The sequence below is a fragment of the Butyricicoccus pullicaecorum DSM 23266 genome, assembly GCF_900167005.1.
In the GTDB taxonomy this organism is placed as follows: domain Bacteria; phylum Bacillota; class Clostridia; order Oscillospirales; family Butyricicoccaceae; genus Butyricicoccus; species Butyricicoccus pullicaecorum.
The window spans coordinates 461,374-543,788 of the sequence record NZ_FUXW01000002.1; the positions used below are offsets into that span (position 1 = coordinate 461,374).

81 protein-coding genes and 1 pseudogene (1 of these 82 running past the window's edge) are annotated in these 82,415 nt (G+C 50.9%); 29 read left to right on the forward strand and 53 right to left on the reverse strand.

Annotated features, from left to right (window positions below; genetic code table 11):
- Together B5D52_RS06420 and B5D52_RS06425 are read left to right on the forward strand one after the other, a co-directional pair.
- Nucleotides 1-457 carry the 3' portion of a response regulator transcription factor gene (locus tag B5D52_RS06420; protein WP_016146791.1) on the forward strand. 257 nt of this gene lie to the left of the window's left edge, so the window shows 457 of its 714 coding nt (coding positions 258-714); the start codon falls outside the window, past its left edge; the stop codon is at nt 455-457.
- Nucleotides 450-1,706, forward strand: coding sequence for a HAMP domain-containing sensor histidine kinase (locus B5D52_RS06425; RefSeq protein ID WP_016146792.1), 1,257 nt, complete (start codon nt 450-452; stop codon nt 1,704-1,706). The genes B5D52_RS06420 and B5D52_RS06425 overlap by 8 nt, the downstream gene beginning before the upstream one ends.
- A 184-nt stretch (nt 1,707-1,890) precedes the next feature.
- Here the strand turns inward: B5D52_RS06425 and B5D52_RS06430 are convergent, their stop codons facing one another.
- Nucleotides 1,891-3,048 carry a DUF5050 domain-containing protein gene (locus tag B5D52_RS06430; RefSeq protein ID WP_078689145.1) on the reverse strand — a complete coding sequence of 386 codons (1,158 nt, stop codon included), beginning with the start codon at nt 3,046-3,048 and terminating at the stop codon, nt 1,891-1,893.
- Nucleotides 3,049-3,069: 21 nt separating this feature from the next.
- Complete coding sequence (locus B5D52_RS06435) at nt 3,070-3,300, reverse strand: hypothetical protein (RefSeq protein ID WP_016146794.1); 231 nt, start codon at nt 3,298-3,300, stop codon at nt 3,070-3,072.
- A 100-nt stretch (nt 3,301-3,400) separates the two neighbouring features.
- Here B5D52_RS06435 and B5D52_RS15890 point away from each other — a divergent pair, with 100 nt between their 5' ends.
- The 4 genes from B5D52_RS15890 to B5D52_RS06450 are packed head-to-tail and all read left to right on the forward strand — an operon-like array spanning nt 3,401 to nt 5,181.
- Nucleotides 3,401-3,610, forward strand: coding sequence for a hypothetical protein (locus B5D52_RS15890; protein WP_143149483.1), 210 nt, complete (start codon nt 3,401-3,403; stop codon nt 3,608-3,610).
- A gap of 35 nt (nt 3,611-3,645) precedes the next feature.
- Complete coding sequence (locus tag B5D52_RS06440) at nt 3,646-4,326, forward strand: peptidoglycan recognition protein family protein (RefSeq protein ID WP_016146795.1); 681 nt, start codon at nt 3,646-3,648, stop codon at nt 4,324-4,326.
- 19 nt (nt 4,327-4,345) lie between these two features.
- Nucleotides 4,346-4,714, forward strand: coding sequence for a hypothetical protein (locus B5D52_RS06445; RefSeq protein WP_016146796.1), 369 nt, complete (start codon nt 4,346-4,348; stop codon nt 4,712-4,714).
- A complete protein-coding gene (locus tag B5D52_RS06450) occupies nt 4,714-5,181 on the forward strand; it encodes a hypothetical protein (protein WP_016146797.1) in 468 nt (155 codons plus the stop codon). The genes B5D52_RS06445 and B5D52_RS06450 overlap by 1 nt, the downstream gene beginning before the upstream one ends.
- Nucleotides 5,182-5,252: 71 nt before the next feature.
- Here the strand turns inward: B5D52_RS06450 and B5D52_RS06455 are convergent, their stop codons facing one another.
- The 6 genes from B5D52_RS06455 to guaA all read right to left on the reverse strand — a co-directional run bounded on the left by B5D52_RS06455 (nt 5,253) and on the right by guaA (nt 12,434).
- Entirely contained in the window at nt 5,253-6,623 is a 1,371-nt protein-coding gene (locus B5D52_RS06455; RefSeq protein ID WP_016146798.1) for a TniQ family protein, read from the reverse strand.
- Nucleotides 6,620-7,906 (reverse strand): ATP-binding protein, encoded by a 1,287-nt coding sequence (locus B5D52_RS06460; RefSeq protein ID WP_016146799.1) that lies wholly within the window; start codon nt 7,904-7,906, stop codon nt 6,620-6,622. Before B5D52_RS06460 ends, B5D52_RS06455 begins: the two co-directional genes overlap by 4 nt.
- 3 nt (nt 7,907-7,909) lie before the next feature.
- Nucleotides 7,910-9,769 carry a Mu transposase C-terminal domain-containing protein gene (locus B5D52_RS06465; protein ID WP_016146800.1) on the reverse strand — a complete coding sequence of 620 codons (1,860 nt, stop codon included), beginning with the start codon at nt 9,767-9,769 and terminating at the stop codon, nt 7,910-7,912.
- A complete protein-coding gene (locus tag B5D52_RS06470) occupies nt 9,753-10,118 on the reverse strand; it encodes a hypothetical protein (protein ID WP_016146801.1) in 366 nt (121 codons plus the stop codon). Before B5D52_RS06470 ends, B5D52_RS06465 begins: the two co-directional genes overlap by 17 nt.
- Before the next feature lie 69 nt (nt 10,119-10,187).
- Nucleotides 10,188-10,412: a hypothetical protein gene (locus B5D52_RS16330; protein ID WP_147535079.1), complete on the reverse strand. Its 225-nt coding sequence runs from the start codon at nt 10,410-10,412 to the stop codon at nt 10,188-10,190.
- Between the two features lie 480 nt (nt 10,413-10,892).
- A complete protein-coding gene (gene guaA, locus B5D52_RS06480) occupies nt 10,893-12,434 on the reverse strand; it encodes a glutamine-hydrolyzing GMP synthase (protein ID WP_016146802.1) in 1,542 nt (513 codons plus the stop codon).
- A 200-nt stretch (nt 12,435-12,634) separates the two neighbouring features.
- Between guaA and B5D52_RS06485 the strand changes: the two genes are divergently transcribed.
- Entirely contained in the window at nt 12,635-13,609 is a 975-nt protein-coding gene (locus tag B5D52_RS06485; RefSeq protein ID WP_016146803.1) for an Ig-like domain-containing protein, read from the forward strand.
- Nucleotides 13,610-13,646: 37 nt separating this feature from the next.
- Here B5D52_RS06485 and B5D52_RS06490 read toward each other — a convergent pair whose 3' ends face one another.
- From B5D52_RS06490 to trpS, 16 genes are all read right to left on the reverse strand, one after another.
- On the reverse strand, nt 13,647-15,425 hold the full coding sequence (locus B5D52_RS06490) for an Rqc2 family fibronectin-binding protein (protein WP_016146804.1): 1,779 nt from the start codon (nt 15,423-15,425) through the stop codon (nt 13,647-13,649).
- A gap of 15 nt (nt 15,426-15,440) precedes the next feature.
- Nucleotides 15,441-16,217: a Nif3-like dinuclear metal center hexameric protein gene (locus tag B5D52_RS06495; RefSeq protein ID WP_016146805.1), complete on the reverse strand. Its 777-nt coding sequence runs from the start codon at nt 16,215-16,217 to the stop codon at nt 15,441-15,443.
- Nucleotides 16,205-16,924, reverse strand: coding sequence for a tRNA (adenine(22)-N(1))-methyltransferase (locus tag B5D52_RS06500; RefSeq protein ID WP_016146806.1), 720 nt, complete (start codon nt 16,922-16,924; stop codon nt 16,205-16,207). Before B5D52_RS06500 ends, B5D52_RS06495 begins: the two co-directional genes overlap by 13 nt.
- A gap of 63 nt (nt 16,925-16,987) precedes the next feature.
- Nucleotides 16,988-17,188, reverse strand: a complete 201-nt coding sequence (locus tag B5D52_RS06505; protein ID WP_016146807.1) for a DUF1858 domain-containing protein — start codon at nt 17,186-17,188, stop codon at nt 16,988-16,990.
- Between the two features lie 145 nt (nt 17,189-17,333).
- Nucleotides 17,334-17,612: a zinc-ribbon domain containing protein gene (locus tag B5D52_RS06510; protein ID WP_016146808.1), complete on the reverse strand. Its 279-nt coding sequence runs from the start codon at nt 17,610-17,612 to the stop codon at nt 17,334-17,336.
- Between the two features lie 129 nt (nt 17,613-17,741).
- Nucleotides 17,742-18,362, reverse strand: coding sequence for a sigma-70 family RNA polymerase sigma factor (locus B5D52_RS06515; protein ID WP_016146809.1), 621 nt, complete (start codon nt 18,360-18,362; stop codon nt 17,742-17,744).
- Between the two features lie 106 nt (nt 18,363-18,468).
- The gene (gene glmS / locus B5D52_RS06520) at nt 18,469-20,307 is read right to left on the reverse strand and encodes a glutamine--fructose-6-phosphate transaminase (isomerizing) (protein WP_016146810.1); all 1,839 of its coding nucleotides are present in this window, start codon (nt 20,305-20,307) and stop codon (nt 18,469-18,471) included.
- Nucleotides 20,308-20,633: 326 nt separating this feature from the next.
- The gene (glmM, locus tag B5D52_RS06525) at nt 20,634-21,986 is read right to left on the reverse strand and encodes a phosphoglucosamine mutase (protein ID WP_016146811.1); all 1,353 of its coding nucleotides are present in this window, start codon (nt 21,984-21,986) and stop codon (nt 20,634-20,636) included.
- A 37-nt stretch (nt 21,987-22,023) separates the two neighbouring features.
- Nucleotides 22,024-23,064 carry a Holliday junction branch migration DNA helicase RuvB gene (gene ruvB, locus B5D52_RS06530; RefSeq protein WP_016146812.1) on the reverse strand — a complete coding sequence of 347 codons (1,041 nt, stop codon included), beginning with the start codon at nt 23,062-23,064 and terminating at the stop codon, nt 22,024-22,026.
- Nucleotides 23,065-23,078: 14 nt separating this feature from the next.
- Entirely contained in the window at nt 23,079-23,699 is a 621-nt protein-coding gene (gene ruvA / locus B5D52_RS06535) for a Holliday junction branch migration protein RuvA (RefSeq protein WP_016146813.1), read from the reverse strand.
- A 24-nt stretch (nt 23,700-23,723) separates the two neighbouring features.
- Entirely contained in the window at nt 23,724-24,215 is a 492-nt protein-coding gene (ruvC, locus tag B5D52_RS06540; protein ID WP_016146814.1) for a crossover junction endodeoxyribonuclease RuvC, read from the reverse strand.
- A gap of 136 nt (nt 24,216-24,351) precedes the next feature.
- Nucleotides 24,352-25,617 carry a methionine gamma-lyase family protein gene (locus B5D52_RS06545; RefSeq protein ID WP_016146815.1) on the reverse strand — a complete coding sequence of 422 codons (1,266 nt, stop codon included), beginning with the start codon at nt 25,615-25,617 and terminating at the stop codon, nt 24,352-24,354.
- Between the two features lie 119 nt (nt 25,618-25,736).
- A complete protein-coding gene (locus B5D52_RS06550) occupies nt 25,737-26,516 on the reverse strand; it encodes a hypothetical protein (RefSeq protein WP_016146816.1) in 780 nt (259 codons plus the stop codon).
- A gap of 21 nt (nt 26,517-26,537) precedes the next feature.
- Complete coding sequence (gene wecB / locus B5D52_RS06555) at nt 26,538-27,686, reverse strand: non-hydrolyzing UDP-N-acetylglucosamine 2-epimerase (RefSeq protein WP_016146817.1); 1,149 nt, start codon at nt 27,684-27,686, stop codon at nt 26,538-26,540.
- Complete coding sequence (locus B5D52_RS06560) at nt 27,673-28,761, reverse strand: MraY family glycosyltransferase (RefSeq protein WP_016146818.1); 1,089 nt, start codon at nt 28,759-28,761, stop codon at nt 27,673-27,675. Before B5D52_RS06560 ends, wecB begins: the two co-directional genes overlap by 14 nt.
- An 11-nt stretch (nt 28,762-28,772) precedes the next feature.
- Complete coding sequence (trpS, locus tag B5D52_RS06565) at nt 28,773-29,783, reverse strand: tryptophan--tRNA ligase (protein ID WP_016146819.1); 1,011 nt, start codon at nt 29,781-29,783, stop codon at nt 28,773-28,775.
- 236 nt (nt 29,784-30,019) lie between these two features.
- Between trpS and glpK the strand changes: the two genes are divergently transcribed.
- Nucleotides 30,020-31,519, forward strand: a complete 1,500-nt coding sequence (gene glpK, locus B5D52_RS06570; protein WP_016146820.1) for a glycerol kinase GlpK — start codon at nt 30,020-30,022, stop codon at nt 31,517-31,519.
- Complete coding sequence (locus B5D52_RS06575) at nt 31,520-32,065, forward strand: hypothetical protein (RefSeq protein WP_016146821.1); 546 nt, start codon at nt 31,520-31,522, stop codon at nt 32,063-32,065. It abuts the gene before it with no gap.
- A gap of 116 nt (nt 32,066-32,181) precedes the next feature.
- Here B5D52_RS06575 and tyrS read toward each other — a convergent pair whose 3' ends face one another.
- The 14 genes from tyrS to lexA form a co-directional block, all read right to left on the reverse strand.
- Nucleotides 32,182-33,405, reverse strand: a complete 1,224-nt coding sequence (gene tyrS, locus B5D52_RS06580) for a tyrosine--tRNA ligase (RefSeq protein WP_016146822.1) — start codon at nt 33,403-33,405, stop codon at nt 32,182-32,184.
- Between the two features lie 94 nt (nt 33,406-33,499).
- Nucleotides 33,500-35,185 carry a DNA repair protein RecN gene (gene recN / locus B5D52_RS06585; protein WP_016146823.1) on the reverse strand — a complete coding sequence of 562 codons (1,686 nt, stop codon included), beginning with the start codon at nt 35,183-35,185 and terminating at the stop codon, nt 33,500-33,502.
- A 16-nt stretch (nt 35,186-35,201) separates the two neighbouring features.
- On the reverse strand, nt 35,202-35,657 hold the full coding sequence (locus B5D52_RS06590) for an arginine repressor (protein WP_016146824.1): 456 nt from the start codon (nt 35,655-35,657) through the stop codon (nt 35,202-35,204).
- Nucleotides 35,654-36,523 carry an NAD(+)/NADH kinase gene (locus B5D52_RS06595; protein WP_016146825.1) on the reverse strand — a complete coding sequence of 290 codons (870 nt, stop codon included), beginning with the start codon at nt 36,521-36,523 and terminating at the stop codon, nt 35,654-35,656. Before B5D52_RS06595 ends, B5D52_RS06590 begins: the two co-directional genes overlap by 4 nt.
- Before the next feature lie 12 nt (nt 36,524-36,535).
- On the reverse strand, nt 36,536-37,333 hold the full coding sequence (locus tag B5D52_RS06600) for a TlyA family RNA methyltransferase (protein WP_016146826.1): 798 nt from the start codon (nt 37,331-37,333) through the stop codon (nt 36,536-36,538).
- Entirely contained in the window at nt 37,326-39,233 is a 1,908-nt protein-coding gene (gene dxs / locus B5D52_RS06605; RefSeq protein WP_278246315.1) for a 1-deoxy-D-xylulose-5-phosphate synthase, read from the reverse strand. Before dxs ends, B5D52_RS06600 begins: the two co-directional genes overlap by 8 nt.
- Before the next feature lie 7 nt (nt 39,234-39,240).
- Nucleotides 39,241-39,774 (reverse strand): hypothetical protein, encoded by a 534-nt coding sequence (locus B5D52_RS06610; RefSeq protein ID WP_242825614.1) that lies wholly within the window; start codon nt 39,772-39,774, stop codon nt 39,241-39,243.
- A gap of 862 nt (nt 39,775-40,636) precedes the next feature.
- Nucleotides 40,637-41,527: a polyprenyl synthetase family protein gene (locus B5D52_RS06615; RefSeq protein ID WP_016146829.1), complete on the reverse strand. Its 891-nt coding sequence runs from the start codon at nt 41,525-41,527 to the stop codon at nt 40,637-40,639.
- A complete protein-coding gene (gene xseB, locus B5D52_RS06620) occupies nt 41,528-41,764 on the reverse strand; it encodes an exodeoxyribonuclease VII small subunit (RefSeq protein WP_016146830.1) in 237 nt (78 codons plus the stop codon).
- A 2-nt stretch (nt 41,765-41,766) separates the two neighbouring features.
- Entirely contained in the window at nt 41,767-43,035 is a 1,269-nt protein-coding gene (gene xseA, locus B5D52_RS06625; RefSeq protein ID WP_016146831.1) for an exodeoxyribonuclease VII large subunit, read from the reverse strand.
- Nucleotides 43,032-43,979: a Kae1-like domain-containing protein gene (locus B5D52_RS06630; RefSeq protein ID WP_016146832.1), complete on the reverse strand. Its 948-nt coding sequence runs from the start codon at nt 43,977-43,979 to the stop codon at nt 43,032-43,034. Before B5D52_RS06630 ends, xseA begins: the two co-directional genes overlap by 4 nt.
- Nucleotides 43,976-44,443 carry a transcription antitermination factor NusB gene (nusB, locus tag B5D52_RS06635; RefSeq protein WP_016146833.1) on the reverse strand — a complete coding sequence of 156 codons (468 nt, stop codon included), beginning with the start codon at nt 44,441-44,443 and terminating at the stop codon, nt 43,976-43,978. The genes B5D52_RS06630 and nusB overlap by 4 nt, the downstream gene beginning before the upstream one ends.
- 99 nt (nt 44,444-44,542) lie before the next feature.
- Nucleotides 44,543-46,582 carry an ATP-dependent DNA helicase RecG gene (gene recG, locus B5D52_RS06640; RefSeq protein ID WP_016146834.1) on the reverse strand — a complete coding sequence of 680 codons (2,040 nt, stop codon included), beginning with the start codon at nt 46,580-46,582 and terminating at the stop codon, nt 44,543-44,545.
- Nucleotides 46,582-47,181 carry a transcriptional repressor LexA gene (lexA, locus tag B5D52_RS06645; protein ID WP_016146835.1) on the reverse strand — a complete coding sequence of 200 codons (600 nt, stop codon included), beginning with the start codon at nt 47,179-47,181 and terminating at the stop codon, nt 46,582-46,584. The genes recG and lexA overlap by 1 nt, the downstream gene beginning before the upstream one ends.
- A 288-nt stretch (nt 47,182-47,469) precedes the next feature.
- Here lexA and B5D52_RS06650 point away from each other — a divergent pair, with 288 nt between their 5' ends.
- The 3 genes from B5D52_RS06650 to pth are packed head-to-tail and all read left to right on the forward strand — an operon-like array spanning nt 47,470 to nt 50,182.
- Nucleotides 47,470-47,820 carry an Asp23/Gls24 family envelope stress response protein gene (locus tag B5D52_RS06650; RefSeq protein WP_016146836.1) on the forward strand — a complete coding sequence of 117 codons (351 nt, stop codon included), beginning with the start codon at nt 47,470-47,472 and terminating at the stop codon, nt 47,818-47,820.
- 25 nt (nt 47,821-47,845) lie between these two features.
- Complete coding sequence (locus B5D52_RS06655; RefSeq protein WP_016146837.1) at nt 47,846-49,495, forward strand: DAK2 domain-containing protein; 1,650 nt, start codon at nt 47,846-47,848, stop codon at nt 49,493-49,495.
- Nucleotides 49,496-49,543: 48 nt separating this feature from the next.
- The gene (gene pth, locus B5D52_RS06660; RefSeq protein WP_016146838.1) at nt 49,544-50,182 is read left to right on the forward strand and encodes an aminoacyl-tRNA hydrolase; all 639 of its coding nucleotides are present in this window, start codon (nt 49,544-49,546) and stop codon (nt 50,180-50,182) included.
- 36 nt (nt 50,183-50,218) lie between these two features.
- Here the strand turns inward: pth and B5D52_RS06665 are convergent, their stop codons facing one another.
- From B5D52_RS06665 to pgeF, 5 genes are read right to left on the reverse strand one after another with little or no spacing between them, the layout of a single operon-like run.
- The gene (locus B5D52_RS06665; RefSeq protein ID WP_016146839.1) at nt 50,219-51,169 is read right to left on the reverse strand and encodes a CPBP family intramembrane glutamic endopeptidase; all 951 of its coding nucleotides are present in this window, start codon (nt 51,167-51,169) and stop codon (nt 50,219-50,221) included.
- Nucleotide 51,170: 1 nt separating this feature from the next.
- Nucleotides 51,171-52,082 carry a DMT family transporter gene (locus B5D52_RS06670; RefSeq protein ID WP_040332479.1) on the reverse strand — a complete coding sequence of 304 codons (912 nt, stop codon included), beginning with the start codon at nt 52,080-52,082 and terminating at the stop codon, nt 51,171-51,173.
- 10 nt (nt 52,083-52,092) lie between these two features.
- On the reverse strand, nt 52,093-53,115 hold the full coding sequence (gene mnmA, locus B5D52_RS06675; RefSeq protein ID WP_016146841.1) for a tRNA 2-thiouridine(34) synthase MnmA: 1,023 nt from the start codon (nt 53,113-53,115) through the stop codon (nt 52,093-52,095).
- The gene (locus tag B5D52_RS06680; RefSeq protein ID WP_016146842.1) at nt 53,112-54,668 is read right to left on the reverse strand and encodes an ABC transporter substrate-binding protein; all 1,557 of its coding nucleotides are present in this window, start codon (nt 54,666-54,668) and stop codon (nt 53,112-53,114) included. Before B5D52_RS06680 ends, mnmA begins: the two co-directional genes overlap by 4 nt.
- Nucleotides 54,665-55,462, reverse strand: coding sequence for a peptidoglycan editing factor PgeF (gene pgeF / locus B5D52_RS06685; RefSeq protein WP_016146843.1), 798 nt, complete (start codon nt 55,460-55,462; stop codon nt 54,665-54,667). The genes B5D52_RS06680 and pgeF overlap by 4 nt, the downstream gene beginning before the upstream one ends.
- A gap of 380 nt (nt 55,463-55,842) precedes the next feature.
- Here pgeF and rny point away from each other — a divergent pair, with 380 nt between their 5' ends.
- On the forward strand, nt 55,843-57,387 hold the full coding sequence (rny, locus tag B5D52_RS06690) for a ribonuclease Y (RefSeq protein ID WP_016146844.1): 1,545 nt from the start codon (nt 55,843-55,845) through the stop codon (nt 57,385-57,387).
- A 106-nt stretch (nt 57,388-57,493) separates the two neighbouring features.
- Here rny and B5D52_RS06695 read toward each other — a convergent pair whose 3' ends face one another.
- Nucleotides 57,494-59,527 carry an ATP-binding protein gene (locus B5D52_RS06695; protein ID WP_016146845.1) on the reverse strand — a complete coding sequence of 678 codons (2,034 nt, stop codon included), beginning with the start codon at nt 59,525-59,527 and terminating at the stop codon, nt 57,494-57,496.
- A 314-nt stretch (nt 59,528-59,841) separates the two neighbouring features.
- On the opposite strand from B5D52_RS06695, the gene B5D52_RS06700 reads away from it, so the two are divergent.
- The 10 genes from B5D52_RS06700 (at nt 59,842) to B5D52_RS06745 (ending at nt 70,631) form a co-directional block, all read left to right on the forward strand.
- Nucleotides 59,842-60,735: an amino acid ABC transporter substrate-binding protein gene (locus tag B5D52_RS06700; protein WP_016146846.1), complete on the forward strand. Its 894-nt coding sequence runs from the start codon at nt 59,842-59,844 to the stop codon at nt 60,733-60,735.
- A 129-nt stretch (nt 60,736-60,864) separates the two neighbouring features.
- Nucleotides 60,865-61,545, forward strand: a complete 681-nt coding sequence (locus tag B5D52_RS06705; protein WP_016146847.1) for an amino acid ABC transporter permease — start codon at nt 60,865-60,867, stop codon at nt 61,543-61,545.
- 6 nt (nt 61,546-61,551) lie between these two features.
- Nucleotides 61,552-62,316: an amino acid ABC transporter ATP-binding protein gene (locus B5D52_RS06710; protein ID WP_016146848.1), complete on the forward strand. Its 765-nt coding sequence runs from the start codon at nt 61,552-61,554 to the stop codon at nt 62,314-62,316.
- 300 nt (nt 62,317-62,616) lie between these two features.
- Nucleotides 62,617-63,792 (forward strand): 4-hydroxybutyrate dehydrogenase, encoded by a 1,176-nt coding sequence (locus tag B5D52_RS06715; protein WP_016146849.1) that lies wholly within the window; start codon nt 62,617-62,619, stop codon nt 63,790-63,792.
- A gap of 152 nt (nt 63,793-63,944) precedes the next feature.
- Nucleotides 63,945-65,390 carry a 4-hydroxyphenylacetate 3-hydroxylase family protein gene (locus B5D52_RS06720; RefSeq protein WP_016146850.1) on the forward strand — a complete coding sequence of 482 codons (1,446 nt, stop codon included), beginning with the start codon at nt 63,945-63,947 and terminating at the stop codon, nt 65,388-65,390.
- A 105-nt stretch (nt 65,391-65,495) separates the two neighbouring features.
- Nucleotides 65,496-65,759 (forward strand): hypothetical protein, encoded by a 264-nt coding sequence (locus tag B5D52_RS06725; RefSeq protein WP_016146851.1) that lies wholly within the window; start codon nt 65,496-65,498, stop codon nt 65,757-65,759.
- 28 nt (nt 65,760-65,787) lie between these two features.
- Nucleotides 65,788-67,344: an acyl CoA:acetate/3-ketoacid CoA transferase gene (locus B5D52_RS06730; protein ID WP_016146852.1), complete on the forward strand. Its 1,557-nt coding sequence runs from the start codon at nt 65,788-65,790 to the stop codon at nt 67,342-67,344.
- Between the two features lie 234 nt (nt 67,345-67,578).
- Nucleotides 67,579-68,766, forward strand: coding sequence for an acetyl-CoA C-acetyltransferase (locus B5D52_RS06735; protein WP_016146853.1), 1,188 nt, complete (start codon nt 67,579-67,581; stop codon nt 68,764-68,766).
- A gap of 85 nt (nt 68,767-68,851) precedes the next feature.
- Entirely contained in the window at nt 68,852-69,667 is an 816-nt protein-coding gene (locus B5D52_RS06740; protein WP_016146854.1) for an enoyl-CoA hydratase-related protein, read from the forward strand.
- Nucleotides 69,668-69,737: 70 nt separating this feature from the next.
- Nucleotides 69,738-70,631, forward strand: coding sequence for a 3-hydroxyacyl-CoA dehydrogenase family protein (locus B5D52_RS06745; protein ID WP_016146855.1), 894 nt, complete (start codon nt 69,738-69,740; stop codon nt 70,629-70,631).
- Between the two features lie 90 nt (nt 70,632-70,721).
- Here the strand turns inward: B5D52_RS06745 and B5D52_RS06750 are convergent, their stop codons facing one another.
- Together B5D52_RS06750 and B5D52_RS06755 are read right to left on the reverse strand one after the other, a co-directional pair.
- Nucleotides 70,722-71,240 carry a nucleoside recognition domain-containing protein gene (locus B5D52_RS06750; RefSeq protein ID WP_016146856.1) on the reverse strand — a complete coding sequence of 173 codons (519 nt, stop codon included), beginning with the start codon at nt 71,238-71,240 and terminating at the stop codon, nt 70,722-70,724.
- Nucleotides 71,241-71,344: 104 nt separating this feature from the next.
- Nucleotides 71,345-71,941 (reverse strand): hypothetical protein, encoded by a 597-nt coding sequence (locus B5D52_RS06755; protein WP_016146857.1) that lies wholly within the window; start codon nt 71,939-71,941, stop codon nt 71,345-71,347.
- Nucleotides 71,942-71,993: 52 nt separating this feature from the next.
- Between B5D52_RS06755 and B5D52_RS06760 the strand changes: the two genes are divergently transcribed.
- The gene (locus B5D52_RS06760) at nt 71,994-72,242 is read left to right on the forward strand and encodes an AbrB/MazE/SpoVT family DNA-binding domain-containing protein (RefSeq protein ID WP_016146858.1); all 249 of its coding nucleotides are present in this window, start codon (nt 71,994-71,996) and stop codon (nt 72,240-72,242) included.
- Here the strand turns inward: B5D52_RS06760 and B5D52_RS06765 are convergent.
- Entirely contained in the window at nt 72,225-72,512 is a 288-nt protein-coding gene (locus B5D52_RS06765) for a sporulation transcriptional regulator SpoIIID (protein WP_016146859.1), read from the reverse strand. The two genes, B5D52_RS06760 and B5D52_RS06765, sit on opposite strands and share 18 nt — an antisense overlap.
- A 166-nt stretch (nt 72,513-72,678) precedes the next feature.
- Between B5D52_RS06765 and B5D52_RS15895 the strand changes: the two genes are divergently transcribed.
- The 3 genes and pseudogenes from B5D52_RS15895 to B5D52_RS06780 form a co-directional block, all read left to right on the forward strand.
- On the forward strand, nt 72,679-73,056 hold the full coding sequence (locus B5D52_RS15895) for a spore coat associated protein CotJA (protein ID WP_016146860.1): 378 nt from the start codon (nt 72,679-72,681) through the stop codon (nt 73,054-73,056).
- 4 nt (nt 73,057-73,060) lie between these two features.
- Nucleotides 73,061-73,315 (forward strand): spore coat protein CotJB, encoded by a 255-nt coding sequence (locus B5D52_RS06775; protein WP_016146861.1) that lies wholly within the window; start codon nt 73,061-73,063, stop codon nt 73,313-73,315.
- A 2-nt stretch (nt 73,316-73,317) separates the two neighbouring features.
- A pseudogene (locus tag B5D52_RS06780) lies at nt 73,318-73,725 on the forward strand (manganese catalase family protein); the annotation flags it as partial.
- A 22-nt stretch (nt 73,726-73,747) separates the two neighbouring features.
- On the opposite strand, the gene B5D52_RS06785 reads toward B5D52_RS06780, so the two are convergent.
- Together B5D52_RS06785 and B5D52_RS16685 are read right to left on the reverse strand one after the other, a co-directional pair.
- Nucleotides 73,748-75,199 carry a recombinase family protein gene (locus B5D52_RS06785; RefSeq protein ID WP_016146863.1) on the reverse strand — a complete coding sequence of 484 codons (1,452 nt, stop codon included), beginning with the start codon at nt 75,197-75,199 and terminating at the stop codon, nt 73,748-73,750.
- Complete coding sequence (locus tag B5D52_RS16685) at nt 75,192-75,317, reverse strand: hypothetical protein (protein WP_016146864.1); 126 nt, start codon at nt 75,315-75,317, stop codon at nt 75,192-75,194. Before B5D52_RS16685 ends, B5D52_RS06785 begins: the two co-directional genes overlap by 8 nt.
- Before the next feature lie 145 nt (nt 75,318-75,462).
- On the opposite strand from B5D52_RS16685, the gene B5D52_RS06790 reads away from it, so the two are divergent.
- Nucleotides 75,463-75,861, forward strand: a complete 399-nt coding sequence (locus B5D52_RS06790; RefSeq protein ID WP_016146865.1) for a NifB/NifX family molybdenum-iron cluster-binding protein — start codon at nt 75,463-75,465, stop codon at nt 75,859-75,861.
- A gap of 49 nt (nt 75,862-75,910) precedes the next feature.
- On the opposite strand, the gene zwf is transcribed toward B5D52_RS06790, so the two are convergent.
- Genes zwf through B5D52_RS06805 form a run of 3 tightly spaced genes read right to left on the reverse strand, consistent with a single transcriptional unit; the run spans nt 75,911 to nt 79,743 of the window.
- The gene (zwf, locus tag B5D52_RS06795) at nt 75,911-77,320 is read right to left on the reverse strand and encodes a glucose-6-phosphate dehydrogenase (RefSeq protein WP_016146866.1); all 1,410 of its coding nucleotides are present in this window, start codon (nt 77,318-77,320) and stop codon (nt 75,911-75,913) included.
- On the reverse strand, nt 77,310-78,725 hold the full coding sequence (gene gndA / locus B5D52_RS06800; protein WP_016146867.1) for an NADP-dependent phosphogluconate dehydrogenase: 1,416 nt from the start codon (nt 78,723-78,725) through the stop codon (nt 77,310-77,312). Before gndA ends, zwf begins: the two co-directional genes overlap by 11 nt.
- A 58-nt stretch (nt 78,726-78,783) precedes the next feature.
- Nucleotides 78,784-79,743, reverse strand: coding sequence for a lactonase family protein (locus B5D52_RS06805; RefSeq protein ID WP_016146868.1), 960 nt, complete (start codon nt 79,741-79,743; stop codon nt 78,784-78,786).
- 423 nt (nt 79,744-80,166) lie between these two features.
- Between B5D52_RS06805 and B5D52_RS06810 the strand changes: the two genes are divergently transcribed.
- Nucleotides 80,167-80,928: a 4Fe-4S binding protein gene (locus B5D52_RS06810; protein WP_016146869.1), complete on the forward strand. Its 762-nt coding sequence runs from the start codon at nt 80,167-80,169 to the stop codon at nt 80,926-80,928.
- 487 nt (nt 80,929-81,415) lie between these two features.
- On the opposite strand, the gene acrA is transcribed toward B5D52_RS06810, so the two are convergent.
- Nucleotides 81,416-82,415, reverse strand: a 1,000-nt coding sequence (acrA, locus tag B5D52_RS06815) for an acryloyl-CoA reductase electron transfer subunit beta (RefSeq protein ID WP_078689148.1), incomplete at its 5' end; no start/stop codon positions are given.

The window sequence follows — 82,415 nt, forward strand, 5'->3', positions numbered from 1 at the left end:
AAAAACACAAGAGTCAGATCTTCTCATGGGATATACAGTCGGAGGAGATGACTATTTATCAAAACCATTTTCCTATTCTGAATTACTCGCTCGCGTAAAAGGATTGCTGCGCCGCTATACTGTATATCAAGGGAAAAATATTCAAACCCGAAGATCTGAGTATTTAGAATGGCAGAACATCCGATTGAACTATGATAGGAATAATGTTTATAAGGATCAACAAGAATTGAATCTTACCAATACTGAATATAGAATCCTACGATTATTGCTATCATGCCCTCGACAAACATTTTCTGCTCAGAATATTTATGAATCGGTATGGAGTGAACCATATTTTCCTGGAGCAAATAATACAATTATGGTTTTTATACGAAAACTAAGAGAAAAGATAGAGGAAAATCCAAAAAATCCGAAAATCTTAGTAACAGTCTGGGGAAAGGGGTATCGTATTGAGTAAAAAAATAAAGCTAAATAATAAGCTTAGTTTCCATTTTTTCTTAATATCACTGCTCTCGCTCCTTACTGCTTTCGTAGGCTATTATCTTGTATCAGATATACTAGCAAATTGGGTTTTCGAAAGTGATAAATTTTGCTCTTATTGGGAGTCAAAAAGCAATGATGCCATTCAGCACTTACAAGATTACATTACTCTAAATCATTTATCTGTCGAGGATGTTATTATAAACTCTGAGTGGCATGAACAAATTTCAGACATTCTTTTGTTTATTCAGCCCTTGCAGAACAACGACTTAATTAAACAAGATCCTGATTTATGTGATGAGGATATCATTCAATGTGCTGATGGAACTGTTCATGCGGTTTTTTATTCCCCCGGTTATGTCTATTATGCTTGGTGGAATATAGTGGGGATTCTATTTGGGTTTATTTGTTTTTTCAGTATCTTAATTCCATATGTGTTTTTTACATTCAGGAGAATACAAGATTTATATAAGCAAGTCGCAATTTCTATTAGCAATGATGATTATGAAATTCAAATTAGCGGAAATGATGAAATTGCAGAGTTAGGAAATGAGATCAATGCGCTGAGACAAACTTTAATAAACGCCACAATCCAAGAAGCATCCATTCGAAAAATGAATTATCAATTAGTTGCATCATTATCGCACGATATTCGAACTCCTCTCACAAAACTGATTGGGTATTTAGAGGTGCTGCGATACGCAAAAACAGATTCTATTGCATACTTAGAAAAAACTTACGAGAAGGCAATGCAGTTGAAGTCTCTAATAGATCAATTATTTTATCAATTTTCTACTTCCCCTTTAACAAATATTGATCCTTTTAGCCAGGTAAATGGATATGAATTATTTAGCCAATTACTTTATGAATGGTGTTGTGATTTGCAAGCTGAGGGGTATCATATTGTTCAAGATGCTGTACCATATGGTGACTATTCTATTCAAATTCGTCCAGATGATATCTATCGCATTTTTGACAATATCTTTTCAAATATAAAAAAGTATGCAGATATGAAGCATCCCATCAAAATACAAATCTACAAAAACAATCATCATGTTAAATTACGATTCACGAACTACAAAAATTTTATCTGCGCAGAAAACAGCCATAAGATTGGTCTTATGAACATACAGTCATTGATGAAGGAAAATCATGGATATACCGTAATAAATGATGATAATGAAAAATTCGCCATAGAAATCATATTCAGTTTGCAAATTCCGTAATGAGCGTAGTCAGCCAGCAACAATTACATCGAGTTGTTCAATGTCCCTACACAAGAAGGCTGTGTATATTTTCCAGATATTTCTTCATATCCAATAAAAATTGCTCTTTCTCCGTTCCTTTGTAAAGAAATCTATGCAATAGAAAAAGCCCGATTTAATTATCGGGCTTTTATTATTGGTATATTTACGTATAATCTTCGATCGGGGCCAATTCAGTTATTTTGTTAGCTCCATCTAGTTCTGCATAATACGCATCTATCGTATGTTTCCAGTCGTCGGTATATGTAATATATCGAAGGACTGGATATTGTTCTGTTGAGTCGAATACTTGGATTTCAGCTGTATTTTTCTCTTGAGAAATCAGCTGCTTCCCTGTTCCATCTTTGTTGATTCTATATAGCCGTGCAGAATCATCTAAGTTAGCAAAATAAATATGATTGTCTGTAACTACAATCCTATCCATTACCGGCGTATCTGACACTAATGTATTTTCGCTGCCATCTGGCTTTATTCTCCAAATTTTAGACGTAGTATCAGGTTCTTTGAGTCCAGCATAATAGATATACTCTCCATCATAGATCGGGCAAAAAGATGTCATATCATTGATTCTTAGATCATCATTCGTTTCCATATTAAAAATGTGAAGCGCTGATCCATCTCTATCATCTTGATATAATATCTCGTCTCCAAAAACAAAAAAGAAAAATACCGGTTTGCTTATGATTTTTTCAATATTGGAACCATCCAGGTCACATCTATAAAGATTATACATATCCTCACTTGTGACGTCTGGGCTCACAACTCCATCGTAGTAAATATTCACATAGTATATTTTGTCATTGACAATTTGAAATGGCCCATAAGACGAAGAGACTTTTTCTTTATTGTCTCCGCTCATGTTCATTTTGTAAATGCCTATGTTTCCTTTATCGCTGCCGATAGAGTAGTACAAAATTCCATCTGAAATAGTGATGTATCTAGCATATCCGTAATCTAAAACTGTGAACTCGCTTAGATCTTTTCTCATCTTTACAAAATAGGGTTTTCCATCTGAATTATAACTTTTGCAATACAGCCAATCGCCTTGTATGTATGCACCAGCCCCATTCTGCTTTTTATTTTGTTCATTTAGGTTTATATAGCTCGACTTATTCGCATCTTCCGGAGGTGTGAGCGGAGCTCTTATATCCATGTTTTCAGATTCAGAACTGTCCTGAGTCTCTTCAGGTGCGTTGCTAGACTCTGATGTTTCAACCTGAACATTTGTTTCTGGTTGCGAAGAACATCCAAATGTACAACAAAGTAATGCCAATAATAATATAAAAAATATCTTTTTCATCATCGTCCTTAGTCGAATAGTTGTTTATTCCTCTATCTTTATTCCAAGGCTTTCTGCAATTTCTTCTATAGACATTCCGCTTGACTTAATAGCCTCCACGATCATCTTTTGGCTGAGTTTTTTCTTTCGGGGCTTTGGATTAAGAATATTATGCTTTTTCTCTTCCAGTGATTTAATGCACTTCGTATGATGGGCGATCTTCGAATCAATTTCTGCAATTATTTCTTCTTTTGTTCTGTGCTTGCGTTCGCTCATAATAGAGCCCCCTTTCATTTTATGTGATTAAATTGTACAACTTGGATCATAAAAAAGCAATCATATTATCAGACATTTTGTAATCTATGGATGTGATCTTATGAAAAATATTTTTGAAAAAGCAAGTTTAGAAAATGTACTTGCTGTTTTATTTTGCGGAATAACATGTGTAATTGCAGCAGCGACTGGACAAGAAAAAATTGTTTTTTCTATTGGTGGAGGTTTAATTGGATTCGTTAGTGGCTATATGAGAGGAACATCTGGAGATGAAAATTCGCAATCCAAAAGAAATAGAACTTCTAAAAAATAATACGTAATTTAGACTTGCACTTATAGGAGGTGCTTATGAACACATTATTAACCAATCCTTCAAACAGAGGCGGGCAAAGATCTACAGATCAAATTAAATATATCGTCATTCATTATACTGCCAATCGTGGAGATACTGCAAAAAATAATGCGGTATATTTTAATCGTGAAGTTGTTAAAGCTTCTGCTCATTATTTTGTAGATGAAAATGAGGTTTGGCAGTCTGTTCCAGATCATTATATTGCATGGCATTGCGGAGGAGGCTTGCAAGGAACAGGAGGTGCTTCGTTCCATAAAAAGTGCACTAATACAAATAGCGTCGGTATTGAGATGTGCTTACTTGATAGGAAAGGAAATATTCGAAATAAAACTATTGAGAAAGCAATCGAACTTACAAAAGAGCTAATGAAAAAATACAACGTTCCTGTTGATCGGGTTATCCGCCATTGGGACGTTACATCGAAATCTTGTCCCGCGCCAATGATTGGCACAAACAATTCTTTATGGAAGTCTTTCAAGGAAAAGTTAGTAAATCTCGAGGAGGAAAAAGATATGGTTAGATACAATACGTTTGAAGAAATCCCAGGGTATGCAAAGTCGGTAGTGAAAAAACTGATGGATCATAAAACTCTACGCGGTGACGGTAAAAATTTAGACTTGAGTGAGGATATGCTTAGAATGCTGGTCTTTAATGACCGTGAAGGATTGTACGATTGATTAACTCAGGAGGATACTTATGAATGCTCTCGTTTCGGTTATAATTGATAATTTTTGGTTTATATTTTCTGTTTTGCTTATAGTCTCTATCTTTGGATACCGAATTTATAATTTTTTCAAAGCTCCGACTGAACAGCAGCTCGCTCAAATCAAGGCTTGGCTGTTATCAGCGGTAATCTTGGCAGAAAAGGAATTTGGGGCGGGAACCGGAAAGTTGAAGCTGTCGATCGTGTATAATGAGTTTATAAGTAAATTCCCTTGGATCGCCAAAATTATGACGTTCGAATCTTTTAGTAGATACGTTGACGATGCGTTAGGTGAGATGAAAGAATTGTTGAATGATGACAACTATGCCAAACTGAATATTCAAAACGGAAGTGATAAGTAGTGGAACATATTTTAACTATAGATTTTTTCAAGAATATCTCTGCAATTATTGGCTTAATTCTTTCTTCTGTTTCTTTGCTTGCATTGGTTTCAAAAAATGTAAGAAACTTATTGTCTGGGATCGTAAGAAAATACGGAAGTGTTGACTCGACTGAAGAGAATATAAAAGAAATCAAGCATCTGTTAGAAAGTCATATTGAAGATGAAAAGATACATAAAGCTCAATTAAGCGAAACAATATCTACAATGATGGATTTTGCAGAAACCCAATGTCGATCAAATATAAAGAGTATATTTTATAAATATAAAGATAAACGTTGTCTCCCTATATATGAAAAGAAAACTTTAATCAATCTCAAAACATTGTATGTACATCGAATGAATAAAAATAGCTATGGAAAACTACTCCTTGATGAAATGGAACAATGGGATGTTGATTATAGTTCCCTTATAGATGGCGATGAGTAAAAATGAAAGGCGCACCTGTTAAAAGGTGCGCCTTTTTTTATCTGAACCAACCCAACTCATCAAAGAGCACACTAGCCATTGATAAGTCCTTCCAGTTCTTGTATTGTTTTATGATCTGTGTGCTTTATTAAATAAGGAATGCATTTTTGAAAGTTTTCCTTTCTTAAATTGATTAGCTCTCTTAAATCCTTCCAAACTATAATTTTCTGACCTCTCTCAGTTTTTAAAAAATTATATGCCCATACACATTCCCTCGCCCAGTAATCTTCAAAGGATTCATAATACTCTAAAATTATTTTTTTGCACAATGGAAGACAATCAATTCTTTTATTCGGCCATTTCATAGTTTTCTCTACTATGTTTTGGGTAACTCTTCTCGGCCTCCCTCCTCCTCCCTCGTAAATATCTTTGGCTATTTTTTTTACTAATGGAGCCATCTCCTTATCTATCGTTATCCAATTCTCTTTTGTTTTTCCTGTTCGGGTTGAATAATTTCTTGCTTTTGGGAGTGGCTTACTCCATTTACTTTTAGCTATAGAGTCATCCCATGTTTCAGGGGTGCATAGATCTTGAGGTGAGATGTCCAAAAAGTATGCGAGTTGGCAAACCCATAAAAAATTTGTATTATACCCTGTCAATATTTTTTGTAAGTGATACAACTCTTGAATACCTTGTGGAACATTATCTCCGAAGAATTTCAGGATATCTTCATATAAAAGAGCAACATGCTTTTTGCGCCCACCGCTCGATAGATACCGTGTTCCATCTAATTTAGAACTAATGAACATCCCAACGGATTCTGATTGCAAGAATCTAAATTCGAGGTAAAAGCACTGCATGAGGTATTCATCAAATCTCTGCTGCGCTTCGCTTGCACTTATATCATCGTCGCAGAATGTAGTTGTTGGAATGACATCTTCTGGAACGTGGAGTCTTGGAGATCTGCATTTGGAGATCTCTACTTTTGTATTTCTCAATTTACATTTATGTTTTGTACATGTCATTATTCCTCGTATTAGATGGCTTCGATGAAAATAGGTTTCGCCATACTTCTCCCGGTCTTCCTGAGCACATAAGGGGCAATACCGAACAACTCGAGTAGAGCTGCTTGTGGGAATAGATAACAGATTGTATGGGTCTCCCCCGCCACCTATTAAAGATTCTGTTGCTATCTTTTGACGATCTAAGTCTAAGAACCTTGCATACTGAGGAAACATAGTGTGCTCAAATATCAGCTTATCCATTGTGCAAATAGATTCTATAATTCTTTTTGCCTCTTGATTTATAGGGCCAATAAATTCAATATCTGCTGCACAATTTCTTTTTATGAAAATATCTTCTAACGCATTCACATAACAAGGATATCCAGAGTGAGCAAAATATCTTGCAAACCAGCTATACACCAATTCATCTTCATAAATCTCTGGAAAATATGAAATCATATCTCTACCTCAACCACGGCGAAATGTTGCTTCATTAAAACTACGATATCTACTTTGCTGATTTTAGATTCTGCCACAAGAGCATCTATTGACACATAATCCAATTCGCTATATTCTTCTCCATTCCCAAATTCACTCGGATTTTCCCCAAAAGCAGTTTTGGGATTTTTATTTTTGGGAAGTTGCATTTTGGGGATCGCGATGCTGCTAGTTTTCTTTTTGGGCGTTGTATTTGCAGTGATGTAATTATGAAGCATCTGAAATCTTTGATTATAGGCTTTCGTGAGGGTCTCTATCCCCAAGTATTCATCACCTTCTAGTATGGCAATTTCTTGTGCATCATGGAATAAACTAACCAAGGTGCTCGGGTTTCCTCTCGTATGCTCATATAGCCATGATATTATGCCATCAGTAATCTCTGACTCAATAGAGACATATTGATATGAGAACAATATGCTGCATAGCGCAGAAAACTCATTTCCGTATTCCATCGCTCCATATTGCAGACCAACGCTTCTTCGTGCCATTTGAAATGCGCTTTGATTTTGGGTAAAAAATGGAAGACACTCATTTGTTCCAACTAGAAGTATATTGCAGCTTGTGTTAATTAACTGCAGTATCATTCTGTATAATTGCTGGCCGGATTTATGCTGAACAATAAACTGTATTTCATCTATAATAAGCGTGCCAACAAACTGCTGGCAAAGTTGAGCCACCATTCCCAATATCTGCTGTGCATTCATCGTAGATTTTTGGCTCTTCTCATAATAATTTGTTCCTAAAGTTTCATCGATTGCTATTAAGATTTGACAGAGCAGTCCTTTATAATTACAGTCGAACGGAGTGCTCACAATCAAAGCTGGAATTAGCTTGCGATATGGCTTATCACACTCTATGATGCCTCCTAGTAAATTCATAGCTTTTCTTATGCATGTAGACTTCCCTATCCCGCTGCAGCCTATTACCGTTGCAGAAGTGGCTCCAGTTGCCACACCATGGAATTCTCCTGTTGTTGCCCATCTATGATTTTCATTTAATCGTTTGACTTCAGACATAGATCCTTTTTGACTAAAACTCATTGAAGTCATCATGTATAGCTTATGATAAATTTCTATTGCCATTTTACCGGGGATAAATACTTTGTAAATGTCCGAGAGCTTCATAAGCCTCACGCTTGCTTCTGCATCTCTTATGGTAGTGTTATAATCTGGCAAAACTGTTAATTCACTTCTAAGGGCTTCCCCAAATAACATATCTGGAAGCATAGCAGCATAATCGGCCATAGATCAATTATCCTCTCTCCTATTATCTTTAGATGTAGTCAGCTCCAGCGTGAGATTATGGCGTCTCTTACTTTTGTGAGATTGTTTTGTTATGCGTACATTCTTTATGTCAATATCTTTCCCATAATCTGTTTGCGCTGAAATCGCTTCAATATGTTGTATCAAATCTATTCTTGCTTGCATATTTTCTTTTTTGTGCTGCTGGGTCAATTGTTTTTGTCTTTCTTTAATGCATTGCGCGTCTTCCAGTTTCTTCCCTTCGAATCTAGCCTCTATTAAGTCAAACTGAATATACGTTCCATCCTTTATAAGCCAAACATGAGATACATCATCCGGATCGTATGCGACAACACATCTTTCTTGTTTAAGAAAATCTTCTGTAAATCCTTCCGCTTTATATCTGAGGTTATTTGCTTTAAGTCCCCATCGTGTAAATCTAGCAGCCGTTCTCGGAAGTAATGTCAATATCAAATCCTTCTGAGACACTTTAATCAAGTTAGATTCCTTTTGGGCTTTGCAATAATTCCATATATCATTCGCATGCGGGGTTATGCCATGATCTAACATCTCCTCAGAATATGGAAAGTTTTGAATGATTCGTTTTGTATTGTAGTAAATGATGCATCGTAGAAGAATCTCTTCAAACTGATCCATTGTAAGATTGGCATCTTTTCGATAATCTCTAACTCCTCGTTTTTTGAAGTCAGTATCGATCACTCCTTTGCCTTTTAAATGTGGTTTGAATAATTCTTGGAGGAAATTAAAAATTTGTTCTACTGGCCCTTTTAGCTCTGCTCTAAATGGCGGTAGGTTAATTACTCTACATCCCAACTCCGTAATTTGCTCCATATTGTACGACGTAAATTCTGCGCCCATATCTGTTACCAAGGTTCTCGGAATTTCCTGACAGTTCCAGTCTTCTTGTTCAATTAGAATTCCAAACTTCTTGCACCATTCCACTTTATTAGTAGCGCAATTAAGAAGTAGTTCCCGTATAGAATACATCCCTCCTTCCCACAGAAGCGCGTAGCCGCACAACAGGCTGCTAAACGCATCCACACACGTTATAAGAATAGGACGTCCTACAAGGCTTCTAGAGTCATCACATAGGTATATATCGCATATCGTAGCATCCAACATTCCAGTTCCAATTTCAGGAGCGAACTGCTGCACGCCATCTCCAAGAAGAGGTCTGCTATTCATCTCATAATTTTTTATTCCATCTCGACTGATGTATTCTTTTTGTAAGGATCGTGTTTTTCTATAAAAATATCGAAATTGATGGATCGATGGGTACTCTGAATACAAGTTGCCTAGAGAGTCAGTATACTTGGTTTTCAACATCATGATATATGCGTTCATGAGTGTGTTTTTTCTTCTCGTATAATAAAACTTGTTTAATGCCCATCTAATATTTTTTTGATCCTGAGTGAGTGAAGTTTCAAGGTGGGATTTTTGAGGAGCCAATGCTCCTACATTCTGATAAGCTAGATACGTGCACAAATAATTTGAAACTGTTCTTTTGCTCAAATTATTTTTTTCAGCTACTGCTTTTATAGCCTTCGTCCTCATGTGATCATCAGAAATGAATGGAATAATTCCACAGATGATGTTGTATCTTCTATGTGCTTCCTTTTGGCTTTTGGGATCTAACAATTCTAAACTACAAGTTTTCCTGTTCGCTCTTTTTAGTAGTTCTTCCTCTGTGCAGAGATCATCCCGGTCTGGAGAAATATCAATCCACTTTGGCATTGTAAGTCTGAGACAATCGATACAGAAATACTTTTCATTATCTGTTTCCAGGACTCTATAAATGCTCCCACCTGCTAAGATCAATGAATTCCGTTTAAGGTTGTCCTTCATGGTATTCCTCCTTGTTGGTCACAATTCCCCAATTGCTAATACCATGTTTTGCCCAGAACTTTCGGCTTTCTTCTAATTCCTTAACAGTTTTGGGTTTTATCAAATGTTTTCTTTGAACGCATTCTCTAACCATATATGTGCTGTCTGATAGTTTGCATACGAAATCCGATGTGTACTCTCCGAGTTCAAGACCTTCCATTGGCATATTGCAAATTATCTCTGTGACCTTCGGATCATTTTCTAAAATATCTCCGTAAGCAGATTGGATGTCTCCAAAAAATCTACAGGTCTCTTTGGACTTTGTAAGCTCTTTTTTTTCGCAGCGTCCTTTGTAGTTCTTCTTCTGCATATTTGTGTCCTCCAATAATCAGGCTGCTCTTCTGTTAATCTTTGTGTTGAGATCACCTCCCAATATTAGTTAGACATTTTTAAACTCCCAAAAATCAATTTGTTTTTGGGGATGTTTTTCCCAAAAACGTAATTTTGGGGAATGTTTTTCCCAAAAACGTAATTTTTGGGGATAGCCTTTTCCCAAAAACGTAATTTTTGGGGGATAGCCTTTTCCCAAAAACGCAGTTTTGGGGATACTCTTTTCCCAAAAACGATTTTTGGGGAGTAGACTCCCAAAAATCATCTTCTCCAAAATACAGTTTTGGGGAAATGTCTTACACTTCCTGTTGGAAAATATCGCCTTCCCAAAAACACAGTTTTGGGAAAATATTGCCTTCCCAAAAACGCATTTTTGGGAACAGGAATCTGCTATTTTTATGTATAATCAATAAAATGGAAGGAGACTTTATAGCTATTTTGCTATCAAATCATCAATACCACTCTTGAAAATTCCCCCCAAATTTGCATTTTTGGGAAAACTCTATGTATTGGTGCAAGGTCATTTTCACGCAAAATGCGAATTCGTTTTCCATGGCACCAATTTTTCGTGGTTTATATCCTAAATAAAAACGCAATTTTATCTAGTGTATTCTGGTCGTTTTTGAATAAAAAAAAGACCCTGAGCAACAAAACTCAAGGTCTTTCTTCTAATGCCTTATTTAATTATGTGCAGCCTCAGTGAAAATCATTTTGCACATTGAGGGAAAATCGGGTTGCACCATAACATCTGAAATTATTCCCACTCGATGGTTGCCGGGGGCTTGGAGGTGATGTCATACACAATACGGTTGATATGCTTAACCTCATTTACGATGCGAACCGAAACACGGTCCAGAACCTCATAGGGGATTCGAGCCCAGTCAGCAGTCATAAAGTCAGAAGTCGTTACGCCTCTGAGTGCAAGGGTGTAATCATAGGTACGACCGTCACCCATAACACCAACCGAACGCATGCCAGTCAGTACAGCAAAGTACTGGTTGATGCTGCGATCCAGACCAGCCTTCGCGATCTCCTCGCGGAAGATCCAGTCAGCTTCCTGCAGGATTGCAACCTTGTCCGGAGTAACCTCACCCAGAACACGAATGCCGAGACCCGGACCCGGGAACGGCTGACGCCAAACCAGATAATCCGGCAGGCCAAGCTCCAGACCCATAGCACGTACTTCATCCTTAAACAGCAGGCGAAGCGGCTCAATGAGTTCCTTAAAGTCAACAACGCTCGGCAGACCGCCAACATTGTGGTGGCTCTTAATCACTGCGCTATCTCCCAGACCAGACTCAATTACGTCAGGATAAATGGTACCCTGTACGAGAAAATCAACCGCACCAATCTTGCGCGCTTCATCCTCGAATACACGAATGAACTCTTCGCCGATTGCCTTACGCTTATCCTCGGGGTCGCTCAGTCCCTTCAGCTTATTGAAGAAACGATCCTGCGCATTTGCGCGAACAAAATTAGAATCGAAACGAGTTGCGAAAGCCTGCTCTACCTCGTCACCCTCATTTTTGCGCATCAGACCGGTATCTACAAAGACACAAGTCAGCTGACGGCCAACAGCCTTGGAAACCAGTGCAGCAACAACAGAAGAGTCTACGCCACCAGAAAGTGCACACAGAACCTTACCGTCGCCCACCTTCTCACGGATGGCCTCTACCTGCTGCTCGATGTAGCGAGTCATGGTCCAGTCACCGGTGCAGCCACATACATCATACAGGAAGTGACCCAGCATATCCGTACCGTGCGGCGTATGATTTACTTCCGGGTGGAACTGAACGCCGTAGAAGTTCTTCTCTGCACACTCCATTGCAGCAGTCGGGCAGGTATCGGTCGTAGCGGTAACACGGAAACCTTCCGGAACCTGCGAGATAAAGTCGGTATGGCTCATCCAGCAGATTTCTTCAGATTCCAGATCAGAGAACAGCTTGCTGCTCTTATCCAGCTTGACGCGGGTCTTACCGTACTCGCTCTTCTCCGCAGCATTGGATACGGTGCCGCCCAGTACGTGTGCCATAAGCTGGCAGCCGTAGCAGATACCCAGTACCGGGATGCCCAGTTCAAAGATCTCGCGACCACAGCGCGGAGAGGTCTCCTCGTATACGCTGTTGGGGCCGCCGGTAAAGATAATACCGACCGGATTCATTGCCTTAATCTCCTCGAGAGGAGTCTTATAGGACTTTACTTCACAGTAAACATGGTGTTCACGCACGCGGCGTGCAATAAGCTGGTTATACTGGCCACCAAAGTCCAGCACCAGAACAAGCTGATGATGCTCCATGCGTTATATTCCTCCAAATCATTCTTTTGCTTAGATAAAATTATGCCATATTTTGCGCGTTCGGGCAAGACCTTTTCTGCTAGAAATTAAATTTTGCTGAAGCGCACAAAAATAAAGCGTTCATTCTGATCAAGGTTGCGTATGGGATTCGTTCGAACTGGAAACACTTTGACTAAACTCTTATAAAAGGATGGATTGCAATGAATACATTGACCCGAAAGGGAATTTTATCCCTGGCCTGCATCCTGGCTTTCATTATGCCTTCTGCAGCTTTTTGGCGGGATGAAGTGCAGGCATTGGCAGAAGAGACTTTGCTGAGTTCTTCTGTCGGACATGCACCGGTCGTTCAAACCGTCGAAACGAAGACCGTGAAAGACGTTATGGTGCATATTCCCCTTGCAGCAACCGATCCCGACGGCGATACCGTGACGCTGAAGCTGATCGATCAGCCTCGGCTGGGCACCGCTGCTTTTGAAAACGGAAACCTGATTTACACGCCGGCAGCAGGCAAAACCGGCACTGACCAGTTCTCTTACTGTGCTGTCGATGTCATGGGCAATGAATCAGAACCGGCTCGTATTTCGGTCAAGATCGAAAAGAACAGTTCAGGCATCACTTATGCAGACATGACATACAATCCCAATCACTTAGCTGCTGTTCGATTGGCACAAGAAGAACTCTTTCTCGGTGAAAAAGTCGGCAGTGCTTATTTCCTGCATCCGACACAGACCGTCACACGCAACGAATTTATTGCAATGGCTGCCGCAGCTGCCGATCTGGAACTCGAAGATACGACCGTAACCGATTTTCAAGATGACAGTGCCCTTTCCCCGTGGGTTAAGCCCTATATCAGCGCAGCAGCAGAAGCCGGCCTGATTCAAGGATATCAGACTGCGTCCGGTAACGCGGAGATTCGCGGCGAACGTGCAATCACGATTTCAGAAGCCGCTGTCATCGTATCCAATCTGATGGCACAGCAGCAAATTCCGACCGTTGCACCAACAAGCGGTACCATCTCTTACCGTGTTGTTCCCGCGTGGGCAGAGTCCGCAGTCAGCACACTGGATGCTGCCGATATTCTCCCCACCTCCGAACTGGACAGCGCCGAGCCGCTGACCCGTGAAACAGCATGTGTCATGCTCTATCGCGTTCTGTGTCTGGCAGATGAAAACTGAATCCCATAACAGGCGAGTATATCACTCGCCTGTTTTTTTAATCTTTCACGCGCAAGGACTCGATCAATGCCTCATCCGGTGTCACAAACGCTGTTTGATAGACATGATAGATCACAAATCCGGGCTTTGCACCAGAAGGCTTTTTCAGATTGCGCACTTCGGTATAGTCGACCGGCACCAGAGACGACGTTCTTGCCTTGGAATGATACGCTGCAATCATAGCTGCCTGCGTCATCGCTTCATCTGTCGGCTGCTTTCCGTCGGTAATTAAAATCACATGCGAACCGTGAATTTTCTGCGTATGGAACCAGATGTCACTCTTAAATGCGGTCTTCATACTCAAAAGATCATTCTGCAAGTTATTCTTACCGGCCCAGACTGAAAATCCATCTGTTGTGCGATACTCATACGGTGCAGATCGCGCTGGCTTCTGTCTGCGCATATTGCGCTGCTGCTTGTGCGAGAGCACGCCCGTCTGCGTGAGTTCTTCACGCAGCTGCGCCAGATCAGCTTCATTTTCCGCTTCATCGATGGAAGCGAGCACGCTTTCCAAATAATCCAGTTCCTGTGTGCCCTGCTCAATCTGCTCGGTAAGCATCTGCTCGGCTGTTTTCGCCTTATTATACAGTTTAAAGTATTTCTGTGCATTCTGCTGCGGTGTCAGGCGTACATCCAGGGAGATTTCGATTTCCGGACATTCCGGGTCATAATAATCGATTACCTTTGCCGTACGCATGCCCTTTTCCAGCTGATAAAAATTCGCAGAAATCAGTTCGCCTTTTCGCTTATACTTTTCACGATCATGGGTTTTGGTCAGTTCCTGACGCTGTGCAGCCAGCTTTCGTACCAGACGATCACGGGCTGCGGTAACCGTGCGCAGCATATCACCAGCTTTACGGTGCATACGCTCGGTCTGACCTTTTTTCTCATAAAATGCCGCGAGCAGAGAAGAGAAATCCGGCTTGGTGTCCAAGCGCATCAGCGTGCCGTACTGCGTAATGGGCAGGCAGGTAAAGTCAAAGACTGTTTTATCCTCTGCTTTGACAAGCAGATAAGGCCGCGCCTTGTCTTCCCGAACATAGCTCAGAAAATCCTCAAACACCTCGCAGAGCTTCGTGCGATCTTCGGCAGAGAGCATGCTGACCGGCTTTCCGGTCTCCCCTGTCGCACGGTATGCGATTTCCCGGCACAATAGCGGTGATAAACCACAGAAAGAAGAGAGCAGCCACTTATCCAGCCCCATCTCTCCTTCTGCCTGACTGACCGCGGCTGCGATTCCGGCGCCCGAAACCGTGAGCGGGTCTACCTTATGCTCTTGCGCCGGCGGCATTCGATAGAACAACCCGGGCAGAATCTGTCGTTTTCCTGAGATATCTCCATCAATACGACGAATGGAATCGATGATACGGTCGTCCTCTCCCTTGAGGATGAGGTTGGAATACTTACCCATGAGCTCTGCGATCAGATACCGTTTGACCGGTACGCCCATTTCATCGTTGGTGTCCAATTCCAGAACCGCCATACGCTCGAGCGAGGGTTGGGTCAGCGATACAATCTTAGCGCCCTGAATGTGCTTGCGCAGCAGCATACAAAACATGGGCGGTGTTGCCGGGTTTTCGCGGTTTTGCTCAATGAGATGAATACGCGGCGCTGACGGCGAGGCAGAAAACAATAATCTGCATGCGCCCTGACCGCCACGCAGCTGAAGCACAATTTCTTCGCGGTCGGGCTGATATACCTTTTCGATTCGTGCACCTGCGATTCGTGTATTCAGCTCAGAGAGCACGGCACGCAGGCATACAGCGTCTAATGGCATAAATTCATTTTCTCCTTATACGAATTGAATACAATCCCGGTGATCCTCGGAAACCATAGCGGTAACCGTTGGGAAGCAGCGTCCGAGATGTTCTGCGAATGTCTTCGCAATGGGGTTCTCTGTGGGAAAATGCCCGGCGTCCACCAAAGTCAGTCCCAAAGACTGTGCACGCTGCATGATATCATACGAGCAATCGCCGATGACAAAGGCATCTGCACCTTTAGCTAGTGCACAATCCATCATCTTGCCGCATGCACCGCCGCCGACTGCAACACGGCGAATCGGCTTACCGCCATCGGTGAAGCGCACACCACCCGCGTCCAGAGAGTCTTTGACGTACTCTGCAAAGATCTTCGGCGACATACGCGCAGGCAGATCACCCACACGGCCCAGCATCTTATTTTCGCCCGCTTCCATATTAATGACATTGGACAGACCAAGTGCTGTGGCCAGTGCATCGTTTACGCCGCCCTTGGCACAATCGGCATTGGTATGCATGCAGATGACGGCAATATCATGGCGAATGACTTGACGGAGTGCGCGTCCGGTTGCGTCATCCTCGGTTACACAATGCACCGACGTAAAGATCAGCGGATGGTGTGCAACCACCACTTGTGCATCGCGGCGAATGGCCTCTGCAATGACATCCTCTGTCGCGTCCAGTGCGCACAGGATGCGCTCGACCTTCCGGGTTCGGTCTCCGGTCATCAGTCCGCAATTATCCCAGCTTTCTGCCAATTCATAGGGTGCAAACAGCTCCAGGCAATGCAATACATCATTTACAGTTGGCATGTTAATCCCTCCAATGCACGTGAAATGGTTTGTACAACCGTTCTCTGTGCTTCTATCATCGCGGCATCTGTATTCTGTCCCTGCTCCATGCCAGACAACGCACGGTTTTCTCGCGCATAGAGCGCCTGGAGATACGCCATAGCGCCTGGTGCGCGCAGCAAGGCATCGGACAGCACACAAGCCTCCAGCGGCTTATCCTGACGCTCTGCGCCGCCGCAAACCGTCCAGATCAAGTAGTAACGGTGTCCTTCTTGACACACCGTTTCTTCCTGAATGCAATATCCATGTGCCCACAGCCATTGTCTGAGCTGCGACAGCATGGTCATGGGCTGCAGGAGCAAAGTATGCTTCCCGTCTGCCGTCCACGGTGCAGCTTCCAAAATCGCTGCAATGGTTTCACCGCCCATACCTGCAATCGAGATAGTATCACATTCATCGGGCGCAATTCCTTCCAGTCCACTGGCCAGTCGGAAGCTCACGCGGTCGGTCAGTCCATGAAACCGTGCATTGTCCCGCGCGTGATCGAGCGGGCCTTCACGCAGATCAGACGCGATTGCGCAGGTTAAGCGATTCTGCGTCAGCAGCCACAGCGGCAAATGTCCATGATCGGTGCCAATATCCGCCAGTCGTGCGCCCTGCGGTACCCGGTCGGCAATCGCTTGCAGGCGCGGTGTTAAAGTCAAATTTTCTTTGGTTCGTTCGGTCATTCTGTCATCCTATGATCTGAAAAAACAAGGCCGACAGCGGACTGTCGGCCTGCGTTTGTCTGATTATTCACCCAGGAATGCGTTGATCTGTGCAACCAGCTCGTCCGCATTGGTGCCATGCACCATGCAAGCCTCCTCGATGCTCTCGCCCTGAGAGGACGGGCAACCCAGGCAATGCATACCCATATCCAGGAAATACTTTGCGGTGTTGATATCACGTGCGAGAACCTCGCCAATCGTGGTCTTCTTCGTAACTGCAGCCATAATAGACCTCCTGCAAAATTCTGAAATAATTTGATTATATTATACTGCCCCTGTCCACAAATTTCAATACCGGAAATGTAAGAACTTACAAAGAAAGGGAGCGAAAACCGAATTGGTCTTCGCTCCCTGACAAATCAAATGGAAATTAGCCCTGCGCCTTCATCTTAGCGAAGCACTCGCTGCAGTATACGGGGCGATCGGACTTGGGCTCAAACGGAACTCTTGCCTCACCGCCGCAGGCTGCGCAGGTTGCAGTGAAGAATTCACGCGGGCCGCGAGCTGCGTTCTTGCGAGCGTCACGGCACTTCTTGCAGCGCTGGGGCTCATTCTGGAAGCCGCGCTCTGCGTAGAACTCCTGCTCACCAGCAGTGAATACGAATTCCTCGCCGCATTCCTTGCATACTAAAGTCTTGTCCTGATACATGATTACTACCTCTCTTTGATTACCTTGGTCCCTATACCCTTTTTGCGTTGCAGAAATGCTAGGAACAACTGGATTGTATTGCGAACAAGGAATTGTTCCTTGTTTCCGCCTAGAAATAATTGGGTATTGTCACAGACGTTCTGCTTTCTGATGGACGCGCTGCATGGCGTTTGCCACGGATTTACGCGATTTTCCGATCTTGCAAGCAATCTCGTCGTATGACAAGCCATATAAATATAGCTGCAGAACCTGGGCCTCAAAATGCGAGAGAAGATCAAAGAGACGTTCCAACGTTTCTTTGTGTTCCTCACGACCGATGATAAACGCTTCGGGATCGGAAATACAAGAAACGGAGGGATAGGATTTCAAATCTTCGAACGGAGGTTTATCAAGCGAAACGGCTTGGCTTAACGGTTCGTGTTTGCGTGCCGCATTGCTTCGCATAAACGAACGCAGACGACGCTCCACACATAGACGAGCATAAGCTGGAAACGGGACTCCCTTCTGCGGCGAAAAACTTTCAATTGCAAAAAAGAGTGCCAATAATCCTTCTTGAATCATGTCCTCTACATCGGCACCGCGCAGCGTAAACATATGCGCCTGTGCTCGTACCATGCGACCATAATCGCGCAGCAAGCATTCTAACGCTTCGCTGTCCCCCTGCTGTGCCGCCCTGAGAACATCATTTTCGTCATTTTTACCGATATTCCAATTCATTTGCTCGGTTCCATTTGCCATCTTGTCTATCATTATATAAGGCATCCATAGATTTGTCAAGCAATTTTGTGAAAAATAGATTTTCCTGACACAAATCCACAAAATATATTTGTGCGCATTTTACAATTCCCTGACAAATTTATTCTACTGTGACCGATTTTGCCAGATTACGCGGCTTATCGACATCGCAGCTGCGCTCAACGGCAACATAATATGCAAGAAGCTGTAACGGAACGATGGACAGCGATGCGGAGAACAAAGCGGGACATTCCGGCAGGCGAACAACATGTCGGCATGCACTTTCATCACCCGAAAAGTCCGATCCTGCAATCAGGATAACCTCTGCACCGCGCGAAGTAACCTCTCGAATGTTAGACACCGTTTTCTCATAGAGCTCGGGCTGTGTTGCCAGTGCAACAACCAGCGTACCGTCTTCGATCAGCGAGATCGTACCGTGCTTGAGCTCACCTGCCGCGTATGCCTCGGAGTGAATGTACGAAATCTCCTTGAGCTTGAGCGATGCTTCCATAGCAGCGGCATAGTCGAGGCCACGTCCCAAGAAGAACACACTGCTTCGGTTATGATATCTGGTTGCCAGATACTGCATGGTCTGCTTGCACTCCAGCATTTTCTCCAGCATCTCGGGCAGCGCCTGAAGCTGGTCACAGAATGCACGCTGCTCTTCTTCATTCATTTTGCCACGCGCGTAGGCCAATCTTCCTGCAATCAGATAGAGTGCCGCGAGCTGCGCAGAATATGCCTTGGTGGTTGCAACCGAAATCTCCGGGCCTGCCCAAGTGTACAGAACGCCATCCGCCTCGCGGGCAATGGTCGAGGAAACCACATTGACAATCGCGATTGCAAACGCACCTGCCTCCTTCGCCTGACGCATTGCCGCCAGCGTGTCGGCAGTCTCACCCGACTGGCTGATGACGATGCACAGATCATCCGGCTCGACGATCGGGTTTTCGTAACGGAACTCCGATGCGACACGTGCCGTGCAGCGTACGCGGCCGATCGTCTCAATGACGCGCTGACCTACAATACCTGCATGCAGTGCCGAACCACAGCCAATGATATGCACATGATTGGCTTTTTTCAAGCGGTCATCGGTCAGGCCGTTCTCTTCAAATACGATCTGACCGTCACGGATACGAGGCTGGATGGTCTGCGCAATTGCGCGGGGCTGCTCCATGATCTCCTTGATCATAAAGTGCTCGTAACCGCCCTTTTCGGCTGCGGACATATCCCAGGTAACCGTACGTACTTCCTTCTCAATCGGTTCGCCAAATGCATTGAAGACCTGCACGCTGTCCGGACGAATAATTGCAACCTCATTGTCGTCCAAAATCATATACTTACGGGTGCGGCGAATGATCGCAGTCACATCGGACGCGATCATATTCTCTCCGTCGCCCAGACCAATGACCAGCGGGTTGTCGCGACGCGCTGCAACAATTTCATCCGGTCGATCAAGCGAGACAACACCCAGTGCGTAAGAGCCGCGTACGCGGTGAATTGCACGCAGTACCGTCTTGGCAATATCTCCATCCTGAGATTCCTTGTGCAGATCGGCAATCAGGTGCGCTACGGTCTCGGTATCGGTCTCCGAACGGAATACATAGCCGCGTGCGGTCAGATGCTCACGCAGTTCCAGATAATTTTCGATAATGCCGTTATGAACGACTGCAATTTTACCGTCGCCGCCCAAATGCGGATGCGAGTTTGCGTCGGACGGTTCGCCATGGGTTGCCCAGCGCGTATGGCCAATACCGCAGGTGCAGTGCAGTCCGCCTGCCTCGCGCACCTTTTCCTCCAGAGCGTCGATGCGTCCACGGGTCTTGATAACACGCAGGCCATCCTCGGTCATTGCCGCAATACCGGCAGAATCATAACCACGATATTCCAGCGCATGCAGTCCTTTAATCAGGATCGGCAGTGCATTTTCTCTTCCTGTAAAACCAACAATACCACACATTTGTGTTTAGTCCTCCAATAGTTTAACGCGATAAAGATCTAAAAAAGGGTATAAAAATAGTGGGTCATGCGAAGACGCTCTGTTTCCGGGATCACTCCCGGGGTTTACACGTCCTGCTAACGACCGGCTCACTCGCGGCCGAAGGGTCATCCGCCGAATTTTCGATCAACCCTTACCTCGTCCACTGCGAAACGGGCTGCTCCGCAGTTCTGGCGCTATCGATATGCAATTATACGCTTTGGCCTCACCTTCTTTCCTGATATTAAAAATGATAAATTCCGCCGCATGGCACATACGCGGCCACACGGCGGGACATTCATCCATACTTAGCCAACAACCGACCGAATCACATCAGCCACTTGTTCTGCAACCGACTGTACCTTGTCGGCATCTACGCCTTCAACCATAACGCGTACCAATGCTTCTGTGCCCGAAGCACGTACCAGAATGCGGCCCTCACCGAGTGCTGCATTGCCCTCTTCGATCGACTTTGCAACCTCAGGACGCTCTGCAATGGTGTGCTTGTCGCTGTTCGGCACCTTGACGTTGATCTGCACCTGCGGCCACGGTACAACTTCATCGGCAATCTGAGAGCACTTCTTTCCGCTCTCCTTGAGAATGTGCATAAACTGGATTGCAGTCAGCTGGCCGTCACCCGTCGAGGCATACTCGAGGAAGATAACATGACCGGACTGCTCACCGCCCAGAATGTAGCCGTCACGCAGCATCATCTCCAGCACGTAGCGGTCACCAACATTGGCACACTTAATCTCCATGCCATTTTCCTTTGCATACTTATGCAGGCCCATATTGGACATGATGGTTGCAACAAATGCATTGCCGCGCAGCTTACCCAGCTTCTTCATGTGTGCTGCACAGACTGCCATGATACGGTCACCATCCAGCACCTCGCCGCGCTCGTCAACAACCAGGCAGCGGTCAGCGTCACCGTCAAATGCGATACCAATATCATAGTTGCCCGTACGCATACGCTCCTGCAGGTTTTCCAGATGGGTCGAACCACAGTTTGCGTTGATGTTGATGCCATTCGGCTCGTAGAAGCGCAGATCTGCACGGCATTCCAGCAGACGCATCAGACGAGTCACGGTCGTCGAGGACGCGCCGTTCGCGCAGTCAACCGCAACGCGCAGGCCGCTCAGATCGCCCGGAACGGTCTCTGCCAGATGATCGGTGTACTCTACGACCGGATCGATGGACGAGCGAATCACGCAGCCCAGATGCTCATGGCTTGCCTTGGGTACACTGTCGAAATTGTCGATAAACTCCTCAATACGGTTTTCCAGCTCATCGGACAGCTTATAGCCCGAGCCTGCAAAAATCTTGATACCATTGTACTCAAAGGAGTTGTGACTGGCCGAAATGACAATGCCTGCATCTGCCTTATGCTTGATGGTCAGATAAGCGATTGCCGGAGTCGGAATGACACCCAGAAGCTCGACATCTGCACCAACCGAGCAGATACCGGCAACCAGTGCGCTCTCCAGCATATCCGAAGAAATACGGGTGTCCTTACCAATCAGCAGCTTTGCCTTGCCACCGGCATTTCTCTCCTGCGTCAGTACATGTGCAGCAGATGCACCAATCTTAAACGCAAGCATTGCATCCAGTTCGACATTCGCCACACCGCGAACACCGTCAGTTCCAAAATATTTACCCAATGTTATGACACATCCTTCCATTTTTATGAAGGGTAATTTACAGCATTTGCTGGCCGTTCGGCAGTTCTACCCCTAAATGCTCATACGCTCGAAGTGTAACACACCGTCCGCGCGGTGTACGGTTCAAGAATCCGATCTGCATGAGGTACGGCTCATAGACATCTTCCAGCGTAACTGCTTCCTCTCCGATTGTCGCCGCAAGGGTATCCAATCCCACAGGGCCGCCGTTATAGTTGACAATAATGCTGGTCAGCATTCTGCGGTCAATATTATCCAGCCCCAGTGCATCAATATCCAATGCCTTGAGGGCCATATCAGCGGTCTCTTTGGTGATGATACCGTCGCCTTTCACCTGCGCGAAATCGCGCACACGGCGCAGCAGACGATTTGCAATACGCGGCGTACCACGCGAGCGGCGGGCAATTTCGTAAGCGCCGTCATACCGGCTATGTACGCCGAGAATACCGGCCGAGCGGGTTACGATCTTTTCCAGATCCTCTGCGCTGTACAACTCCAGACGCAGCATGACACCGAATCGGTCTCGAAGCGGAGACGTCATCTGACCGGCACGCGTTGTCGCACCGATCAGCGTGAATTTCGGCAAATCCAAACGGATAGAACGAGCAGACGGTCCCTTGCCGATGATGATATCCAGCGCATAGTCCTCCATTGCAGGGTACAGAATCTCTTCGACGCTGCGGTTGAGACGGTGAATCTCATCAATAAACAGAATATCATTTTCTGCCAGATTGGTCAAGATTGCAGCAAGATCTCCTGCCTTCTCAATGGCAGGACCGGAAGTGATACGAATATTCACTCCCATCTCTGCCGCGATGATATTTGCAAGCGTCGTCTTACCCAGTCCCGGAGGTCCGTAAAGCAGCGTATGGTCGAGCGGTTCGCCGCGCTGTTTGGCTGCTTCAATAAAGACGGAAAGATTTTCCTTGACCTTACTCTGTCCGATGTAGTCTTCCATACATTTGGGACGCAGCGAGTTGTCAGTCTCATCCTCTTTGATCTGGCGGCTGGATACGATGCGTTCATCGTCCATCATACCGCCGGAAAATTCAATACTCAATCCTGTTCACCGCCTTAACCCATCGCCAAGCGCTTGAGGCAAACACGGATAATCGATTCTGCATCCGGGTACTCCGACAAGTCCAGTCCTTCCAGTGCTGCGAGGGCTTCGGACTGTGCATATCCCAGTACCATGAGCGCTGCGATGGCTTCCTGCGTATGATTTACACTTGCACCGCCCTGTGCGGGGAGCTCCAAGGCAGCAGAGCCGCCATTTTTCGCGCCTTCCAACTGCTCTTTGCTCATCTTATCGCGCAGTTCCAGCACGATGCGCTGAGCAATCTTTTTGCCGATGCCCGGTGCCTGGGTGAGCAGCTTTTCCTCTCCGGTAATGATCGAGAGTGCCAACCGGCTGGGCGGCGCGACCGACAAAATGGCCAGTGCCGCTTTGGGACCGACACCGGATACACCGATCAGCATTTTAAAGCAGCTCAGCTCTTCCTGATCGGCAAATCCATACAGGTCAAAAATATCTTCCCGCACATAAAGATAGGTATACAGGCGTGCAGGCTTTCCTACCTTGACCTGAGAAATCGTATTTTGCGATGTATGACAGGCATAACCTACGCCTGCGCAATCGATCACGCACAGCGACTGTTCGACAAATGCCACTGTGCCTTCCACATAATAAAACATAAGCGATTACTCCGTATTAAAAGCTCACTTTTGCGTATAAAGTGCCGAACGGCTTGCATGGCCATGACAAATTGCCACTGCCAGTGCGTCGGCTGCGTCATCCGGCCGCGGCACTTTGGCAAGACCCAACATGATGCGTGTCATTTCCATCATCTGATGCTTATCCGCCTTGCCGTATCCAACCACCGACTGTTTGACCTGAGACGGTGTATAGGATACAGGATGCAGTCCCTTTTGCGCGAGTGCCAGCAAAATGACACCGCGTGCCTGTGCGACCTGAATGCCGGTCGTGATATTCTGATTGAAAAATAATTCTTCCACCGCGGCAGCTTCCGGATGAAAGGTATCGATCAGCGTACACAGATCATCGTACAGTTCACACAAACGCAAGTGCATCGGTGCACCGATCTGTGTTGTGATCGCTCCATACTGAATCGGGGTAAACTTCCTGCCGTCATACCGGACAACACCGTAGCCGATGGTTCCATAACCAGGATCAATCCCGAGAATTACCATATTGTACTTGCTCCTTATTCTTTGGAAAGACCTGAATGCAGCACATTTATGTGTTGCTCTCCGGCTATTATACCACAGCTGTCCTTTTCAGAAAAGAAATTTTTCATATTTCCAGTCACATAAAAGGGACTCTGTTTTATTTGCAAAGACCGCTCTGAATCAATTTTTCAGCAGCAAGCAGAATACCCGCCTTACCCGACGGATAGGTCAAGCCGCCCTGCATATAGCAGACATAGGGCTCACGCATGGGAGCATCTGCACTCAGCTCAATCGACGCACCCTGCACAAAAGCACCGGCAGCCATGATAACCGGATCGTCATATCCGGGCATTGCCCAAGGTTCAGGCGTAACAAAGGAATCGACCGGCGCACCTGCCTGAATGCCCTCGCAGAAACGGCGCAGCGGATCGGGTGCACCGAATGCGATGGTCTGGATGATGTCGTAACGCGGTGCTTCGGGTGCCGGATCGACGGTAAAGCCCAGCAGCTGCATGACCTTTGCACAGAATACAGCGGTCTTGATGGCCTGTGCCGTCACATGCGGTGCAAGGAACAGTCCCTGATAGAGCAGACGATTCTGTCCCATCGTACAGCCGCATTCTCCACCGATACCCGGTGCAGTCAGGCGGTAAGCCGCACGCTCAACCAGATCCTTTCGTCCCACGATATAGCCGCCAGTGGGTGCCAAGCCGCCGCCCGGGTTCTTAATCAGCGAGCCTGCGCACATGTCTGCGCCTACCTGGGTCGGCTCCAGCTCTTCGGTGAATTCGCCGTAGCAGTTATCGACCATGATGACTGCATTGGGATTGACACGGCGTACCACTGCACATGCCTCGCCAATCTCAGCGCAGGACAGCGTCTGACGTACCGCATAGCCGCGCGAACGCTGTAAAAAGACCATCTTGACATCATCTGCCGCAGCTGCCTTTTCGATCGCCTCCAAGTCCAGACGGCCATCCTTCAAATCTATCTGTCGATAGCCAATGCCGTAACGCTTCATGCTGCCCGGGCAGTCTCCCGTGACCGTGTTGAGCAGCGTATCATACGGTGCGCTGGTGACAGACAGCATAACGTCTCCCGGCTCCAATGCGCCAAACAGTGCGCACGACAGTGCATGGGTGCCATTGACAAAGCCCAAGCGCACCAAACCAGCCTCGGTACCGAACAGATCTGCATAGATCTCTTCCAGCGTGTCACGGCCATGATCGTCATAGCCATAGCCAGTCGTTCCGGCAAACATGGTATCCGATACGCGATGTGCACGGAATGCTGCAAGCACCTTCTGCGTATTATAGTCTGCGATCTCATCAATGCGGGAGAAATACGGGGTGAGATACTGCTCTGCCTGCTTGCCCAGCTCTACGACCCGCTCCGACAGACCTAAAAAGTTTTCCTTCTTCAATTTACTGATCTCCTCTATTCAAAATACTGTATGCGCACGCGGCGCAAAATAATGAACTCTCTTTTTATGATACAAATACAAATCTATGGCCGGCACAACTCGGTGCCGGCCATAAGACATTAAGCGTCAACAAAAATTGTGTGATTTTGCCCGGGCAGCGTGAACAGATTATCCGCCGGACGCTCCAGACTCAAAACCGAAGTCTGGATAAACTGCGTTCGCGTTCCCTCCTGTGAAAAGCTTGCGCTGTACAGCAAGCCGGTCACTGTGGATACAATATACTCTGCCGTGCGGCCATCCTGAACCGCTGTCACACGAATCATCGGCTGACCGGAAAGTTCGGTCAACTCAGCTTCCTGAATCTGGTCTGCCGGAAGCTCGCACACCGTTTCGTAGGTCGGCAGCATAGCTGCCTCTCCGGGAGAAAAGCTGCCAGCCTGACCGCTGTAATACGTGCTGCTGCCCGCATCCCATGCGTAGATCTTTCCATCGTACTGGAGCTGCACTTGCGTAATCACGCCATCCCCATTCAGCGTCTCGACGCGGTATGCACCATCACGCGCATACTGCCTGCACTGTAAGGTTCCAGCACCGCCATCCCAATACAGGGTGTTGGTGACCGAGCAGCTATACGAACTCGGTCTGCTCAGCGAAGCAATGACCGCTTGTACATTGCTGGGATCGACAGTGATCTGCGCAATCTTGCTCTCGTTCTGCTGGGCAAAATCTTCGGTTTGCTCGTCGATCATGCCCTGCTGCTCGGTATCACTCGGAAGTACCAAGGTGGATTTACCATCCTGAAACAAGTTGGACGATAAAATGAAGCTCAGTCCCAAAGTGACAATCATGGCAAACGCACACAGTGCGCCGATCAAAGCCGACTTTTGTTTATTCGGCATACTGTCCTCTCCTGCTCAGTCTTACGGACAAAAAGACTCGGGTGCATCCGCACGCAAACCAAAGTGATGCTCAATCGCCTGTACAATTCTTGCGCAGGTATGGCCATCGCCATACGGATTGACCGCGTGCGCCATCTTTTCATACGCCTGTGCATCGTCAAACAGCTCGCAGGCCATCTGGAAGATCTGGTCTTCTACGATGCCAGCCAGCTTGACCGTTCCGGCCTCGATTGCCTCGGGACGTTCGGTTTCGTGACGCAGCACCAGAACCGGCTTGCCCAGCGACGGAGCCTCTTCCTGAAGTCCGCCCGAGTCGGTCATAATCAGATAGCAGCGTGCCATCAGATTGTGCATCTCATCTACTGCAAGCGGAGCAATCAGATGAACGCGGTCGCGTCCGCCCAGGAATTTCTCCGCAGTCTCGCGAACGTACGGGCTCAGATGTACAGGATAGACAAAGTGTACATCCGGATAGCGGTCGGACAGACGAGCGATTGCACGGCAGATGTTTTCCATCGGCTCGCCGTAATTTTCACGGCGATGTGCGGTCACGAGAACGACGCGGTCGTTCTTGAAATCCAGAGCCTGCAATGCAGGATCACGGAATGCAAAGTCATCACGCACGGTCATGTGAATCGCATCTACTACCGTATTGCCGCAGACCAGAACACCATCGGTGATCTGCTCACGTGCCAGATTGTCGCGATTGCGTGCGGTCGGTGCAAAATGCAGATCGGCAATCTGGCCGACCAGCTTGCGGTTCATCTCTTCCGGGAACGGAGAGTATTTATCGTAGGTACGCAGACCAGCTTCCACATGTCCGACCGGAATCTTGTGATAAAATGCTGCAAGTGCACCGGCAAACGTGGTCGAAGTGTCACCGTGTACCAGAACGATATCCGGTTTGGCCTCTTCCAGCACGGCATCCAGACCATGCAGCGACTTTTCGGTAATGGTTGCAAGCGTCTGACGCTGCTCCATGATATCCAGATCATAGTCGGGCTTGATATTGAAAATATCCAGCACCTGATCGAGCATCTGACGATGCTGTGCCGTTACACAGACAATGCTTTCTGTATGCTCATTCTGCTCCAGTGCGTGAACCAGAGGAGCCATCTTAATCGCTTCCGGACGGGTACCGAAAACGGTCATGACTTTAATGTTTTTCATGGTCTTCCTGTTCCTTTCTTCCATGCGCGGATTTTTGCAGGCTCCACAGGATACGCCCGCCGACTGCCATCACCAGAATCACGGCCAGAATCAAGATCATTGCCTTGGCCTCGCCGCTGGTCGTCAGGATTACCGCCGTCAGTCCCAGCGTACCCGAAATGGCATACAAAATTGCAACCGCCTGCTTGACATTGAATCCCATGTCAACCAGCTTGTGATGTACGTGACCGCGGTCAGGGCTCATCGGGCTGCGGCCTTCCATCAAGCGGCGCGTAATCGCCGAAGCGGTATCAAAGATCGGCAGTCCCAGAATCAGGAACGGTACTGCAAACGAAATGACCGCATAGAACTTGAAGAAACCTTCAATCGACATCGTTGCCAGCATAAATCCCAAGAACGTCGATCCGGTATCACCCATAAAGATTTTAGCCGGATTGAAGTTATACGGCAGGAAACCAATGCACGAGCCAGCCAGCGCTGCCATTGTGATTGCAACCATCACTTCATTGGTCAGCAGACCGACCGCAAGCATGGTCATTGCTGCAATCGAGGATACACCAGCTGCCAGACCATCCAGACCGTCAATCAGATTGACCGCATTGGTAATACCGACAATCCAAATGATGGTAACCGGAATGGATAAAACACCCAGAGAGAAATACGGGTCACTGGAAAACGGATTGAAACTGGTAAAAAATTCAATCTTCAGTCCACCGATACAAACCGGAATGGCTGCTGCAATGATTTGAATACAGAATTTAAACTTCGCACCCAGTGCGACGATATCGTCGAAGATACCCAGCACAACGATGATCATTGCACCAAGCAGAATGCTCAGCATCTGCGCATCCAGTCTTCCGAAGATCATCAGGGCCGCCATAAAGCCCATAAAAATTGCTAGACCACCCATGCGAGGGATTGGCTTTTTATGCATACGTCTGCTGTCGCGCGGCACATCCATTGCACCGACTTTATGCGCGAACTCACTGACATGCGGTGTCAGCCAGAAGGATAACACACCGGCAAGAATAAATGCGCCCAACACCAGCAGAACTACGATATATTCCTGTGCCATCGCAACCTCGCTTATCGCTTGATGAAACCGACCTTGCGGTATACCTTATCGAGCGTCTTTCTTGCCATATAGGATGCGCGCTGTGCGCCTTCGGTGTAGACCTGCTCCAGATAATCCTTGTTCTTGAGCAGATCCTCGGTCTTTTCACGGATGGGACGGAGCAACTCGACAACCGCTTCACCAACAGCCGGCTTGAATTCTGCATAGCCCTTGCCAGCGAATGCTTCCTGTGCCTGCTCTACGGTCTGACCGGTAGCCAGTGCGTAGATCTGGAGCATGTTGGATACGCCCGGCTTGTTCTCCCAGTCCATGCGGATGCTGGCATCGGAATCGGTTACCGCACGCTTGAACTTACGCATGATATCTTCCGGCTTATCCATCAGCAAGATGAAACCATTCGCATTCTCGTCCGACTTGCTCATCTTGCGCGTCGGGTCCTGAAGCGACATGATCTTTGCGCCAGTCTTGGGGATATACGGCTCAGGCATAACGAAGGTATCCGAGTAGATACCATTAAAACGCTGCGCAATGTTTCGGGTCAGTTCGATGTGCTGAAGCTGGTCAACACCGACCGGCACCATATCGGTCTGATACAGCAGAATATCCGCAGCCATCAGCACCGGGTAATCAAACAGACCTGCGTTAACGTTATCTGCATGCTTTGCCGACTTGTCCTTAAACTGGGTCATGCGCGACAGCTCACCGAACATCGAGTAGCAGTTGAGCACCCAAGCAAGCTCCGCGTGTGCCGGTACATGGCTCTGGATAAACAGCGTGCTCTTCTGCGGGTCCAGTCCGCAAGCGAGGTACTGTGCCAGAACTTCCAGCGTCTGACGGCGCAGATCTGCCGGATTCTGACGCACGGTGATTGCGTGCAGGTCAACCACGCAGTACAGGCACTCGTATTCGTCCTGCAGCATGCCGAAGTTTCGGATTGCACCCAGATAATTACCCAGCGTCAGCTTACCAGACGGCTGTACGCCGGAAAAAATTCTCTTTTTCTTTTCGGTCGTTTCACTCATAAAAACTAACTTCCCTTTGAATTCAATTTTAGCGGTTGCAGAACCCGTCCGCAACCGTATATCTAAATGACATGATAGCACATTTTGACCGCGCTTGCAATGAACTTCTCTGCTTTTATCCCTGAATATACCGGATTACACAGAATTGCGCCTTGGAGTCATTGACATTTTTTTCATTTCTTCGTATCATGAAAGAAAAGCGAGGCTATGTATAGCCACGGGAAATGAGGCGGAAGATGAAAAAATATCTGTTGGCGCTCGACCAGGGAACCACCTCATCGCGCGCGATCTTATTTGATCGAGATCAAAATATTTTAGCCATCTCACAGCGGGAATTGACCCAGATTTACCCGCATGAAGGATGGGTAGAGCAAAATCCTATGGAGATTTACTCCTCCCAGTATGCAGTCATGGTAGAGGTTCTGGCCTCCTCGGGTATCGACCCCAACGAGGTTGCCGCAATCGGCATTACAAACCAGCGCGAAACCACAATCTTATGGGATAAAGAAACCGGTCGGCCGATTTATAACGCCATCGTCTGGCAGTGCCGCCGCACCGCTCCGCTGGTACAGGAACTGCTTGACCAAGGACTTGGCGACCACATCCGTAAGACAACCGGTCTTGTACCCGATGCATATTTTTCCGCGACGAAAATTAAATGGATTCTTGACCATGTAGATGGCGCACGCGAGCGGGCTGCCAAAGGTGAAATTCTATTCGGTACGGTAGATTGCTGGCTGACATGGAAGCTCACCGGCGGCAAGGTGCATATCACCGACGCGACCAATGCCTCTCGTACCATGCTTTACGATATTCACAAACTCGATTGGGATGATACCCTGCTCAAAGCACTGGATATTCCCCGGGCAATGCTGCCCGAAGTCCGCTCTTCCAGCGAGGTTTACGGCTATGCTGCGCTGCCTGATGCACACATTCCCATTGCCGGTATTGCTGGCGATCAGCAGGCTGCTCTGTTCGGTCAGACCTGTTTCGCACCAGGTGATGCAAAGAATACGTACGGCACCGGCTGCTTCCTGCTGATGAACACTGGCACCCGTGCCATCGAAAGCAAAAATGGACTGCTTACAACGATTGCTGTAAAGCTTGGTGACACCGTCCAGTATGCTCTGGAAGGTTCGGTTTTTGTCGGCGGTGCTGTCATTCAATGGTTGCGCGACGAGATGCGCTTCTTTGGAGAAGCGCGGGATGCCGAATACTACGCACAAAAAGTCAAGGACACCGGCGGTGTTTATCTTGTTCCGGCATTTACTGGTTTGGGTGCACCACACTGGGATATGTATGCGCGCGGCTGTCTTGTAGGCATTACCCGCGGCACAAAACGTGAACACATCATCCGCGCAGCGCAGGAGTCCATCGCCTACCAATCGAACGACCTGCTGCTGGCCATGCAGCGAGACTGCAACACGCAGCTTGCCGAGCTCAATGTAGACGGCGGCGCCAGCCGTGACGCGTTCCTGATGCAGTTCCAAGCGGACATTTCAGGCTGTCCGATTCGTCGTCCAGTCATTCGTGAAACCACGGCACTGGGCGCTGCCTATCTGGCAGGTCTTGCCGTTGGCGTATGGCAGGATCAGGACGAACTCAAGCAGCTCTGGCGCTGTGATACCGTTTTCCAGCCGGAAATGGACGATGCAACCAGAAAAATCAAACTGCACGGTTGGGATAAGGCTGTCGGCCGCAGCCTGCACTGGATGGAACCGGAAAAGGAGTCCTAAATGCCCTGGTGTCCACACTGCAAAACAGAATATCAACCGGGCATCACAAAGTGCGCTGACTGCGGTGCTGATTTGGTAGATCATCTGCCGCAGGAGCAGCTGATTTTTGATGGTCAGCCGGTCTTTCTCACCGAAGTTCATCATGATGCCGAGGCAGTTTTGCTCGTACAGTTGCTGCAAGACAATGGCATTCCTGTTTTACAGCATGGATGTAACGAAGCCGACCATCTGTCCATGCTCTATACCGGTGCGACACTGTGTGGACAGAAATTATATGTAAGTTCTCATCAGTTAACACAGGCCCAAGAGATCGTACAGGCTTATCAGAGCAAAAAAGGTGACTTTCTCTATGAACCCGACGCATTCACGCAACCTGACGAAAGTGAATTTGCAGATATTGATGACAAGAGCGAACCTGTACGCCCACGCAGGTTGATTCGCCTCGCCATCATCTGCGCCATTAGCTTGCTGATAGGTTTTCAATCTCCTGTACTTGGTATTCTGGTTTTTCTTATTTTGAGCTGCGCGGCATTTCTCTTGTCCTAAACGGTACAATCGAAAACTAAAACAGAAGGCAGACATTGAAATGTCTGCCTTCTTCTGTTTGTGGATATAAAAAGGCATCCCGCAAGATACGGGATGCCTTCAATATTAGGCTTTTCTTAGCCCTTGATTACCTTATGGAAGGTCTTCTTGCCCTTCTTGATGATGCGCTCTTCTGCAAAATCTGCCACAGACAGCGTCATCTTAAAGTCTGCAACCTTTTCACCGTCGATCGACACGCCGCCGCCCTGAACGAGCTTGCGTGCCTCGCCGTTGGAAGCTGCCAGACCGCACTTGACAAGCAGAGTCAGCACGCCGATGGTGCCATCCTGGAAATCGTCGTCGGTCAGTGCCGTGGTGGGCATATTTTCGCTCGACTGGCCGCCGCCGAAAATGCTCTTTGCAGCATCCTGTGCCTTGTCAGCCTCTTCCTTGCCATGAACCAGAGCAGTCAGCTCATACGCCAGAATCTCCTTCGCACGATTGAGCTGTGCGCCTTCCCAAGCGTCCATCTCCTCGATCTGCTCGAGCGGCAGGAAGGTCAGCATACGGATGCACTTGAGGACATCTGCGTCATCGACGTTTCTCCAGTACTGGTAGAAATCGTAGGGGCTGGTCTTGTTCGGATCAAGCCATACTGCACCGGATGCAGTCTTGCCCATCTTCTTGCCCTCGGAGTTGAGCAGCAGCGTGATGGTCATTGCATGCGCATCCTTGCCCAGCTTACGGCGAATCAACTCGGTGCCGCCCAGCATGTTCGACCACTGATCGTTGCCGCCGAACTGCATGTTGCAGCCGTAGTGCTGGAACAGGTAGTAGAAGTCGTAGGACTGCATGATCATGTAGTTGAACTCAAGGAAGGACAGGCCCTTTTCCATACGCTGCTTGTAGCACTCTGCGCGCAGCATATTGTTAACCGAGAAGCATGCACCAACTTCGCGCAGCAGGTCAACATAGTTGAGGTCCAGCAGCCAATCCGCATTGTTGACCATCTGTGCCTTGCCTTCACCGAACTCAATGAAACGCTCCATCTGCTTCTTGAAGCAGTCACAGTTATGCTGAATGGTCTCCGGGGTCATCATCGAGCGCATATCGGTACGGCCAGAGGGATCTCCGATGTAGCCGGTACCGCCGCCAACCAGCGCGATCGGCTTGTTGCCTGCCATCTGCAAACGCTTCATCAGGCAGAGCGCCATGAAGTGACCAACATGCAGGCTGTCTGCGGTGGGGTCAAAGCCGATATAGAAGGTGGCCTTGCCGTTGTTGATCATTTCACTGATTTCCTGCTCGTTGGTAACCTGTGCGATCAGGCCACGCGCTTTGAGCTCATCATATAATTTCATTGGTTTCAAACCCTTTCTATGTTCAAATTGCAGTATATCAGAGAGATATCCTGCATTCAGGGAGCGCGCTCCTTGAAATTTTCATGAAAAATTCTCATGCCGTCCCCTTTTTCAGTGCTTCCGCATGTGCAAGCAGCTCTTGCGCATTGGTTCGTGTATTCTCCGTGATCTCTTCACCGGCAAGCATGCGCGCAATCTCATCTACGCGCTGGCCGTCAGCAATCGGAACCACCGAAGTATAGGTGCGTTCCCCTTCCACCGATTTGGAAATCAGCAGATGATGGTCGCCCATCGCGGCGATCTGCGGCAGATGAGTAACACACAGTGTTTGCTTTTGTGCACCGATCTGCTTGAGCTTTTTGGCAATCTTCTGTGCTGCTCGTCCGCTTACACCGGTATCAATCTCATCAAAGATGAGTGTACCAACCGGTTCGCGTGCCGTCAAGACATTTTTCATGGCCAGCATAACGCGAGAAAGCTCACCGCCCGAGGCGACCTTGGACAAAGGCTTGAGATCTTCGCCCGGATTGACCGAAATTAGGAAGGATACGGTATCCAGTCCGCGAATGGTAAGCTTGGTGCCGGTCTCCACTTGAACGGCAAGCCGAACCTTGGCCATGTCCAGTTCAGACAGCTCAGCAACAATTCGCTCTTCCAAGCGTGCTGCCGCGTCCTTTCTACATCTGGAAAGTTCCTGTGCCAATTCCTTGGCCTGAGACAGCAGCTGACGATACTCAACACGCAGCGCGTCTCTGCGTTCATCCGCAGATTGCAGGGTTTCCAGTTCGGTTCGGCACGACGCTGCATAGGCCAAAACCTCTCCGATCGTCGCACCATATTTCTGCTCCAGACGATAGATTTCATCCAGTCGGCTTTCTACCAATTCCTGCTCGCTGGGCGAAAATTCAATGCGTCCCTGCTCTTCTGCAATCGCATCACGCAGGTCGCAGACCAAATACTTGAGTTCTTCGGCCTTGTCTGCAATATTCTTTAGTCCATCGGACACATCGCCAACATCCAGCAGCGTATTGGAAGCCTGCTCCATGAGCGTACACACGCCGCTGTCTTCATCATCCAGCGCATCCCGTGCTTCGGCCAACGCACGCGCCAATCGACCCGCATTGTCAAAGAAGTGTTTACGTTCGGTCAGCGTCTCCTCTTCCCCATCGGTCAGATCGGCTTCTTCAATTTCTTCCAAGTGGAAGGATAACAGATCGATCCGTTCCAGACGATCATGCTCACTGCGCTCGAGTTCGTTAATCTGCCGTTTCATTGCAAGCAGCTTGTGATAGAGCGGCTGATACTCCGCCAAAATGCTCCCGACCTCGGCAAAGCTGTCCAAAAATTCAATGTGATAATCGTCATCCATGAGCTTTTGACCATCGTGCTGACCGTGAATGTTGATGAGATAGGGTGATAACTCTCGCAAAACCGAAACCGATACTGGCTTCATATTGACACGACATACGGTCTTTCCGTCGGCTGACAGCTGACGCTGAATGTGTACGCTGTCTGGCTCTTCTCCGTCCAGTCCATACTCTTGCAATTTTTCGGTCAGCTCTTGAGGCAGATCGTTGAAAATTGCACTGACAAAGCCCTTGGATGCTCCGGCACGCACCAGATCGCGACTGGTTCTGCGTCCCAGAATTGCACCCATTGAGTCAATAATAATAGACTTACCGGCACCGGTTTCACCGGACAGCACGGTTAAGCCATCCGAAAACTCGATATCCGCCTGCTCAATGACTGCAATGTTTTCGATGTGTAATAAACTTAGCACCTTCGCCTGTCTCCCCTCAGGACAACATCAAATGTGCTTCCGCACAGAAGCTCTCTGCCGCTTCGTTATCCTTCATTACGATAAATACCGTATCATCGCCGCCCAGCGAACCGACAACCGCCTTATTGCGCATTGCGTCGATTGCCATTGCAGCCGCCTGACCCAAGCCCGGCAGCGTTTTGATGACCACGATGTTCTGTGCCGTATTGATATCGGTTACGCACTCTTTGAAGATATTGCGCAGACGAGTCGTGAAGCTGCTCTCTACTTCAGAGGATGCAACCGCATACTTGTATTTACCGGTCTCAGCCGAAAGGATTTTGATTAAGCGAAGCTCCTTAATATCACGGGATACCGTCGCCTGGGTGGTGTTGTACCCCATGTTTCGCAGCTGCTCGGACAATTCCTCCTGGGTTTCTATCTCATGTTTATCAATCAGATCCAAAATCTTGGCCTGTCGCTGAAATTTCATTGTTTTTCGCCTCCATCGGAAAGTTTGTGCCGGAGTATCTGATAGAAGTTCCGATTCTTCACCCGAATCAGCCGTGCCGGGTGTTCTGCCCGAACCACAGCAATGATATCTCCCGGGTGCATTTCAAATCCAGGCCTGCCATCGGCAGAAACACAGGACATGCCGCCGTCGACGCCGTATGCCTGCACGGTCAGACGACGTTGCGGAGAAAAGACCAACGGCTTCGCCCCAATCGTAAACGGACAAATCGGGGTAACCGCGATATTTTCAGCAGTTGGTTCAATAATCGGGCCACCTGCCGAATGTGAATAAGCCGTCGTACCAGTTGGTGTGGCTAAAATCAGGCCATCGCCCTTGAAATCGGTCACGATCTCACCGTCCGACCGCAAAACCATTCGGATGATATGGAATGGATGATTTTTAGACACCATCACTTCGTTGAGTGCAGTGCTTTCGTACACGCATTTGCCATCCCGCAAGACCTGTGCAGACAGCATCATGCGGTTGTCGATTTGGTATTCTCCCGTGCACAAACGCGACACGAGAGAAATTTCTCCGGGTTCCAGCTCGGTCATAAAGCCGACATGACCCATATTTACACCCAAGATCGGCGTGCCATACTGCGCAGCGAGTCCAGCGATTCGAAGAATCGTGCCGTCACCGCCAAGTACGACCATGGCATCGGCTTCGTCCACGCCGTGCCCCAAGTCCAGATAGCGGATGGGCAGCGCTTCCTCACCGAGCATTGCAGCTTCTCGCGGCATCAAAACTTCTGCACCATGGGAAGTCAGAATTTCACAGGTCTGCCGCACGGCATCCCCAATTCCTCTTTTTCGCAAATTCGGACTGATCAGAATTTTTGTCATACAACCTCCCGGTTATGCGTCCAACTCCGCATGTGCTTGCCGCACGATGTCATCGATGTCGATTTCGTTCTCTTCCAGCGTCTTGCTCAGATAGCCCAAAAACTCAATGTTGCCTTCCGGCCCCTTGATGGGAGAGAACGTCATGTCATGTACATGCATGCCTGCTGCATGGGCATTTTCAATGAAAGCAGCCAATACCTCGCGATGGATCTCCGGGTCACGGACAACACCCTTCTTTCCAACCTTTCCCTTACCCGCTTCGAACTGCGGCTTGATCAGGCAGGCGATACGTCCGGTATCGTCAAGCAGACCGGCGACGACCGGCAGCACCAGCTTGAGCGAGATAAAAGATACGTCAATGACCGCGAGAGAAGGCGTCTCTTCCAGCATATCCGGTGTCACATAGCGAATGTTGGTGCGCTCCATGCACTTGACACGCGGATCAATGCGCAGCTGGTATGCCAACTGGCCGTATCCGACATCAATCGAATATACCTTTACCGCGCCGCGCTGAAGCAGACAGTCGGTAAATCCACCGGTCGATGCGCCGACATCCATGACAACCAGGCCAGCCGGGTCGATCTCAAAATGACCGAGTGCCTTCTCGATTTTCTTGCCGCCGCGCGATACAAACTGCTTGGCATTGGAACGTACTTCGATTGCAGCGTCCTCGGCAACCATTGTGCCTGCTTTATCGGCCTTCTGTCCGTTGACATACACCAGACCTTCCATAATGGTAGTCTTGGCACGTTCCCGGGACGGAACCAAGCCCTGTTCAAAAATCAAAACATCCAATCTTTTTTTAGCCAATGGATTCGTCCTTTCCGCATTTCATAATATCTGCAAGCGCCTGTGCGACGCTTGCACCATCAATTCCGCATAACTGATAAATCTCGCGCACCGAACCGTGCGGCAAGAATTGATTTCCTACGTTATAGCAATGCACCTGGCAGGTATGTCCAATTTGTTCTGCCGCGCGCAGAATGGCTTCGGAAAAAGAGCCGTTTTGCACGACGTCCTCCAACACCGCAACATGCGGTGCGAAGCTGCTGACCAAACCGCTGCATAACTGTTCGGTTTTTGCACTGATTTCGTTAACCTTCCAAAGATCAACCTGATATCCCTGCTGTTTTAAGCTGTCAGCGGCCGTGATCGCTTCGTTAATCAGGATACCATACGTCACGATCGTCACATCCGGCTTGTCCGACTGCCGAATATGGCTCGCCCACTCAGCTGCTGTATTCTCCTGAAACGCACCTTCTCCACCGCGTGGATAGCGAATCGCCATTGCACCGCCGGTTTCATTGTGGTAAATGGCGCGGGTCATCATCGTCCGCAATTCGGCAAAATTCGCCGGACAGAGAATGGTCATGCCCGGGATGGTGCGCAGAAACGGAACGTCAAACGTACCGTTATGGGTCGCACCGTCTGCACCGACAATACCAGCGCGATCGATAGCAAAGACTGCCGGGATGTCGGCTGCAATTGCAACGTCATGGATGAGCTGATCGTATGCACGCTGCAAAAAAGTCGCATACAGTGCACACACCGGTCGCAATCCCTGTTTTGCCATACCAGCGGTCATTGCAACCGCATGCTCTTCCGCGATACCTACATCGAAGAACCGCTCAGGAAATTCTCGGGGAAAGCCAGACAAACCAGTGCCCGATGGCATTGCTGCCGTAATCGCACAGATTCGCGCATCTTTTCGCGCTAATTTCGCAAGTTCTGCACCAAATACCGCGGAGAATCCCGGCGTTGAACCGGGCAGCTGTCCGGATACCGGGTCAAACTTGGATACACCGTGATACTTGTCCGGTGCATGCTCCGCATAGCTGTATCCCTTTCCCTTTTTGGTCATCACATGAATCAGAACCGGACATTTCAGCCGTTTTGCCAGCTGTAAATGGAAAGACAGTGCCTGTAAATCGTGTCCATCTACCGGTCCCATATAAGTAAAGCCCATCTGCTCAAACATGGAGCTGGGCAGCACGACCGACTTGATCGCTTTTTTCAGTTTGGTTCCCTTTGCGATCACCGATTTACCGCCCGGAACATGGGAAAGCGTCTTACGCAAACCATTCTTCGCGCTCAGGTATCTCGGAGACACACGGAGCTTTGCCAAATGGCGTGCCATACCACCGACGTTCTTGTCGATGGACATATTATTGTCATTGAGTACGACGATCAACGGCTCGCCGCTTGCACCGGCATCGTTGAGCGCCTCATACGCCATACCGCCGGTCAGCGCACCGTCACCGATAATGGCAACGACATGATACTTTTCGCCTCGAATGGAGCGCGCATGCGCCATGCCCAGCGCGACCGATACCGAACTGGAGGCATGACCGGTGACACACGGGTCTGCGGGGCTCTCGTCCGGCTTCATAAAGCCGCAAAGTCCTCCGTACATACGCAGTCGATCAAATGCTTCTTTTCGTCCGGTTAAGATTTTATGGACATAGCACTGATGACCAACATCATAAATCAGTCGATCTTTGTTGGAATCAAATTCCCGTTCGAGTGCAACCGCCAATTCCACGATACCAAGATTAGAAGCCAGATGACCGCCAGTCTCCGAAACATGATCGACGATAAATTCCCGTAATGCTTGGCACAGTTCCTCTTGCAAGTCAAATGACATATCTCGCAGGTCTTCTGCACCCGAAATACGATCTAATATACCGTATCGATTTGTAGTATTATTCACTATGAATTCACCGTTTCTTTTCCAGCGGAAGATGCAGAACAGCCAAAATACGGCCCGCTGTATGAATGATTGCGACACTGTTGGAAATACCAAACGCCTTGCCGGTCGCCTTGCCGCCGATGGTCATGGCAGCAATACAGCCGGTGATGGTCAATGAAATCACCGTTGTCGGCAGAGGCGATAACCCCTGGGTGACGTTTGCAATGATGACCGCACCGGTCGCACCGGAAATGATACCCGAAATATCGCCTACAACATCGTTGCAGATGCTGGCTACCTTTTCGGCATTTCGGGACAGCCACACCGCCTGTTTTGCGCCCTTTACCTTCTTTGCTGCCATGGAGTGCAGCTCCTTTTCGGTGACCGAAGTTGCTGCGACACCTACAATATCAAACACGATACCCAGCAGGATGAACAAGAGCAAAATAAAAAATGCGGCGATGTTATTGACCGATGAAAGCGCTTCATTGGATAAGTAGGACATGGAAATCGAGATCAGAAACGATAAAATCGTGATCGTTCCCACCCATTTCCAGTTCACCTTACTCAAAAAACTGGTTTTCTGCTTCTTCCTTTGTTTATCTGTCGCGTCCAATTCTCGTCTCCTCAAAAATCAGGTATGCAAACTGCAAAGAATGCCCGAAACGACAGGTTTCAGGCATTGCATCAAATCGTTAAAAATGTGACAGCGGGGGTGGTAAATCTTGCGGCTTAGGTTCGGTTGGATTTCCCCACAGACTACCGTGCGTCGCCGCCCCGGCGGTTTCCCATTAAAGCCTGTACCGGAGTGTTACCACATCCGGGACCGAATTGCCACTGAGTCCGCACTGCAATCCCACGCCCGCCCTTTTGGGACAGTCTAGGTGATTTCCACGGCAGGTTCGATTCTCTCCTTAGCCTCTTTTGCAGCCATGGTTTCAGAAATCAATGCCCTCGAAGCTATGGCCATAGCCTCTCGGGTGGGTATCTCATCCACCATAACCACGCAAGGCAGGCTACGCTGTACACAGCACGTTGAGGCGCCGCACGGGCCCGACTGGCCGGTCAGTTCCCGTACGTCTTTCGCTGCACCGCATTACAGGTTTCACCCCGGTCCGTAGGACATCCATCAATTCAGAAAGAATGCTATAGGTGTCCCACAGAGTCGGGTCTCCACGGCAATCGGGTCGGTATTTCATGCCATTGAAACGCGCCCGAAAGCCTTAACCTCCAGCACCCACCCCAAACTGGGCGTAAGAAGCAAGCACCAGAGACTTCATCGATGTGCCCTTCGATGGCTTTTTAGGTCCATCCTGGGGAGAGATCGCCTGACTAGAATACTGCGTCACACGGATAAGTTACCACAACCGTCTGCTTTTTTCAAGCGGTTGTATGTAAATTTTATGCGAACGCTACAATTTTATTCATTTTTTCCGGCCTACGAGGCTCTCAGCAAGCTGTACAAGGAAGTCTGACTCGGGTAAAGTTTTTACCGCACAAACAGCCTCGTCGGTCAAATCCTGTACCATTTTGCGACAGGTTTCTACGCCCATCAGGCCAGGAAATGTAGACTTTCCGCTTTTTTCATCCGATCCTATCGGTTTGCCGAAGACAGCCTCGTCGCCCTCGATATCCAAAATATCATCCTGAATCTGGAAGGCAAGTCCCAAACGGTTTGCATAAGTTTTCGCTGCTTCTCGCTGTTCCTCGGTCGCATATCCCAAGACACAACCCATCTCAGCCGCTGCGCGAATCAGTCCGCCGGTCTTTTTGTCCTGTAAGTTGACCAGCTCTTCATACGTCAAGGTCTGATGCTCTGCGGCAAGATCAAGAACCTGACCGCCGATCATTCCATAGTATCCTGCTTCGTGTGCCAGAATTCCAATCGCCTCGACTGCCTGCTGGGCAGTCACGTCAGACTCATTCATACCGCGCGCTGCGGTCTCAAACGCGTACGTCAAAAGCGAGTCACCTGCCAAAACTGCCAGTCCCTCGCCATACACCTTGTGATTGGTCGGCTTGCCGCGGCGCAGATCGTCATTGTCCATACAGGGCAGATCATCGTGAATCAAAGAATACGTGTGAATCATTTCCAGCGCACAGGCAAACGGAAGCGCTGCGTACGGATCTCCGCCCACTGCTCTGCAAAATTCCATTGTAAGCACCGGGCGCAGACGCTTTCCACCGGCCAGCGCCGAGTAGCGCATAGCCTCCACGATTTTTTCCTGTCCGTTGCATCCAAACGTCGTCAAATATTGATCCAACGCCTGTTCAATCTCTTCGACATAGCGATTCAGTCGTTCCTGAAATTCCATTTAGGCATCCTCCTGTACGTCAAAAGGCTGCTCTTCGACCGTTCCATCGGACATCGTCATCATTTGCGTCACCTTCTGCTCGGCCTTATCCAGCTGCGTATGCAGGGACGCCGCGAGCTTTGCGCCCTCTTCAAACAGATGCAAGCTCTCATCCAGCGGTGCATCGCCTTTTTCCAGCAGTCTGACAATCTCTTCCAAGCGCTGCATGGACTGCTCAAATGTCTGTTTTTTTGCCATAGTTATTTCCTCGATTTCTGCACGGATGTAATCTGAGCCTTTGCTGTGCCCTGCGCAAAGCGCAGCGTCACTGCATCTCCCGTCTGCAAATCCGCACTGTCGGTAATAATCTTGTTCTGTGCATCGGTAACAACCGAAAATCCTCGCGCCAGTACACGCAATGGACTGAGTGCGTCCAGCTGTCCCGACAAGGACTGCAACTGCCCGCGCCGACGTTCTAATAAAACACCCGGCATATCGCATAATTTCTTTTCTTGATAAGAAAAGCCAGTCTTCAAGCTGTCGATTTTGCGCAGCTGCGCCAATCGCATCCGCTCGATCAGTTCTTCGGTTCGGCGGCGACGCTCGGCGACGTACTGCGCCGGTGTGCAGCGCGCCAAGCGGTCTTCCTGTGCTTGCAGTCGGTTTGCAAGTCCGTTCAATCGGTTTTCCAGTGCAGTCATCAGACGTTCCTGCTCTCGGTCAATCAAGATGCTCAGCTCTCCCCGATCAGGCACGGCAAGCTCGGCTGCACCTGACGGTGTCGGTGCACGCAGATCGGCCACGAAATCGGCAATCGTGACGTCAGGTTCATGACCAACCGCCGAAATCACAGGAATTTTGCTGTTATAAATCGCGCGTGCTACGATTTCTTCATTAAATGCCCACAGATCTTCGAGCGATCCACCGCCGCGTCCAACGATCATCACATCCGCCTGTCCGTGCGCGTTGACACGCGCAATCGTTTTGGCGATGTCTGCCGCTGCATTTTCGCCCTGCACCAATACAGGCCACAGCTGCACCTCGGCAAGCGGGTACCGTCTGCCCAAAATGCGAATCATATCACGCACGGCTGCACCGGTCGGTGAAGTCACAAGTGCGATGGTACGCGGCATGCGCGGAATTTCCTGCTTGTGGGACTGGTCAAACAGACCTTCGGCATAGAGTTTCGCCTTAAGCTGCTCAAAAGCAAGATGCAGCGCGCCGGTTCCGTCCGGCATCAAATCAGCCAGGTACAGCTGTACCTGGCCAGTCTTCGGAAAAGAACTTACCCGTCCACGCGCAATCACTTTCATACCGTTCATCAAGCGAAAGCGCAGCCGTGCGGCATCGGCGCGGAACAATACCGCGCTGATGGCTCCGTCCGCGTCCTTGAGCGTCATGTAGTGATGCCCTGACGTATGCTGCTTATAATTGGAGATTTCACCCTGCACAAAAATATTGCGGAAACTCGAGTTGCTCTCCAGCATTCCCTTGATCTGCTGATTGAGTTGTGTGACTGTGTAAATCATAACAGTGTTTCTCCATGCTGCACCGCAGCGAGTACCGCAGCGCCAACTGCATTGTCTCCCGAAAGAACGGGTTCTGCAAAACGTGCACCGAAGCGCTCGTGCATACGGCGCTGAATCAATCGATTGCTCATCACGCCGCCCGCACACAGCACAGGCAATTTCTTGCGTTCCATCGCTTGTGCGGTTGCCCGCTCGACTGCTGCACAGATCGTACGCACGGTAAACGAAGCGACATCCTCAGGTACCGTACCACGCGCACAGAGGTCACGAATCTTGTTTTCCATGCCGGAAAGCGAGAATCGGCAGTCAGCGACCTTGGGCTGGAAGCGTTCTTTGCTCTGCGACTGTTTGGCGAGCTGCTCCAATGCTTCTCCTGCCGGGAAATGCAGTCCTAAGAGCGCACCGGCACGATCGACCAGCTGTCCAGCTGCCAAATCGGTTGTGCCGCCGATGCATTCCGCGACAGGCAAACCATCTGCGCCCGGAGCTACATGCAGCAGCTCAGTCGTACCGCCAGACAAGTGCCACGCGTAAAACTCCTGGGTACCGAGCCAGGAAAGTGCCTGTGCAGATAAGGCTGCGGCAGCTAAGTGTCCCTGCTGATGGGAACAGGTATAGAGCGGCACACCCAGAAGATGCGCGATGCTTCGTGCGACGTTCTCGCCTGCCAGAAAGCAGGGCATATACGAGCCTTCCACCGCACGGGGTCTGGTAGACACGCACACCGCCTGAATTTCCTTGCCGATACCACCCGGCAGTCCGGCAATCATCTCATGCAAGTGCAGTGTGTGCTGAAAAAGCGCATCCGACTGACGCAGTCCGATTGCGCCGTCCGGCACATCAAGCAGCCGACCGCTATTTTGCCATTCTACATGCTCTGCATCAAAGATCGCAGCCGATGTACGGTAATTGGAGGTATCAATCCCCAGATACCAACGGCTCATTCCTGTTCAGACTCCATCTTGCGCGCAACTGCACCCAAGACACCGTTGATAAACGAAGCAGCTTCGTCCGAGTCGTAAACCTTTGCCAGCTCGACTGCCTCATTGATTGCAGCGCCGACCGGAACGTCCTCAACATAGTACATTTCATAAATCGCCAGACGCAGGATAGCAATGGTGATACGAGACAGGCGCGACAGCGTCCAGCCCTTCGCATTGTTTTCAATGTATGCGTCCAGCTCGTCCAAATGCTCTGCAACACCCTTGACAGCAGATACGATGTACTTGGTCTGTGCTTCGTCCAGCTTGCCCGCGTAGAGTGCAATATCACCGCTGATCGACTGCATGATCTCTTCGCCGAGACGATCGGTCATTACATTTTCAGCCTCAAACGCGCCAAAGCCCATCTCAAAAACCAGATGCAGGGCAATCTCTCTTGCCTGCTTTCTACTTACAGTATTGTTCACGGTATTCCTCCGACATCTTTTCTATCAGAATTTTTATATCATTCCAGTATATTTTATTTTACCTGATTCGCTATATAAATGCAAGACAGGTACATACGATCAATTAAAGATTTCGCCGTGATCGTTTCGGAACATGCGCTCTACCCGCTCGCGCAGTGCAGGGTGCTCCTGCAAGGTTGGGTCATCTGACAACAGCTTTTCAGCCTCTTCTTTCGCCGACTGCATCAATGCCAAATCGCCTGCAATGTCTGCCATTTTGAGCATCGGCAGGCCATGCTGCCGTTTACCAAAGAAATCGCCCGGGCCGCGCTGTGCCAGATCGGCGCGTGCAATCTCAAATCCATCATTGGTTTGGCACAGAATTTTGAGTCGCTGCTTCGCTTGTTCTCCCTTATCTGCACCAAAACAAACGCAGTAAGACTTTCGTTTGCCTCGTCCGACGCGTCCGCGCAGCTGATGCAGCTGGGACAGGCCAAAACGGTCGGCATCTTCGATCACCATCAAACAGGCATTGGGTACATTGACACCGACTTCAATGACGGTCGTTGCAACCAGTATGTCAAGTTCTCCTGCTGCAAAAGCATTCATCACCACATCTTTTTCTGCCGGTCTCATCTTACCATGCAGGACACCAATGCGGCGATGCGGCAAAATCTTTTGTAGGGCTGCGCCGTGCTCTTCTGCACTCTTGAGCGGCAATTCTCCGTCTTCTACAAGTGGACAAACCACATAGACCTGTCCGCCTTCGGCAATCTGCTTGTCTATAAAGGCATAGATGCGTTGACGCATCTTTTCACCCACGGCAAAGGTTTCCACTGGTGTACGTCCGGGCGGCAATTCATCGACAATCGATACATCGAGATCACCGTATAGAATCAGCGCCAAAGTACGCGGAATCGGAGTCGCCGACATGACCAGCGTATGCGGTCGCTCACCTTTCTCATGCAGAGTTGCGCGTTGGTCAACGCCAAAGCGATGCTGTTCATCGGCAACGACTGCGCCAAGTCGATGAAAGGTGACATCCTTTTGAATCAAGGCATGTGTACCAATGACGACCTGTATCTCGCCTGACGCAATCTTTTCCTTGCACTCTCTTTTCTGCTTCGGCGTCACAGAACCGGACAATACTGCACAGGTAATACCCTGCTGTGCAAAGATTGGGCCAAGTGATTCCATGTGCTGAGAAGCCAAAATCTCGGTCGGCGCCATAATCGCTGCCTGGTATCCATTCTGTACCGCCAGATAACAGAGTACCGCAGCAAGCACGGTTTTGCCTGAGCCTACGTCACCCTGTACCAATCGATTCATGGGCTTACCGCTTCGAATATCGTTCCAGATTTCCTGTGCCGCACGTTTCTGCGCACCGGTTGGCGCAAACGGAAGCAATTTCCAAAATGCATCCGGCGTACCCTCACGCATGGCAATACCAGCTTCGTCTGCGCGACGTTCTTTGAGTCGAGCCAGTCCGCAGCAGAGTAAAAACAATTCTTCAAAAATAATGCGTTGTCTGGCCTGCGCGACATCGTCCAGCGATTGCGGTCGGTGAATGCACTGTACTGCCTGTGTTTGTGTCAGCAGTTCATATTCCTGTGCAATCTCCTCCGGCATCCAGTCCCGCTCGCCTGCATCCTGTTCTCCCAGAGCAGCCGTTGTCACGCGAATCAAATCTTTTTGCGTCAGTCCTGCGGTCAATGGATAAACCGGTACGACGCGCTGCGGCGGAGGCATTCCGGGCAGCACCGCCTCGCAAGCCGGAGAGATCATCGTTCTCTGTGCGCCCTGGCCTTGTATACGGCCATAAAACAGGTATTCCTGTCCTTCCTGCAAGGCTGCCGCCGTGTAGCGATTGTTGTAATAGGTAATCCACAATGCGCCGGAAGTGTCAAATACACGGAATTTGGTGATCTCCATGCCCTTGCGGATGCGACGGGTAACCGGCTGGGTACCAACCACCGCGCACACGGCAATCTTTTGTCCTTCCTTGGCCGCAGCAACCGGGATGACATAGGTACGATCTTCGTAATCGCGCGGATAGCAGTCGAGTGCGTCCTGCATGGTTTCTATGGACAGCTTTTGAAAGAGTGCAATTTTTTTCGGGCCGATGCCCTTGATTTTGGCAATCGAATCTGAAAGTGCCATTATGCGAAGTAATCCCGATGCAGTGCAGTTACGACGCCAAGAATGACCGCGCCTTCACCGTCAATCGGGGAATAATCCGGGTTTTCCGGCATGAGCCATACATGACCGTCATCCTCAATTTTGAGTGTCTTGCAGGTCGCCTCGTCTTCAATCATCGCTACAACGATCTGTCCGGGAGTCGCCGTATTCTGCTGACGCACGATAATGTAGTCTCCGTTGAGGATACCCGCACCGATCATGGAATCGCCCTTGATCCGCAGGGCAAAGTATTCGCCGTATCCGCTTGCCTGCTCATACGGCAAATAACCCTCAATATCTTCTACTGCGAGAATCGGCATACCTGCTGTGACCTGTCCCAAAATGGGAACCTGCGGCACACTTGCCGCTGCACCTTTTACCACCAATGCACGCGTCTTGTGGTCATCTTTTTCCAAATATCCCTTTTCACGCAGTTTGATCAGCTGGGCATGTACCGAAGAAGACGAACTCAGACCGACATGCTTGCCAATTTCGCGCACAGAAGGCGGATAGCCTTGCGCAGCAGTTGCTTCTGCTATATATTCGAGAATGCGCTTTTGCTTCTCGCTCAACTTTTTCATCGTGACACCATCCTAAAAAATAGCCAATTATCTCCAACACCTCACGCATGGAGAAACATTTGTTTGTTTTTTATTCAATTATATCTGAATTTGCTGGAAAAATCAAACCTTTGTTGCGGTGCGATATAAAAATAATCCACTCTCAAAAGTCCCCTCACAAATCCAATAATTTGTCACCCATAACACAGTTTTGCAGAAAATATATCTTGTTTATTCGCGCAAACTATTATAGAATAGAGAATAAGTATAGAATGACTTCTGAACGGTTTGGTTTGCTGGAGGTATTTTATGAGAATCAACAACGAATTTGGATATATTGAGATTGCCCCCGACGTGATTGCCGGGATTGCCGGCTATGCCGCTTCTTCTTGTTTTGGCGTTAAGGGCATGACCGTCCGTTCGGTCGCAGATGGTGTTGCGCATCTTTTGCGCCGTGAAAACATGAGCCGCGGTGTCAAAATCACCGAAGCTTCCGACGGCGGCATCAACATCGATCTGCACATCGCGGTCGATCACGGAATTAATATTGCCTCGGTTTGCCGTTCAATCATCAGCGAAGTCCGCTACCACGTGGAGCAGCTGACCGGCATTGATGTCAAGAACATCGATATCTACGTCGAAAGCATCAAGGCCGATTGACAGAAACGAAGGAGTAACGTAAGACATGAACGAACAAAAAATCACCGGGTCACTGTTTCAGCGCATGGTTATTGAAGGTGCGCTCGCGATCGCCGAAAAAAAGGAAGCTGCCAATGAGCTCAATGTCTTCCCGGTGCCCGACGGCGATACCGGTACCAATATGTATATGACCATGCACGCCGCACAGGAAGAAATGGAGCGTCTGACCGAGCCCACCCTGCGCAAGGCAGTTGATCAGACGGCGTCTGCCCTGCTGCGCGGTGCCCGCGGCAACTCGGGTGTTATTCTCTCCCTGCTTTTCCGCGGTATGGCAAAAAAACTGCGCGAAAAGGAAGAAGCTGGCGGCTGTGATTTTGCACTCGCGCTGCGTGAAGGCGTAGATACCGCGTACAAGGCGGTCATGAAGCCCGCAGAGGGCACGATCCTGACTGTCACCAGAGTTTCTGCACAGCACGCAGTCGAGCTGTGTCAGGCCGATCCGCAGCTGTCGGTTGAACAGGTCTTTTCTGCCGTACTCGAGCGTGGTCAGACCGCATTGCAGGAAACCATGTCCCAGAACCCGGTTCTGGAAAAGGCTGGTGTCGTTGATGCCGGCGGCTTTGGCTTCCTGACCATCTTCGAGGGTATGTTCGATGCCTTCCGCGGCATCCACAAGGAGCGCGTCATTGAAGAAGCTCCGGCTGCCAAGAGCGCAGCGGATTTCAGCGCAATTGCAGATGAAGATATCACCTTCACTTACTGCACCGAGTTTATCGCCGAGCGCAAGGACAAGGCGCGCAACGTCGGTCGTATGCGTTCTCTGCTGAGCGAAATCGGTGACTCTCTGGTTGTTGTCGAAGATGATGACATCGTAAAGGTCCATGTACACACCGATCAGCCCAACAAGGCACTGGAAGAAGGCTTGAAGTTCGGTCCCCTGCTGACGGTCAAGATTGAGAACATGCGTCAGCAGCACACCGCAAAGGTCATCGAGGGCACGGTAGCACCGGAGCATCGTGAAATCTGCCCGCCCGAGAAGAAGTACGGTTTTGTCTGTGTTGCTGCTGGTGACGGTCTGCACACCGTATTCACCGACCTCGGCTGCGATCAGGTCGTACAGGGCGGTCAGACCATGAACCCCTCGACCGAAGATATCCTGCGTGCGGTCGATCAGACGCCCGCAGAGATCGTCTACGTTTTCCCCAACAACAAGAATATTATCATGGCGGCACAGCAGGCTGCTGCGCTGTGCGAAGACAAGCAGGTCGTTGTTATGCCCTCCAAGAACATCCCGCAGGGTATCTCGGCAATGCTGGTCTTTGATGCCGATGCAGAGCAGGAGGACAACACCGCTGCAATGAACGAGGCCATGGAAGCCGTTCGCGCAGGTCAGGTCACCTATGCTGCACGCAACTCCGACTTTGACGGCAAGAAGATCAAGGAAGGCGAATACCTTGGTCTGTGCGAGGGCAAGCTGGCTGCAAACAGCAAGCGTCAGCACGATGTCCTCAAAAAGCTCATCCGTGAGCTGGTATCCGCAGACAGCACCTTTGCTACGATCATCTACGGCGAAGGCGTGACCGAGGAGGAAGCTGCGAAGGTCGAGGAACTGTTCCGCAAGGAAAATCATGACCTGGAAATTACGGTCATTCATGGCGGTCAGCCGGTCTACTACTATATTCTGTCAGTTGAATAAATCATTTAAAAGCTCCCCTTTTGGGGAGCTTTTTAGAGGAGATTCCCAATGTCTATTTTTGATATCTTTGCAAAGTTGGAACAGGAGCGCAAACAGCAGGACGCTTCTGCCGGCCCGATCGAGTGGCTGGTTGTCGGTCTTGGCAATCCCGGTTCTAAATATGAAAGCACCCGACACAACGCTGGTTTCCGCGCACTGGATTCCTACTGTCAGAAAACCGGTCAGCGTATCGACCGCATGAAGTTCAAGGCGCTGGTCGGCGAGGGTACATTCGGCGGAAAACGCGTTCTGTTCATGAAGCCGCAGACCTTTATGAATCTGTCCGGTGAGGCTGTGCGCGATGCCGCAGATTTCTACAAGATCCCGCCCGAGCGCATTGTCGTTTTGTTTGACGATATTTCGCTGGATGTCGGCCGTCTGCGCGTACGCGCAAAGGGCTCTGCCGGTGGCCAGAACGGCGTCAAGAACATCATCTATCAGCTGTCCTCTGATCAGTTCCCGCGTGTCAAGATCGGTATTGGTGCAAAGCCCCATCCCGATTACGATCTGGCCGACTGGGTACTGTCCAAATTCCAAGGCGAGGATGAAACCAAGATTCAGGAAGCAGCTCAGCACGCAATGGAAGCTGCGGAAGAAATCGTCCGCAACGGTCCTGCGGCTGCGGCGCAGAAATTTAACGGTAAATAAAGTAAAAGAGCTGGTTCAATCAGAACCAGCTCTTTTTTAAATCGGTGTAATGCTCATCGCCGTTAAAACAATCAGATAAATAATCAAAAGCAAAATAGGCGGTGAGGTCATCAGCAGTTTTACTGTTTTCTTTTCGGCATAACCTTGTCGGGCATACGCGCGAATCGGTTGATGCAGCTTGGTGATACACAAAAACAGCGCAATGAGTCCAAATGCAAACAGTGCCTGATTGACACCTGCTGCGGCTACCTCGTCGGCATCTCCCAGCCGTGCCAGAATCTCTGCGGTCAGGTTGGTCAGCGCATGCAGTACCATAGACGCTGAAAGCGAGTATTCTACCGCAATATAGCCGAACAATACGCCGCACAGCAGCGCCATGGGCAGCTGAATGATATTGCCGTGCATGAGTCCAAAAATAACAGCCGCAAACAAAATCGCAAAGGTATTGCCGTAGGGCTTCAAATATTCCAGCACAAAGCCGCGGTACATGAGCTCTTCACAGAATGGTGCAATCAACACGCTGTACAGCAGCATAGATGCGGTCTGTGAAGCAGCGGTCGCACTCGCATGTGCACTGTAAAACGATCCGCCCAGCAAATTCGCGGTGACTTCCACTGGAATGGTGAGCAGAGACGCAATGTTTTGCAATCCCAGCACCAGCAGGAAGCAAAACACCATGATGGTGCCGCCGATCCGCTGATTCTTCTTACCGAAAAAAGCGGGCAGCTGTTTCGGGTGCTCGGTCAGCTTAAGCGCGAGACACGGCGTCAGGCCTGCCAGCGCACCTACAATCAGCCACACGCCGCTGTCCTGCAATTTGTGCATGAGCTCGACGGCTCCAATCATCGGATCTCTGGCAATGAGCCATCGGATATAGAGTTCCTCTCCTGCCCAGACCACTGCCATCATCAGCACCTGAGAAGCGATCAGTACCCATCCCAATTTGGCAAAGGTTTGTTTATATGTACTTTCCCGGGATGCTTCCATATCATCTCTCCTTGCCGAGTACAGGGATTCTCACAGGCAGGCGATTCTCCGAAACCACCAGTCCTAGCAGAACCAACACCGTTCCCAGCACAGACCGCGCCGACATGCGCTCATGCAGCACGATCGCAGCACACAAAATGGTAATAACAGGTGACAGATAAATATAGACGCTGGTCTTAATCGCTCCCAGCTTCTTAACCGCAGTATTCCAGGTCACAAAGCACGCTGCACTTGCCAGAAAACTCAAAAATGCGAGCGTCAGCAAAATAGAGGGCTGCTTGAGCGCGTCGAGCGACGGAGAAAATCCCATCTTCCAGGCAATCGGCAGCATAAACACGACACCATACAGAAAGACATGGCGCGTCATCGCGATTGAAGGGTAACCGAATTCACCCAATCTGCGAATCAGTACCGAGTAGATACCCCACGCAACAGCGGCAGCCAGCGCCAGCACATCACCGATGGGGTTAATCTGCATGCGCTCGGTACCGCTGAATGAGATAAACGCGATGCCGCTGATGGCAATGGCAAAACCGATGATAAAATGCAATTGCAGGCGCTCCCGCGATGCGATTGCCCAAAAGATTGCCGTGAACATCGGCGCACAGGATACCACAACGCCAATATTGGACGCGGTCGAATATCCAAGTGCAATATTCTCAAGCAGATAATAAATCAATACACCGGTCAGACCTGCGCCTGCAAAATACAGCTCATGCCGCTTATCTTTGAGCCGCAATCGTTTGGGACAGGCAATACTCAGGGCTGTAAATCCCAACACAAAGCGAATGAGCAGAATTTCTACCGCCGTAAAATGCTCGAGCAGGACTTTTGTTGCAATAAAGGTCGTACCCCACACGCACACCGTTCCGAGCGCAAGGGCATGGCCAATCCATTCTTTTTCCTGTTTCATAGCTTCCCCTTTATCCATCGATAAAACCGCCGCCAATTACGATCTCGCCATCATAAAAGACCGCAAATTGTCCAGCAGCCGGTGCACGAACGGGCTGTACAAAAGTGACCTCTGCCTGTCCGTTTCCGAGCAGTCGAACGGTTGCCGGATCACTGTGCTTGGAATAGCGCACACGCGCCTGACAGTCAAACGATCCGCTCTCTGCGTACTCCGGTGCGCACAGGTTCAGTCCGCTGACCGTGATTTTCTCACGGAACACATCGGAAAGCGAAAGTACAACCTCATTGGTATCCTGTCGTAACTCGTGCACGAATAGGCGGCCGGTGGACGCGATGCCCAGTCCCTTGCGCTGGCCGACCGTATAATGGTGCAGTCCCTTATGTCGACCCAGCACTCGACCGGTCTCATCTACAAAGTTACCCTCCGGCAGGGCTGCGCCACGCGACTCCAGCCATGCGCTGTAATCGCCGTCCTGGATAAAGCAGACATCCATGCTGTCTTTCTTCTCCGCAACCGGAATCTGGCTCTTACGTGCCAGTTCCCTCACCTCAGCCTTGTCTGCCGCTTCGCCGAGCGGGAATACGCAGCGCTCCAGCACCGAACGCGGCAAATTGGCCAGCATATACGACTGATCTTTCGGAGAACGCGCGCGCATGAGCAGTGCTCTGTCCTGCGTATCGTGACCAATCCGCGCATAATGTCCGGTCGCAATATACTGTGCGCCGATCTCATCGGCATACTGGCACAGGGAGACAAACTTTACCTTGCGGTTGCATACGACGCAGGGGTTCGGCGTGCGTGCCGATTCATATTCGTGCTGAAAGTACGAGCGCACTTCCCGCTCGAACGTTTCTTCCTGATGAGCGATATACAGCGGGACATTGATCGCATCCGCAACGCGCTGCGCTTCGGCTGCGCCGCCCAGGCCGACATCCATGTACAGACCGTACACCTCATATCCCTGCTCTCGCAGCAAGCGAGCGGATACCGCGGAATCGACACCGCCCGAAAGTCCTAATACAACTTTTTTCATCCAAGCCTCCATTCATTGGGTGTCCAGAAGATATTATAAGGTCTTGGGCTGAAGCCGGTCAGCAGACCGCTGCGCACAATGACCTGATTGCGTTCAAACGCCAAAGGCAGAATGGGCATTTTACTCAGGAAATATTCATAAAAATCGGTCTCTGCCTGTTCCAGTGCGTCCGCAGATGCCGTCCGGACAGACATAATCTTGCTGTCCAGTGTGGCATCTGTGATTCTGCCATAATTGAGCGAACCACCCGACATCAAAAGCGCACGTACATCAAAGTCAGGTGTCAAAATGACATCACCGTAGTACAAATCAAAGTTTCCACTGTTCAGCGCCTGCTGGTACTGATCGAAAGGCAGGCTATTGATATTGAGCTGAATGCCAATCTGGCTGAATGCGGTGACCAACTGGCTGCACACGTTGCTCTTAAAGCTGTTCTCTGAATTGCACAGTAGGGTCAGCGTGATTTCTTCGCCCGAGCTGGTTTCCACCTTGCTGTCACCGTCAACATCTCGAATGCCCATCTGTGCCAGATAAGTGTTAGCTTGCTCTAAGGCGCCGGTCAAGCGGCTGTCTTCCAGCATTTCCGGCTGCGGATTGACCGGCAGCACAGCGGGGTCTGCAAAGGTTTGCAGGGACGAACGGCAAATCGAAGATCGATCGATGGCCAGGCTCAGTGCCTTGCGGAAATTCTCATTGGATAAGAGCGGATGGGACATACGGACGCCCAGATAATGCAGCTCGGTGGTCGGCGTTTGGTAAACATCGACTGCACCCTTGATGGTTGCCGGGTCATCACTGATACGCTCAGCGCGTGTCAGCGAGATATCACCTGCCGCAAAGCTGCTGATGACCGCATCGGCACGTACGGTACCAACCAGATTGATCTGGGGTACGTTGGAAACCTTACCGCCATGCCAATTCTCATTGGGCAGCAGCAGGTAATCCGTATCACTCTGCGATGCTACAAACGGTCCGGTACCGATCGAAAACGTCTGATTCTCTGTTCCTTCTTTGAAAATCGGAATATCCAGAAGGCTCAGGAAGTGACTGTTCGGTGCACTCAGCGTAATCTGAATGGTTCGACTGTCGGTTGCACGAATGGAAGACATATAGGACGCGCGATTGTAATACATAGAGGTCGCAGTCGACTTTGCCAAACGATAGCTGTACACAACGTCGTCCGCGGTCACGTCCGAACCATCGGAAAATTTCAGTCCCTCTTTGAGTACCAGAGTACAGCTTGTACCGCTCAGTTCATAGTTCTCACACAGAACCGGTTCGGGTTCAAACTGATCGTTTAAGCAAAACAGACCCTCGTACAGTGCCTCACAGATAATACGATTGATGGTAGAGCTCGAAGTGATCGGATTTACCTTCTCGGCTGTATAATACGCGAGAGACACCTGACCGACCTGACGCTGACTGTCCGAGGTCATATTGGTCAGTGTCGAAGTTGTCTCATCCAGACGCTCGGTCAGCGTACATCCACAGAGCAGGGACAGTGCCAAACCGCACGCGGTTACGCGCAGCAGTATTTTACCGGCCTTCTTCACAGACAAATCACCCCCGCTTGTACGCCCCGGTGTCCGTTGGTCGCACGGTGTGACCAGAAGACATCGGACATGCACTTGGTGCACAGGCCGCTGTTTATGATATTCTCCGGAGCAAGTCCAACCGATTGCAGCGTCATCTGCTGGATGCCCTGCAAATCAACGTGATATTTCTTCCCTCTCGTCTGGATGAACGGTGCAACCCGTTCGCCCATCTGCGCACGCATAGCGTCCGGAACATCCGCGTCGGTCTCAAAGCAGTCTTGGCAGATCGACGGTCCGATGACCGCAATCGTCGTTTCCCGGCATGCGCCGAGCGATACCATTTTCTCGACCGTCTTACCTGCGATTTCCTGCGCTGTGCCGCGCCAGCCCGAATGACAGACCGCGCACACCTTGGCGGTCGGATCGTAGAACAGCGTTACTACACAGTCCGCGTAAAAGCCCGCGATCGGCGTGTCCGGCAGAGCGGTGACCAGACCGTCCACTTTCCAGTCCATCGGCTGATGCAGACCGATTCCCACATCTGTTTCCTCGACAATCTGTACACGGCTTTCGTGCACCTGCTGGGTCAGGGTAAAGCGCTCAAACGGAATGTGCAATGTGTCCGCGAGAATCTGATAATTACGCCGGACGTTCTCCGGATCATCTCCGCGGTTAAACCCGAAATTCAGGCTTTCACAATCTCCGTGACTGACACCGCCCGATTTGGTCGTGAACGCATGGCGCACCGGCAGCCGGTCACAGGTATAATAAATCAAATCACCGCATTGTCTGCGGCGCATGGAGCTATGCATGGCTTTCCTCCTAAGGATCTTGCGGACGCGCAGGCCAAAGCCAGACGTGTCATATTTTGCAGTTTCCTGTCCGTTTTTTCACCGTATGAAACATAATCAGTGCCTTGCAGGACAAGAATGGTTTAACTATGTTATTATACTACAATTATCCCGCTCTCTACAAGGGTTCTCCCCTGCTTTCCCTTTCTGTTTGTCAGGGTGTATAAATACATGTCAAAATTGTGCCTGCTCCTTGACAGGAAAGACAAAAGGCTATACAATATCTGTGGTAATACCTTTTGTAATATTCATCGGCGCCCAGGCCGTGAAACTTATGGTGGGTTATTATTACTTTGCAGATTTCTAAAAGTCAAAAATCCTGGAGGTGTTTCACAGAAATCATGATTGATACCATAATCACTCTGATCGTCGGTGTTGTCGGATTGGTTATTGGTGTGATCGTTGGCTGCCTGTATCGCAAAAAGGTAGCCGAAAAGGAAATCGGCAGTGCCGAACAAGAAGCCACCCGCATTATCAACGATGCAATCAAGGCTGGCGAAACCAAAAAGCGTGAAGCGATTCTTGAGGCGAAAGACGAGATTCACAGAAGCCGTACTGAGGCTGAGCGTGAGATCAAGGAACGCCGCAATGAAACGCAGAAACTCGAGCGCCGTCTGACCCAGAAGGAAGAAGCGCTCGACCGTAAAACAGATGCCCTGGATCAGAAGAATGAAGAGCTCAATCGCAAGCTCGCACAGGTTCAGAAGACCCAGGAATCGTGCGACCAGCTCAAAAATGAGCAGATTGCTGCGCTTGAGCGCATTTCCGGCTTGACCCGTGAAGAGGCGAAGGACTATCTGGTCTCCTCCATCGAGCAGGAAGCACAGCACGATGCAGCTGTTAAACTTCGAGAAATCAATCAGCGCACCAAGGAAGAAGCAGAAGCCACTGCCCGTGAGCTGATTTCTATTGCTATTCAGCGCTGCGCCGCTGACCACGTCGCTGAGGCAACCGTGTCGGTTGTACCGCTGCCCAACGATGAGATGAAGGGACGCATCATCGGCCGCGAAGGCCGTAATATCCGCACGCTTGAAACGCTGACCGGTGTCGATCTGATCATCGACGACACCCCCGAGGCCATCACGCTGTCCTCTTTCGATCCGGTACGCCGCGAGGTTGCTCGCATGGCGCTGGAAAAGCTGATCGCAGACGGCCGCATCCATCCTTCCCGCATTGAAGAGATGGTTGAAAAGTCCAAGCGTGAGATCGACCAGATCATCAAGAGCGAAGGTGAGCGCGCGATGTTCGAGACCGGTATCCACGGTCTGCATCCTGAGCTTGTCAAGCTGCTCGGCCGCCTTCGTTACCGCACGAGCTACGGACAGAACGTTCTGCTCCACTCGATCGAGGTTGCGCACGTCGCAGGTATGCTCGCTTCCGAGCTGGGTCTTGACCCGGTGCCCGCGCGCAGAGCTGGGCTTCTGCATGATATCGGCAAGGCAGTCGATCATGAGGTCGAAGGCTCTCATGTCAGCATCGGTGTCGATCTGGCCAAGAAGTACAAGGAAAATCCCCAGATTGTTCACGCAATCGCAGCGCATCACGGCGACGTAGAGCCGCAGACCGTCATCGCTTGCCTCGTACAGGCAGCAGACGCGATCTCTGCCGCTCGTCCGGGTGCACGCCGCGAGAATCTGGAAAACTACATCAAGCGTCTGGAAAAGCTGGAAGAGATTGCAAACACCACGTCCGGTGTTTCCAGCTCCTATGCAATCCAGGCTGGACGCGAGATCCGCATTATCGTCAAGCCCGATGAGGTTTCTGACGATAAGATGATCCTGCTTGCCCGCGATATCGCAAAGCATATCGAGGAAGAGCTGGACTACCCGGGTCAGATCAAGATCAACATGATCCGCGAGACCCGCGCAGTAGACTACGCAAAATAACAAAAATTCCGACAACACCGCTAAAAGGGAGAAGCACACAGCTTCTCCCTTTTTTATGCTCCAAAACAAAAACGCACCGCGTATGCAATGCGTTTACTTGTTCTCATCATGCACTCTTTCGGCAGCTGAGTAAGATTACTTGTCGCTTGCGTCCAAGCTCCTTGAGCAGTGCAATGCCCCGCTCGGTGCGGGCATCGTCCGACGTCAGGAACGGATCATCCAGAATCAGAGGCGCTTCCTTGGCGCCTGCCAGTGTCTCACAGACTGCAAGACGCAATGCCAAATACAGCTGATCGCGTGCACCCGAAGACAGCTGACGCTCGTTTAACAGCTGACCATCGGCTCCCGCAGTCCGTGCGCGGAACTGATCGTCCAGACGAATCTCCTGGTAGTTATCCGCAGTCAAATATGCCAGATAGGACTGTGCCAAACTGGTGATCTGCGGCGATACCCTTGCCTGCAAGGCTGCATTTTCCGAAGACACGATCTGGCGTGCGTGCTCTACTGCCTGATACTGCTTTTGCAGCTGCACAATACGTTCCTTACATGCGGATAGCTTTGCGCGAATCTCTTCCATCGTTCCGATCATGTCTGCCTGTCCCTGCAAGCGAGAGAGCTGTTCTCGCGCAGCGTCCAGCACGCGGCGTGCCTCGGACTGTCTTGCACCCAAGGCATCCAGTTGCTGTCTGACCGCATCCGCTTCTTCGTCGTCTTCCGGGCCGCGTTGGATTTCCAGAATGACATCGCCCAATGCACTCTGTTCGCGTCGGATGAGCTGCAAGTCTGCCATCGCCGAGCGAATGACCTCGGCTGCTTCCTCTACGTTCGTTACCCGCGAAGACAGCTTTTTGCCAGCCTCAATCACGCGGTCGCGTTCCTCAAGCAGTACCGATGCTGCCATGCGCTGTTCATCCAGAATGCGCTGATACTCAATTTCAAGCTGCTTTTTTTCTTCGTCCATATCCGGAAGCGGTGCAGGCGGTTTCTGTACGCTGCCAAGGAAGGTCAGCAGCAAGCACACAATCGCGAGTGCGGAAAGCACCATCGGCAAGGCGCTGGTATTGAGCATACCGGCTACGTTCTCCATCTCCGGGAACCACTCGACCTGCATAATACCGGTTGCTGCGGCCAGTACACCAAAGATAAAGGCAAAAACACCGGCGACCCATCGAATCTTGGGTCTGGTCGTTCGGTCGACCTCGATCTCACGATCATGCTGCGCCTTTTCCATGCGCTCGATGGCCTCACGGCGGCGTGTTTCAACTGCCGGCATGTTTTCGCGCTTCTCGCGTTCCAGTCGCACCGCACCTTCGTAGCCGTACAGCACCTCAGCTGCTTCCCTGACCAAATCTTCATCGGGTACACGGTTCTTGATCTCCCGGATACGCTGCTCGCGTTCCTCTCTTAGCACGCGTCTGCGGCTTTCCTCATCGGCCTGCTGTTCAGTGAATGCCTGATAACTGCGCTCATAGGCATCCTGTGCCTTTTGCGCTTCGCGTTCCAGGCTGCGGCACTTCTCTTTTTGCTTGGCAATGTCATGAGACAGGCTTTCCAGCTGTTCCAGCTGCTCTTCCAGCTTGGTCTGTTCGCTCTGTGCCTCGGGCAGCTCGCCGTGTCCCCTGCCTGAACGGATATCCAATCGCCAGCGATCCAGTCGCGCCAGCGCCTTGGCTGCGCTTCCGGTCGCGTCTCCAGTCTGTGCCATCGAACTGAGCAGCTCCTGCAATTCCTCCGACGGACGGTTCATATCCTCGCCGTCCACCATCATACTGGACAGGAATGCATCCTCACCCATGCCGAGCAGCACCTGGCCGCAGTTTTTCGCGGTCAGCAATCTGCACTTCTCTCCGGTATCGGTATAGAACGCATCAAAATCCTGCATCGGTCCACCCTTGCCAGTCTGGCGCACGATGGTGACCGCTCTTCCGTTCCACTCAATTTCCAGTCTGCCGCTCATTGCGTGTCCGTCCTGCGGCACATAGCGGGTTTTATCCGAAAGTGCCTGCTGAGTGTCGCGCCGCGCAGTATTGAGTCCGTACAGCATCACACGCAAAAATGCGCACAGTGTGGATTTTCCCCAGCCATTCGGCAGAACCAAATGAGAAAATCCATCCGCAAATTCTATTTTTCGGCCGTTCATATTGCCGAAATGTCCTTGCAATGATCGTAATTTCATCTCTTGCTCCGTTTATCTTTAACATTATCATGAAAACTTTATACAATCGTATATCAGTATAGCATACTTTCACTTTTCCCTCAAGCATCATACCAATTTCTGCGTTTGTAAATTCGTCCGCTGTACGTGGAAAGTTTACGTGTTTTTCCTCTTGACTTTGCTATGTTAAAGTGGTAGACTAATGCTACAAACTTACAGAGGGTGGTTGTGATTGCCCACCTTATCGATTTGCACCGGGTTTTAACCCGATGACTTGGAAAGAAAAAGGAGATACCCCTATGAAGAAGAACAGACTGTTCGCCCTGCTGTGCGCAGGCGCTCTTTCTGCCTCTATGCTGACTGCCTGCAGTGGCAGCCAGGATTCCTCTGCCAATAACGCATCGTCTGACGCGTCCACCGACTCGACCGAAACCGCAGAAGACACCACTTCGCTCAAGTACATTCAGGACAAGGGCACTCTGGTACTGGGTCTGGACGACCAGCTCCCTCCCATGGGCTTCCTGGATGAGTCCGGTACGATCGTTGGATTCGATATCGATGTCGCTGAAAAGGTCTGCGAGAAGCTGGGTGTTGAGCTGGTAACCCAGCCCATCAACTGGGATTCCAAGCAGATGGAGCTGGACACCAAGAACATCGACTGCATCTGGAACGGTCTGTCCTGGTCGGAAGAACGCGACGAGGCAATGACGCTCAGCATCCCCTATCTGGAAAACCACATGGTCTTGGTCGTACCGACCGATTCCACTTATCAGACCATGGATGATCTGTCCGGCAAGAACATCGCGCTCCAGTCCGGTTCTACCGCACAGGAAGCATTCGATGCCGAGCCCAAGCTCAAGGACAACACCACGATGATTGGTATGGACAACAATATGTCCTGCCTGCTCGACGTTGAAAGCGGTGCTTCTGATGCCGCTCTGATGGATGAGACCGTTGCAAACTACCTGATCGAAACCGGCGGCAGAAACCTGCGCGTCATGGATGATTTCCTCTATGCAGAAACCTACGTCATCGGCTTCCGTAAGGGCGAAACCCAGCTGGCAGACGCAGTGAACAATGCGCTGGTCGAGCTCAAGGCTGACGGTACGCTGGCTGAGATCTCCACCAAGTGGTTCGGCTCCGACATCACGACCGTTGAAGCTCCGGCTGAAAACGCAGATAGCGCTGCTTAACCTTGTTATACCTGCACAAACTAAGAGCGGATTTTTATCCGCTCTTTTTCTGCGGCAGGGCTTTCTTTTACGCTTTCCTATGTTATAATGTTATCTGCGTAATTTCCAACTACAACCAGGGAGGAACACATGATCTTTGATAAAATCACAGGCATGATGCCTGTCTTATTGGATGGCACGGTCGATGTCATCAAAATCTTTTTCTGGACCGTCATCCTTTCCGTACCGCTCGGCTTTCTCGTTGCACTCGGCCGCAATCTCCGCTTGGGATTCCGGATCGGTCGCTTTGATGTACGCCCGATCTCCTGGATCGTCCAGATCTACCAGCTCATTATGCGCGGCACGCCGCTCATGCTGCAGCTGATGTTCATTATGTATGCACCGTACTACCTGTGGCACGTTAGCATGAACCGCTTTACAGCAACGATCTTCGCATTTGCGATCAACTATGCCGCTTACTTCGGCGAGATCTTCCGCTCCGGTATTGATTCCATTCCGCGCGGTCAGTACGAGGCGGCAAAAATGCTGGGCTACACCAAGACGCAGACCTTCTTCCGCATCATCCTGCCCCAGGTCGTCAAGCGCGTCATCCCGCCCACCGGCTCGGAATTCATGGTACTTATTAAAGACTCTGCGCTGGCAAACGTCATTGGACAGCCTCAGCTGTTCGATTCGGCAAAGAAGCTGATGTCGAGCAGCTCCAGCATTCTTCCGCTGGTCATTGCCGGTGTCATCTTCCTGATTCTGAACGCAGTGGTCGAATATGCCTTCAAACTGTGCGAGAAAAAGCTCAACTACTATAAAGGGTAATCATATATGAATCTGATCGAAGCAAAAAAGATTAAAAAGTCATTTGGACGACTGGAAGTCCTCAAGGGTATCTCTTTGCAGGTTTCCGAGGGACAAGTTGTTTCCATTATCGGCCCTTCGGGCTCGGGTAAATCCACGCTGCTGCGCTGCCTCACCCAGCTCGAAACCGCCGATCAGGGTGAAATCACGGTATGCGGTGAAAAAATGATGTGGACCGAGTCCGGTCGTGCGGTATACGCGAACAAGAACACGCTGCACAACATCATTTTGAATGTCGGACTGGTATTCCAGAACTTCAATCTGTTCCCCCATTTCTCGGTCCTGGAAAATCTGATCGATGCCCCGATTCGCATCCGCGGCATCTCGCGAGAGGAAGCGACGCAGCGTGCACGTAAGCTGCTGCGCAAGATGGATCTGGCATCCAAAGAGAATTCTTATCCCTGCGAGCTGTCCGGCGGTCAGCAGCAGCGCGTCGCAATCGCACGTGCGCTGGCCATGCAGCCCCGCATTCTGTTCTTTGACGAGCCGACTTCGGCGCTCGACCCCGAGCTCACCGGTGAGATCCTCAAGGTCATTCGCGAACTGGCACAGGAACACATGACCATGGTAATTGTCACACATGAGATGGCTTTTGCACGAGATGTGGCAGATCATGTCATCTTTATGGCAGATGGTGTAATCATTGAGGAAGGAACGCCTCAACAAGTGTTCGAAAATACTCAAAATGCACGCACACAGGCCTTTTTGAGCAGATTTTCACAGAATTCCTAATTATTCCTCGTTTTCCGCTCTTCATTCTGGACAGTTTTCATAAAAAAGAGTTTACAACGTCTCAAAAATGCGCTAAAATAAGGGTAAGGTCAGTATTTCCGGCCTTGCCCTTTTGTTTTGTTCACTCCTGAAAAAAATGGTATGTTTTTTGTTATTTCCTGTTGAACTTGTGCTTGGTTTTTGGTACAATCATTACAGGACAAATTTGTGCGGTTCCCGCATGGATTTCTCTGCGGGAAAACACCGGCTATCCCCGGTTTAATTCCCAGTAAAAAAATTTTTTTAATGGAGATGTTTCACATGGATTCTTTTAGCGCTTCTCTGATGAAGGATAAGAGAGAGATCATTATCGCTCCCACCATCTATAAGTTCCAGAACTTCGGCGAGTTCGCTCAGGAGTTCGCACTCGGCGAGCGTGATGTCGTTCTGACCAACGAGTTCATCTACAAGCCCTTTATGGAGCAGTACAATCTGGCTTGCACCTATGTCTTCCAGGAGACCTTCGGCGCTGGCGAGCCTTCCGAGGCTATGATCGAGACCATGTACGAGCGCATCCCGTACGATTCCTATGACCGTGTCATCGCAATCGGCGGCGGCGCTATCATGGACCTGTGCAAGCTGCTCGGCTGCAAGCGCCCCTCTTCCGTACATGAGCTGTACTTCAAGAGAGAGCCTGTTGTACATGAGAAGGAAGTTATCGCAATCCCCACCACCTGCGGCACCGGTTCTGAGGTTACCAACATTTCCGTTGCGATCGTTAAGGACGAGAAGGACGGCAAGCTGACCGGCGGCGAGACCAAGCTCGGTCTGGTTTCCGACGACATCATCCCGAACAAGGTTTGCCTCATCCCCGATCTGCTCAAGACCCTGCCCTACAAGCCCTTCGCTGCTTCCGCAATCGACGCGCTGATTCATGCGACCGAGTCTTTCCTGTCTCCCCATCGTAAAACCGTTACCTCTGAGATGTACTCGGTCAAGGCTATGGAGATGATCCTCGAAGGCTTCCGCCGCATCGCTCTGGAAGGCCCCGACGCTCGTCTGGATTACCTCGGCGAGTACGTTACCGCTTCCCTGTACGCTGGTATCGCTTTCCTGAAGGCTGGCTGTGCTACCGTTCACGGTATGTCCTTCCCCCTCGGCGGCACCTACCATGTACCGCACGGCGAGTCTAACTACGCTCTGTTCAGCAAGATCCTCGAAGTTTACGACGAGTATCAGCCGGACGGCGAGCTAGGCAAGTTCAAGGAAATCGTTGCTCGCTGCCTGGGCTGCACCAAGGCTGACGCTCTGCGCACCCTGAATGTAACCCTGGAGAAGGTTCTGCCCCTCAAGCCCCTGCATGAGTACGGCTTCACCGAGGCTGACATCACTGGCTTCCCGGTATCCGTTATGGAGAACCAGCAGCGCCTGATCACCAACTCTTACCGTCCGATGACCAAGGAGCTTATGGAGCGCATCTATCGCGAGTGCTTCTAATCTAAACTCTTATTCCTCACGGATGCGAACATCGGAGTCGATTCCCTCTCGGGATCGACTCCATCTATGCAGTGGCTCCGGTCTTTTACAAGACCGGATTCTCTGCTGATTCCGATTCCGAATTATTTGAAAGAAAGGATACTGTTTCTGTTATGATGACCAAGGACCAGTACATTGAATCCCTGCGCAAGCTGAACCTCAACCTCTGGATGTTCGGCAAGAAGATCGAAAACCCGGTCGATGACCCGGTAATCCGTCCCTCGCTCAACTCCTTCGCTGCTACCTACGAGCTGGCTGAGGATCCCCAGTACGAGGACCTGATGACCGCTACTTCTCACATCACCGGCAAGAAGATCAACCGCTTCACCCACATGCATCAGTCCACCGACGACCTCATCAAGAAGGTTAAGATGCAGCGTCTGCTCGGTCAGAAGACCGCTGCTTGCTTCCAGCGCTGCGTTGGTATGGATGCCATGAACGCTGTCTTCTCCTCTACCTACGAGATCGACGAGGCTTGCGGCACCAAGTACCACGAGAACTTCGTTAAGTTCCTGACCCGCGTTCAGGACGAGGACCTCGCTGTTGACGGCGCTATGACCGACGTTAAGGGTGACCGCGGTCTGGCTCCCTCCAAGCAGGCTGATCCCGATCTGTTCCTTCATGTCGTTGAGCGTACCCCCGAGGGCGTTTACGTCACCGGTGCAAAGGCTCATCAGACTGGCTTCGTAAACTCTCACGAAGTTCTGGTTATGCCCACCATCGCAATGCGCGAGGGCGACGAGGATTACGCAATCTCCTTTGCAATCCCCACCGACTCCGAGGGCATCACCCTGATCTACGGCCGTCAGTCCTGCGATACCCGTAAGCTCGAAGAGTACAACGATATCGACGTCGGCAACAAGGTTTACGGCGGTCACGAAGTTCTGGTCATCTTTGATCACGTTTTCGTTCCGAACGATCGCATCTTCCTCAACGGTGAGGTTAAGTTCGCTGGCATGATCGTTGAGCGCTTCGCTGGTTATCACCGTCAGTCTTACGGCGGCTGCAAGGTCGGCGTAGGCGACGTTCTGATCGGTGCTACCGCTCTGTCGGTTGACATGGCTGGCTGCGCAAAGGCTTCCCACGTCAAGGACAAGCTCATCGAGATGGTTCACCTCAACGAGACCCTGTACTGCTGCGGTATCGCTTGCTCTTCTCAGGGCTCCAAGACCAAGTCCGGTAACTACCTGATCGACCTGCTGCTGGCGAACGTCTGCAAGCAGAACGTTACCCGCTTCCCCTACGACATCGCTCGTCTGGCTCAGGACCTGGCTGGCGGCGCGATGGTTACCCTGCCGTCCGAGGCTGACTTCCGTCACCCCGAACTGCACGCTTACATCGACAAGTACTTCAAGGGCGTCGCTTCGGTTTCCACCGAGGATCGTATGCGTGTCCTCCGACTGATCGAGAACATGACCATGGGTACCGCTGCTGTCGGCTACCTGCCCGAGTCCATGCACGGCGCTGGTTCGCCGCAGGCTCAGCGCATCATGATCTCCCGTCAGTGCAATATGGAGATGAAGAAGGAGCTTGCCAAGAAGATCGCTCGTATCGACTAAGAGATCCGTTTTCTTTCAGAAAGGCACTCTGCACCGAGTGCCTTTCTCCTTATCAAATTGTTTTTCGCCGGTTCTCCCCGTTCCGGCTCGCTGGAGGTTCTCCCGATGCGTAAAGTCGCTGTCAAGTTCTGTGGCGGCTGCAATCCCGGTTACGACCGCGGTGCCGCTTATCAAAAAATCCGGGAAGCCGTTGCCGACCGCGCGCAGATCTCTCTGCCCGCCGAGGGTGAGTCCTATGATGCGCTGCTCATTATCCGCGGCTGCACCGGCTGCCCCTATCTCTACGAGGAGATCGACGCAAACGAACGCATTCTTTGCGTCAAACAAGATGACATCCCGGAAGTCATTGAAAAAATCCGGAACCTATAAAGAAATATTTTATTGAGGATGATACTTCATGAAGAAAGTAAGGATTCTGTCTCCCGATGAGGCTGCCCTGCTCGTACAGGACGGCGACACGATTGCTACCGGTGGTTTCGTAAGCTGTGCTTGCCCTGAGACCCTGTCCAAGGCGCTCGAAAAGCGTTTCCTGGAAACCGGTCATCCGAAGGATCTGACCCTGTTCTTTGCTGCTGGTCAGGGCCACCGCGACGGTACCGGCGGCGACCACTACGGTCACGAAGGTATGGTTAAGCGCGTTATCGGCGGTCACTGGGATCGTGCTCCCCGTCTGGGCGAGCTGGCGCTGGCAAACAAGATCGAGGCTTACAACCTGCCCCAGGGCGTTATCTCTCACATGTACCGTGATATCGCCGCTCACAACATCGGCACCATCACCCATGTTGGTCTGAAGACCTTCGCTGATCCCCGCAACGGCGGCGGTAAGCTCAACGAGTGCACCAAGGAAGATCTGGTTAAGATCGTAAACATCGAAGGTCAGGAGCGCCTGCTGTACAAGGGCTTCCCGATCAACGTCGTTTTCCTGCGCGCTTCCTACTGCGATGAGTACGGTAACTGCACCGTGCATCGTGAGATCGGCCCCCTCGACGTTACCGCGATGGCACAGGCCTGCAAGAACTCCGGCGGCCGCGTTATCGTTCAGGTCGAGAAGATCGTTCAGGGCGGTTCGCTCGATCCCAAGCTGGTTGCTATCCCCGGCATCTATGTTGACTCGGTTGTTATCGGCACCGAGGAAGAGAACATGCAGTGCCTGGGCATGCCGTACGACGGCGCACTGACCGGCGAGTTCCGCATCCCGGTTGATGCAATCCCGCCCATCCCGATGGACGCGAAGAAGATCATTGCTCGTCGTGCTGCTATGGAGCTTCCGCCCGATGCAATCGTTAACCTGGGCACCGGCGCTCCTGAGAAGATCGCAAACGTTGCTGCTGAGGAAGGTATCTCGGACAAGATGACCCTGACCGTTGAGGCTGGTTCCATCGCAGGCGTTCCCTACGGCGGCACCCAGTTCGGCGCAGCTGCAAACGCTATGTGCATCATCCCCCACAACGTACAGTTCGACTTCTATCAGGGCGGCGGCCTGGATGTCGCTTTCCTCGGTCTGGCTGAGACCGCTCCCAACGGTGACCTGAACGTTTCCAAGTTCGGTACCCGTCTGGCTGGTGCTGGCGGATTCATCGACATCACCCAGAATGCAAAGAAGGTCGTTTACTGCGGTACCTTCACCGCAAAGGGTCTCAAGACCGAGTGCAAGGACGGCAAGCTGGTCATCACCCAGGAAGGTGCAAAGAAGAAGTTCGTCAAGCAGGTTGAGCACATCACCTTCTCCGGCGATTACGCAAATGAAGTACATCAGCCTGTTCTGTACATCACCGAGCGCGCTGTCTTTGAACTGCGCCCCGAGGGCGTTACCCTCATCGAGATCGCTCCCGGCATCGACATGCAGACCCAGGTTCTCGATCAGATGGATTTTGTTCCCAAGATTGCTGACGAAGTGAAGCTGATGGATGCCCGCATTTTCCGTGAGGAAAAGATGGGCCTCGCAAACGACTAACAGCAAATTGTTAAATTTTTATCATGTCAAGACCTTTATTTGGTTTTTGCTGGTGAAAATTTGGCGTTTCGCACGAAAAAATTTTGAGAAATCTTATTTTTTCTCTTCCATTTTACTGAAAAGTTTGATAAAATTATAACGAAGTGAAGGGCGGCTCGCCCGCCCCCTCTAATCCATCCTGGCAGCGGCAATTACCTGCCGTTACCTTGCTCGAAACAAAAAGGAGAGTTTCCAATGAACGTGTACATTTGTTCTGCAGCCCGTACTGCTATTGGTACTTACGGCGGCACCCTGCGTGACGTGCATTCCTCTGTGCTGGGCACTGCTGCAGCGAAGGCTGCAATCGAGCGCGCTGGCGTTGACAAGGAAGCCATTGATGAGGTCGTTTTCGGCCAGGTTCTTCAGGGCGGTGTCGGCCAGAACGTAGCCCGTCAGGTTATGGTCGGTGCTGGTCTGCCTCTGACCACCCCCGCTATGACCCTCAACAAGGTCTGCGCTTCCTCCATGCGTGCCATCTCCCTCGGCTCTCAGATCATCCGTTCCGGCGAGAATCAGCTGATGCTGGTCGGCGGTTGTGAGTCGATGTCTGGTGCTCCCTACATCTCCCGCAATATGCGTTGGGGCGCTCGCATGAACGATGTCAAGCTGGTAGACATGATGGTTTACGACGGCGTATTTGACGTGTTCAATCAGTATCACATGGGTATCACCGCTGAGAACGTTGCTGAACAGTACGGCATCACCCGTGAGATGCAGGACCAGATCGGCTACGAGTCTCAGATGAAGGCTGCTAAGGCTATCTCCTCCGGTCGCTTCAAGGACGAAATCGTCCCGATTGAGGTCAAGAAGAAGAAGGAAACCATTATTTTCGATACCGACGAGCACTGCCGTCCGGGCACCACTCTCGAGGGTCTGGCTAAGCTGCGTCCCGCATTCAAGAAGGACGGCACCGTTACCGCTGGTAACGCTTCCGGCATCAACGACGCTGGTGCTGCTATGATCATCGCTTCTGAGGACTACGTCCGTGCACACGGCCTCAAGCCTCTGGCAAAGATCCGCTCCTTCGGTTCTGTTGGCTGCGATCCCTCCATCATGGGTATCGGCCCGATCGAGTCCAGCCGTCAGGCTCTCAAGCGTGCTGGCCTGACCGTTGCTGACCTCGACCTCGTCGAGTCCAACGAGGCTTTCGCTGCTCAGGCTGCTGCTGTTAACCGTGAGCTCGGCTTCGACATGGATAAGGTTAACGTAAACGGCGGCGCGATCGCTCTGGGTCACCCGATCGGTGCTGCTGGCTGCCGTATCACCACCACCCTGATCTATGAGATGATCAAGCGTGACGCAACCCTCGGTCTGGCTACCATGTGCATTGGCGGCGGTATGGGCGAGGCTCTCATCGTTGAGCGCGATGAGCTGTGCAAGTAAAATAATTAACTTCCCAATTGTGGCAGTCGGGACGGCTTTCCGCCGTCCCCCCTACCAAAACTGACCTCAAAGGAGATTTTTTATCATGACTGATGTAGTAGTTGAGAAAAAGGGTCATGTTGCCATCGTTAAGATCGAGCACATGAAGGCCATGAACGCGCTGTCTACCGATATGTACGCACAGCTCGAAGAGGCTTTTGACGAAGTCGGCAAGATGGACGACGTTTACTGTGTCATCCTCACCGGTTCCTCTACCGTTAACAAGAAGGGCAAGACGGTTAACTCCTTCGTTGCTGGCGCTGACATCGCTCAGATGTCTACCATGACCGTTGCTGAAGGCAAGGCATTCGGTAACGACTCCAACCGCGTTTGCTGGAAGATCGAGAACTTCAAGCGCCCGGTTATCGCTGCAATCAACGGCTTCTGCCTGGGCGGCGGCTGCGAGCTGGCTATGTCCTGTGACATCCGTCTGGCTTCCGACAACGCTCTGTTCGGTCAGCCCGAAGTTGGTCTGGGCATCACCCCGGGCTGCGGCGGCACCCAGCGTCTGGCTCGCCTGATCGGCATGGGCAAGGCGAAGGAACTGCTCTACACCGCTCGCGGCAACTACACCGCACAGGACGCTCTGGCTATGGGCCTGGTCAACTACGTTTATCCGCTCGATCAGCTGATGGACGAGGCTATGAAGCTGGCTGAAGAAATCGCAGCACAGGCTCCGATCGCTGTTTCGCTGGTTAAGGAAGCTGTCAACGTTGGCATGCAGACCGACCTCAACTCTGCTCTGAAGCTCGAAGGCAACTGCTTCGGCGAGTGCTTCGCAACCGAGGATCAGAAGTACGGCATGGCTTGGTTCCTGGACAAGAACCGCGACAAGCCCGCTAAGGAGTTCAAGAATAAGTAAGCGTTCCGGGGCCGCTCCGGCGGCTATTACTTGCGCATTTTGCGCTAATTGTTAGAGGAGAGAGAGTAACATGAAAGTTTGTGTATTCGGCGCCGGCAATATGGGTGCGCGCATCGCAGAAGTTTTCCTGACCCATGATCACGAAGTAACTCTGGTCGACATCAAGGACGAGTTCCTTGCTGGCGGCGTAAAGCGCATTGAGGGCGACCTGAATTTCCTGGTTCGCAAGGAAAAGATGACCGCAGAGCGCGTTGCTGATCTGCTGGGCAACCACCTGAAGACTTCTACCGACCGCAATGTTGCCAGCGATGCTGACTTCGTTATCGAAGTTATCCTGGAAAACATGGAGCTCAAGAAGGATCTGCTGCGCGATCTGGACAAGATCTGCCCCGAGCACACCATCTTCGCTTCCAACACTTCGGCTCTGTCGATCACCGAGATGGCTGCTTCCATCCCGCATCGCTCCGATAAGTTCATTGGCTGCCACTTCTTCAACCCGGCTCAGATCATGAAGCTCGTTGAGGTTACCCGCGCTATGCAGACCTCCGACGAGTCCTTCAAGTTCGCTTACGATCTGATGACCTCGCTTGACAAAATTCCGGTTGCTGTACACGAAGGCCCTGGCTTCGTTGTAAACCGTATCCTCATCCCGATGATGAACGAGGCAATCGGTATCTACGCTGACGGTCTGGCTTCCCCGTCCGACATCGATATCGCTATGCAGAACGGCGCTGGCATGAAGTCCGGCCCGCTCCATACTGCTGACTTGGTTGGCCACGACGTTAACCTGGCAATCATGGAGACCCTGTACCGCGAGACCGGTGACCCGAAGTATCGTCCCCATCCGCTGCTCCGCAAGATGGTTCGCGCTGGCTGGCTGGGCCAGAAGACCGGTAAGGGCTTCTTCACCTACGACGGCCCCTTCGGCAAGGAAGTTCCCGGCGGCGATCTGACCGTTCGCTAAACCAAAAAACTCTCCATTTCAAACTGTGCTGACTGTGCAGTTTGAAACATAGAAAATCCCCTGGTGTAATCACCAGGGGATTTTTTTCGCTTAATTTGTGCCAAAGAACAGACGTACAAAAAAGGCAGACGACACAAAGGCGGTCAAATCTCCGATGAGTGCCGCGGGTACTGCGTATCGCGTGCTCTTGAGTCCCAAACTGCCCGCGTACAGGCTGATGGTGTAAATACTGGCTTCCGATGCCCCCAACATGACCGCTGCCACACGTCCGGCATAACTATCCGCGCCTGCGCGCTGCATGATATCGGCTCCGAGTGCCAGTCCACCGCCGCCGCTGATCGGTTTTAACAGCACCAGCGGTGCACACGCCTCAGGAATGCCCAGGCACGAGAAAATCGGACGCATCATCGCGCCAAGCCAATCAATCGCTCCCGACGCGCGCAGCATATAGACCGCAGTCAGCAGTCCAACCATAGTCGGTGCAATCGCAGCCGCGGTCTTAGCTCCCTTTTTCGCGCCCTCCAGAAAATTTGAAAATACGTCTACGCCCCGTATCTGTGCATACATTGTCACGCATGCCAGCAGCGCAGGCACCAGCCATTCTGCCATTTTTTCTCCTTTCCTCCCGGTGTCTCGCGAAAAATCTTACCCTCTCGACCGCGTTCGACAGAACTTTTCCACCCTTTTATGCGATAATACCGTTGGAAGACCGGTCATCTGTCCTGCCTTGGACAATCCGGAAACAATGGCCGCAGGCAGCGCGCCGCAAACAGCGCTGCCGCTACCGAGAGTATGGATGCACCCCAAACAGCCGGCATAATGTCAAATGGCGCCTGCGCACCCATCCCGGCACGGAGCGCGGCCACCGTCGTCGGAATCAGCTGTATGGATGTCGTGTTGAGAATGATGAGCGTCAGCACGCGGTCGGGACTGCCGCGCCGTCCCGCAGTCTCATACAGCCGATCGGCCGCACGCAGCCCCAACGGTGTCGCGGCGTTGGACAATCCCAGCACATTCGCCGTGATACTCGCGCCAACCAGCTCCATACTCTCCCGATCGTTCCCGGCTCGCCCAAACAGCGGCCGCAAGATTGGCCGCAAGATATGTGCGATTCCAGAACCCAACCCGGATGCGGATACCACAGACATAAATCCAGACCAGAACATCATCAGGCCGATCATCTCAATCAGCAGCTTGATCGCCTGTCCGGCTCCCTGTGCCGCCGCCTGTGAGACCTCCGCCATCCGTCCCGATGCCATTGCTCCAATCCAGGCAATGCATAAAAACGCTGTCCAGATCTTTGACAGCACTTCGACCGCCTCCTTACTATCCCAGCCCCGTTTTTCAGAGGAGAGTTACAACATGAATCAGAAATCTAGCGGCATCGTCCGCAAAATCGATGATCTCGGGCGTATCGTTCTGCCCGCCGAGATGCGCCGTGCACTCGAACTCAGTGTACAGGATCCTGTCGAAATTCAAGTGCAAGGGGATCATATCATTCTCAAAAAACATACCTCTGCCTGCGCGTTCTGCGGCGCAGTCGGACAACTTACCACCTTCCGTGGAAAGTATGTCTGTCCCGACTGCATCCGCTCACTGCGCTGTCTCTGACTCTTTCTGCCGCGTACCCTCTTGGGCTGCGCGGTATTTTTCTTTGGTCGCCATTCCGCCGCGAATGTGCCGTTCCCGCTTATTTTTCCCCAAAACCTCCTGTACTTCGGTATATAACACGCCGTTGAGCTGACGCAGACGCGCCGTAATATCCTTATGTACCGTCGACTTGCTGACACCAAACTTCTTCGCCGCCTGCCGCACGGTCGCTCCTTCCTCTACGATGTACTGTCCCAGTCGTATCGCCCGTTCTTCCGGCAAGCCTTTCATGTCCGTCCCCTCCGCATTCAATCTTGTGCTTCCAGCTTATGCGCTTCGTCCTGCTTTTAGGACTGCTTTTTTCTCTGGATTTACATAGTGCGGTCACCTGATTTATCTCTCGGTCATAGGCTGACTTGAGGCCACGCCTCAAATCCACAGTATTGGAGCGATGACTATGTTCTATGACCCCCTTGCACCCTGCCGTGATGCCGGGGATGGCTGCAAAACGCCTCCCACCGATGAGGACAACGGCAACCAGAATGGAGGCAACGGAAACAATGAACCTTCTACCCCCGATCTCACCCCGCCGATCTCCCCGACACCGCCAGACGATGACCAGGACGAGAATGGGCAGAATGGTACCCTGCCAGTCGATGCAATCGACCCCAGACTTCTTGCGCTCGCAATGGGCTTCGTCCCCTACCAGTCTTGGGAAACGCCCTATGCGACCGATGTCGCCCTCTCCCGCGGCACCATCTTCCCCGGTCTCGACAAACCCTTCCTCGGCGAACGCCCCGTCTTCGATTCGCCGTCTCTCAGATGGGGGGGCTGATCCGATGACCGAACGCCAAAACATGCTGCGCACCGTCCAGATGCACGATTTTGCCCTACTTGAAGCCGCAGAATACCTGGACGCTTATCCCCAGAACGCCGATGCACTCGCCTATTTCAAAACCCAGCAGGCACTCTATCAGGCCGCTGTTGATGCCTACACCCAGAAATATGGCCCGCTGCAATACAAAAACGGCAAGTATGACAATATGTGGTCTTGGGTCAGCGACCCCTGGCCCTGGGAAGGAGCGGATCAATAACTATGTGGACTTACGAGAAAAAATTACAGTATCCCGTCAAGATCAAGACCCCCAATCCGGCAATGGCAAAGCTCATCATCACTCAGCTGGGCGGCCCGGATGGTGAAATGGGCGCGACTACGCGTTATATGAATCAGCGATATACCATGCCTTATGCCATTGGCAAGGCTGTCCTTACGGATATCGCTACGGAGGAAATGGCGCACCAGGAGATGATTGCGGCCATTGTTTACCAGTTGACCCGTAATCTCACCCCGGAACAGATCAAGGAAGGCGGCTTTGACGCCTATTTCGTTGACCACACAACCGGCATCTACCCGCAGTCCGCGGCTGGCAATCCGTTTAGTGCGGCTGCACTGCAGTCTAAGGGTGACGCGATCACCGATCTGTTTGAAGACCTTGCAGCAGATGGTGCATGATCTGACGTACAACTCAAAACCGCCAATGAATGCATACCGGCACCGTTCTGCTGCCCGGTGCGCGTCGTCCGACCTCGATTCGCTGGATGAGCAGCTGCATGGTATAGCTGGTTAATGTACGCAGTGGTCGGCAGGTGTGTTTGGTCTGTGCAGGCCCTTCCGACTCGGTCTGCGGCGCACGCAAGCGTGCAAGATCTCGTTTGAGCTGCTCGGTCAGCGTCTGGGCTTCGCTCTCCGAAATGCGTCCGGCGGCGCGATCCAGATACAACAGGCGCAGACTTCTTCGGTACTGCTCCTGCATACGTGCGCGCAGCTCATCAAGATTGGTCTGGTCTGCCTGCTCAGCTGAATGCAGGTCAATTTGCACGTTGTATGTGTTTATAAGGGTATTGATCTGCTGCAAGACTGCATTTTTTAGTGCCTCTTCGGATAGAAAAGCACCCGTACAGGCCGCTTTTGCGGCATGCCGGGTGGAACATTGCAGATATCGTTTGCCCCGTGTGGTGGTTGCGCACAGAAGTGCGCCACAGGTGTGGCAAAACACCCGACCAGCAAACGGACTGGGTGGATTTTTACCAATCGTATGACTGGTATGATGTAATCGCTCCTGTACCACGTCCCATAGAGTCTGCGAAATCAGAGGCGCATGGGTATCCGGCACCTTATACCAGAGCGACGGTGGACGTGAAATATTTTTCCGCGTCTTATATGACTGACTGCCGTATCTGCCCTGCACCAGCACGCCGCGATACATTTCGTTGCGCAGCATTGTGCCGACTGTCGAAGCGCTCCAAGGGTGTTCCCCGCGTCCTTTTCGTGCTGCCGGGCTGGGTTCGCCTCGTGCAGTGAGCATGCTTGCGATGGCTTTTTGGCTATGTCCTGCCGCGTACTGTGTGAAAATTTCCTGCACAACCGGTGCGGTCAGCGGATCGGGCAGCAAATGTCCGCGCACATCCGGGTCTTTCCGATAACCGTACAAGGCCGTTGAGCCGATATGCAGACCGCGCTTTCTGCGGCTAGTCAGTACAGCGCGGATGTTCTCGGACAGGTCTTCTAAGTACCACTCGTTAATCAGTCCGTTGATCTGGCGAGCTTTTTTATTGTGCCGCACAGCGGTGTCAGCATGGTCGACCACGCTGACAAAGCGCACGCCCCATCGCGGAAAGCGATCGTGCAGATAGCGCTCGACCAGCTCGATCTCACGGGTAAAGCGTGACTGGGTCTTACACAGCACGATATCATACGCGCCGCGTTCGGCCTCGTACAGCAGCTGCCGAAACCCCGGTCGGTTGCGATCGGCACCCGCCCAGTCATCGTCGATCCACTCGGCCACGACCTCCCAATTTCGGTCGGCGGCATACTGCCGCAGCATTTCCCGTTGATTCTGAATGCTCTGACTGTCCGGCCCATCCTTTTCCCGGTCTTCCTCGGACAATCTGCAATAGATCGCGACGCGTTCACGCACGTTCTTCCCTCCTCCGCTCTCGTTCGCACAAGGTCAGCAGTTCGGTCAGCTTTGCAAGATCGGGTCCATCTTCCGATAAAAATTTCTGTGTAACTGCAATTTCACAGGTTCTTGCCATTTGTGCATCCCTCCTGCGTCCATGTTATGATGCCTTCAGCACGGGATATGTTCGGTTTACACCATCTGACCCTTTTCCATTTGACTTTCTGCTCAAAAAGAGGTATCCTATGATTAGAACATTAGCCTAGGAGGCATATTTTATCATGAAAATTGCAGTTACATACGAAAACGGTCAAGTTTTCCAGCATTTTGGTCATTGCAAGCTGTTCTGTCTGGCAGACACCGAAACCGGCTCCCGTGAGCTCATCGATCCGATGGGTGAAGGCCACGGCGCACTGGCCGGCTTCCTGCAGGCCCATGGTGTCGACGCACTGATCTGCGGCGGTATCGGCGGTGGTGCGCGTGTTGCACTGGCACAGGCTGGCATCACCCTGTATCCCGGTGTGACTGGCGACGTTGAGGCCGCTATTGCTGCGCTCCAGAACGGTACGCTGAACTACAACCCGGACACCGTCTGCAACCATCATCACGACCACGGTGAAGGTCACTCGTGCGGCAGCCACGCCTGCGGCGAGGATAAGCACGGCTGCGGCGGCAACTAAAACAAATGCAAAAAGACCCGCTCCCTTTTCGGAGCGGGTCTTATCTTTTTTACTGTACTTCGGGTTCGCGGAACCAATGGTGACCGTCCTGTTCAAGCAGGGCATCGGCCTCGCGCGGTCCTGCGGTATCCGGTGCGTAGGCTGCCGGGGTGCGGTCTCCCCAGAGTTCTTCCAGACGATCGACGTACTTCCAGCTGGTCTCGATCTGATCCCACTGGGAAAACCATGAGCGTTCTCCGTGGAAACAGGCGGACAACAGGCGCTCGTATGCCTCCGGGGTGTTGATTCGGTTGGCAATCGAGCAGCTCTGGCAGAAATCCATCTTGACCGGCATGATATCCTCGAAATCGCCCGGTCGCTTGATGTTAAACTGCAAATACACGCCCTCGGTCGGCTGGAACTTGACCAACAGTACGGTCGGTGCAATATCCGGGGACGGCGACTTGAAGACCACCGCGACCTCCATCTCCCGTCTGCCCAGCTTCTTGCCGGTACGGATGTAAAACGGCATATCGCGCCAGCGGTCGTTATCGACAAATACCTTGAGTGCCGCGTAGGTCTCAGTCTTGGAGTCAGGTGCGACGTTCGTCTCTTCGCGATAGCCGTCGTACTGTCCCAGTACGACCTGATCGGCAATGTTCTCTTCGGTCAGCGGACGCAGCGCACGCAGCACGCGCAGCTGCTCTTCGTGCATGGCCTCGGGTGTAAACGCCGCGGGACGCTCCATTGCCAGAATGGACAGGATCTGGAACAAGTGATTCTGCACCATATCGCGCAATGCACCGCTGTGGTCATAATATCCGCCGCGGGTCTCGACGCCCACGTCCTCAAGTGCCGAAATTTGGATGCACGCGATGTGTTTTGCGTCCCAGGCATCGGCAAAAATCGGATTGGTGAAGCGGATGGTCTGCACGTTGCGCACCATTTCCTTGCCCAGATAATGGTCGATGCGATAGATATTTTCCGCACCGAACGCCGCTTCTAAACGTGCGTTAAGCGCTCTTGCATCGTCCAAATTTTCACCGAACGGCTTTTCCAGAATGACCTGACTGCCCTGCGCATGGCCGATCTGGAACAAGCCCTCGGCAATGGTCGCGAAAAAGCGCGGCGCAACCGCAAAGTAAAAGACACAGGTTTCAATGCCCTGTTCATCTAAGAAGGTATCCAGCGCCGGATAGGCTTCCAGATTGGTGAAGTCCATGCGATAATAGCGAATGGATTGGGCAAAGGTTTCAAAGGTCTTCTCGCGATAGGGCAGGCGTGCAAACTTCTTGACCCACTCGCGTGCCTTTTCCCGGTACTCAGCATCGGTATAGGCGCGGCGGCCAATGATGATGATATCCTGACCGTCCGGTGCAGAGCCGGACAGCATGCGATTATACAGTGCGGGCAGCAATTTGCGGAAGGTCAGGTCGCCCGTGCCGCCAAAAATCGTGATTGCAGGACGCTTACCGTTCATGGCTCTGCCCCCATTCGTGGTGGAACACGCCTTCACGGTCGGTTCTGCGATAGGTGTGTGCACCGAAGCAATCACGCTGTGCCTGAATCAGGTTCGCACCGACCGGTGCACCGCGCAGGCCGTCCAGATAGGAAACCGCGCTGGTCATAACCGGCATGGGTACGCCGTTGCAGATGCCCTGTGCAGCCGTGCGGCGTAGCGATGGATGACCCTTACGCACGCGTGCGGCAAAGGCATCGTCAAGCAGCAGGTTGCTGAGGTCGGGATTGCGTGCAAACGCTGCCATAATGTCACCGAGCAGCGCTGCCTGAATGATGCAGCCCGCACGGAAGACCGATGCGATGCTGCCCAGGTCAAGAGACCATTCGTAGCGCGCCGACGCGTCACGCAGCATAGCAAAGCCCTGTGCGTAGGCAATCAGCTTGCCAATATACAGACCCTCGCGGACGGTCTCGGCAAAGGCTGCACGATCCTGCGCCAGCTGCACGACCGGGGTTCCCAGATCGGCCTGGGTACGCACCGGGTCGCCCGACAGGATACGCGCACCGACCGCGCCCGTAATCATAGACAAGTCAATGCCCTGATGCAGTGCTTCAATGCTTGTCCAGCGGCCGGTGCCCTTCTGTCCAGCTGCGTCCTCGATATGATCGACCAGATCGCCCTCGGCAAGGTCATCGGCTTCGCGCAGCACGTCAGCAGTAATGCCGATCAGGTAACTGCGCAGCTCGCCGGTATTCCACTGGGCGAACAGGTCTGCAATTTCATGGTTTTCAAAGCCGCCGACCGTCTTGAGCACCAGATAGCTCTCGGCAATCAGCTGCATATCGGCATATTCAATGCCATTATGCACCATCTTGACAAAATGTCCTGCACCATCCGGGCCCATATAGGCACAGCACGGTGCGCCGTCCTCGGTCTTCGCCGCGATTGCCTCCAGAATGGGAGCAATCTGCGCATAGCCCTCGCGATTGCCGCCCGGCATGATCGCGGGGCCAAAGCGTGCACCGGTCTCACCGCCCGATACGCCCACACCGAAATAGTGCAGGCCGTGTGCGGACAGACGCTCGGCACGGCGGCGGGTATCGGCAAAGAACGAGTTGCCGCCGTCCAGTACCATATCACCCGACTCCATAAGCGGAATGAGCTGGTCGAGCATCTGATCAACCGGATCGCCTGCCTTAATCATCAGCAGCACACGGCGCGGCTTCTTGAGCGACGCCATCAGCTCGGTCAGCGAAAAGACCGGATGCAGGTTTGCATTGGGTTCTTCCTCCATAACGGCACGCGTTACGTCGGGGTTGCGGTTAAAACCGGCTACCTGAAAGCCGTGATCGGCAATATTACGTGCAAGGCCGCGGCCCATAACCGACAGGCCTATTACGCCGATATCACACAGAATTGACATAAGAAAAGTCCTCCTGGATCGTTAAATTTTATAATACGCTCCCCCGATCCCTTTTTGTTTACAGGCAGATACTGCTGCCCTCCGGTACATGGATATGTGAAACAATCTCGCCAAGCTTACCGGTCTCTGCATCCCGCGGGAAACTGAACAGATCGTCCGAATCACGGCACAGCACCAACACATACCGGCCGTCATCAGACAAAATGAAGTCACGCGGATGCTTACCGCCGCAGGGCACCTGCTGAATTAAGTGTGCGCCATCTGCATCGAGTGCAAACACGCTCATAATATCAGCGCCGCGCGTCGATGTATACAGGAATCGACCGTCCGGCGACAGTCGGATGGCTGCCGTTGTGGACGCAGCGTATTCCGGGTGATCCTTGGGCAGAATGCTGACCTGCTGGAGCAGCTGATAGCGTGTATCCGCATAATTAAAGTGATACAGCTCATGACTGCGCTCGGTTACCATCCACAGAGTGCGATCCTTGGGATGGAAAATACCGTGTCGCGGTCCACTGCCCGCTGGGAACAGAATGACGCCACGCGGCGAGAACTTACGGTCAAAAATACGCACCTGATCCTGTTCCAAGCAGGGTACCAGGATAAAGCCACGTCGTCCGAGCGACTGGTGACAGCCTGCCTTTTCCCCACAGGCAATCTGCGTCGCGCAGGACAGATTATGGCTATCGGTACGATAGACCGTGAACAATCCTTCGTGGTAATTGGCTGCCAACAGGCTGGAACCCGAAAAACGAAGGTGACACGGTGTCTGCTTTTCCGGACAGCACATCGAAAACGGCGGCGTACACGGGTGTCTTGCGTCCCAAAGCGCTACACCTGCGCGGCCTTCCAGTTCGATTGCAGAAGCCAATATGCTGCCCTTGCGTGCCACACACTTCGGATTGCGCACAGCGGCGAACAGAATCGGCTCGGACAAAGCACCGGTATCCGGATCGAATGTAAACCGGTAAATACCCTGGCTGCGTCCTGTCGTATAAGTACCTATATATCCATGCATCCTATCATCCTCCCTTGTAAGGTCATTATACCGAGATAAAACTTGAAAATCAAGCACAATCGCGCAGAAATTTGAAAATATACCAAATAAATATAAATTTAACGATCTGTCGCTTGACTGCAATACAGTAATTTGTCAATTTGCACCGATTTCCTACCTTTTATTTGCACTCATCTTATACTTTTTCTCTAAATTTTTCAATGTGTGACATTGTCTCTTTTTTCAATCTACGCAGTGGTTTTTGCTCCGTGGCTTACAGAATACATGGAAACAATTCTTAGTTAAGAGTAATAGATTTTATCATGTTTTTATGTATATTGATTATTATGTAACTTTTCTTATCTACTTATACATTGCATCCGCACGCAGACAGGCGTATAATGGTATACACATACAACTGTGCTGTTACAAGGAGAGATATAAATGACGTGTAAATTGATCGTGTTCAGCCCCACTGGCGGTACACAGCGTGCGGCAGAACTGCTTGCAGAACCCTTCCAGCCCATCGCAGAAACCATCGATCTGTGCGCAATGCATACCGATTTTTCCAAAACAACACTGACAAGCGATGATTTGTGTATCGTGGCAGTTCCTTCCTTCGCTGGCCGTGTTCCTGCAACCGCAGTCGAACGTCTGCGCCAGATGCAGGGCAATGGTGCCCGTGCTGTACTGGTTGCGGTATATGGCAACCGTGCGTTTGAAGACACCCTGGTAGAGCTGCAGGATGTACTGACCGAACAGGGATTTCACTGTATTGCCGATGTCGGTGCACTGGCGGAACACTCCATTGCACGACAGTTTGCAGCTGGTCGCCCGGATGCGCAGGATGCAGCTGTTTTGGCTGACTTTGGAAGAAAGATTGCGGATAAACTGGCAAATCATGATGATTCCGTTCCTACCTTCCCCGGAAATCGTCCGTATCGTCCTTACACGCCCTCTCCTATGCATCCGCAGGGTAATGCTGAGGTTTGTACCAAGTGCGGTGCTTGTGTTGCATCTTGCCCGGTTGGTGCGATTACCAGCGATAAGCCTTATGAGACGCAGGAACATTGCATTTCCTGTATGCGCTGCGTGAAGGTTTGCCCGCAGCATACTCGTACGTTGAATCCTGCAATGCTGGCAGGTTTGACGCAGAAGCTGTCGGCTGTGTGCGAGGGTCGAAAGGAAAATGAGCTGTTTTTGTAAACTTCAGCACCGCACCAATCACTGAAAGTTTCGCCAGCCTTTTCAAAGGCTGCGGGTTCTCAGGGCAGAGCCCTGAGTCGGACTCCGCAGAGTCCGAAATCCCCCTTTTGAAACCCGGTGTCCGGCCCGGGTTTCAATTAAAACAAACACAAAAGGAAAGACCGTCCCTTCGGACGGTCTTTCCCATGAGCGCACTTTGTGCGCGAAGTATTGCGCGACCTGCGGGTCGCGCTTTTATTTTCTCTTTTTGTTGATTTTCGCAAAGCGAAAATCAAGAGAGGATTTCGCCCGTTGCACTCATTTTATCCGCGCACAGCGCGGAAATAAGGATAGTGACCTACGGGCCGACGGGCGACTTGAGGCTCTGCCTCAAGACTCCGCAAGCCTTTTGAAAAAGGCTTGACCGAAAACTTCAATTAGGGGTGCGGTGCTTACCTTTACAAAAAAAATCCCCGGGGATTTCTCCTCGGGGATTTTCGATTCAATCTTACTTGCCAGCCTTTGCAGCGCGGATTGCCTCGATCATCAGCGGAACTACCTTGAACAGGTCGCCGCAGATGCCGTAATCAGCTACGTCAAAGATCGGAGCGGTATCGTTCTTGTTAACCGCTACGATGCACTCGGAATCCTGCATACCAGCCTTGTGCTGGATTGCGCCCGAGATACCCAGAGCAATGTACAGCTTCGGATGTACGGTCTTACCAGTCTGACCAACCTGATGGTCAGCGGTCAGCCAGCCGGAGTCGATTGCTGCACGGGAACCGCCCAGTACGCCGCCGAACTCTGCTGCCAGCTCCTTAGCCAGCTCGATGCCCTTCTCAACGTCCTTGGAAATACCACGGCCAACGGATACGACTACCTCAGCGCCGGTCAGGTCAACCAGCTCCTTAGCCTCCTTGACAACTTCCAGAACACGGGTCTTGATGTCAGCCTCAGAGATCGCTACCGGCAGCTTCTCAACAACAACTGCGTTTGCCTTCTCCTCGTTGTACTCGCCCTTCTTCAGTACGCCCGGACGAACGGTTGCCATCTGGGGACGGAAACGGGGGCAGATGATGGTTGCCATCAGGTGACCGCCGAATGCCGGACGGGTCATCTTCAGGTTGCGGTCTTCCTTGTTGATGGAAGCGTACTGTGCCTCAGGCAGAGTGGAGTTCTCCTTCAGGAATGCGATGTACTTCTCTACATCTACATCCAGATGGGTGCAGTCTGCGGTCAGACCAGTGTGCAGACGAGCTGCGCAGCGCGGGCCCAGATCGCGGCCAATGTTGGTTGCTGCGATCAGCATGATCTCAGGCTTCTTCTCCATGACGACGTCGCAGATAACCTTTGCGTACGCGTCGGTGGTGTAGGTTGCCAGTGCCGGATCGTCGCAAACGTATACCTTGTCAGCACCGTATGCGCCCAGCTCCTTAGCCATGCCCTCGACCTTGTCGCCCAGCAGCAGGCCGCAAACCTCTACGCCCATGTCGTCAGCCAGCTTGCGT

Coding starts and splice junctions, on each gene's coding strand:
- B5D52_RS06440 (WP_016146795.1), top strand. CDS start 3,646: ATGAACACATTATTAACCAATCCTTCAAACAGAGGCGGGCAAAGATCT.
- B5D52_RS06615 (WP_016146829.1), bottom strand. CDS start 41,527: ATGGAATTTCAGGAACGACTGAATCGCTATGTCGAAGAGATTGAACAG.
- B5D52_RS06735 (WP_016146853.1), top strand. CDS start 67,579: ATGAACGTGTACATTTGTTCTGCAGCCCGTACTGCTATTGGTACTTAC.
- guaA (WP_016146802.1), bottom strand. CDS start 12,434: ATGGAGCATCATCAGCTTGTTCTGGTGCTGGACTTTGGTGGCCAGTAT.
- wecB (WP_016146817.1), bottom strand. CDS start 27,686: ATGAAAAACATTAAAGTCATGACCGTTTTCGGTACCCGTCCGGAAGCG.
- ruvC (WP_016146814.1), bottom strand. CDS start 24,215: ATGGTAATTCTCGGGATTGATCCTGGTTATGGAACCATCGGCTACGGT.
- B5D52_RS06485 (WP_016146803.1), top strand. CDS start 12,635: ATGAATACATTGACCCGAAAGGGAATTTTATCCCTGGCCTGCATCCTG.
- B5D52_RS06650 (WP_016146836.1), top strand. CDS start 47,470: ATGAGAATCAACAACGAATTTGGATATATTGAGATTGCCCCCGACGTG.
- B5D52_RS06560 (WP_016146818.1), bottom strand. CDS start 28,761: ATGGCACAGGAATATATCGTAGTTCTGCTGGTGTTGGGCGCATTTATT.
- B5D52_RS06665 (WP_016146839.1), bottom strand. CDS start 51,169: ATGGAAGCATCCCGGGAAAGTACATATAAACAAACCTTTGCCAAATTG.
- B5D52_RS06515 (WP_016146809.1), bottom strand. CDS start 18,362: ATGATAGACAAGATGGCAAATGGAACCGAGCAAATGAATTGGAATATC.
- B5D52_RS06715 (WP_016146849.1), top strand. CDS start 62,617: ATGGATTCTTTTAGCGCTTCTCTGATGAAGGATAAGAGAGAGATCATT.
- B5D52_RS15895 (WP_016146860.1), top strand. CDS start 72,679: ATGTTCTATGACCCCCTTGCACCCTGCCGTGATGCCGGGGATGGCTGC.
- B5D52_RS06775 (WP_016146861.1), top strand. CDS start 73,061: ATGACCGAACGCCAAAACATGCTGCGCACCGTCCAGATGCACGATTTT.
- B5D52_RS06630 (WP_016146832.1), bottom strand. CDS start 43,979: ATGAGCCGTTGGTATCTGGGGATTGATACCTCCAATTACCGTACATCG.
- pth (WP_016146838.1), top strand. CDS start 49,544: ATGTCTATTTTTGATATCTTTGCAAAGTTGGAACAGGAGCGCAAACAG.
- B5D52_RS06490 (WP_016146804.1), bottom strand. CDS start 15,425: ATGCCATTAGACGCTGTATGCCTGCGTGCCGTGCTCTCTGAGCTGAAT.
- B5D52_RS06670 (WP_040332479.1), bottom strand. CDS start 52,082: ATGAAACAGGAAAAAGAATGGATTGGCCATGCCCTTGCGCTCGGAACG.
- xseA (WP_016146831.1), bottom strand. CDS start 43,035: ATGATTTACACAGTCACACAACTCAATCAGCAGATCAAGGGAATGCTG.
- rny (WP_016146844.1), top strand. CDS start 55,843: ATGATTGATACCATAATCACTCTGATCGTCGGTGTTGTCGGATTGGTT.
- B5D52_RS06750 (WP_016146856.1), bottom strand. CDS start 71,240: ATGGCAGAATGGCTGGTGCCTGCGCTGCTGGCATGCGTGACAATGTAT.
- B5D52_RS06575 (WP_016146821.1), top strand. CDS start 31,520: ATGCCCTGGTGTCCACACTGCAAAACAGAATATCAACCGGGCATCACA.
- B5D52_RS06505 (WP_016146807.1), bottom strand. CDS start 17,188: ATGGCTGCAGTTACGAAGAAGACCACGATTGGCGAGGTTCTCGCACGT.
- B5D52_RS06705 (WP_016146847.1), top strand. CDS start 60,865: ATGATCTTTGATAAAATCACAGGCATGATGCCTGTCTTATTGGATGGC.
- glmS (WP_016146810.1), bottom strand. CDS start 20,307: ATGTGTGGTATTGTTGGTTTTACAGGAAGAGAAAATGCACTGCCGATC.
- B5D52_RS06430 (WP_078689145.1), bottom strand. CDS start 3,048: ATGATGAAAAAGATATTTTTTATATTATTATTGGCATTACTTTGTTGT.
- B5D52_RS06810 (WP_016146869.1), top strand. CDS start 80,167: ATGACGTGTAAATTGATCGTGTTCAGCCCCACTGGCGGTACACAGCGT.
- B5D52_RS06445 (WP_016146796.1), top strand. CDS start 4,346: ATGAATGCTCTCGTTTCGGTTATAATTGATAATTTTTGGTTTATATTT.
- B5D52_RS06805 (WP_016146868.1), bottom strand. CDS start 79,743: ATGCATGGATATATAGGTACTTATACGACAGGACGCAGCCAGGGTATT.
- B5D52_RS06720 (WP_016146850.1), top strand. CDS start 63,945: ATGATGACCAAGGACCAGTACATTGAATCCCTGCGCAAGCTGAACCTC.
- B5D52_RS06510 (WP_016146808.1), bottom strand. CDS start 17,612: ATGTATCAGGACAAGACTTTAGTATGCAAGGAATGCGGCGAGGAATTC.
- B5D52_RS16685 (WP_016146864.1), bottom strand. CDS start 75,317: ATGGCAAGAACCTGTGAAATTGCAGTTACACAGAAATTTTTATCGGAA.
- B5D52_RS06710 (WP_016146848.1), top strand. CDS start 61,552: ATGAATCTGATCGAAGCAAAAAAGATTAAAAAGTCATTTGGACGACTG.
- recG (WP_016146834.1), bottom strand. CDS start 46,582: ATGGCACTTTCAGATTCGATTGCCAAAATCAAGGGCATCGGCCCGAAA.
- gndA (WP_016146867.1), bottom strand. CDS start 78,725: ATGTCAATTCTGTGTGATATCGGCGTAATAGGCCTGTCGGTTATGGGC.
- B5D52_RS06500 (WP_016146806.1), bottom strand. CDS start 16,924: ATGACCGAACGAACCAAAGAAAATTTGACTTTAACACCGCGCCTGCAA.
- B5D52_RS06460 (WP_016146799.1), bottom strand. CDS start 7,906: ATGGCCGATTATGCTGCTATGCTTCCAGATATGTTATTTGGGGAAGCC.
- B5D52_RS06455 (WP_016146798.1), bottom strand. CDS start 6,623: ATGATTTCATATTTTCCAGAGATTTATGAAGATGAATTGGTGTATAGC.
- B5D52_RS06740 (WP_016146854.1), top strand. CDS start 68,852: ATGACTGATGTAGTAGTTGAGAAAAAGGGTCATGTTGCCATCGTTAAG.
- B5D52_RS06435 (WP_016146794.1), bottom strand. CDS start 3,300: ATGAGCGAACGCAAGCACAGAACAAAAGAAGAAATAATTGCAGAAATT.
- lexA (WP_016146835.1), bottom strand. CDS start 47,181: ATGAAAAAGTTGAGCGAGAAGCAAAAGCGCATTCTCGAATATATAGCA.
- B5D52_RS06745 (WP_016146855.1), top strand. CDS start 69,738: ATGAAAGTTTGTGTATTCGGCGCCGGCAATATGGGTGCGCGCATCGCA.
- B5D52_RS06730 (WP_016146852.1), top strand. CDS start 65,788: ATGAAGAAAGTAAGGATTCTGTCTCCCGATGAGGCTGCCCTGCTCGTA.
- pgeF (WP_016146843.1), bottom strand. CDS start 55,462: ATGCATAGCTCCATGCGCCGCAGACAATGCGGTGATTTGATTTATTAT.
- B5D52_RS06465 (WP_016146800.1), bottom strand. CDS start 9,769: ATGAAGGACAACCTTAAACGGAATTCATTGATCTTAGCAGGTGGGAGC.
- zwf (WP_016146866.1), bottom strand. CDS start 77,320: ATGAACGGTAAGCGTCCTGCAATCACGATTTTTGGCGGCACGGGCGAC.
- B5D52_RS06695 (WP_016146845.1), bottom strand. CDS start 59,527: ATGAACGGCCGAAAAATAGAATTTGCGGATGGATTTTCTCATTTGGTT.
- mnmA (WP_016146841.1), bottom strand. CDS start 53,115: ATGAAAAAAGTTGTATTAGGACTTTCGGGCGGTGTCGATTCCGCGGTA.
- B5D52_RS06590 (WP_016146824.1), bottom strand. CDS start 35,657: ATGAAATTTCAGCGACAGGCCAAGATTTTGGATCTGATTGATAAACAT.
- B5D52_RS06495 (WP_016146805.1), bottom strand. CDS start 16,217: ATGCCAACTGTAAATGATGTATTGCATTGCCTGGAGCTGTTTGCACCC.
- B5D52_RS06655 (WP_016146837.1), top strand. CDS start 47,846: ATGAACGAACAAAAAATCACCGGGTCACTGTTTCAGCGCATGGTTATT.
- B5D52_RS06760 (WP_016146858.1), top strand. CDS start 71,994: ATGAATCAGAAATCTAGCGGCATCGTCCGCAAAATCGATGATCTCGGG.
- B5D52_RS06595 (WP_016146825.1), bottom strand. CDS start 36,523: ATGACAAAAATTCTGATCAGTCCGAATTTGCGAAAAAGAGGAATTGGG.
- B5D52_RS15890 (WP_143149483.1), top strand. CDS start 3,401: ATGAAAAATATTTTTGAAAAAGCAAGTTTAGAAAATGTACTTGCTGTT.
- B5D52_RS06550 (WP_016146816.1), bottom strand. CDS start 26,516: ATGCCGAATAAACAAAAGTCGGCTTTGATCGGCGCACTGTGTGCGTTT.
- glpK (WP_016146820.1), top strand. CDS start 30,020: ATGAAAAAATATCTGTTGGCGCTCGACCAGGGAACCACCTCATCGCGC.
- B5D52_RS06790 (WP_016146865.1), top strand. CDS start 75,463: ATGAAAATTGCAGTTACATACGAAAACGGTCAAGTTTTCCAGCATTTT.
- xseB (WP_016146830.1), bottom strand. CDS start 41,764: ATGGCAAAAAAACAGACATTTGAGCAGTCCATGCAGCGCTTGGAAGAG.
- B5D52_RS06725 (WP_016146851.1), top strand. CDS start 65,496: ATGCGTAAAGTCGCTGTCAAGTTCTGTGGCGGCTGCAATCCCGGTTAC.
- B5D52_RS06470 (WP_016146801.1), bottom strand. CDS start 10,118: ATGCAGAAGAAGAACTACAAAGGACGCTGCGAAAAAAAAGAGCTTACA.
- tyrS (WP_016146822.1), bottom strand. CDS start 33,405: ATGAAATTATATGATGAGCTCAAAGCGCGTGGCCTGATCGCACAGGTT.
- trpS (WP_016146819.1), bottom strand. CDS start 29,783: ATGAGTGAAACGACCGAAAAGAAAAAGAGAATTTTTTCCGGCGTACAG.
- B5D52_RS06700 (WP_016146846.1), top strand. CDS start 59,842: ATGAAGAAGAACAGACTGTTCGCCCTGCTGTGCGCAGGCGCTCTTTCT.
- B5D52_RS06765 (WP_016146859.1), bottom strand. CDS start 72,512: ATGAAAGGCTTGCCGGAAGAACGGGCGATACGACTGGGACAGTACATC.
- ruvA (WP_016146813.1), bottom strand. CDS start 23,699: ATGTTTTATTATGTGGAAGGCACAGTGGCATTTGTCGAACAGTCGCTG.